Here is a 96,848-nt window from a genome sequence, read left to right as displayed (position 1 = left end):
GGCGCGCGACCGCCACCCGGTCACCGCGTGGCTCCCGGTCTCGGCCGAGCGTCGAGCGGGAAGCGGTGCAGCGCGCTGGCGATGAGTTCGGTGGCGAACTCGGTGGTGGTTTTGCCCTGCACCTCGACCTCGTCCCAGTTGTCCAGCGGGTCGAACTGGGTGCGAAGCTCAGCGACGGCCTGCCGGGCGGCATCGCAGGGTGCGCAGTCGCGTTCGTGGACAGTCACGATGTCTCCCGGGTCGCGGTTTCGATGGCGTCGGTGAGCAGGTCAAGCACGAGCCGCCAGGCGCGCCGGCGCCCGGTCCAGTGCGTGTCCACGTGGTCGCGGCAGAAGTAGCCGATGTGCCAGCCTTTGGGTTGCGGCCACAGCTCGTGCGGGCGCATGAGCTTTCGCCAGCGTGGCTCCGGAAGGGTCTCGACCCACGCGGTGATCTCGGCGCGGCGCGGGTCGTCGCCGACGAGCGCCGCGAGTTCGTCCCAGGTGATCAGGTTGGCGGGGGTGCGGCTCCAGCCCCAGGTTTCGCCGCGCTCGCGGGCACCGGCCCACCACTCGCTCGCGGCTTCGTAGCGGAGGCCGGCGTGCGACACGCAGTACGCCCAGTCGCCGTTGGCGTGCGGGGCGTGGGTGTCCTCCCGCTGCCAGCGCCGGAGCTCGACGATGATCTGCAGCGCGTCGGGCATGGCGTCCCGTAGGCAGGTGAGCACGTCGACGTGGTGCTGCCGCTCGGCCGCGAGCACGGTGCCGAAGAGGTCGAGTTGGACGGTCATGAATCCTCCCGTTCGGGTCGTTGGGGCTTGCTCGTCAGGTGCCAGCCGAAGCAGTCAGGGCAGTGGTAGGCGCGTCGTTCGAGGCGGCGGCCGGGTTTGGGGCTGGACCAGATGCGGCTCAGGACCCGTGCGGCGCGCTGGGCGCTGCGGTAGCGGGTTTTGCCGCTGGGGCAGGCGGTCACGGTGCCTCCGGGTTGACGAGCTGGATGGCGACTCCGGGGATGCCGAGTCCGAAGTCCGGATCCGACGACGCCGGGCGGAGTGGGGCGCGCAGCTCGGTTTCGTCGATGCTCACGCCAGGCCGGTCGCCGAACACGCCGGCTGGTGCGCCGATCCAGCGGAAGGGCTCGCCGCAGTCCGCGCAGTTGACCCGGATATCCGCGGCGAAGGCCTCGACCGGGCCGTCGTCGATCACAGTGAGCCGGTTGACTGCGACCACAGCGGCGAAGTTCTCGTGCTGACAGGGGCGATCCGGGTTGATCACGATGCCTCCACAATGGACTGTTTGGCTTCTCGGCGGCAGAAGGCGCAGGCGAGGGTTCCGTCTCCTCTGGCGCCGATGGGGATTCCGTGTCGGCATTTCTCGCGCGCGGTCGATGGTTGCGTTGGGAGGTGAGTAGGTGCTGGTCGGTTTGGTGGAGTGGTCACCTGGTCTGGTAGGGGGTCACTGGCGAGCCCTGATGTGGGTCTCTGGTGACCCCTAATCGCGGTTTCACTGGTCTGTGGTGAGCCCTGATCGTTGTTTTCAGGGCCGGTTTCTGGCCCCTGATCGGGGTTTTCAGGGCTCGATTCCGACCCCTGATCCGTGGTTTCAGGGCTATCGGCTGACCCCTGATGTTTCTTCGCGCGCCGCGTCTGCTCGGCCTCCGCGCGGCGGGTGGAGATCTCCGCAGCGGCGGCGTCGATCTCGCTCGGCGTCCGCCATTGCAGGCGCTCCAGCAGGTCCTCGGCGATGATCAGCCGGTACTCGTCGCCGTGGCCGCGGCGGCGGTTGCCGCGCTTGTGCAGCGCGAGCAGGCCGGCGCGGACGAGTTCCTGCCGGGCCCGCTTGACGGTCTCGTACGACAATCCCGTGAGCACGGCGAGCCGGGGCAGGCCGGGCTTGACGCGGGTGCCGTCCGGGTCGGCGTGGGTGCGCAGCACGAACGCAACCAACTTGGTCGTGGCAGGCAGCTGGGAGGCCATGACGAGGCGCTCCCAGCTGAACAGGTCGAACTCGTCGCTCATCGGGCGCCGCCGAGCGTGAGCTGCAGCGGCCGCTCACCCCCGAGACGCTTATGCAGCTCCCGCAAGCCCTTCGGAGTCACGCGGACCTGACTGCCGAGCTGCGGTTCCTTCGTGTGCGGGTGCTCGTAGGGCAGCATCCGGCACGCCAACCGTCCGGCGTCGATCTCCCGCTGGTACGGCTTGCCCTTCCGGTCGACCCATCCGAGGTCGTGCAAGGTCTTCATGAGCCGGTTCTGCCCGGTCGCGATCGCGGGGTCGCGATTGAGGATCTGCGCGGCGTCGCGCAGCGAATAGTCGCCGACCTCTTCGCCGGCCAGCGTGTCCCACGCGTGTGCCGCCGGTTCCAGCGCTTTCACTTGCTGCTCGGCGAGTGCTGCGCGGTCTTCGGCCTCGATCACCATCTGCGCCAGCTCGCGCCGGCCGAGCTGGGTCACCGAGTAGCGGCCGGTCTTTCGCAGCGCGGGCAGCACCTCGTGCGTAACCCAGCGTTTGAACGGCTTGGCTTCGGGTTTGCGGCTGCGCAGGATCAGCGAGTACAGGCCGGGCTCGGACACGATGGTCACGGCCTGCGGGCCGCCAGGGGTCCGGATAGTCTCCGTACCCTTTTCGTCGTCGTCGAGTCCGCGGGTGGCGTCGTAGGTGTCGCGGATGCCGAGCACCGCACACACGTCCGCGGCGACGAACCACGGTTCGCCGTCCCGGGTGGTGGTGCGGACCTGCCGCCCCGAGTACTCGAACGGGATCAGGTCGGTCATGCTGCGGCCTCTTTCGGTTGGTGTGGCGCGAGTCCGAGGCAGTCGCGGATCCTCGCGGCGGTGTAGGTGCTCATGCGGGTGTGTTCGGCGATCTGCACATCGGTCCAGCCGAGTTCGTGCAGGTGCCACACGAGGTCTTCGCGGTCGCGTGTGGACAGCGCTTCGGCGGGCAGTTCGCCAGCGCACGCGGCTTCCCAGCGCCATCGTGGTGAGCGCAAGCCGGACGGGGCGGGCGAGGCGGTGAGCTGGCAGCCCGTGCTCGTTGCCTCGCGTGGCAATTTGAGCTTGCGGCGCACAGCGCACCTCCTTTCGTGGTGTGGACACCGGGCCGCCCCGCGGTGGTCGGGGCATCTCGGGGCGGCCCGGCAGCGTGTGGGTTATGCGTCGTCGCGGCCGAGGAACTCGAGTTCGCGTTCGACTTCCAGCGGTAGTTCGACCTGGCCGGTGCGGCGTTCGTAGGCGCGCCGCCACAGGCGCCGGACCTCTTTGCCGTCCGCGCTGGTGCCGAGAAAGCCTTCGATGGCGCGGACGCGCAGGGTGGGGATGGCTTCGCCGGTGTCGACCTTGGTCGTGATCTTGGTGCAGTCGACCAGGGCGATGATGACGTGGCGTCCCTCTGGGTCGCCGACGAACGCGCGTGCGAGCTGGTCGAGTCCGTTGCGGTCGTCGCCGGGCAGGGTGCCGGACAGGCTGGCGCTCATGCGCGGCTCGCCTTCGGCTCGGCACCCCGGATCTCGCTGGCGAGCAGCCGGAGGTCATCGCCGTCGGGCCAGTCGGAGCCCTCCTCGTCGGCGTCGTCGATCTCCTCGGCGATGGTTTCGAGGACGCTCACGGCAACGGCCTGCGCGTAGGCGCGGCGCTCCTCGAGCGTGGTCGAGAATCCGGTCTCGTCGATGGCGCGCATCCCGCCGTCGACAAGCCGCTCGGTGATGTCCTGCTCGGGCATGTGTGTCTCCTTGGTCAGTAGTCGGATGGTGTCGGCAGGGGCAGGCCGAGCAGCGCGGCGAGCGCGATCAGGCCCGGGCCGTGGCGCTCGACCGCGGCGGTGATGGCCTGCTCGGTGATGTCCTCGGCGGTCACTGGCGCCTCCGTTCCGGTTCCCAGTCGGCCAGCTGGTCACGCAGCTGGCCGAAGATCTGCGCCCAGGCGTCGGGCACCTCGAGCGGGACGTCGCCGCTCCGGTCGCGGATGTGGGCGCGCGGGTAGGGGTGGCCGCACGCGCACGGACCGGGGACTGCGCCCGGCTGGTCGGCCGGGTAAAAGTGCTGGTGCCGTTCGCCGTCCGAAGAGGACCGTTCCTCGAGCGCTTTCTGCAGCGCGGCGATCCGGCCGTTCAGATCGGCGCGCTCCTCATCGACGGCCTTGAGGTAGCGCTCGATAAGCGCCTGCTTGCTGGCGACCTCGCCGCGTGCTGCTTCCAGCTGCTCGGCCAGTCGTCGGTTCTCGCTGGCCGCGCGCTGCTGGTCGGCCTTGAGCCGGTCGCAGCTTCGGGCGTGACCGTCAACGATTCGGCGCAGCTCCGCGATCACGCTGTCCTTGTGCTCCAGCTCGGCCGCCGCCAGGTCGCCACCTGTCGATGTGCCGAGCAGCGGCCGTACTGCGTCGGCGAACGCCGTGATCGTCTCGGCGGGTAGTGGGTCGTCCCCGGCGCGGCGCGCGAGCTTCTCGTCTACGCGCCGCAACAACAGCTCGACGTCCGGCTGATTGCTGTCGATCGCCTTTGTCATCGCTGCCTCCGGTACATGTCCGCGTCCGGGCAGGTGGCGTGATGCTCGGTGCGCAGGTCGGTACCGGCGGCGCGGGCGCCGGCCAGCTGCCGGTCGGTGAGCACCGCGGCGACGAGCTGCCCGCGGTCGAGCTGCAGCAAGACGTTGCCCTTGGCCGGGTTCGGGTTGTAGTCGACCGGCATCTGGTTGCCGGTCTTCGCCGAGACGGCCCACACAATCGACGCTCGGCAGGAGCGGCATTGGGCGTGCCGCGGTGCGAGGTTCAGCGTGGTCATGGCAGCACCGCCGGCGGGACCATCGACGACGCGTACAGCGCGGCGCCGATCGCCGCGCCGATCAGGAACAGTGCGAACCAGGCGCCGAGCAGGACGAGACCAGGGCCGGTACGGCGGGTGCGGGACTGCTGCGGGGTATCGGTGATACGGACGGCCATCACGAACTCCAGTGGATGAACGCGGCGCCGTCGCGGCGAATGAGCGAGATCGCTTCGTCGCAGAACTCTGCAGTGATCTCCGCGGACTGGACGTAGGAATCGCGCGCCTGCGACCGGTAGACCAGGATCGCCGACGGCCTGCCGAGACTGTCGCGTCCGAGCGTGACGGCCAGCACTTCAAGTCCCTCGGTGAGCCCGAAAACGAGCCCCTTCGCGGTGCTGTACGACTCGCCCCACGCGGTGTTCCGGTTGGCGTTCCGGTCCTTTTCGGACCGATACCAGTCGAGCACCTCGCTCTCGGTGGGCAGCTCCCTCCACATATGCTCAGCCGCCCCGAATAGCGGTGACTCGGACATGACGCCGAGCGGGTCACACTTGCGCAGCTCGTCGGCGATCTCCAGCGCGCGGGCCTTCGCGGTCTCCAGCGCGGGGATGCTGCCCTCGGTCAGCTCGAACTCGTACTCGTCGGAATCACCGCGGACCGGCTCGAAGATCCAGTAGAGCGATCCGCGCTGGTGCGGGTAGTCGCCGGCCCCATTCGAGCCGATCATGTCCGGAACCGCGTGGTTGAACCCGCTGCCGTTGTAGGAGGAACGCAGGTAGCGCCGGTCGAACAGGTGCTCGGGATACTTCTCCGAGGGGGCCGACGGCAGGCCGGGCGACGGCGGGAGGTTTGCCGCCTCGCGCGAGACCTTGCGCGCCTCATCGTCAAGATCCTTAGCGGTTTCCCACCAGTCTTCCCACGCCTTCTCGTGCGCGTCGCTGTAGGCCTGCTCGCCCTTGCTGTAGAGGTAAACGTCGAGTCCCATCAGGAGACTGCTCCTTCGGTGAGGTGGTCGCTGAGTTCGGGAGTGCGGAATCCGCCGTGGTCGTCAAGCAGCACCAGGCCGTGCCAGAGCACGACCGGCACGTCGGCCGGCAGGGTCTGGCCACGGCGCACCAGCCACCCGCACGTCTCGATGTAGGCGCGGGCACCGCGGGTGTTGGTGACCTCGCCGTGGCACCCGCTGCACAGGTGCAGCAAGTTGCTGGGCTGGTTGATCCACGGCTCGCGCGAACCGCCCATCTGACGGCCACACCGGTGATGGATCTCAGCCGCCGGCTGGATTCCGCATTTCTCGCACACGCCGCCGGAACGCTCGCGGACGATGTCCCGCACCTTGCGCGGGATCTGCTGCGCCTTCACCGTTTGCCGTCCTGCCGGAGGTGGTCGAGGTACTCGGCCAGCAGCGCAGTGTTCGCGCGCAACAGCTGCCGTCCCTTGGACCACTTGGTGAAGTCGGCCGCGGTCTGCGCGGCGGTGCGGCCGCGCCGTTTCGTGATGTCCCGGATGCGCTCGCGCAGCTCGGCAGGCTCGTCCGGCACATCGACCTGCGCGGGTTCGTCGCCGGGTGCGGGCTCAGGCTGCGCCTGGCCGTCCTGCCCGGGTTCCGGCTCGACCGGGTCGGCGGCTACCGGTTCGCGCTTCCACATGTCCAACGCCACGCCCATGGTCATTGCGGCGTTACGGATCGCGTCGCCGATCAGCTCTTTCCAGAACACGCCGCCGCGTTTGCCAGGCGCGTCGCCCACACCGAGCACGGTCTTGCCACCGACAGTGAGCCGGATCCACAGACATCCGTCCTGCAGCAACGGCAAGCCTTCCGGGGTGAGCGCCATCGGTTCCCACGCCCAGTCCGGGTCGACGCTGTTGAGCCGCTCGCGCACGTAGGCGTGGCCGACGTAGTCGAGGTGGACGTGCGCGGTCGTCAGCGTCCGGCCACACTCGACGCACTCGGCCCACTTGTGCGCGGTGCAGCCGCCCACCTTGCATGGCTGGCAGGTGATCTCCGGCCGGGAGCCGACCGCGTCGTCGGGGAACGGCGCGGCCAGCTTGGCCAGCAATTCCGGCGTCACGAGTCGCCGCCGGGGAGCACGTCGAACAGGTCGATCTCGCCCCTGTCGAGCATCTGTACCACCGCGGGCATCGCGTCGTCGGTGGGCAGGCACGCCACCACACCCTCGCGGGCCTGGACCTCGACACCGGGGACCTCGGCCTCGCCGCCGGGCCCGACCACGAACCCACGCTTGCTGGACTCGGTGAGGATCGCGCGGACGATGTCGGGGTCGGCCTTGCGCACCTGCCGCACCAGGTGCGGCGCGTGCACGAGCAGGACTTCCTTGATCTCCTCGTCCGCGCCTTCGACGAAGACGAGGTCTTCGATCAGGCGCTCCGGGTAGTACTCGGCGATCCACTCGCGCAGCGCGGCCGCGTCCACGACCAGCGCCAACGGCTTCGGGTCCTTTTTGGACACCGCGCCGATCTTCACACCGTCCGCGGTAACCGCCGTCAACCGATCGCCGCGCTCCATCCGGGCCGCGATCTCCGCGCGCGCCAGGTCATAAAGCCCTTTGATGTGGTCCGCGAGCAGCTTGTACGCGGCCACCTTCACGGTCAGGTTGTCACTCACACTCGTCCTCGGGGTCTTGGTTGTCCTCGCCGCCCTGGGCGGCCTTCCTGCTCTGCTGCCCGGCCGCCGCGGTCTCCGCGGCGCGCAGGTCGCACATGTCATCCGGCCAACCGGAGTCCGTACGGGTCGCCATCACGAACCGTCCACACTGGACGCCAGAAGCGGCTTGCACTGCCACTCGTAGACCGGGACCTCTTCGGTAACCTCGGTCTCGGGGATCTCGGCGAGCGCCTTCTCGACCGCTTCCGGGTCCCGCTCCTTCCGGGTTACGGTCTCGGTGCCGACCTGCACGCGTTCGCACACCTGCTCGCGGTCGGTCTGCAGGTGGATGCTCACGGCGCCGAACCGCGCCTCGACGACCGCGAACTTGTCGCTGTAGCGCTTCTCGACCGTGCCGTTGTCGGCGTATGCGGCGGCGACGCGCGCGAACAGGCCGAGCGCTTCCGCGTCCTCGCCGAAGCAGTGCTGCGAGAAGCTCAGGTACCGGAAGCGCTCGGCCAGCTCCGGGTGCTCTCGCAGCATGGCGGCCATGCGCTCAAGTCCCTCAGCCTGGCGAATGTGCAGCGGGGTCTCGGTGGTGGTCATCGCGGGGTAACTCCGATCTCGACGACGATGGGTTTTCCAGAGGTGGGTGACTGCTCGACGAGCGCCTGGCGGGCGGCGCGCGGCGCGCACACGCGGCAGGTCTCGGCCACGGTGAGCGGCTCGGTCGGGTCGGTCGGGGCCGGGTCGCCGTACACGGTCACGTCGGCCAGGCGCGCCGGGTCCACGTCGCACCAGGTGCACGGCCCCGGGGGGTTGGCTTCGACCAGACGCACGTCGGCGCCGAACTGGGTGAGCTGGTCGGCCAGGTCCAGCAGTTCGGCGGCCGACGCATGCGCGGCACGGTGCTCGTCGAGGCGATGCTTCCCGCCGCTGCCCGGCTCGACCGTGATTCCCGCATCGGCCAGCAGGCCAGCCAGGTGCTCGTCCACCGTCCGCGCGCTCACGCCGCCATCACCCCTTCCCCCTGCTCGTCGTCCCCGTCGTCGGGCTGTGCCCACTCCGGGCTGTCCTCGCGGTGCTGGCGCTCCAACACGCGCGGGTCGATCCGCTGCACCCGGCCGAAGCCGTGCGCCTGGTCGAGCCGAACCGCCGTCCGCTTCGGCTTGCTAGCCTTCTTCCTGGCCACCGGTTTCTCCTTCGTTGCTCGGTGGTCGGCCCGCTCCGTGTTCGCAGCACGGGGCGGGCGCTTTCTGTTGTGGGACCCGGCCGCCCCCGGCGGCCGGGAGATCAGGCGACGGCCTTGGCGTCGAGCACGCCGGAGGCGAGGAAGCGCTGCAGTTCCGTGTGCGGCACGACCCGGCGTTTCCCGGCCCAGACGTAGCCGAGCTTTTCGTCGCGGACGAGCTGGTCGACCGCGCGCTCGGAGATGTCGAGCAGGCCGGCCACGGTCTCGATGCGGTAGCCACGCACCTGCTCGGTGCGGAGCTGCTCGACAAGACCGGCAAGGGCCGCGGCGAGTTCGGCGTTCATGCGACGGCCTTGTCCTGCACGCGCCTCGGGCCCTTGGTGTCTTTCTCCCGCTGGGGCGGCGCGAGAGTCTCGCGCTTCGGCTGCGTGGACTGCTTGCGTGGCTCGGGGTCCTGCTCGGTCGTCGTGGCGCGGAGAGCGTTTTCGGGCAGTCCGAGGACTCGCTCGAAGCGGTGCAGCAGGCGGAGTGAGGGCTGATCGGATCCGCAGATCAGGTTGTCGAGGTAGGAGGGCTTGATCCCGGCGAGCTGGGCCAGCGCCTCGTTCGACAGGTCCTGCTTGTCCCGCTCCTGCTTGAAGAGGTCTCGGTTCATGGGGACTGACATGGCAAGGACATTGCCAGACTTAGCAAGACTTGTCAAACATCAATTCCTGGCTATTTCTGGCAAAATCCTTGCCAGATGGTTTCAGCCTCTGTACTGTCCTTGACATGGCGCAACGAGTCCTGGATCGAACCAACAAACACCCAGCTAGCCGTACGCGCTCTTGTCTTTTCCTGGCATACTCTTTGCCCATGGCGAACGCGGCTGACGAACGACGCAAGGCCCTGGGCCGGCGGATCAAGCGTGCACGCGTACGCGCCGGCTACCGGAGCCAGAAGGCGTTCGCCGACGCCATCGGGATCAGCGAGAACAGCGTGGCGAGAGCCGAGATCGGCGACGAGCGCATCGGCGACAAAGTCTTCGCCGCCATCGAAGACGGCCTGGGCTGGGGAGAATATGTCGTCGCCGAGTACCTCGAAACCGGCGACGAATCGATCTTCACAGACAGCGAACCCGCACCCGAACCCGCCGAGCCAGCACGCCCGAGCCGCGACGAGCTGCTGATGCGCTACCGGCAGTTGGAGGGCGTCATGGAGATCGTGGTGGAGGAGCAGCGCCGCTGGCGCGAGCGCGAGGAAGACGTCCGCCGACAGATCCGCGAGATCGACGCGGTGCTATCGGGGGAAATTTCCTCACCCGAAAGGCGCAACGTCGGGTAAACGATAAGTAACGATCTTGCAATCGCTGTTCACACGAGTAGGTGTAATGGGGATTACGTTAAGTGGACTATTGCCTACCCACCGCGAGAATGAATGTCCACGCCTAACGAAAACACTCACCCGAGCAGCGCTGAACGGCTACTCGCGAGCATCCGGCAACGGATCAAGGACCTCGAAGAGAAGCCGACCGACGCCGGAGGTGAACTACCACCGGGCTCGGCCCGGGCGAGGGCGATGCGACGCTGGGGACTTCTCTCCGCTGTTCCGCTCGTCGGCACGGCGGCGTGGCTGCTGCGCGATCGCCTCCGCTCGGTATCTGCTGCTGGACTGGCCGCCAGCGCGACGATCATCGTCGGGCTGCTGTTCATCCCGAGCGACAAAACGACACCGCCCGATATGGCGCTGCCGACCATCCCACCGCCAGGAATGACCGGCAGCAGCCCATCGCCCGCTATCCCCACGGTGCCCACCACGACGCCGAATCAGGAGCCAGGCATGAAGAAGATACCCACCGCCGACCGGCTGGCGCGGCAAACGCGCGGCTCGTCCAGCTGGACACCACCGGCCTCGACACCAGGCCCCTCGACATCGGGCCCCACGATGCCGGGCAGCTCGATGCCGGGCAGCCCGACGACCACACCGCCGCCGAGCTCGTCCACGCCCCCCGACCCGGCCGGCCTCGACTGCGGCATCCGAGTGGACCTGGACCCGCTGCTCGACCTGTGCCTCCTGCGGAGACCGTGATGCCCAGACCACCGACGCCCGTGGGCACCTGGGGCGAGATACACGTCAAGCAGATCTCCGAGGAACCAGCCGTGTGGGAAGCACACGCGCGGTTCAGAATGAAGAACGGCCGCTCCAAGCAGGTGCGCCGTCGCGGCGCCAGCAAGACGAAGGCAACTAACAACCTGAAGGTACGGCTAACCGAGCTGGCCAACGAGATAACCTCCGGCGAGATCACGCCGTCTACCCGGTTCGCGGTGATCTGTGAACGATGCATGGATGATCTCGCGCGCGCCTACCGGCTCGCCGGTAAGTCGCCGAGCACGCCCCGCTTGTACCGCGGCTATGTCAACAACTGGATCAAGCCAGCGCTCGGCGAGCTCCAGGCGCGCGAGGTCCGCGCGTGGGGCTGCAACGAGCTGATCCAACGCGGGCGCGACAAGTCCTACGACACGGCCAAGAGTCTGCGGGCGGCGCTCTCGCTCTGCTGCGCCTATGCGGTGCGCTACGGGGCGATGGAGGTCAATCCGGTGAAGTCCACCGAGCGCCTCGAGCGCGGCACCGCGAAGGAGATCCAGGCGCTCACGCTCGACCAGCGCATCGAGTTACGCGCCAAACTGGTCGAGCTCGGCGAGGCGAAGCAGAGCGACGCTAAGGGCCGTCGCCTCGGCCGGCGCGCACGAGTATGGCTCGACCTGCCGGACATCATGGACGCGATGCTGGCCACTGGCGTGCGGCTCGGTGAGCTGCTCGCGCTCGCCGACAGCGAGATAGACCCGAACGCGCCCACGGTGCTGATCGGCCATCACCTCGTGCGCGAGACCGGCGCCGGATTGCAGCGCTTGGCGTACCGGAAAGGCAACGGCAACGGGCTACTGCTGGCCGTACCAAATTGGTCCGTACCAATGTGGCGCCGGCGCAAGGTCGCCGCAGCACCCGGCGGTCCGATCTTCCCATCATGGAATGACCAGTGGTCGGACCCGTCGAACGTCGGCGGCCGGATGCGCGAGGCATTCGACGCGTGTGGATTCGAGTGGGTCACCAGTCACGTGTGGCGCAAGACCGTGGCCACCGTGCTCGACGAGGCCGGTCTACCGACGACTGCGATCGCAGACCAGCTCGGCAACAGTCCGCAAGTGGTCGAGCGCCACTACCGACGCAAGCGAGTGGCCAATCAGGCCACCGCAGAAGTCCTAGAAATGATCTTCGGCAACGCCGAAGGGGAAGGGTGATTAGCAAATGAAAACGTGCAGTTTCCGTGATATCGATCATCACGGGCCCGGAAATGAAAGAGCCCCAGGCATCTGGCCTGGGGTGAAGCTCCCCCGGTTGGACTCGAACCAACAACCCTTCGGTTAACAGCCGAATGCTCTGCCAATTGAGCTACAGGGGAACGCTGCGTGCCCGGATCGCTCCGGGCTGACGTAGGGCAACTTTAGCGCATGTCTGATCGTCCCCTGCAGGCACCCCCAGGCCCGGGGACAATGAGTTACCGGGGCGCGGAGGGTGAGGAGGCGTGGCGATGAAGTCCTTCCTGCTGGGCGCACTGGCCGGGTATGTGCTCGGGACGCGGGCCGGGCGGGCGCGGTACGAGCAGATCGTGCGCACCTACCACAAGGTTGTCGATCATCCCGCGGTGCAGGGCGCGGCGGGTGTGGTGCGGGCCAAGGTCAGCGAGAAGACGGGCGGGCGGAGGTCGTCCGCGCGCCGGCACCACGGGCACCGGGGCGCGGGACCTGCGTCCTGAGCTTCAGAGCACTCGCGCGACGGTGAAGACGCGACGGAAGGGGAACCAGGTGGTGCCGTCCGGACGCGGCGGGTATGCCTGGTCGAGCAGCGGTGACAGGTCCGCCCGGAACGCCTGCCAGCTCTCCTCGGACAGCGCCGCCTTGATGGGTCGCAGGGCCGTGCCGCTGATCCATTCCAGCACGGCATCCGGCCCCGTCAACCGTTGCACGTACGTCGTCTCCCAGGCGTCCACGACGCATCCGGCATCGGTGAGCAGGTCCGCGTAGCCTTGCGGGTCGTCGACGGCGTTCTCGTCGCGGATGGTGGTCCCGGCAAGCTCGGCCGCCCATTTCGGGGTCGCGGCCAGCTCTCGCACGACGGCGTGTGACGGCGCGCCCAGGTTGCCCGGCACCTGCATCGCCAGCCACGCCCCCGAAGGGAGCTGACCGGCCCAGCGCCGCAACAGGTCCCGGTGCCCGGGCACCCACTGCAACACCGCGTTGGTGACCACGACGTCCGTGTCGACCGAGGGCATCCAGTCGTGCACATCGAGCAGTTGCGCGTCGATCCCGGCCGCCCGCGCGGCTTCGACCATCTCGGGGGAGCTGTCGCCGGCTTCGAGGGTCGCCCCGGGCCAGCGTTTGGCCAGGCTCGCCGTGAGGTTCCCGGGCCCGCAACCCAGGTCGACCACGCGCCGGGGCGCGGTCGCGTCGATCCGCGTCACCAGGTCGTAGAACGGCCGGGCCCGCAGATCTGCGTAGTCGAGGTACTTGGCTGGATCCCACATCACGCCTCCAAACAGTACGATCGTACTGCTAGGGCTCGGGCTGCGCCAGCCGTTCGGCGGCCTCGCGGGCGATCGCGGCCGCCACCGCCGGGTCCACGCCCGGATCGGCCCGCGCCTGCAGCAGCACACCGTCCTGCCCAGGGACCTTGCGCTGCACGAACCACACCCCGCCCCCGGACACCTCCTGCCGGTGCCGGGCGCGGATCGAGGAGTCCACCCGCTGGTGCACCATCCACGGCACCTTCCCCGGCCGCGGCAGGTCGAACCGCATCGGCTTCCGGTCCGTCAGCAACACCGCGCTGCCGGCCGCGCCCAGTTCCTCCGACTCGATCACGGTCAGCGTGCGGTCGGCCCACGTCGCCTTGCTGATCAGATGCCACCCGACGCGCCGCCCCTCCGGCAGCCACAACCCCAGCTCCGTCACCACGAGGTGCCCCCCACCAGCCACGGCCGCCGCGGCCAGAGCGTTCTCGCCCTCATCAAAGGTCCCGGGGAAGTCGTCCGGCAGCTGGTCGCCCATCAGCCGCCGCAGCCAGCTCATCGCATCTCCTCCGCGAATTTCCGCGCGACCGCGATCGTGCCTAGTCCATCCCGCCGATCGCCTGTTCCCGTAACGCCTTCCGGTACTCCTCCAGCGCCACGAGGTCACCGAACAGCGCCTTGTAGTCGTCGGGGGCCTCCACCGGGGACAGCCGCTGCAGCTTCGACTTGATCTCCGCGATCTGCCGCCCGACGAGGTTCTCCTGCACCGCGGCGAGCATGCTTCCAATGTAGGAAACATCGACCTCTCCCTTGGCGCGCAAGGGTTCCACGGCCAGTTCCGACAGCAGCATCCGCACCGTCCCCTGCGGCGCGTGCGGGCTCGCGGCGTCGATGAGCGCCGGACCGGACAGCCCGCCGCTCGTCCCACCCGCCTTGAGGATGGCCCGGTGCACGGCGACGTAGGCCGGGTGCGTGAACGCCTCCTCGGGCAGCGCGTCGTACTCCAGCCCGGTCAGGGCCGGCTCCTGCAGCACCGCCTTGAGCACCTCGCGTTGCGCCATCAACTGCGGGTCCTTCGGCGACGGCCGCGCGATGTCCGGCCCCGCCCCGTTCGACGGCTGGGCCGGCCGGCGCACCTTCGCGGGCACCGCCGCGCCCGCGCTCTCCCGCACCCGGCGCACCACCATCGCCTCGTCCTGCCACCCGACCCACCAGGACAGCTTGGTGGCGTACCCGTCCCGCTTGGCGCGGTCCTTGATCTGCGCGACCAGCGGCACCGTGCGCTGCAACGCGGCCACCTGGCCGTCGACCGAGTCCAGGTCGTACTGCCGGAGGATGCTCCGGATCGCGAACTCGAACAGCGGGATGCGCCGGGCGACCAGATCGCGCACCGCGGCCTCGCCCTTCGCCTGCCGCAGCTCACACGGGTCCATGCCCTCCGGCGCGACCGCGATGTAGGTCTGCCCGGCGAAGGTCTGGTCACCCTCGAACGCCTTGAGCGCGGCCTTCTGCCCGGCCTCGTCCCCATCGAAGGTGAAGATCACCTCGCCGCGGAACGTGTCGTCGTCCATCAGCAGGCGGCGCAGCACCTTCATGTGCTCCTCGCCGAAGGCCGTGCCTGACGATGCGACCGCCGTGGGCACGCCGGAAGCGTGCATGGCCATGACGTCGGTGTAGCCCTCGACGACCACCACCTGATGCCGCCGGGCGATCTCCCGCTTGGCCAGGTCGAGCCCGAACAGCACCTGCGACTTCTTGTAGATCGGGCTTTCGCTCGTGTTGAGGTACTTGGCCTGGATCTGGTCGTCGTCGAACAGCCGCCGGGCCCCGAAACCGACCACGTCACCGGAGAGATCCTTGATCGGCCACACCAGCCGCCGGTGGAACCGGTCGATCGGGCCCTGCCGGCCCTCCTTGACCAGCTGTGCCTTGAGCAGCTCGGGCAGCTCGAACCCGTTGCCGAGCAGGTGCTTGGCCAGCTTGTCCCAGCCGGCCGGGGCGAAGCCGCAACCGAACGCGCGTGCCGCGGCCTCGTCGAAGCCGCGCTCGGCCAGGAATTCCCGCGCACGCTGGGCCTCCGGCGTGCCCAGTTGCCGGGCGTAGAACTCGGCGGCGGCCTTGTGCGCCTCGACCATCCGGGTGCGGGTGCCGCGGTCGCGCTGCACGCTGCCGCCGCCACCCTCGTAGGTCAGCCGGAAGCCGACCCGGTCGGCCAGCCGTTCGACGGCTTCCACGAACCCCAGGTGGTCGATCTTCATCAGGAACTTGATGACGTCGCCACCCTCACCGCAGCCGAAGCAGTGGAAAGTGCCGTGGGTCGGCCGTACGTTGAACGACGGGGTCTTCTCGTCGTGAAACGGGCACAACCCCTTGAGCGCTCCCCCGCCGGCGTTGCGCAGGGCGACGTACTCGCCCACGACCTCGTCGATCCGGTTGCGCTGGCGTACCTCCGCGATGTCACTGTCCCGGATACGACCTGCCACGCGTCTACTCTACGTCCACACCAGGTCATCTATCGTCAAGGCCATGTGCAGTGCAAACACGCTGGTCGGCGAGTTCGAGATGTTGCGCCCACGGCTGACCTCCGTGGCGTACCGGCTGACGTCGAGCGTGTCCGATGCCGAGGACGCCGTGCAGGAGTCGTGGCTGCGACTGGCCGGGCTGACCGAGGAGCAGCGCGCCGGAATCCGCGACCTCACCGGGTGGCTGACCACGGTGGTGGGACGGATCTGTCTGGACCGCCTCCAGTCCGCGGCCCTCCGTCGCGAGCGATACGTCGGCCCGTGGCTGCCGGAACCGGTCATCACGCCGGTGGGCGCACCGGGCGAGGACCCGTTGGACATCGCGGTCCGCGACGAGGGCGCGCGGATGGCCGCCCTGATCGTGCTCGACAAGCTGACGCCCGAACAGCGCGTCGCGTTCGTGCTGCACGACGCCTTCTCCGTGCCCTACAACGAAATCGCCGAGATCCTCGGCGTTTCGGTCGACGCGGCACGCCAGCATGCCTCACGGGGACGCCGCGCGCTTGGCGACGCGCAGCCCCCACCCCGCCTCAGCATGGCCGAGCAGCAGGAGGTGCTCGACCGGTTCATGTCCGCCGTCCTGGCCGGGGACGTTCGCGCGGTCGCCGAGGTCCTGCACCCGGACATGGTGTTCATCGGCGACAGCGACGGCAAGGCCAGGAACGCCCGGCGGATCATCGTCGGCGCCGAGAAGATCCTGCGGTTCTTCTCCGGGCTCGTGCGGATGTACCCGCCGGGTGCGCTGGGCACCGGACGCGCGGTGCTGGTCAACGGGGACCTCGGCTTCCACCTGCCATCGCTGCAAGTCGACGGGTACCAGAAGCTGGACGAGCACGTCGGCACGTTCGCCATCCGGGACGGCCGCATCGAGGCCATCTACGACGTGGCCAACCCGGACAAGCTCAAGCCGGCTTTTCGTGGGTTTGCGTCGTCGGCATAGGCACCCGGCACGCGTCCCCGGAGGTGAAGCCCTGGTCGACGATGCCCAGGGCGCTGTACATCCGCGAGCGGCTGTTCTCCACCGCGATCTGGTAGGTGAGTTCGACGACGCCGGCCGCGCCGAATTCGCCTTCCAGCTCCGCGACCTGCTCGTCGGTGACGGTCACCGGGGACGAGGTCATCGCATCCGCGTAGGCCAGCGCCAGGCGTTCCTGGCGGGTGAACACCGGCGAAGTGGCGTAGTCGTCGATGTGCTTGAGGCGGTCGATGTCGAGACCCTGGTGCTTCTGCAGCATCGTGCCGAAGTCCACACACCACGAGCAGCCCAGGCGCACCGCGACCCGGTACACGGCGATTTCCCGCACGTTGTGCGGCAGGACCCGGGACCCCTTCTCCACCAACAACTCGTGCACGGCGCTCGCCCGGAACACGCCCGGATGGTGGGCGGCCACGGCGAAGGGTTCCGGCACCGCGCCGTAGCGCTTGCGGGCGTAGCGGTAGGCGAACTTGCCCAGGATTCCAGCCTTCTCCAGGGGCACTTGAGGCAGACGGGGCATCGCTCCTCCTCGAGGATTCGTGGTCGGTTCACGAGGAGGACGAAGTCGCGCCCAAAGTTGTGACAGTGGCGTGGGTGACAGTCAGGACGTCAGCGCGTGCACGTCCCACAGCCAGACGCCGTCCACGTACTGCGCGGGCTTGTGCAGCAACGACTCCACGGTGGACTGCAGCGCGTCCTGGTTGTCCTGCGGCGCCAGGACGATCACGTCCGCGTGCCAGTACCGCAGGTCGTCCAGGGCTTGTTCGCGCTGCCCGTCGGAGATCTCCGGCACTTCTCCCTTTTCCCGCACCGTGTTGAGCAGATCCGCGGTCGGCCGGTTGGGTGCACCGTAACGGCCGTGCTTGTCGTTGGGACCCATGGGGCCGACGAAGTAGCCGTCGGCGATGGGAAAGCCGAGGTCCGCTTCGGACTGCCAGCGCAGGGCGCGTGCGTCCCCGCTGTTGGGCAACGGCACCGCGACCACGGAGCCCGTGGTGACGTACTGCTTCCAGGTGCCGTCGGTGAAGAACTGCGGCGTGGGCGGGCGGGAAATGGTTTCCAGCGGCGTCGGCGCGATGGGCAACAGGATCGCGACGAGCACGCCGATCCACACCCCGCGCAGCGGCAGTTCGCGCGCGTTCAACGACCCCGCGGTGCGGAAGACGTGATCGGTGGCGATCGCCAGCAGGGCACCGATCGCCGGGATGCAGCCCATTGCCAGTCGAGACTCGAGCAGGGAATCGAACAGCGGCAGGTTCGCCAGCAGCTTCCACGGGCCGGGAATGCCGGTGTCGTAATGGTCGACGACCAGGTAGACGCCGAGTGAGAGCCAGGCCATGACGAACATCGAAATGGCGATCGCGCGGGCGAACGCCATGCGCCACAGCCAGATGGTCAACGCCACCATGAGCACGATCAGCGGCCAGCCGAAGAACGCGTTCTCCTCGGTGCGGTTCAGCGAAACGTCCGCCGCGGGCTCGGCCTGGCCCGCCACGGACTCGGTGGCGAACCGGGTGAAGGCCGCGGTGTCGTTGCCGACCATGCCGTGTTCGAGCGTCTGGTAGCTCTGGTCGCCGAAGAACTGGACCCACAGCGGATAGGCGGTGATGGCCACCGCGATCACCCCGGCGATCGCCAGCCCGATGGCCATCGGGCGCACCATGGGCGGCACCTGGCGCGGTCGGGAAGCGGCGTAGGCGATCGCGAACACCGCGAACGCGAGCATCGAAATCAGGAGCGGTTCCTCGCCGAGGAACACCTGATACGCGACCAGCAGGCCGAGGATGACACCGTCTCGGACCGGCCGCTGCCCCTGGGCCAGGCGGATCAGCCGCAGCACGATGAACGGGATCACGAACAGCCCGACGAAGTTCGGGTGCGCGTTGCCGTGCGAGATCATCGGGGGCGCGAAGCCGCAGAACGCTCCGGCGATCGCGGCGGCGACCCGCGAGGTGACGAGATGGCGCGAGAACACCCAGTACCACGCGGCCGCGGTGCCGGCAAGGCCGCCGGTGAGCGTGATCGCCCAGGTCACCGTCGGTCCGAACAGCATGGTGATCGGCGACAGCGGGATCCCGAGGCCGAACATGGCGGTGTTCGCCATGAGGTTGACCCCGAGCGGGTAGTTCTGCAGGTCCGAGTTGAGCGGGTTCTCCCAGTGCCAGACCGAGTGGGCGGTGACGTCGAAGAACCACTCCCACATGTTCTGGTCCTGGGCGCTGTTGTAGAGATAGCCGTCGCCAAGGTGCAGCCACAGGCCGGCGTAGATCCCGAACGCGGCCAGTGCGTAGCACAGCATCACGACGGCGTCGGCGCGGTTCCAGCGCCGCGGCTTCAGTTCGGGCCGCAGCACCGTCTCGGGCGCCTCCAGCAACGCGGTCACTCTCGCTACCTCAAGGTTCGACAACGCGGGCGAAGAAGTAGACCACACCGGCTTCCGCGTGCCGCACGAGGAGCAGGAAAGGACGGTCCACGACGACCTCGACCGGCTCGGCCGTGATCATCGACAAGGTACGCATGGTCACCGCGGTGGCCGCCGCCCCCTCCAGTCCCTCTTCGTCGAGTCTCAGCACGGCCTGGTGCACGACGTTGTCGACCCAGACCGGCCGGACGGGAGTGAGCCGGGTGAAGTCCGCCGCGTCCCGGTCGAACATCGTGCGCACGCCCAGCGCCGGCAGCAGCTCCCCCAGCGTGGACCGGGTGTCCACCCGGAACTTCGGCATCGACAGCTGGACCTGCCGGGTCGCCTTGCGCGACAGCAGGTTCGCGAAGGCACTCTCATCCAAAGAGGACTCCTGCTCGACCAGGCTCTGATCGGGCAGCAGGATGATCGCCGACACCCGGCCGACGGCACCGAGTTCGACGAGCTGCCAGCCATTCGCCGCGGCGTAGCCGTGCAGCTCGGCCTGGCGCATCATCGGCACGCGCCGGGTTCCCGACGGGCTGTGGAAGTCCGCTTCCTCGGTTCGCCGGAAGGGATGCACCCAGCTGCTCTTGAGGTACAGGGCGTTGACCAGGCTGGCGAGCGTGTCGCGGTGCACGGCCCCGGGCGGGAGCAGCTGGGGAATCAGGTCGTGGGTGGTGCCGGCCACCTCGGCGTTGATCACGCGCCGGGCCCGTTCCGGATCGGTGGCGAACGGCGCCGGCTTCACCTCGCCGCGCGGCCAGGCGGCCAGCTCGCCCACGAAGTCCTGCTCCAGTTCCAGTTCTTCGGCGGCCCACAGCGTGTTGGCCACTTCCAGCACCGGCGCTTCCCGGCCGCTCTGCTCCGGCAGGGTCGCGGCGACGCGCAGCAACTCGGCCTGCTTGGCGATGTCCGGATCACCACCGGTCAGCAGGCGGACGAGCTCATCGGCGGTCTCGCCGCGGGCCGCCTGCGCGGTCAGGCCGAGCGCGCTGGCCACCGAGTAGGGCGAGAAGCACGAATCCCCGCCGTCCCCGGCGACGATCCGGTGCAGCGCGAAACAGAATCTCAGGTGGTCACGTTCCGGACCACGCAACTTGAGCTTGGTCACCGCCCCGACGGTACCCCAGCCGCGTCCAGTGGTGGGTGAGCTTCCCGGCTTTCGACGGGATTTCCCCTGGTCAGCTACGCGCCTACGGTCAATGGCGGCCGGTGTGCCAGGCGTGCCAGGTGACGGCCTGCGCGTCGGTGAGCGAGGCGACCTGGTCGATCACCACCCGCAGGCGCGCGGCATCGTCACCGGCCGCGTGCCAGGCGGGGTGGAAGACGGTGTCGAGCGACTCGGGGGCGCGGCGCACCAGCGCGTCGACGAGCTCGGCCAGCACCTGCCGCTGACCGTCCTGCACGGCCAGCCGGCGCCGATCGCTCATCACGTAGCGCAACGCCAGCGCCTTGAGCAGGGCCACCTCCGCGGCCACCTGAGCCGGCACCGCCAGGGTGGCCGCGTACCGGCGGAGCGGGCCGTCACCGTGGGCCTCGCGGGTCCCGGTGACGGCGGCCGCGGCGAACCTGCCGACCAGCTCGCTGGTCAGCCGCTTGAGCGCGATCTGCGCGGCGGGCGAGGCGTCGTAGCTCGTCAGCACCGCGACCACCGGCAACGCGAGCAGCTCGCAGGCGGCGCCCTCCAACACGGACACCGACTGGTTCGAGAAGTGCTTGGCCGCCAGCTCGGCGACCGCGGTGCGCTCGTCGGCGTCGGCGAGCACCGCGAGCGTGATCCGCCCGGCGAGCACGCCGTCCTCGACGTCGTGCACCGAGTAGGCCACGTCGTCGGCCCAGTCCATGATCTGAGCCTCCAGGCAGGTCCGCCCCGCCGGCGCGCCCTCGCGTAGCCACGTGAACGCCGCCAGGTCGTCGGCGTAGACGCCGAACTTCGCGAGGCCGGCCCGCCGCGGCCACGGGTACTTCGCGGCGGCGTCCAGACAGGCCCGGGTGAGGTTGAGGCCGGCGCCGTCGACCTTCGGTTCGAGCCGGGTCAGGATCCGCAGGGTCTGCGCGTTGCCCTCGAACCCACCGCAGGCCCGCCCGGCCTCGTCCAGCGCCTGCTCGCCGTTGTGCCCGAACGGCGGGTGCCCGATGTCGTGGGCAAGGCCCGCGGTGTCCACCAGATCCGGGTCCGCGCCCAGCTCCTCGGCGATCCCCCGGCCGATCTGCGCGACCTCCAGGGAATGGGTGAGCCTGGTCCGCGGCGCGCCGCTGATCTCGGTGCCCTCCCCCGGGCCGACGACCTGCGTCTTGCCGGCGAGCCGGCGCAGCGCCGCGGAATGCAGCACGCGCGCCCGGTCACGGGCGAAGGGACTCCGCCCGTCGGCTCTGGCCCCGGGCAGGGCCGCCTCCTTCGGCGGCTCGGACAGCCGCCGCTCAAGGTCGTGCTCGGTGTACACGCCCACACTCTATGGCGCGCAACCGACAATTTCCGGGTCTCTCAACGAAGGCCGGTGCCGCCGATGTCGTCCGCGGGCGTCTTGGTGAGCAGGTAGAACAGCAGCGCTCCGGTCTCCCGGTAGATGTACATGAACTGCGTCAGACGGGTCTGCACGATGGGGCCGCTGTGCGTCGGTGACGCCCAGGCGGCCATCCCCGCGTCGTCGGCCATGATCCGGGCACGCAGCGAGTGCCAGGGGTCGCTCACGAGCACCGCCGTGTGCCAGCCCCGCGCCTGCACGGCGGCCGCGACCGCACGCAGGCTGCCCAGCGTGTCGCTGCCCTCGCCGACGGCCAGCGTGCTCGACGGCGGCACCCCCTGCTCGATCAGCCACTGTGCCCCGGCCGAGGCTTCGGTGTAACGGTCGCCGGAGCGGTTACCGCCCGCGGTGACGATCACCTTCGCCACGCCCTGGTCGTAGAGCTGCTTCGCATGCCGCAACCGAGCCTGGAAGATCGGTGACGGCTTGCCGTTGTACTGCGCGGCGCCCAGCACCACGATCATGTCGGCCGTTGGCCGGTCGTCGTCACGTGCGGCCTGCCAGACCCGCACCGCCGTGCCCCCGATCAGCAGCAGTGCGACCAAGACCGTGCCGAACAGCGCCCGGCGCACCCAGCTGAACCCACGCTTCCCCACCCGGGGCATCCTCCCATCCCGCCGTCGCCACCCATCGCGCGCACCGGCAGCACGGGTGCCGTCACAGCCAGCCATTCTCCTCGGCCAGGCGGATCGCCTCGGCCCGGGTGCGGGCGCCGGTCTTGCCGATCGCCGCGGACAGGTGGTTGCGCACGGTCCCTTCGGACAGGTGCAGCCGGCGTGCGACGTCCGCGACCGTGGCGCCGTCGCTGGCCGCCCGCAGCACCTCGTGTTCCCGGGCGGTCAGCGGGCTCGCGCCGTTGGCCAGCGATTCCGCGGCGAGCGCCGGATCGACCACGCGAAGGCCACTGTGGACCCTGCGGACCGCGTCCACCAGTTGCTCCGGCGGGGAGTCCTTCACCACGAACCCCGAGGCGCCGGCCGCCATGGCGCGGGCGAGATAGCCCGGACGCCCGAAGGTCGTGCACACGATGATCCGGCACGCGGGCAGCGTTTCGTGCAACTCGGCCGCCGCGGTCAACCCGTCCTTGCCGGGCATCTGCACGTCCAGCAGCGCGACGTCCGGCGAACAAGCCTGCGCGGCGGGCACCACCTCGTCCCCGGTGCCCACCTGGCTCACCACCTCGATGTCGGCTTCGAGATCGAGCACGGTCGCCAACGCACCCCGCACCATCGCCTGGTCGTCGGCGAGCAACACCCGGATCACCCCACGGCCTCCTGCCGGTCAACATTGTGGGCACGCTCGTTTTCACCGGCCTCGGCCGTGCCCGCCACCTCCGCCCGCACCAGGAAACCCCCGCCCGGGCGCGGTTCGGCGACCAGGGTCCCACCGACCCCGGCGAGCCGCTCCCGCAGGCCCCGCAGCCCGTTGCCGGGCGCGCTGCCGGATGCTGTCCGGCCGTCGTCCTCGACCTCCAGCCAGGTCCGCCCGAACCGCACCTTCACCTGCTTCGCGTTCGAATGCCGGATCACGTTCGTGACCGCTTCCCGCAGTACGTAACCGAACGGCTGCTGCAGGTCGGTCCGCACGTTGTCCACCGCGTGCGGCAGGTCGGCGTCGATCTCGGCGGCCCGCAGCGCGGCCTTCGCCCCGACCAACTCCGCCGGCAACGAAACCTCCCGGTAGTCGGAAACCGTCGCGCGCACGTCCGAAAGCGCGCTTCTGGACAAGCCCTCCACCTCGTGGATCTCGGTGATCGCGCGGTCGATGTCCTTCGTGCTTTCCAGCACCCGGCGTGCCAAGCCCGCCTTCACGGTGATCGTGGTCAGGCTGTGGCCGAGGATGTCGTGCAGGTCCCGGGCCAGCCGCTCCCGCTCCGCGGTGACCGCCAGGGTCGCGATCTCCCGCTGCGCTGCCCGGAGGTGCCGCACGGTATGGAGCAGCCTGCCCATGAAGAAGAACCCGGTGGTGATCCCGGCCACGGCGGCGACATCACCGGCCGAACCATGGACGGGACCGCCCGCGAGCAGCAACGCGAACCCGGAGACCACCGAGGAACCGTCGAGGATCAGCGCCCACCCCGGCGGCAGCCCGAAGGCGAGGATCGCCATCGCGTAGGTCAGGATGTAGACGCTGCCGCCCTGTAGCACCAGCAGCCAGCCGGTCACCAGCGTCACGACCGCGAAGGCGAGCTGCCACTTGAACGGCCGGGCCATCAGCAGCACGCGCGGGAAGGCGATGTAGCACGCGCTGTACAGCAACACCAGCACCAACCTGGCGATCGATCCCTGCTCGCCGGCGAACACCGCCTTCAGCACGGGAACGACCAGCGGCAGCATGAACAGGCTGCCGAGCAGCGGCCACCGCTTCCCCCCGTACCGGTCCGCGTTGGCGGTTCCCCGGTACGCCGGTTCCCACCAGCTCAAGGGGTCGGACTCCCGGTAGATCATGACTCGCTCCGTCACACTCGCGCCGAATCCTTACGGTAGCGGCGGATCACCCCGATCGAGAACGCGATGGTGAACGCCGCCAGCACGAGCGCGTCCTGGCCGAGACCGGTGGACAGCTCGCTGGTCACCCCGCCCCGGCCGACCTGGGCCAGCCAGTAGCTGGGCAGCACGTGCGCGATGTTCAACAGCCAGGACGGCATCGCCTCGACCGGGATGAAGATCCCGCCGACCAGCGCCATCGGCAGCATCACCAACTGCGTGATCGGCTGGGTGGAGTCCGCGGTGCCGATCTGCCCGATCAGCAGGCCGATCAGCGCGAACGGAATCGCCGCGAGCCACACCCCGACGGTGACCCGAAGCCAGCCGGCCGGGTCCAGCGAGACCCCCTCGATCAGCTTGCCCACCAAGGGAACCAGGATCACCGGCGCGAGCGCCAGGGTCATCCCGGTGGCGAGCTTGCCGGCCAGGTAACCCGAGCCGGACAGCGGGGTGAGCCGCAGCTGACGCTGCCAGCCCGCCTGGTGTTCGACGGCGACCCGGGTGCCGGTGAACAGGGCCGAGGACATCGCGCCGAACGCCGTCATGTTGACCATCAGCGCCGCCGTGACCGTCTTGTCGCCCTTGGCGAAGATGCCGGTGTAGAGCAGGAACAGCAGGACCGGGAAGGCAATGGTGAAGATCAGGAACCGCTGCGAGCGCAGTACTCGCCGGATTTCCAGGGCCAGGTACTTGACACTCATCGCTCGGACTCCTCGTCGGCCGTGAGGGAAAGGAAGGCGCCTTCGAGACCGATCGCGGCGATCTCGATGTCGTGGGCGGTGGGGAAGGCCTCCAGCAGCGCGCGCAGCGTCTTGTCGGAATCACTGCTGGAGACCGCGATCTGCGCGCCCCGGATCTGGTACTCGGTGACGCCGGGCAGGTCCGCGACCGCGGCTTCGGTGATGCCGGGCACCACGGCCCGGAGCGTGCGTCCCCCGGCGAGCGCGCGGACCTGCGCGACCGACCCGTCGGCCACGATCCGGCCGGCGCGCATCAGCACCACGCGGTCGGCGAACTCCTCCGCCTCCTCCAGGTAGTGGGTTGCGAACAGCACGGTCCGTCCGGTGCTGGTGAACGCCTGCATCGAGTGCCAGAACTCGCGGCGGCTGCCCACGTCCATGGCCGCGGTGGGCTCATCGAGCAGCAGCAGGTCCGGGTCGCTGACCAGGGCGACCGCGAAGCGCACCCGCTGCTTCTGGCCGCCGGAGAGCTTGTTGCCGCGCCGGCCCGCCAGCTCCTCGACCCCGGCCCGGCGCAGCGCTTCGGCCACCGGCATCGGCTTGCGGTGCAACGACGCGACCATGGCGACCATCTCGCCGACGGTCGCGTCGTCGAGCAGTGCGCCGCCCTGCAACATCGCGCCGACGGTGCCGTGTGCGATGGCATCCGAAGGCGCCTTGCCGAACACGCTCACCCGGCCGGCGTCGGGCCGGGTGAGTCCCAGAATCATGTCCACCGTGGTCGACTTGCCGGCCCCGTTCGGGCCGAGCAGGGCGACCACCTCCCCAGGGGCGATGGTGAGGTCGACGCCGTCCACAGCGTGCGCGTCCCCGTAGTGCTTACGCAGGCCGGACAGGTGAACCGCCGCCCCGGCCGCCACCGCGCCGTCGCGGGGGCTGATCTCGATTGCGTTCATACCGAAATCATGTTGGCCCGCGGGCTCCGGCACGCAGAGCAACCGTCACGACCGCGCCATGACAACTGTCACGATCGATCGCATGGTCTGCCAACCAATGCAGGGACCTGGTCGACCGCGAGGCCGCCCGCCCCACCGTGGCGGAGGTTCTTGACCGCGCCGCCCGCCGCGCCGAGCGGTCCGGCATCTCCGCACTTGGCATGGTGACCGACGCTCGCGCAGAACGCGACGACCAACTGCTTGGCGGGCGTCGGCCTTGATCGTCGTGGACAGCGCCGCAGTCGTCGACGCCCTCACCGGCGTGGACAACACCGACGACCTTCGCAAAACGCTTGCGGCAGAGGAGTTGCATGCTCCTGCGCTACTCGATTTCGCGGTCGTGTCCGCCCTGCGCGGGCTCACCCTGGCTGGGCACTTGAGCCCGCCCAGAGCCCACGACCTGCTCACCGACTACGACGACCTACCACTGCGCCTCTGGCCATTCGCCAACGGCCTGCGACGTCGAGCCTTTCAGCTGCGCAACAACGTCTCCGCTTACGACGCGGCTTACGTCGCACTGGCCGAAACACTTGACTGCCCCCTGGTCACCCGCGACGCCCGACTTGCCCGATCCAGCGGACACACGGCGCAGATCATCGTTTGCTGACTGGTCGCCGTTCCTTGGCGGAACGGCGACCGCACCCCGGGTCGACAAATCCTTGACCCGGCGAATAGTAAGAGCGTCGCGCGGGGATCAGCAGCCGAGGAGACGGCCGGCGAGGTAGCTTTCGACCTTGTCGATCGCGATGCGCTCCTGGGCCATGGTGTCCCGCTCGCGGACGGTGACCGCCTGGTCTTCCAGCGAGTCGAAGTCCACGGTGACGCAGAACGGCGTGCCGATCTCTTCCTGGCGCCGGTAGCGCTTGCCGATCGAACCGGCATCGTCGAAGTCGACGCTCCAGTTCTTGCGCAGCTGCGCCGCCAGGTCCCGCGCCTTCGGGGTCAGATCCGCGTTGCGCGACAACGGAAGCACCGCGACCTTGTACGGCGCGAGCCGGTAGTCCAGCTTGAGCACGACCCGCTTGTCCACGCCGCCCTTGGCGTTGGGCACCTCGTCCTCGGTGTAGGAGTCGAGCAGGAACGCCATCATCGGCCGGCCCACGCCGGCTGCCGGCTCGATCACGAACGGCCGGTACCGCTGCCCCGTCGACTGGTCGAAGTAGGACAGGTCGACCCCGGAGTGGTTCGAGTGGGTGGTGAGGTCGAAGTCGGTGCGGTTCGCGATGCCCTCCAGCTCACCCCATTCCTGGCCGCTGGAGAAGCCGAACCGGTACTCGATGTCCACGGTGCGCTTCGCGTAGTGCGAGAGCTTTTCCTTCGGGTGCTCGTAGTGCCGCAAGTTCTCCCGCCGGATGCCGAGGTCGGTGTACCAGTCGGTGCGCAGGTCGATCCAGTACTGGTGCCACTTCTCGTCCTCGCCGGGCTCGACGAAGAACTCCATCTCCATCTGCTCGAACTCACGCGTGCGGAAGATGAAGTTACCGGGCGTGATCTCGTTCCGGAACGACTTGCCGATCTGCCCGATACCGAACGGCGGCTTCTTCCGCGACGTGGTGAGCACGTTGAGGAAGTTGACGAAGATGCCCTGCGCGGTCTCCGGGCGCAGGTAGGTGAGACCGTCTTCGCTGTCCACCGGGCCGAGGTAGGTCCGCATCATCATGTTGAACTCGCGCGGCGCGGTGTACTGGCCGCGGACGCCGCAGTTGGGGCAGGGCACGTCGGAGAGGTCGAAGTCCCCGTCCGCCGTCTCCACATCGTCCTTGCCGGTTCGTTCGGCGTACTCCTCGGCCAGCTGGTCGGCACGGAAGCGGCGATGGCAGCTGGTGCACTCGACCAGCGGGTCGTGGAAGGCACCCACGTGACCGGAGGCCACCCACACCTGCCGCGGCAGGATCACCGACGAGTCGAGGCCGACCACGTCCTCGCGGCTCTGCACCATGGTCTTCCACCACTGGCGCTTGATGTTCTCCTTGAGTTCGACCCCGAGCGGCCCGTAGTCCCACGCCGACCGGGTACCGCCGTAGATCTCCCCCGAGGGGAAGACGAAGCCACGACGTTTACAAAGGCTGACGACGGTTTCAATCTTGTTGGCGGGCACTCCACGCTCTCCATCAGATGCGGGGACGGACTTGGTTTGTCCAGCGTATCCGGCGGCCGTTCGGGGCTTGACATGTGGTCGCCCAGACGATAACGAAGTTCACTTCCAGCTACTACGATGGTGGTCAACCGACGAGAGGCTGGGAGACGACATGCCGACGGCGAGCCCGAACGCGGCCGTACCTGACGAGGTCGAGCACGAACCCGCAACGGGTGCGCCAACGCCGCGTACGCCGACACAACCGGTGTCCACGTTGTCCGAAGCCGGTGACCTGCTGCGTGCGCTCGCCGCGCCGGTCCGCATCGCTATCGTGCTGCAACTACGCGACGCGGAGCGCTGCGTGCACGAGCTGGTGGAGGCGCTGGACGTGACGCAGCCGTTGATCAGCCAGCACCTGCGGGTGCTCAAGTCCGCCGGCGTGGTGCGCGGCGAGCGACGGGGCCGCGAGGTGGTTTACCGGCTCGCGGACGAGCACCTGGCCCATATCGTGGTGGATGCCGTCGAGCACGTCAGCGAAGGTTCGTGAGGGACAATGGCCAAGCCCCGCTCGTGCGATGCGAGCGGGCGGCGGAGCATGAGGAGGTCCGGGGAACGTGAGCAGTCCGGCGCGGGACAAGGCACCGGTGCCTGGCCGCCGGTCGACGCGGCAGCGTGCGGCCGTGGTCGATCTGCTGGCCGACATCGCGGACTTCCGGTCGGCTCAGGAACTCTACGACGAGTTGCGCAAACGCGGTGACGAAATCGGCCTGACCACGGTCTACCGCACCCTGCAGTCCTTGTCGGAGGCGGGCGAGGTCGACGTGCTGCGCACCGACAGCGGCGAGGCGATCTACCGGCGATGCTCGGCGCACCACCATCACCACCTGGTGTGCCGGCACTGCGGCCGGACCGTGGAGGTGGAGGGGCTGGCCGTCGAGCGCTGGGCCGAGAAGATCGCGGCGAACAACGGGTTTTCCGACATCTCACACACCGTCGAGATCGTCGGCACCTGCGCGGACTGCGCGAAACTCCCCGAGCGCGACTAGCGATTCAAAACTCCCCCGATGACCTCGGGGGAGTTTTGCGCAGTCAGCCGAACATCAGGTGATGTCGCGCCGCTGGTTGGCCGTCCACCCGCCGACGAAGAAGATCATCGTCCAGGCCAGGAAGATCAGCGCCGAGGCCCACCACGAGAACGCTCCCGGCGCGCCCGCGAAGTACTGCAGCCCCCACGCCGCTTCCGAGTCCAGGCCCGGCACGTGCACGCCGGCCGCGCCGAAGGCCTCCGCCCCGATGGCACCGACGATCCCGTTCAAGGTGCCGTTGGGCAGCACACCGCCCAGCCAGTCGACCTGCCACAGGCCGAAGGACAGGAACACCAGCACGTTCTCCACGAGGATCAGGTAGATCGACAACGTGACGACAGCGCCGACCACGCTGTTCCACACCGCGCCGACGCCGATCCCGAACAGGGTCGCCAGAACCCCGGCCAGCACGGCCGCGCCGACCACCCCCAGCCACTGACCGGCCGTTGGCAGGCGCTCGCTGTCCTCCGTCAGCACGATGCCCAGGCTCGCCATGGCGGCCACGACGAGTCCGTAGATCGCGCCCCAGATCGAGTAGGTGATCATCTTCGCGCTGAGCACGGACACGCGGTTCTGGGCGGTCAGGAACGTCGTCGTGATCGTCTTCTTGCTGTACTCGCCGGCGAGCGCGAACACGCCGAAGATCACCGCGAAGGTCAGGCCGATGTTGATGCCGTGCCCGATCGCGAGCAGGCCCATCGGCAGTTCACCGATCGTGATGCCAAAGGCGTCGGTGATGGCCTGGACGTCAGAACTGGAGAGCGCGTCGCCGACGTCGTTGGTGAACGCCCCCCACCCCAGCGCGAACCCGAGCGCGAGGGCGGCCGCGGGGATCATCAGGGCCCACCAGCTCTTGGTGGTCAGCACCTTGCGGAACTCCGCCTTGATCAACCTGCCCATCAGCGGTGACCTCCCCAACCCTGCTGCTGCCCCGGCTGCTGATAACCCGGTGGGACCTGATACGGCTGCTGTTGCTGATACGGCTGCTGTTGCTGATACGGCGACGCCGGGCCGGCCCCGGGCGGCGGGCCCCAGCCGCCGCCTTGCTGTGGCGGCTGCGCAGGCATGGGGGCACCGGTGTACGCGCCGTTGGTGAGCTGGAAGAACAGCTTCTCCAGATCGGCGCGGTCCTCCTCCATCCCGTAGACCGCCAGACCCGACTTCGCGACCAGGTCCCCGATCTCCTGGCGGGTCACGCCGAGCACCGCGACCCGGCCGTCCTGGGTCGGCTCCACCTGCTGGTGACCAGCCTCCTGCAGGGCTTTGACCAGTGCGTTCGGGTCGGCCGCCTGCACCAGGACCCGGCTCTGCTGGCTGCCGCGCAACTGCTCGAGCGAACCGAAGTAGCGGGTCACGCCGTGGCTGATGATCACCACCTGGTCGATGGTCTGCTCCACTTCGGACAGCAGGTGGCTCGACACCAGCACCGTGCGGCCCTCCCGCGCGTAGGCACGCAGGAAGTTCCGCAGCCACAGGATGCCCTCGGGGTCCAGCCCGTTCGCGGGCTCGTCCAGCACCAGCACCTGCGGGTTACCGAGCAACGCCGTGGCGAGCGCCAGCCGCTGCCGCATGCCGAGCGAGAAATCGCCCGGCCTCCGCTGCGCCGCGGCGGACAGTCCCACCAGGCCGAGCACCTCACCGGCCCGCTGATCCGGCACCCCGATCGCGGCCGCGTACACCCGCAGGTGGTTGAGCGCCGTCCGCCTCGGATGGAAACCCTCGTTCTCCAGGACCGCGCCCACCACCCGCGCCGGACTTCCCAGCTGGTGGTAGGGACGACCGCTGATCGTCGCCACGCCGGCGGTCGGCGTGACCAGTCCGAGCAGCATGCGCAGCGTGGTCGTCTTGCCGGCACCGTTCGGTCCGAGGAACCCCGTCACCGACCCCGGCTCCACGGTGAAACTCAAGTTCTGCACGGCGGTGACAGGACCGAACGTCTTACTGAGGTTCTGCACGAGAATGCGGCCGGTGCCGTCGTTCTGCATGGTTCCCCCTGGTTCCGGCGGCGAGTGTTGATCTGAGCAGCGGACATCCTGCCGTATAGGGCCAATCGTGTGACAGGTGGGGCTGGTTTCACGGTAGGTAATCAACTGTCACCGACAGTTCGACAACTACTCCTCGTACGGGTCCTGCGGAGCCGGCACGCGCTGGAAGGCGGTGACCGTGAGATCGGGTGTGTAGCGGTTCGCCCGGGTCGCGGTGCCCGGCACGACCTGGCCGGTCACCCGCAACCAGGTGTCGTCGGGATAGCCGGCGGGTTCGGCACCGTCGAGCCGCACGGTCACCGGAAAGGCGTCGGCGGCACAGCAGGTGATCACCATTCGCGCCAGCAGCACGGAGTTCCCGTTGTGCGTGACGAACCCGGTCAGTGACACGGTCCGACCGTTGAGCGAACCGGTTCCGTCCCAGCCCGCGCGCGTCACGAACTCCGTCATGGACAGCGGTACCACGTTTCCCGGTGGCAGCGGCGGGAAGGCCGCCGACAGTTGCGGAGCCGGGGCACGGCTTTCCGTCCGCGTCACCGAGTCCGAGCCGAGCGCGGGCGGCGCGATCAGGTACACGGCGAGCACCGGCAAAACGAGCAGCCACGCCGAGCGCGCCGGATGATGGTGGTCGCCAGCAGACTCGTTGCTGGCGGAGGAGATCCGGGTGCGCGCGGTCGCCACGTCCCGGACGATCGCGATCACGCCCAGCGCGAGCATAACGGCCCCACCGGCGAGCACCCACGGCTGCTGGGCAGGCTTGACGTACCGCAGATAGTCGCCGTTGATCCCGAGCTTGAGCAGCGCGCCGCCGAGCAGCACGAGCAGAATGTTCTGGGTCTCCCGTCTCACCGTTCCTCCGCGACCTTGCGCGCGACCGCGCTACTCATCCGATCACCACCCCAGCCAGCAGCGCGCACACGAGAGCGACCACGAACGTCACCGGTGCGAACCGGATCGCGAACGACCGGCCGAAGGTGCCCGCGTGCAGCGCGAAGAGCTTCACGTCGATCGCCGGCCCGACCACCAGGAAGACCAGCTTCGGCAGTAGCGGCAGCGCGGTGAGCGACGCGGCGACGAACGCGTCCGCCTCGCTGCACAGCGCGAGCACAACCGCCAGCACGGCCATCACCAGCACCGCGAGCACCAGGTGACCGGCCAGCGCCTGGAACCACTCGCCGGGCACCAGCACGTTCAGCGCCGCCGAGATGAGCGCGCCGAGCACGAGGAATCCACCGGAGGACACCAGGTCGGTGCGTGCGGTCTCGGCGAAAACCCGCCACCGGCCTCGAAACGCATCGCCTCCGGGTTCGGGTAGCCGCGCCAACGCGCGTTCGACGATCCAGTCGAGCTTGCCCCAGCGGGCCCACAGCAGGCCCATCACCACGGCGGTGGCGAAGGAGCCAAGGAACCGCGCGAGCACCATCTCCGGGTTGCCCGGGAACGCGACCGCGGTGGCAACCAGCACGACCGGGTTCACCGCGGGCGCGGCGAGCAGGAAGGTCAGCGCCGCCGCGGGCGCGACGCCCTGCACCATCAACCGCCGGGCGACCGGCACCGACGCGCACTCGCAGCCCGGCAGCGCCACGCCCGCCAGCCCGGCGACCCCGACCGCGGCGGCCGGCCGGCGCGGCAACACGCGGGTCAGCACGCGAGCCGACACGAACGCCGCGATCGCCCCGCTGATCAGCACTCCGAGCACCAGGAACGGCAGCGCCTGCACACAGATGGCGACGAACACCGTCGCCCCGGTCCGCAACGCGGGCACGCTCAACGCGTCGCTGAGCCTCGACCGCGCGAAGATCGCGAGCACGAGCACAGCGCAGAGCACTTCGAGCGAAGTGATCCTCAGTTTCCGCTGCTTGCGGGTTCCCGTGGTGACCGACACGCGCCAGATCATCCCAGGACGCTACGACAAAAGCTTTACGGCACGACGTCGAGCAGTTCGGACCGCAACTGGGAGGCGGTCGAGACGACCAGCATCAGCAGGGTGCCGAGCGCGGTGATTTCGAGCCCCTGCGCGGGAAACGCGTATCGCAGGGTCAGGTCGAGCCCGCGGTCGGTGTGGACCACACCGAGCGTGCCGAACAGCCCCTCCCCGGCGCGCTCGGCGGCGGAAGCGGCGACGCCGGGATCATCCGGCAGGTCCCAGCCGACCACGCAGGTCAGGCTGAGCACGGTGAGCCCCTCCGCCAACTCGCTCGACTGGATCACGCACGGCACTCCGGCGTGCGAGAAGGTCAGCGCGCCGTCCGGGTCGACGTGCACCTCGAGGTAGCGCTCCAGCGCCTCGCGCGCCCGTTCCAGCAACTCCGAGGTGGTCACAGTTCCTCCGCAATTTTCCGCGCGACCTGGTCATCTTGACTGCCGCGACTCGGCACAGAACTGTTCACGAAGCACCTTTCACGGCGGCCTCGTCCACGGCGGCGCCGAATCGCCGGTCACGCTTGGCGAACTCCAGGCAGGCCGCCCACAACTGGCGGCGGTCGAAGTCGGGGAACAGCGTGTCCTGGAAGACGAACTCCGCATAGGCCGACTGCCAGAGCATGAAGTTCGACGTGCGCAGCTCGCCCGAAGGACGCAGGAACAGGTCCACGTCCGGCATTTCCGGCTGGTACAGGTACTTCGCGAGCATCCGCTCGTCCACCTTGTCCGGATTGATCTTGCCCTCGGCGGCGAGACGCGCGATCTGCCGCGTCGCGTCGATGATCTCGGCGCGCCCGCCGTAGTTCACGCACATCGTCATGTTGAGCAACGTGTTGTGCTTGGTCTTCTCCTCGGCCGCCTGGAGCTCCTTGATCACGCTGCGCCACAGGCGTGGGGTTCGTCCCGCCCAGCGGATCCGCACCCCGATCGAGCCCAGGTAGTCCACCTGGCGGCGGATGGTGTCCCGGTTGAAGCCCATCAGGAAGCGCACCTCATCGGGGCTGCGCTTCCAGTTCTCGGTGGAGAAGGCGTACACCGAAAGCCACCGAACGCCCAGTTCGACCGCGCCACTGGCGACGTCGATCATCACGGCCTCGCCGCGCTTGTGCCCCTCGATCCGGGGCAGTCCACGCTGGTTGGCCCACCGCCCGTTGCCGTCCATCACCAGTGCGACATGGTTCGGCACCAGCTCGGCCGGGATCCGCGGGGGCTTGGCGCCGGATGGATGCGGCTGCGGGGGCCGCACCGGCATCGGTGGCGTGATGACCTCTCCTGCCCTGCGCCGCACCAGGTTCCCTCCTGAAAGTTCGCTACGTCCGGCCGCTCTCCCACGTTCGCGCGCCCTGCGTCGACCCTACTGGCCGCCGTTCCACGAGCGGCAGGGACCGCAGCTGGCGTTCGAGATGCCACTGCAGATGGGCCGCCACCAGGCCGCTGGTGTCCCGCCGGGTCCCCGGCACCGATGCCTCGGCGACCTCCCAGTCGCCGTGCAGCAGGGCCGCCAGCAGCACGAGCACCTCGGGCGCGGGATGGACCGCGCCCGGCGCCCGGCAGCTCCCGCACAGTGAACCGCCGGCCTGGACGCTGAACGCGTGGTGCGGTCCCGGCAGGCCGCACCGGGCGCATTCGGTGATGGCCGGGGCCCAGCCGGCAAAGGCCATGGCCCGCAACAGAAACGCGTCGAGCACCAGCGAGGCGTCCCGCCGGCCCTCCGCGAGCGCCCGCAGCGCGCCGGTGACCAGCAGGTAGAGCCGCAACGCGGGTTCGCCCTCTTCGGCGGTCAGCCGGTCGGCGGTCTCCGCGATCGCGCTGGCCGCGGTGTAGCGCTGGTAGTCGCCCACCAGCGGGAGGGCGAAGGCGTCGACGGTCTGCACCTGGGTGATCACGTCGAGCGTGCGTCCGGTGTAGAACTGCACGTCCACGTGGCCGAAGGGCTCCAGGCGCGCGCCGAACCGCGAGGTGGTGCGGCGGACCCCCTTGGCGACCGCACGCACCTTGCCGTGGCGGCGGGTGAGCAGGGTGATGATCCGGTCGGCCTCACCGAGCTTGTGCACCCGCAACACCACGCCGGTGTCGCGATACAGGCTCACCCATCCATCTTGTCAGACGCGCCGCGCGCTGAACCCGGAACACGCGCGCCCAAACCCAGAACACACGCGCCTCAACCAGGAACTCACGCACCCGAACCCGGAACTCACGCACCTCAGCCGGGAACTCACGCACCCGAACCCGGAACTCACGCACCTCAACCAGGAACTCACGCGCCTCAACCGGGAACTCAGGCGCCTGAGCCGGGGACACACCACAATCCCGGCGTGTCCCCGGTTCAGGACGGTGAGTTCCAGGTCCAGGACGGCGTGTCCCCGGTTCAGGACGGCGTGTCCCCGGTTCAAGAAGGCGAGTTCCGGGTTCAGGAAGGCGAGTTCCGGGTTCAGGGTGTGAGGTGCTACCGCACCGGCCTCGCAGGGCACTTCGAAACGGTGCCGGTGTCTAGAAACCCAGGCGACGTAGCTGTTTGGGGTCGCGCTGCCAGTCCTTGGCCACCTTGACATGCAGATCCAGGTAGACCTTCGTGCCCAGCAGCGCCTCGATGTGCCGCCGCGCCTGCGAGCCGACCGTGCGCAGCCGCTCCCCCTTGTGACCGAGAATGATCCCCTTCTGGCTGGGACGCTCCACATAGAGCAGTGCGTGCACGTCGACGAGGTCGCGGTCCTCGCGCGGGATCATCTCCTCGACGGTGACGGCGATCGAATGCGGCAACTCGTCACGCACGCCCTCGAGCGCGGCCTCGCGGATCAGCTCGGCGACCAGGGTCTGCTCCGGCTCGTCGGTCAGCTCGCCGTCCGGGTAGAGCTGCGGCCCCTCGGGTAGCCGGGCCACCAGCAGATCGGTCAGGTCCCGCACCTGGTAACCGTCCACAGCGGACACCGGGATCAGGTCGGCGAAGTCCATGACCTGTTGCAGGGCAAGGAGTTGCTCGGCCACGACTTCCGGCTTGACCAGGTCGGTCTTGGTGACGATGCCGAGCACGGGAGTGCGCCGGGCGATCTTGGCCAGTTCGGCGGCGATGAACCGGTCACCCGGGCCGATCTTCTGGTCGGCCGGCACGCAGAACCCCACCACGTCCACTTCGGACCAGGTGGCGTGCACCAGGTCGTTGAGGCGCTGGCCGAGCAGCGTGCGCGGGCGGTGCAGCCCGGGAGTGTCCACAATGATCAGTTGGGCGTCGTCACGGTGCACGATGCCGCGGATCGCGTGCCGGGTCGTCTGCGGCTTGCTGGAGGTGATCGCGACCTTGCTGCCGACGAGCGCGTTGGTCAGGGTCGACTTGCCGGCGTTGGGGCGGCCCACGAAGCAGGCGAACCCGGAACGGTGCGTCACGGCGCCGGCCTTCTCGCCGGGGCTTGCGGGAAGGCGGTTCACCGCACCACCTCCTGCACCGCTCCGCCCGGGTCGGCGCGGAAGATCGGCGCGTCTGGCGCGAGGTCCCGCACGGCCTGCACCGACGCCCCGGCGACCAGCGGCTGCTCGGTCACCACCGCGGCCGCTTCGAGCCCGTCGGCACCGCTGGACACGGCAGCCGCGATCGCGGCCTGGAGCGCGGTGAGGTGGAACGACGGCAGCGCGACGGTGGTGGCCGCGTAGGTCCGGCCATCGGTGTCGCGCACCGCGGCGCCCTCAGCGGCCTGCGTCCGGGCCCGCGCCGACCGGGCGAGAAGCACGATCTTCTCGTCCTCTTCGGCCAGCGCCCCGCCGGTCGCCGGTTCGTCAGTCATCCTCGACACTCCGCTCGTCGTCATCGCCGTTTCCGTTACGCACCTTACGGCGGGGTACCCGGCCGTCTTCGGCGCGCACCACGACGGTGGTGATCCGCATCCGCCCGCGCCTGTCCTTGCCGCCCTCGGCGGACAGCCGCAGGCCCTCGACCTCGGCCTCCGATCCCGGCAGCGGAACCCGGCCGAGCCGCTGCGCGAGCAACCCGCCGACCGTCTCCACGTCGTGCCCGTCGAGGTCCACGCTGAACAACTCACCGAGGTCGTCCACGCCCAGCCGCGCCGACACCCGCACCGTGCCGTCGTCGAGATACTCCACCGGCGGGCGTTCCTCCAGGTCGGACTCGTCGGTGATCTCGCCGACGATCTCCTCCAGGATGTCCTCGATGGTCAGCAGCCCCGCTGTCCCGCCGTACTCGTCGACGGCGATCGCCATGTGGTTGTGCGAAACCTGCATCTCCCGGAGCAGGTCGTCGAGGCGCTTGGAGTCCGGCACGAAGATCGCCGGGTTCATCAGCTCCGCCACCCGGAGCGCCGAGCCGTCATTGATCGACGCGCGCACCAGGTCCTTGAGGTTGACCACGCCTACGATGTCGTCCACGGACTCGTCGATCACCGGGATGCGGGTGAAACCGGTGCGCAGCGACAGCGCCAGCGCCTGCCGCACGGTCTTGTCCCGTTCGATCCAGACGATCTCGGTGCGCGGCACCATGACCTCGCGGGCGACCGTGTCGCCCAGTTCGAACACGGAATGGATCATCTCGCGCTCGCCGGGCTCGACGACGCCGCGTTCCTGGGCCAGGTCCACCAGCTCGCGCAGCTCGATCTCCGAGTTGAACGGACCTTCCCGGAAGCCCCGCCCCGGGGTGATCGCGTTGCCGACGACGATGAGCAGGCGGCTCAACGGCCCGAGCACCGAGCCGAGCACCCGCACTGGTCCGGCCACCGCCGCACCCACGCGATACGGGTGCTGACGGCCGATGGTGCGCGGTCCGACGCCGATCAGCACATAGCTGACCACCACCATGACCACCGCGGTGACGGCGACCGCCAGCCCGGCCGGCCGGATCCAGCCCAGGAACGCGACGGTGACCAGCACCGTCGCGGTGAGCTCGCAGCCCAGCCGCAGCAGGAGCAGCAGGTTGATGTGCCGCCGCCGCTCCGAGACCACCGCGGCGAGCTGCCGCGCGCCCGGCCGGCCGTTGCGCACCAGGTCCTCGACGCGTGCGATTGACGCGGTGCCGATCGCCGCGTCAGCGGCGGCGAACAGGCTCGCCAGCAGCACCAACGCGATGGCGATGACCAGCAATACGACGGAATCGGCCATCAGCCACTATCCGGTCCGCCGAGATCCGGGGCCCGTCTTCGAGCACCCGAACCCGGTTCGCCCGAGGTCACCAACACCGCCGCCTAGACCTCGAACGGGTGGTCGAGCCCGGCCGCGCCGAGGAGGCGGTCGTCGTTGCTGCGCTGGGCGTCCCGGCGCCGGGCGGCTGCCGTCGCGGAGCGGAAGTCGTTCAGGATCCGCTTCTGCAGCCCGAACATCTCGCGCTCTTCCTCGGGTTCGGCATGGTCGTAGCCGAGCAGGTGCAGCACCCCGTGGACGGTCAACAGGTGCAACTCGTCCGTCAGCGAATGCCCGGCCGTGCGTGCCTGGTCCCGGGCGAACTCCGGGCACAGCACGATGTCGCCGAGCAGGGCCGGCGAGGCGTCCCCGGCGTCCGGCCGGTGGCCCGCCTCCAGTTCGTCCATCGGGAAGGCCATCACGTCGGTGGGGCCGGGCAGGTCCATCCACTGTTCGTGCAGGCCTGCCATGTCGTCCAACGTCACCAGCAGCACGGACAGCTCGGCGAGCGGGCTGACCTCCATCCGCTCGAGCGCGAACCGGGCCGCCGAAATGATGGACGTCTCGTCCACCGGGACTCCGGATTCGTTGCGGATCTCGATGCTCACCGTTTCTCCCCCGACCTGCGCGCGAACGCGAATGCGTAGACAAAACCCCGGCCGGCCTCCGCATTCGCGTAACCTCCGGCGCGCTCAGTGGTCACCCCAAGAGCCGGGATCTCAGCAGAGTCCACTGTCACTTCTCCCCCCGGCCTGCGCGCGGACATCACGACCTGCGCCATCCGTTCCCCGCGTCCTGGGTGGCCTGCCACTTCTCGTACGCGTCCACGATGTCCCCGACCAGCCGGTGCCGCACGACGTCGTGGCTGGTCAGCGTGGCGAAGTGCAGGTCGGCCACGCCCTGGAGGATCTCCCGCACCACGCGCAGGCCGCTGCGCTGCCCGCTCGGCAGGTCGACCTGGGTGATGTCCCCGGTGACCACGACCTTCGAGCCGAAGCCGAGCCGGGTGAGGAACATCTTCATCTGCTCGGGCGTGGTGTTCTGCGCCTCGTCGAGAATGATGAAGGCGTCGTTGAGGGTGCGGCCACGCATGTACGCCAGCGGCGCGATCTCGATGGTCCCGGCCTGGATCAGCCGCGGGATCGACTCCGGGTCGACCATGTCGTGCAGCGCGTCGTACAGCGGCCGCAGGTACGGGTCGATCTTCTCGTACAGGGTGCCGGGCAGGTAGCCGAGCCGCTCCCCCGCCTCGACCGCGGGACGGGTCAGGATGATCCGGGTGACCTGCTTGGCCTGCAGCGCCTGCACGGCCTTGGCCATGGCGAGGTAGGTCTTGCCGGTGCCGGCCGGGCCGATGCCGAAGACGACGGTGTGCTTGTCGATGGCGTCGACATATCGCTTCTGGTTCAGCGTCTTGGGCCGGATGGTGCGACCCCGCCGGGACAGGATGTCCATGCTGAGCACGTCGGCGGGCGATTCGGCGGCGCCGGCCGAGAGCATGGCCACCGTGCGGCGGACGATGTCCGGTTTGACCTGCTGTCCGCGTGCGGCCAGGGTGGCCAGTTCGGCGAACACGCGTTCACCGAACGCCACATCGGCCGGCTCCCCGGTGAGCGTCACCTCGTTGCCACGGACGTGCACGTCCGCGTCGAGCAACTCCTCGGCGACACGCAGGTTCTCGTCACGTGAGCCCAGTAGCGACAACACGGCCGTGTCCGGGATGGGGAATCGGGACTGTGCACTCTTCGTGCCTGTCTGGGGAACGTCCTCTCCGACGTCCGATCGGGCGGCTCCACCCTGTGCGGTACCGGCCAAGTGTCCTCGGGCCTACCTTCTGCTTCCCTCAATCGTTGGCTGACACCACGATGCTAGCCGCCCACCCCGAGAAAACGCACCCGGTTACCCGTGCCGTCCGAACAAACCCAGCTGTTCACCGCCCAGCACGTGGGCGTGGACGTGGAACACCGTCTGGCCGGCGTCGGCATCGGTGTTGAAGACGACGCGGTATCCGGATTCGGTAATCCCCTCCAGTTCAGCGACTTTCCGCGCGGTCTTGAGCACGTCGGCGAGGAGCTGCGGGTCCGCCGCGGCCAGTTCGGCCACGTTCCGGTAACGCTTCCTCGGCACCACCAGCACGTGTACCCGGGCCTGGGGCCGGATGTCCCGGAACGCGAACGTCGTGTCGTCCTCGTACACGACGTCAGACGGAATCTCGCCCGCGATGATCCGCTCAAACAACGTCTCGGCGTCACTCATGCCGCCGACCCTAACGCGCTACACCTCGTCGAGCGCGAAGGAGTCGTGAGCACCAGCTGTGGCCGCTCTCCCGCGCCGGTCGTGGCCTTCGTTCACCCCACAGGCCCCAGCCCACCCCGAAACTCACCGAGACACGCGGAGAAGGGCCGCTCCTCGCCCGCCGTGACTTGCCGCACCCACCGGCCGGGTTCGCCGGACGCACCTCGGCCGGTATCGAGCGAAGCCACGTAGTCACCCGGCGTTCCTCACCGTTGCGTGGCCGAACAGCCGCCGGAGCAAGCCGGGCCGCCGATGCCGGTACGCACGCCGACCCAGGTCCACCCGGTGCACGATCGCGGGACCGAGTACCAACGCCGAGCAGCGCGGGCACGAGGGACCAGGCGGTGAATGCGAGTCGGCCAGGCAGATGACCGCGCCGCACACCGCTTCGAATTCACCGCGTTGCCGACGGTGGCCAACGGTGAACTCTTCGTCCGTGATGGCGTGGTCGAATCCGTCGCCAATGCTGGTCTGCCAGGAAACGAACAACCGGTCCGGTTTGGCGCGCTTCTCAGCTTCCGCGGTCATCGTCCGTTCACACCCCCGGAGTGACTCCCAACGCGGTGCCGGGACGACCATCGGCCCGGTCGGCCTCCACTTTTCAGGTACACCGAGCCTGCGGGAACGGAGGTCGAGTAGCCGCTTCGCCCGCCGAACGAATCGGAGAATTGGACGGAGAGTTGACCATAAGCTCGGCTGATCGGCCTATTCGACGCTACCCTGCGAGCAGGAACGATTGCAGAGAGGTAGCCGTGTCCACTGAGCCGAACCGCCGACTCACCGCCGCACGTGCCGCCCTCGGGCTGACTCAGGAAACCCTCGCCGAATTGGCGAACGCACAGGTAGAGACCAATACCGGCAAACCGGGCGCGATGGACGCCGACTACATCAGCAAGCTGGAACGCGGGCTGCATACCTGGCCCGGTAAGCACTATCGGCGGGCACTGCGCGAGGTGACCGGCGCGCGTTCAGACATTGATCTTGGCTTCTACTCGACGCGGAGCAAGGCGGCTACCGTCGACAAAGATCCATCCGAGGTAGCCGTAGGGAGTGACGACGTGAAGCGGCAAGCGTTCCTTCATGCGCTGGCGGCCACCATGGCAGGCATGGTCGTTGGCGATCCGGTGGCCGAAGCGGTTGGTCGCGCGGCCGGTCGTGGCACGCCGTCGCGGGTGGGGGCACCCGACGTGGAACAGGTCGACCATGCGATCAGTCTTTTCAGCGAATGGCAGGACCTCTACGGCGGCGGCGTCTGCAAGGACGCGATAGCGGGCCAGGTGAAATGGGCGACCCAGTTACTCGATGCCAGCGCGACGGATCGGGTCAAAACCGATCTCTACCGCTCGGTCGGCTTCCTGGTCGACATCGCCGGCTGGGGCGCCTTCGATGCCGGTTATCACGAAACGGCGCGCAAGTACTTTCACCTCGCCCTTCACTGCGCGGAACAGGCCGACGACTGGGGCCTGCGCGCCAACATCCTGTCGGACATGGCGCGTCAGGCGATTTACGTCGGCCGCCCCGACGACGGCCTGAGCCTCATCGAGCTTGCCCAGGTGCGCCAGGACCGGCAGACCCCCACGGTCCGCGCGATGCTGTCCATGGTCCGCGCCCGGATGCTGGCGAAGGTCGGCCGGGCCGAAGACTGCTATGCCGCCGTGATGACCGCCGAGGAACACTTCAGCAACCAGAACCCCCGCGAGGATCCGCCGTGGATCACCTATTTCGACGCGGCCGACCTGGCCGGAGATGCCGGGCACGCGCTGCTCGATATCGCGCTGACGGGTAAACATATCGAAGAAACACGTAACCGCCTACGCCGGTCCATTGAATCCTACTCACCCGGCCAGGCCCGAGCGCGAGCATTCGCACTCGGCAAGCTCGCCATTCTCGAACTCAATGTCGGCGATGCAAGCGAGGGAATCTTCTATGCGGAGCAAGCCCTGGATGCCGAGGCTCCGCTGAAGTCGCGGCGCGCAAAAGACGATCTGGCCGAAATGCAAAAAGCCCTCAGCAAACAACCACACCTGTCCGGCGCCGCCGACCTCCGCCCGCGCCTGTCCCAAGCCCTGACCGTCCAGGCGTAACCCTCTCCCTCCCCACGAAACCCCACGCCTGGCCCCAAGAACTCACAATCCAGCCCCAAGAACTCACCATCCTGAACCAGGAACTCACAGCGCCGAACCCGGAACACGCGATCCTGAACCAGGAACTCACAGCCCCGAACCCGGAACATGCGGTCCTGAACCGAGAACATGCGGTCCTGAACCGGGGACACACCGAGCATCCAAACTCACACCGCCTCCGCGGCGCAGCTCGCGGCACCCCAGAGACATCATCGACAATCGCGGGGGGTCCAGGGGGCTCGCCCCCTGGCGGGGGTCTGGGGGCCCGGCCCCCAGAAAACAAGCGGAACCGCCGGATGCGAAGTGAGCGCAGCGAACGAAGAAGCCGCGGGGCGGTGGAGCCTGGGGGTCGCTCCACCGCCTCCGCGGCGCCGCCGGACCGAGGGGGAGGTGTCCGGCGGAATCTGGGTACCTGAGAGCAGCCCCAGGTTTCACCGTTCAGAGTAATGGTTCACGTACCCGTCGCGCCACAAAGTGTGGAAAGTTTTTCCACTTTCGAAGACGGACGGTACGCGAATCGAAACGTCAGCTCCACCTGCCGGTGAGCACGCCGAGGGCGCCGAGGGCGACGGCGGCCGCGGTGGAGGTCCGCAACACCGTGGGCCCGAGCCGGACCGGGATCGCTCCGGCGCCGGTCAGGGCATCGAGTTCGTCACCGGTGATGCCGCCCTCCGGACCGACGACCAGCAGCAGGTCGCCATCGTCGGGCAGCGTCAGCTCGGCGAGGCCACGGGCCGCGGCCGCGTCCAGGACCAGCGCCAGCGCGGATTCCTCCGCCACGGCGGCCAATCCCGCCGTGCCGACCGGTTCCAAGACGGCTGGCACCCAGGCGCGGCGGGCCTGCTTCGCGGCGGCGCGCGCGGTGCTCCGCCAGCGGGCCAGCGCCTTGGCGCCGCGCGGGCCGTCGTCCCAGCGGGCGACGCTGCGGGCGGCGCGCCACGGCAGCACGGCATCGGCGCCGGCCTCGGTGGCCAGTTCCACCGCCAGTTCGCCGCGGTCGCCCTTGGCCAGGGCCTGCGCCACCACGACCCGTGGCCGTGGCGGCGGCTCGTGCCGGCGCTGTTCGACGAGGAGGTCGACCGCCGCGTCCCGGCCGGGCCGGACCGCCTCGATGACGCATTCGGCCGCCGAGCCCGCACCGTCGGTGAGGGTGAGCCGCTCCCCCGCGCGCATCCGGCGGACGGTGGCGGCGTGCCGGCCCTCCTCGCCGTCCAGCACCGCCCGTGGACCGGCCGGGAGCTCGTCCACCAGGAAGACCGGCGGTGTGCTCTCGGTGTTCATCCGCGGGCTACTTGTGGCTCTTGGCGCGCAGTTTCGAGAACAGCCCGCCCTGGTGGCGGCCGTTGCTGGACAGCGTGGACACGTCCTCGCCGCGTTGCGCGGCCAGTTCGGCGAGCAGCGCGCGCTGGGCGTCGTCGAGTTTGGTCGGCACCGTGACGTCGACGTGCACGTGGAGGTCACCGCGGCCGTCCACGCGGCCGGAGGAGCGCAGCCGCGGCATGCCCTTTCCGGTGAGCACGAGCTCGGTCGTGGGCTGAGTGCCGGGTTCGACGTCCAGCTCGTACTCGCCGTCGATCAGGGTCTGCAGCGGCACGGTCGCGCCGAGCGCGGCCGTGGTCATCGGGATGCGCAGGTTGCAGTGCAGGTCGTGGCCCTGGCGGACGAACACCTCGTGCGGCTCCTCGTCCACCTCGACGTACAGGTCCCCGGCCGGGCCACCGCCCGGGCCGACCTCGCCCTGCCCCGAGAGCCGGATCCGCATGCCGTCGCCGACGCCGGCCGGGATCTTCGCGGTCACGTTGCGACGCGATCGCACCCGGCCGTCGCCACCGCACTGGCGACACGGGTCGGTGATGACCTCGCCGAACCCGCGGCACACCGGGCACGGCCGGGCGGTGACCACCTGGCCGAGGAAGGAGCGCTGCACCGACTGGATCTCTCCCTGCCCGCCGCAGGTGTCACAGGTCTGCACGGTGCCGCCGGGCGCGGTGCCGCCGCCCCGGCACTGGTCGCACAGGATGGCCGTGTCGACGGCGATGTCCTTGTGCACGCCGGTGGCGCATTCCTCCAGGGTCAGCGAGATCCGGATCAGCGCGTCCGAACCGGGCTGCACCCGGCTGCGCGGACCCCGGCCCCGGCCACCGCCCGTGGCCGCACCGAAGAAGGCGTCCATGATGTCGCCGAGCCCGCCGAAGCCGGCGAACGGGTCCCCGCCGCGGGCGCCGCCGGCGCCGTTGTCCATCGGGTCGCCGCCGAGATCGACGATCTTGCGCTTCTGCGGGTCGGAGAGAACCTCGTAGGCGGTGGTGACCTCGCTGAACCGGTGCTGCGCGTCCTCGGACGGGTTGACGTCCGGGTGCAGTTCCCTGGCCATCTTCCGGTAGGCGCGCTTGATGTCCTGATCAGACGCGTTCTTGGGCACCCCGAGAATGCCGTAGTAGTCCCTCGCCACCGTGCTCATTTCCTCCAAAGGTCTTTCCGCATGCGCTCATCCACGCGGCGGCCTAGCCGCCGGAGACGATCTGCCCGACGTAGTTGGCCACCGCGCGCACCGCGGCGATCGTGCCCGGGTAGTCCATCCGGGTCGGCCCGACCACGCCCATGCCACCCAGCAGCATGTCGTCCCGCCCGTACCCGATCGACACCACCGAGGTGCTGCGCATCTGCTCGTCCTCATTTTCCTCACCGATGCGGACGGTGATGGCACCGGGGTTACGTGCCGCGGCGATGAGTTTCAGCACGACCACCTGTTCCTCCAGCGCCTCCAGCACCTGACGCAGGGAGCCCGGGAAGTCGGCGACGTTGCGGGTGAGGTTCGCCGTGCCGCCGAGCACCAGCCGTTCCTCGGGATGGTCGACCAGGTGCTCGACCAGCACCGTGCACACTCGGGTGAACGCGTCACGCAGGTCGCTCGGCGCCTGGTCGGGCAGTTCGGCCACGCGCGAGGCGGCGTCGGTCATCCGCCGCCCGGCCAGCGCCGAGTTGAGCGAGTCGCGGATCCGCGCCGCGTTGTCCTCGGTGATCACGTCGCCCAGGTCGATGGCGCGCTGGTCGACGCGGCCCGCGTTGGTGATCACCACCAGCATCAGCCGGGCCGGGGTGATCGGCACCAGTTCGAGGTGGCGCACGGTCGCGCTGGACATGGTCGGGTACTGCACGATCGCGACCTGGCGGGTCAGCTGCGCGAGCAGCCGCACCGACCGGCGCAGCACGTCGTCGAGGTCGATCGCGCCGTCGAGGAAGTTCGTGATGGCCCGGCGTTCCGCGGCGGACAGCGGCTTGATGTCGGCCAGCCGGTCCACGAACAGGCGATAGCCCTTGTCGGTCGGGATCCGGCCGGCGCTGGTGTGCGGCTGGGTGATGTAACCGTCTTCTTCGAGCACCGCCATGTCATTGCGTACCGTCGCGCTCGAGACACCCAGGTTGTGCCGGTCGACGATCGCCTTCGAACCGACCGGTTCCTGGTTGGCCACGTAATCGGCGACGATGGCTCGCAGCACCTGGATCCGGCGCTCCTCGGAGCTCGCCACGCCTCACCTCCGCTTGTCCGGCTGACGTCAAGTTTACGGAAGCCGGAGGTGTGGGAGTCCAGGTCGGCAGGGCAACGGTTTGATCGCTCGCCCGCTGGGGCCCTTCAGCGTGCGTGCCGGGAGTTCACCGCGTCGAGTGACGCGGCCAGGATGTCCAGCGCCTCGCTCGCTTCGGCGTCGGTCAAGGTCATCGGCGGGGCCAGGCGGAGCACGTTGTTGTGCAGTCCGCCCTTGCCCACCAGCAACCCGCGCTCGCGAGTCTCCTCCAGCGCCGCCGTCGCGGCCGCCGGGTTCGGCGCGCCGCCCGGCCCGACCAGCTCGACACCGATCATCAAGCCCTTTCCGCGCACGTCACCGATGACGTCCAAGCGCTCGCCCAACTGGCGCAACCCGGTCAGCAGCCGGTCGCCGAGCTTGGCGGCGTTGCCCTGCAGATCGTGGTCGAGCAGGTAGTCCAGGGTGGCCTTGGCGCCCGCGGTGGCCACCGGGTTACCGCCGAAAGTGGAGATCGAGTTCGCGGTGATCGAGTCCATCAGCTCGGCGCGCGCGACCACGCCACCGATGGCCAGCCCGTTGCCGAGGCCCTTGGCGAAGGTCATCGCGTCCGGGGTGACGCCGTGCGCGCCAATACCCCAGAAGTGCTCGCCGGTGCGGCCCCACCCGGTCTGCACCTCGTCGGAGATCAAGAGAATGCCGTACTCGTCGAGGACTTCCTTGAACGCGGCGAACAGCCCGTCCGGCGGCACGTTGAACCCGCCGACGCCCTGGATCGGCTCGGCGACGAGCGCGGCGACGTCGCCGGAGGTGGTCGTCAGCAGCACTTCGCGGAGGTCGTCGGCGCAGGCCCTGATGTAGTCCGGATCGGACAATCCGCGGAACGCGTCGCGGTAGCGGTAGCCACCGTGGACGTAGCTGACCTTCACCGGGGACAGCGAGCTGGCCGACCAACCGCGGTTGCCGGTGATGCCGATCGTGGCGAAGGCGCGGCCGTGGTAGGAGTTGCGCAGCGCCAGGATCTGGTTGCTGCGACGGTACTGGGTGGCCAGCATGATCGCGGTCTCGTTGGCCTCGGTGCCGGAGTTGGTGAAGAACACCTTCGCACCGGCGATCCCGGACAGCTGTCCGATCCGCTCGGCCAGCTCGACCTGCTTGCGGATCAGGTACAGCGTCGAGGTGTGCAGCACCCCGGTGTCCACCTGGGCACGGACCGCGTCGGAGATTTCGGCGATGTCGTAGCCGATGGCGTTGGTCAGGATCCCGGCGAAGAAGTCGAGGTAGGTCCGCCCCGCCGAGTCGGTGACCCGCCGGCCCCGCCCGCTTACGATCTCGATCGGTTCGTCGTAGTACAGCGCCAGCCAGCTCGGCAGCACTGCCCGGTGCCTGCGCAGCAGATCCTCGCCCATGCCTGCTCCTCCGCGAGTCGGGCCAGTCACCTTGATCGCCGCGGCTTGCCACGGCGCCGCTCCTGCTAGCCAGTCTTGGCAGGCCGGGTGTGCGGGCACCACGAGCAATGTGTACGGACTCGGGCCTGCGGCCGTACAGTCTGGCCATGTATCCGACGGTCGCGGATGTGCTCGCGCTGCCGGTCCTCCGCCAGGGCCGCCCGCGCGTGGTGGGTGGCGCCGCGGGGCTGGCCGCGCGGGTCCGCTGGGTGCACGTCGCCGAGGTCGCCGACATCGGGCATCTGCTCAAGGGCGGGGAGTTGGTGCTGACCACGGGCGTCGCGCTGCCCGACGACCCGGCGGCCCTCGGCTCCTACTTCGACGGGCTGGCCGCGGCCGGGGTGGCCGGGCTGGTCGTGGAGCTGGTCCGCCACTGGAACGACGCGCTGCCGCGCGCGCTGGTCGAGGCCGCCGACCGCAACTCGGTCCCGCTGGTGACGCTGTCCCGCGAGACTCGCTACGTGGCCGTGACCGAGACGGTGAACGGGCTGATCGTGGACGCGCAGGTGGCGGAGTTGCGGGCCGCCGAACAGGTCCACCAGACGTTCACGGAGCTGACCGTTTCGGGCGCGGAACCCGCCACGGTGCTGCGCGAGGTCGTCCGGATGACCGAGCACCCGGCGGTGCTGGAGACGCTTTCCCACGAAGTGCTCGCCTATGACGCGGCGGGTGGCGATCCGGCGGAGTTGCTGGACGGGTGGCTGGCACGCTCGCGCGGCGTGCAGATCGGCGAGCGGACCGGGTACCACGCCGAATCCGGCTGGCTGGTGACGATCGTGGGCGCGCGCGGGCACGACTGGGGCCGGCTGGTGGTGGTGTTCGAGGAGGCGCCGCCGTACCGGCACATCGTGGTGGCCGAACGGGCCGCGTCCGCGCTGGCCGTGCACCGGCTCGTGGCGCGGGATTCCGACAGCCTGGAGCGGCAGGCGCACCGGGCGGTGCTGACGGGATTGCTGGCTTCGCCGGTCCCGTCGGCGGAACTGCTCTCGCGCGCCTCGGCCCTGGGCGTGCCGCTGACCGGGCGACGGCTCGTCGGCGTCGCGATCGTGCCGAAGCTCGCCGCCGCGCGGGAACCCGCGGCCTCGGCGCGGCCGGTGCTGCGTGTGCTGGCCGATGCCGCATCGCTGGCGACCCGGCGCGCGCGGGTGTCCGCGCTCGTCGCATTCGTCGACGAGCTGTGCGTGCAGGCGCTGCTTTCCCTTTCCCCGCAAGCGAATGTGGACGCGGTGCTGCATCGCCTCGCCGCCGGCGTCCGGTCGTCGCGGACGCCATGCGTGCTGGGCGCCGGCACGACCGTGGACACCCCGGCGGACGCGCAGCGCACCCTGACCGAGGCGGCACAGGTCGCGGCGGCGGCCTTGCACACGACCAACGGGCGGGCGGTGCACCGGTTGCGGGACGTACGGCTGCGCGGGTTGCTGCAACTCTTCGCCGACGACGAGCGCCTCCACGCCTTCGCCGCCCGCGAACTCGGCCCGTTGCTGTCCCGGGACGCGGCCTCGGGAACCCGGTTGATGCAAGCGTTGCGGCACTATTGCGAGCACGGCGGCAACAAGTCAGCCGCCGCGGCCGCCGCGCACACCTCCCGCACGGCGTTCTACCAGCAACTCGCCCGGATCGAGCAGATCCTCGGCGTACCACTGGAAGACCCGGAGTCGATGCTGTCCCTCTACGTCGCCCTGCTCGCCCACGATCTCGGCGGATCGCGCGCAGAGCCGGAAGAGGCGCGGCAATGGTGACCGTCGACGCCGCAGCCCGGATGGCGTTGCGGCTCCCCGAAGTCAGCGAAGCCCTGCGGTGGGGCAACCGGGCCTGGTTGGTCGCCGGCAAGGCGTTCGCGTGGGAACGGCCGTTCCGCAAGGCGGATCTCAAGCGGTTCGGCGACGAAACCCCGCCGGACGGGCCGATTCTCGCCATCCGCGTGGCCGATCTCGGCGAGAAGGAGGCGGTGCTGGCCGCCAACCCCGGCGCGTTCTTCACGATCCCGCACTTCGACGGCTACTCCGCGTTTCTGGTCCAGCTGAGGAAGGTCACCACGAAGGCGTTGCGGGAAGCCATCCTCGACGGCTGGCTGGCCTGCGCCCCGCCGAAGCCGGCAGGCGAATATCTCACGCATCACAGGTCCACTTGGTGAGAATTCCTACTCTGGTAGGGGTAAAACCCCGCCAACGTCGCTTAAGGTCACGCCGGTAAGGAAACCGCCGGAGGATCAGTGACCGACACCCCGCTGCCGACGGGCGCGCCCACGCCGCCGGCGACCGGAAGCGCCGTGCGCGATTTGTGGCGCTCGCTTCGCCGTGATTCCTGGGCCGTGGCCGGCGCGATCGTGATCGTGGTGCTGGCGGTGACCGCCATCGCCGCCCCGCTGCTCGCCGCGATAGAAGGCCAGGACCCGTACACCTACCACACCGAGTTGCTCGACCCGGCGAACGGCCGCGGTGCCGGAGTGCTCGGCGGGATCAGCGGATCGCACTGGTTCGGCGTCGAACCGCTCACCGGCCGCGACCTGTTCGCCATCGTGGTCTACGGCGCACGCACCTCGTTCCTGATCGGTGTGCTGGCCACCGCGGCGTCCGTCCTGCTCGGGGTGCTGCTCGGCGCGAGCGCCGGCTACCTCGGCGGCTGGTGGGACGCGGCGGTCAGCCGGGTGACCGACGTGCTGCTCGGCTTCCCGTCGCTGATCTTCATGATCGCGCTGGGCGTGATCGCGCCGGCCGCCATCCCACGGCCGGTGCTGCTGGTCTCGGTGATCGCGCTGTTCGGCTGGCCGCGCGTCGCCCGGGTCGTCCGCGCGCAGACGTTGAGCCTGCGCGACCGAGACTTCGTCCGGGCGGCGAAAGTGTTCGGTGCCGGGCCGTGGCAGGTGTTCCGGCGGGAACTGCTGCCCAACCTCTGGGCGCCGATCATCGTGATCTCCACCGTGACCATCCCGGAGAAGATCGGGGTGGAGGCAGCGCTTTCCTTCCTCGGCGTCGGAATTCCGCCACCCACGCCGAGCTGGGGACGGTCGATCAGCGACGCGATCAACTGGGTCCGGCCCGACCCGATGTTCCTGATCTTCCCCGGCGCGGCGCTGTTCCTCGCGACGCTGGCCTTCAACGTGCTGGGCGACGGCCTGCGCGACGCGCTCGACCCCCGCACGAGCAAGGCGGGCAGGGCCGAATGAAAAGGCTGGCGTTCTACGCTTACCGATTCGCCGGAATGCTCGTGGTGCTGCTGGTCATCAGCTTCTGCACCTTCGCCGCGTTCTACCTGCTGCCCACCGACCCGGCGCAGATGTCCTGTGGCCGGCCGTGTACGCCACAGAACCTGGCCACCGCACGTGCGTTCATGGGCTTCGACAAGCCGTGGATCGTGCAGTACTTCGACTTTCTCGGCGGGATCTTCGCCGGGCGGACCTTCGGCACCGGCGTCACCACCATCACCTGCGCGGCACCGTGCTTCGGCTATTCCTTCCAGCAGAACGAATCCGTGCTGTCGCTGATCGGCGACCGGCTCCCGGTCACCCTGTCCCTCGCGCTCGGCGCGTCGGCGATCTGGCTGCTGGCCGGGGTCGGCACGGGGGTGGCCTCGGCGCTGAAGCGCGGCCGGTTCGTCGACCGGTTCACCATGACCGTAACGCTGGCCGGTGTGTCCGCGCCGTCCTATTTGGTCGGGCTGCTCGGCATCCTCGTGTTCGGGTTCACTTTGGACGTTGTTCCCGTCGGCGGATACGTTTCGTTCGCCGACAGTCCGGTGGACTGGGCATGGCATCTGGTGTTGCCGTGGCTGGTGCTGGCGTTCATCAACGCGGCGATCTACGCGCGGCTCACGCGCGGGCAGATGCTGGAAACCCTCGGCGAGGACTTCGTCCGCACCGCGCGCTCCGCCGGCCTGCCGGAGCGCACCGTGATCGGCAAGTACGCGCTGCGCAACGTGCTGCTGCCGGTGGCCACGGTGTTCGCGGTCGACCTCGGCCAGTTGCTCGGCGGCGCCGTGATCACCGAACGGGTCTTCGCGTTGCCCGGCCTCGGCGGGCTGATGATCGACGCGGTGCACCAGGTGGACCTGCCGCTGTTGCTCGGCCTGTCGGTGTTCGCCGCGTTTTTCGTGGTTGTCGCAAACTTCCTCGTCGATCTCATCGGCGGGGTGCTCGATCCGCGCGCCAGGGTCATGAACTGAGTGCGGCGGCTGGAATACAAGGAGAGAGTATGGATCGCAGAGCGTTCTTCAAGGTGGTCGGAGCGGCCGGAGCCGGAACCTTCCTTGTCGCTTGCAACGCCAACGAGCGCGGCGGCGGCACGGCGGCCGCGGTGGCCTCGGGCGGGACGCTGTATGTCCTCGCGGACACTTCCTCGATCCACCTCGACCCGGCCAAAAGCCAGAACCTGGCGATCACCACGGTCGGCTTCATCCACCGCCGGCTGACCGCGTGGAAGACCTCCCCCGACCAGCCCGCGACCGTGGTGCCGGACCTGGCCACGGACACCGGCCGTCCCAGCGCGGATGGCCGGACCTGGACCTACACGCTCAAGGACGGCCTGAAGCTCTCGGACGGGACGCCGATCACCGCCGACACCATCAAATACGGGGTCGAGCGGTCGTTCGCGGCGGCGTTCTCGGGCGGGCTGGGCTACCACAAGACGCTCCTCGACGGCGGGCCGGACTACCGTGGCCCGTTCGAAGGCGGCGAGCTCGCGTCCATCGAAGTCCCGGACGACAAGACGATCGTGTTCCACCTCAACCGGCCCTATGGCGACTGGCCGTGGATCGTGAGCATGCCGGCGTTCTCGCCGGTGCCGCGCGGCAAGGGCACCGACGCCAACTACGACACCCAGCCGATCGCGTCCGGTCCGTACCAGGTCTCCGCCTACGACAAGGGCGTCGCGGTCCACTTCACCCGCAACCCGAACTGGGTCGCCGCCACCGACGTCGCTCGCACGGGTCTCCCCGACGAGGTCGTCTATCAGCTCGGGCTGGACGACGACGTCATCTCACAGCGGCTGATCGCGGACTCCGGCAACGACCGGAACGCCTTCGCGAACCCCTTCGTCGCACCGGCCCAGCTCGCACAGATCCAGGGCAACCCGGCGGTCAGCAACCGTCTCGTCACGTCGAAGTCGGGTGCGCTGGCGTACGTGTCGCTGAACGTCCGGCGTGGCCCGCTGGCGAATCCCCAGGTGCGCCAGGCCTTCCAGTACGCGGTGGACAAGGTCGCCTACCAGGTGGCCACGGCCGGCAACGCCGATCTCGCCGGCCCGATCGCCACGACGCTGATCACCGAAGGCATCGTCGGTCGCGAGGTGTACGACCTGTACCCCGCACCGCCGACCGGTGACGTGGACAAGGCCAAGCAGATGCTCGCCGCCGCCGGCTACCCGAACGGTCTGGACCTGGACTTCCCGGTGTCCACCTCGAACAGCCTCTCGGACAAGGCGCAGGCGATCCAGGCCGCGTTGCAGCGCGCGGGGATCCGCACCAACCTGCGCCCCCTCGACGACGACACCTGGACCTCCGTGGTCACCGGGAACGACGGCGACTACGACCTGACCCTGAGCTCGTGGCAACCCGACTTCCCCAGCGCCAACGCCAACATCCAGCCGCTGTTCGGCACCTCGGAGATCGGTAACGGCGGCTACAACCTGTCCCGCTACTCGGTGCCCGAAGTGGACGACCTGATCGCGCGGGCACAGGGCATCGTGGACCCGGTCGAGGCCGGGAAACTGTGGGCCCAGGCCGATCGGCGGATCATGCAGGACTCGCCGATCGTGCCGCTGATCTACACCCGCAACTCGTTCCTGCACGGTTCGAAGGTCGGAAACTTCGAGGTGGGCGCCTTCCCGGCCTACCCGAACTACCTCCAGGTCGGGCTGGCCAAGTAGCGGTGGACAGCGAAAACCCCGCCGAGCCGCTGCTGTCCCTGCGCGACGTCTCGGTCTCCTTCGGCGGCGTCGAGGCTGTCCATGGTGTCAGCTTCGACGTCTATCCCGGCGAGGTCCTCGCGGTGGTCGGCGAATCCGGCTCGGGCAAGACGGTCACCGCGATGTCGTTGCTCGGCCTGCTCCCGGGTTCGGCCACCGTGTCGGGCTCGGCCACGCTGTCCGGCCGCGACCTGTACGGCCTGTCGCGTGCGGAACTGCGCGCGGTGCGCGGCGCCGAGATCGGCATGGTCTTCCAGGAGCCGATGAGCGCGCTCAATCCGGTGTTCCGGATCGGCACCCAGCTCGTCGACGCCATCCGCGCACACTCGCCGGTCTCCCGGGGGCAGGCGCGGGACAAGGCGCTCGAACTGCTGGCGACCGTGGAACTACCCGACCCGCGCCGGGTGTTCCGCGCCTTCCCGCACCAGCTCTCCGGCGGGCAGGTGCAACGCGCGGTGATCGCCATGGCGCTGGCCAACGAGCCGGCGTTGCTGATCGCCGACGAGCCGACCACCGCGCTGGACGTGACCGTGCAGGCGGGCATCCTGGACCTGCTGCGCACCCTCGGGCAGCGGCTGGGCACGACGATCCTGCTGGTCACGCACGACATGGGAGTGGTCGCCGACCTCGCCGACCGGGTCGTGGTGCTGCGCGAGGGCCGGATCGTCGAGCAGAACACGGTGGGCGAACTGTTCCGGAAGCCGAGCGCCGCCTACACCCGCGAGCTGCTGGATTCGGTGCCGTCCCTGGGTGCCGGGGCCACGGAGAAGAGTTCGCGCGCCGGGGAACCGCTGGTTTCGGTGGAAGACCTGACGGTCCGCTACCGCGGTGGCGTCCGCGCGGTCGACGGGGTGAGCCTGCGGATCGCGCCGGGCGAGGTGCTCGGGCTGGTCGGTGAGTCCGGCTCGGGCAAGTCCACCATCGCCGGCGCGCTCACCGGACTGGTACCGGTCTCGAGCGGCTCGGTGGTCGTCGGCGGGGTCGACGTGGCGTCCGGGCGGGGCCTGCGCGCGGCCCGCCGGCAGCTCGGCATGGTGTTCCAGAACCCGGCGTCCTCGCTGAACCCGCGAGCCACGGTCGGGGCGAGCGTCGCCGAACCGCTGGTCCTGCACCGCGTCGCCGGCGATCACCGGGAGCGGGTGGCGGAGCTGCTCAAAGCGGTCCGCCTCGATCCCACGCTGGCCGGCCGCTACCCGCACGAGCTGTCCGGCGGGCAGCGGCAGCGGGTCGGCATCGCGCGGGCCCTGGCGCTGCGGCCCCGGCTGTTGATCGCGGACGAGCCGACCAGCGCGCTGGATGTGTCGGTGCAGGCCGCGGTGCTCGAGGAGTTCGCGCGGTTGCAGGAGGAGTTCGGGTTCGCGTGCCTGTTCATCAGCCATGACCTCGCCGTGGTCGAGCGGGTCGCCGACCGCGTCGCGGTGCTGCACGAGGGCCGGATCGTGGAGGAAGGCCCGGTCGGTGACGTCCTCGGCTCGCCGGCGCAGCCCTACACCCAGCGCCTGATCGCCGCCGCCCCGGTCGCCGACCCGGACCGGCAGCGCACCCGGCGCGAGACCTGGCGTTCACTCACCCGGTCCTGATTCGGCGACGACTGGGCGAAATCACCTGGTTGCGCGGGCTTGCATACGGTGACGAGATGTCACTATCCGCATATGACTTTTTCGATCTTCGCTCCGGTCGCCGCCGCCATGCTCGCCCTGCCGGCGACCCCCGTCCAGCCGTGCACCGACCTCACCCTGACCGTCGACCACGGCTCGGGGCCGGCGGTCCGGGTGGACCTGCGCTGCGACCCGCCCGAGGGCAGCCACCCCGACCCGTACCGCGCCTGCCGGACGCTGTCCAGTGTGGACGGAGACTTCACCCGCCTGCCGCACGAGAGCGTGATGTGCACCGAAATCTGGCAACCGGTGTTCGCGACGGCCACCGGCCGATGGCTTGGGGAGCCGGTGCGGTTCACCCACACCTACCCCAACCCCTGTCAGGCCGCCGCGCAGTCCTCGGGTATTTTCGGCTTCTGATCTTTCCGGCGTTTTCCGGCGGCATTTCCACCTGGCTCGATCCACAGATTGTGCGCGAACCCGCGCAACGATGAACACTCTGTCCATTTCCGGAACCGGGACCGGGCGCGCACGATTCGCCAATGACCCAGATCTCGCAGCCGGACGGCCGGGTGGATCTGCCGGACATCACGCCGATCAGCGGCAGCCGGTTCTTCAACGACGAACTCGCCCCGGTGCCCGTGGCGAAACGCACCTGGACCACGTACAACTATTTCGCCCTCTGGATGGGCATGGCCCACAACATCCCGTCGTATGCGCTGGCCTCCTCGCTCATCGCGCTGGGCATGGACTGGGCGCAGGCCCTGATCACGGTCACCCTGGGCAACCTGATCGTGCTCATCCCGATGCTGTTGAACAGCCACGCCGGCACCAAGTACGGCATCCCGTTCCCGGTGTTCGCCCGCGCCTTCTACGGCGTCCGCGGCGCGAACGTCGCCGCGTTGCTGCGCGCCTTCATCGCATGCGGCTGGTTCGGGATCCAGACCTGGGTCGGCGGTGAGGCGATCTACATCCTGCTCGGCAGGCTGCTCGGCCCCGTCTGGCGCGACGCCGCCGCGATCGGCGGCCAACCGTGGACGCTGTGGCTGTCGTTCGCGGTGTTCTGGGTCGTGCAGATGCTGATCATCTGGCGCGGTATGGAGGCCGTCCGCCGCTTCGAGAACTGGACCGCGCCGCTGGTCTCGGTGGGCTTTCTGATCCTGCTCGGCTACGTGCTGTTCAAGGCGGGCGGCATCGGGCCGATCCTGTCCGAGCCGTCGAAGCTGGGCTGGGGCCCGTCGTTCTGGAAGGTCTTCGCGCCCGCGCTGATGGCCATGATCGCGTTCTGGTCCACGCTTTCGCTGAACATGCCGGACTTCACGCGGTTCGGCGGCAGCCAGGCCAAGCAGATCCGCGGCCAGATCCTCGGCCTGCCGACCACCATGACGTTCATCTCGATCGTGGCGATCCTGACCACCTCGGACGGCGCCCTGCTCTACGGGCAGGCGATCTGGGATCCGGCGCAGCTGGCCGACCGGTTCTCCAGCCCAGCACTGGTGATGATCGCGCTCGTCGCGCTCGTGCTGGCCACCATCTCGGCCAATCTGGCCGCGAACGTGGTCAGCCCGTCCTACGACTTCTCCAACGCCTTCCCGAAACGCATCACGTTCGCGGTGGGCGGCCTGATCACCGGCGTGATCGGCATCCTGATCCAGCCGTGGCGGCTGTACTCGGACCCGAACATCTACATCTTCGCCTGGCTCGGCTTCTACGGCGGCGTGCTCGGCGCGGTCGCGGGCGTACTGATCGCCGGCTACTGGGTGGTGCGGCGGACGAAGCTGAACCTCGCCGGGCTCTACCTCGAACGCGGCGTCTACTGGTTCCGCGCGGGGTGGAGCTGGCAAGCGCTGGTCGCTACCGTCGTCGGCGCGGTGCTCGCCGTCGGCGGCGCCTACACCGCGCCGGGTACCGATGGGCCGTTCCCCGCCGACGGCTTGATTCCGTTCCTCAAGCCCCTCTACGACTACAGCTGGGTCGCCGGGCTGGTCGGCGGCTTCGTCGTCTATCTCGCGTTTTCCCTGGCCGGATCACCCAAACCGAAGGAGGAGACCCATGAGCAACCTGGTCAAGGCCGCCTTGGCACAACAACGCTGGACGGGTGACAAGGACTCGATGATCGCCGGCGCGGTGGAGATGATCGGCAAGGCCGCGTCGCAGGGCGCACAGGTGATCTGCCTGCAGGAGCTGTTCTACGGGCCCTACTTCTGTCAGGTGCAGGACGCCGACTACTACTCCTACACCGAGGCCATCCCGGACGGGCCGACCACCCGGTTGCTGCAGGAGGTCGCCCAGCGCCACGGCATCGTGATCATCGCGCCGATGTACGAGCAGGAACAGCCCGGCGTCTACTACAACACGGCCGCGGTCATCGACGCGGACGGAAAGTACCTCGGCAAGTACCGCAAGAACCACCTGCCGCAGGTGAAGGGCTTCTGGGAGAAGTTCTACTTCCGGCCCGGCAACCTCGGTTACCCGGTGTTCGACACGGCGGTGGGCCGGATCGGCGTCTACATCTGCTACGACCGGCATTTCCCGGAGGGCTGGCGCGCGCTCGGCCTGGCCGGAGCGAAGATCGTGTTCAACCCGTCGGCGACCAGCCGCGGGCTCTCCCACTACCTGTGGCAGCTGGAGCAGCCCGCGGCCGCGGTGGCCAACGAGTACTTCGTGGGCGCGATCAACCGGGTCGGGGTGGAACCGTTGGGGGACAACGATTTCTACGGCCAGACCTATTTCGTGGACCCGCGCGGGCAGCTGGTCGGCGACGCGGCCTCGGACACCGACGAGGAACTCGTCGTGCGCGACCTCGACCTCGATCTCCTCGCCGAGGTCCGTGACCTCTGGGCCTTCTACCGCGACCGGCGTCCCGACTCCTACGACTCGATCACGGCTCCCTAGGGAGGTAACTGATGCGAACCCTGATCAAGGGCGGGACCGTACTGAGCGCCACCGGCGCGAGTGCCGCCGATGTGTTGGTGGAGGACGAAAAGGTCGCTGCCGTCGCCGCGCCGGGTCTCTTCGAAACCGCCGACGAAGTACTGGACGCGAGCGGGAAATATGTGCTGCCGGGTGGGATCGACGCGCACACCCACATGGAGATGCCGTTCGGCGGAACCCACTCGGTGGACACCTTCGCTACCGGCACCGAGGCCGCCGCGTGGGGCGGCACGACGACGATCATCGACTTCGCCGTGCAGAGCAAGGGAACCACCCTGACCGCGACGCTGGACAAGTGGCACGAGAAGGCCGACGGCAACTGCGCGATCGACTACGGGTTCCACATGATCGTGTCGGACGTCAACGACACCACCTTGAAGGACATGGAAACCTGCGTCGACGCCGGTGTCTCCAGCTTCAAGATGTTCATGGCCTATCCGGGCGTGTTCTACTCGACGGACGGCGAAATCCTGCGCGCCATGCAGAAGGCGACCGAGACCGGCTCGACGATCATGATGCACGCGGAGAACGGCATCGCGATCGACGAACTCGTCGCGCAGGCGCTGGCCTCCGGCCGGACCGGCCCGGTGGAGCACGGGCTGACCCGTCCTTCCATTTTGGAGGGTGAGGCGACCGCACGAGCGATCGCACTGGCGAAGGTGACCGGCGCCCCGCTCTACATCGTGCACCTGTCCGCAGCGGAGGCGCTGTCGGCGGTCGCCGCGGCGCGAACCGAGGGACAGAACGTGTTCGCCGAGACCTGTCCGCAGTACCTGTACCTGTCCATAGAGGACTTGGCGCGACCGGACTTCGAAGGCGCCAAGTACGTGGCTTCGCCGCCGTTGCGGGAAAAGCGGCACCAGGCCGACCTGTGGCGCGGGCTGCGCACGAACAACCTGTCCGTGGTGTCCACCGATCACTGCCCGTTCTGCTTCAAGGACCAGAAGGAGCTCGGCCGAGGCGACTTCTCCCGGATTCCCAACGGAATGCCGGGCGTGGAGCACCGCATGGACCTGCTGCACCAGGGCGTCGTCGCCGGGGAGATCTCGCTGGCCCGGTGGGTGGAGGCGTGCTCGACCACACCGGCGCGGATGTTCGGCCTGTACCCGCGCAAGGGCGTGATCGCGCCGGGTTCCGACGCCGACATCGTGATCTACGACCCGGCGGCGCGACAGACCCTCTCCGCCGAGACGCATCACATGAACGTCGACTACTCGGCGTACGAGGGCTTCGAAATCACCGGGAAGGTGGAAACGGTGCTCTCGCGGGGCAAAGTCGTCGTGTCCCCGTCCGGATTCGGCGGCGGCCGCGGCCACGGCAAGTTCCTGGCGCGGGATCTCTGCCAGTACCTGAGTTAGGGGGGACTGTGGATTTCGGTGTGGTACTGCAGACCGACCCGCCCGCGCGGGAAGTGGTGCGGCTGATGCGGCAGGCCGAGGACTGCGGCTTCTCCTACGGCTGGACGTTCGACTCGTGCGTGCTCTGGCAGGAACCTTTCGTGATCTACTCGCAGATCCTCGCGAGCACCACCGCGATGACCGTGGGCCCGATGGTGACCAGTCCCGGTACCCGGGACCCCTCGGTGCTGGCCTCGCTGTTCGCGACCCTCAACGAGATGTTCGGCAACCGGACGGTGTGCGGGATCGGCCGCGGCGACTCGGCGCATCGGGTGGTCGGCAGGCCGCCGTCGAGCCTGGCCACGTTGCGCGAATCCATGCACGTCATCAAGGAACTGGCCGAGGGACGCCGGGTCTTCTTCGGCGACACGGCGGTGCGCATCCCGTGGGTCCGCGACGGGCGGCTGGAGATCTGGATGGCGGGCTACGGGCCGAAGGCGCTGAAACTGGCCGGCGAGCAGGCCGACGGGTTCATCCTCCAGTGCGGCGATCCGGCGATCGCGGCGTGGACCATCGGCTCGGTGCGCGAGGCCGCGCGGGAGGCGGGCCGCGACCCGGCCGGGATCACCATGTGCGTGGCCGCGCCCGCCTACGTCGGTGACAACCTGGCGCACCAGCGGGAACAGCTACGTTGGTTCGGCGGGATGGTCGGCAACCATGTCGCCGAACTCGTCGCCCGGTACGGCGATTCCAGCCCGGTGCCGCGCGAGTTCACCGACTACATCGCCGGGCGGCAGGGTTACGACTACGCCCACCACGGCCGGGCCGGCAACCCGACGACCGACTTCGTGCCGGACGAGATCGTGGACCGGTTCTGCCTGCTCGGGCCCGCCCGCGCGCACCTCGAGCGCCTGCGGGAATTCGCCGCGCTGGGCGTGGACCAGTTCGCCGTCTACCTCATGCACGACCAGCGCGAACAGACCCTCGCCGCCTACGGCGAGGGGATCATCGGCGAACTGGACGGTGCTTCCTAGCAACCGGGAACTCGCCCGCCGGAACCGGGGACACAGCGCCCGGAGCCCGGAACACAGCGACCGCAACCGGGGACACGCCCGGGCTTTGGCGTGTCCCCGACTCGGGCGGGCGAGTTCCGGGCTCAGACGGGCGAGTTCTGGGCTCGGGCGGGCGAGTTCCGGGCTCGGGCGGCGGCGGCTTGGTCGGGCCGCCGCTTCTGTTCAGGGAGAGTGCAGGGCCTGGATCTGGTCGATGAGCCGACCGCGGTGGTGCTGCAACCGGGCCAGCCGGTCGTCGAGGACCGCGAGTCGATCCTGGTAGGTCTGCAGGGGTAGCCCGGGGTCGTCGCAGTTGGACGAATGGTGCATGTCCAGGCAGGGTGCGAGCTGCTTCACACCGTCGAGGGTCAACCCGTTGCCGATCATCTCGGCGATTCGGAGCACCCGGTCGACGGCTGCTTCGTCGTAGTCGCGCCAGCCATTGGGGCCACGGCGGGAATGCAGCAGGTCGTGCTGCTCGTAGTAGCGCAACGCGCGCCGGCTCACTCCGGTTCGCCGCGCGAGCTCCCCGATCTGCATCGTCCTGTCCTCCTGCACTTGACCCTGACGCTGGTGTCAGTACTTAACGTGGCCGCCATGAGCGAAGATTCCACAACGGATGCCGCGAACGTCACGCGAACCGCGCTGGTCACCGGCGGCGGTTCCGGGATTGGCCGGGCGGTGGCAGTGACACTGGCCCAGCGGGGCCTGGATGTGCTGATCGTCGGCAGGCGCCCACAAGCCCTCGCTGCCACTGCGGAATTGCATGCAGGGATCCGCTACCACGTAGGCGACGTGTCCGAGCCGGCCGACATCGTCGAGATGGTGGCGGCCGCCACGGAGCCCGGCCGACTCGATGTGCTGGTCAACAACGCGGGTGTGGGTACACCGGGGCTGCTGGGGAAGATCGAGCCGGCCGCGGCGAAGCGGACTTGGGCGATCAATGTGCTCGGGCCGACTCTGCTCGCGCAGCAGGCACTGCCGTTTCTGCTCGAGAGTCGGGGCGCGATCGTCAACATCTCCAGCACGTTCGGTGCCAAACCCGCGCCCGGGCTCAGCTGGTACGGCGCCACCAAGGCCGCGCTGGAGCAGTTGACCCGCAGCTGGGCGCTCGAGCTCGCCCCACACGGGGTGCGGGTCAACGCGGTGGCTCCCGGGCCGGTCGAGAGCGAGGCGCTCGACCGGATGGGCCTGTCCCGAGCCGAGATCGAGCACATCAAGGCCGACGAGCGTGACCGGATCCCTCTCGGTCGCCGCGGCCGGCCCGAGGACGTGGCGAGCTGGGTCGCCGACCTGGCCGAGCCGGCCAGCTGGGTGACCGGGCAGGTGATCGGCATCGACGGCGGCTACCTCCTGGCCTGACCGCACGCGTGTCCGAACCCGGATTTCAGGCGCCGCAACCCGGAACACAGGCGCCGGAACCGGGAACACAGGCGCCGGAACCGGGGACACGCGTAGCGCCGGCGTGTCCCCGGCCCAGGCACGCGAGTTCCGGCTCCAGGCACGCGAATTCCGGCTCCAGGCACGCGAATTCCGGCTCCAGGCACGCGAATTCCGGCTCCGGGCACGCGAGTTCCGGGTCCAGGCACGCGAATTCTGGGTCCGGGCACGCGAGTTCCGGGGCGGCGGTTCGGTCAGGCGCCGGCGGCCCGCTCCGCGGCCTTCTCGGCCCGCCACTGCTCGTCCGTCGCGCCGCGCCGCCAGTAGCCGGAGATCGACAGCAGGTCGCGGCGCACGCCGCGTTCGTCGAGGAGGTACCGCCGCAACTGCCGCACGAACCCGGCCTCGCCGTGCACGAACGCCTGCACCGTGCCGGCCGGGAAGTCCAGCTCCCGCACGGCTCGTGCCAGGTCCGCATCGCCCGTGGCAGTGTCTTGTGGGGGCTCCGCCCCCATACCCCCGACTGGGGGCAAGCCCCCAGACCCCCTGTGCAGCCAGGTGATCCGGGCGTCCGCCTTGGTGACCAGCACCTGCTCCTCGGCCGCGTCGGCGACCTCGACGAACACATGCGCCGGCACGCCCGCCGGCATCGCCTCCAGCGACGCCGCGATGGCGGGCAGCGCGCTCTCGTCGCCGGCGAGCAGGTGCCAGTCGGCCTCGTCACCGGGCGCGTACGCGCCGCCCGGACCGGAGACCAGCAGTTCGTCGCCCGGCTTCGCGGCCGCCGCCCATGGCCCGGCCAGACCCTCGTCACCGTGATGGACGAAGTCGAGGGTGAGCTCGCCGGTAGGCGGGTCGTAGTTGCGCACGGTGTAGCTGCGCATCCTCGGCCACTGCTCGCGGGGCAGCTCCGCGCGGATCACCGCGAGGTCGAACGGTTCGGGATAGGTCACGCCGGGGACCGGGAACAGCACCTTGACATAGGCGTCGGTGAACTCGTTGGGCCGGAACCCATCGCCGGCGGACACGATCCTGATCAGGTGCGGCGTGAGCCGCTCGGTGCGCAGTACCCGCAAGCGGGTCACCGGCCGGGGGTTTCCCGCCATGCGTCACTCCTCGAGTCCCAGGGGTCGATCTCAGATAAGGCTACCCTAAGAACAATCTGAGGTCAGAAGCGTGAACGCTTCGTCACAGGTCATTGCCCACGGTGACCGAGAAGCAGAACGAGGCGGCTCATCGAGCAGCGATGAATCTTTCAGGTCGGGCCAGAGCTGCGCCCAGATGCCGTGCGACTGTTGGCACAGGTAGATGGCCGCGACTTGCCGGGTCTCCTCGTTCGACAGGCCATCAAGCATGGCCAGCGGACGGCCGGGGCCGCGGTCGAGACCGCGTTCTGGGTAGCGCTCGCACTGCTGGCCGCGGCCGCGGTGACCACCTTCGCCATGAAAACCGGACGCAAGGCGACCTGATTCACTGTCCCGCCTGGAGCACATGCCGAATCTGCCGCAGGGGTGAGTTCGGCCGGCCTCGCTTCGCCGTCGGCGACCTACTCGAGTTCGCCGGCCTCGTGCAGGTGGTCGAAGATGAGCTGCGCCATCAGCGAAACCCGTGGCCGGTCCGCGTAGGCGAGCCAGGCGATCTCCTCGATCTCGCTGCCGGCCCGCAGCGTACCCCGGTAGTCCGCCGAGTAGGCCGTCGTGCGGACCAGGGTGCCCGCCGGCTTGCCGTGCGCCTGGGCTTCGAATGTTCCCGCCGGGGCGATCGACTCCGGCATGATCTCGACCGCCAGCTCCTCGCGGACCTCGCGGATCAGTGTCTCGGCGTCCGTCTCGCCCGGCTCGCGCTTGCCGCCCGGCAGGTAGAACTTGTCCTTGCCGGCCGAGCGCGCCGCCAGGACGCGGCCGTCCACGACGTGGATCCAGGCCGTCTTGTCGATCACGTCAGGGCCGCCAGCGCCTCGTCCGTCGTCACGACCGTGCCGAGCCGCGGGAAGATCTTCGTGATCGCGTTCTCGTGCGAGATGTCGGAGAGCGCCGTCATCGCGTCCGACACCGCCACGGTGTCGTAGCCGTGGTCCGCGGCGGCTCGCAGGGTCGACTCGACGCCGAACTCCGTCGCGATGCCGCCGAACACCACCGTGCGAACGCCCTTGCCGCGCAGGTACTCGTCCAGGTCGGTGCCGGCGAAGCCGCCGATCGTGTACTTCGTGACGACCTTGTCATCCTGCGGGTCGAAGGACAGCTCGCTGCCCGGCGGGTTGTCGGGCCGGGACACCTTCACGACGACGACGGGCGCGCCCGCCGCCCGGAACGCGTCCCGCAGCCGCAGCGAGTTCGCCAGGACCGCTTCGCCGGAGTGCGGCGTGGTCGGCAGCGTCACGATCCGCTCCTGCAGGTCGACGAGCACGAGCGCGGCGGTGGCCGGGTCGATCTTGGTCATGTCCCCGATCCTAGGCACCAGGATCGGGGCCTGATTCACTCGCGGGCGCCGAGGAGGTGGACCGGGGCGGTACGGGTGGCCGAGAGCGTGGTGAGCACGCTGGTGACGCCGACCGTGACGAACGCCCCGGCGGCCACGAGCGCGAGCGGCAACCACGGGACGGTGAAGACCGTGGTTCCGGCCAGCCGGCTCATCGCCGAGCCGATTCCGGTGAGCGTGCCGACGGCGGCGAGACAGCCGAACAGCAGCCCGATCGCCGCGACCGCGCACGACTCCAGCAAGACCATCAGCACGACCTGGCGGCGGCGCAGCCCGGTCGCGCGCGCCGCGGCGAACTCCGCCTTGCGCTCTGCGCCCGCGATCACCACCGCATTGATCACGGCGATCACCGTGTAGAGCCCGGCGAGTCCCATCAGCACGGCCATGATGCCCGCGCTCGTCTCCTCCTGTTTGGACGATGCCGCGGCGATCCACTCGGCGGCGGTCATCACTTGCGATGCTCCGGCGGCCCGGTAAGCGCTGGCGACCGTGTCGGCGTCCGCGCCGGGCGCCAGCCGGACGAAGGTCCGCGCCGGTCCCGGTGGCGCCAGTTCTCGGGGAAGCAGCACGGTCGACTTGCCGGATGCGCTTTCGGGCAGTGTCGCCACGACCCGCAGGGCCAGTTCCCGGCCCCCGATGCGCGCTGTGACCGTCGCCCCGGCCGGAATGCCCTTGCCGGACGACGCGGCCATGGTCATGCCGTGCAGGTCGGCTATCGAATCCGGCGCCAGGCGGTGAAGCTGCCGATAATCCGCCGGATCCACCGCGAGCGCTTGGACGTCCTTGGTCTTCTGTTTGGCCTTGGTGTCGCTGCTCTTGTCGAAGGTGACCGTTATCGGCACGGGCGTCTCGGTCGACACCACCGCGACGCCCGACACGTGTTCCGGTAACGGGGAGCCGGACTGGACCACCAGGTCAGCAGCCAGGTCTCGGGCCATTTCCCCGTTCGCGGCGCCGGAAATCGTCGACATGGTCCCGGAAATACCGAGCACGAGTGCGACGAGAACGAGTAGCGGCGCCGCAGTGGAAGCGCTGCGCCGGACACCGTCGGTCAGGTTGGCCTGCGCGAGCCCGCCCAGCGTGCTGGGACGCAGCAACATTCCGAACACGCGGCCCACCAGCGGGACGATCAGCGGGCTGAGCGCGCTCAGCCCGACCGCGGCGGCGAGCGACACGCCGAGCGAGATCGGGACGGCGCCGCTCGGCGGGACGAACCGCGACACGATCACCAGCGCGATCGACCCGGCCAGGAACAGCAGCCCGGCCAACCACCGGGGCAAGGTCATCACCCGGGCCGCCTGACCCAGGTCACGCAGCCCCTCCAGGGGCCGCACCTTCGCCGCGCGACGGGACGCGGCGAGGACTCCGAGCACGGCGACGCCAATCCCGATCCCGAACGAGACCGCGGGAATCCAGCCCTGCCAGCGCGGGGCGAAACTGTCCGGCAGGAACCCGAGGCTGGTCAGCAGTGCGGACTGGACACGCTGGACCATGAGCCCGAGCGGCACGCCCAGCGCCGTCCCGGCCAGGCCGAGCAGGAGCGCCTCGGACAGCAGCAGGCGGCGGAGCTGGCCCCGGCTCCCGCCGACAAGGCGCAACAACGCGAGGTCGCGGCGGCGCTGGGCGACAGTGAAGGCGAAGGTCGAGCTGACGATGAACACCGCCAGAAACGCCGCGATCGCCAGGACCATCGCCAGCAGTGTGATCGCCGCGATGTAGCCGGTCCGCAGTTGGGCGGCCTGACCTTCGGACAACCCCGGCGGCAATACGGGTGACGCGGCGGAAATCAGGATCAGCAGCGAGGACTGGACCAAGGCCACGCCCAGGGTGACGGTGACCATCGCGCCGACGAACAGGGTCCATCGTTCACGGAAGGTCCTCAGCGACAACTCGAACACGGCTTCAGGACTCCAGCGCCGCGAGCCGGTCGGCGACCTCGCGCGCCGTTGGGTTCACAACCTGGTCGACCACCCGGCCGTCGGAGAGGAAGACCACGGAATCCGCGCTCGCCGCGGCACCCGGGTCGTGCGTGACCATCACGATGGTCTGCCCGGCCGAGTCGACCAGCTGCCGGAGCAGCGCGAGCACGGTCCGCGCCGACTTCGAGTCGAGCGCGCCGGTCGGCTCATCGGCGAACAGCACGGCGGGGCGGGTCACCATGGCCCGCGCGATCGCCACCCGCTGCTGCTGGCCGCCGGAGAGCTCCCGTGGCCGGTGCCGCATCCGGTCGGCGAGGCCGACCGAGGCCAGCACCCGATGAACCTCCTTTTTGGATACTCGCTGTCCGGCGAGCTTGAGCGGCAGGGCCACGTTCTGCTCGGCGCTGAGCGAGCCGATGAGGTTGAAGCTCTGGAACACGAAGCCGACGTGCTGCCGTCGCAACGTCGTGAGTTCGTCGTCCGAAGCGGTGGTGATGTCACGCCCGCCGATGACGACCCGGCCGCTGGTGCAGCGTTCCAGGCCGGCGGCGCAGTGCAGCAAAGTGGATTTGCCGGAACCGCTCGGGCCCATCACGGCGGTCCACGAACCGGCTGTAAAGCCGAGGCTGACTCCGTCGAGCGCGCGGACCCGCGCCTGTTTCATGCCGTACTCCCTGGTCACGCCGCTCAGTTCGACCGCGGTCGCGTGCGCGGTCGAAAGTGCCCTCGTCATGGTCAAAGCTCACCATCGGCACCACCGCGCGGTCACCCGTGCGCTCCCCCGAATGCCAGGTGGGGTTGTCCCTACCCGGCGAGCGCGGCCAGGAACTCGTCGAGCGCGTCGAGGCGATGAGCGCTGACCACCGCATCGCAGTACGGCCAGGCCGCCGCCATCCCGCCGGCCAGCGGCCGGTAGCCGGGCTTGGCCGTACGGGGGTTCACCCAGACGATCCGGTACGCCAGCCGCGCAAGCCGGGCCAGCTGGGCCGCGAGCTCCTCGGCGCCACCGGTCTCCCAGCCGTCCGAGATGATCACCACGACCGCGCCGCGCGCCATGCCGCGAGCGCCGTAGTCGTCGATGAACCCGCGCAGCGACTCGCCGATGCGGGTGCCTCCGGACCAGTCGGGCGCCTCCTCCCCCGCCCGGCGCAGCGCTGCCGCCGGGTCCGTGGCCAGAGCGCGGGTGAGCCGGGTCAGGCGGGTGGCGAAGGTGAAAACCTCGGCGCGCGCCCCGCCCGTCGCGCACACCAGCAGTTGCAGCATGGCGCGTGCGTGTGGCTGCATGGAGCCCGAAATGTCGCACAGCACAACGAGTTTCCGCGGTTTCTCGCGCGGGGTCCACCGGTGCAGCACGGCCGGTTCGCCGCCGGAACGCCGGGCCCGCCGCAGCGTCTCGCGCAGGTCAACGCGCCGGCCCGACGCGGCCGCCCGCTTCCGACGAGAGCGTCGCAACGGTGTGGCCAGGCGAAACCGCCGCATCAACGTGGCCAGCAGGCTGAGCTCGTCCGACTCCAGATCGGCGAAGTCGCGCGACGCGAGCCTTTCCAGCACACTCGCCAGCTCGCCGACCTCCTGGCGCGAACTTCCCGACGGGTCGGTGCCCGCGCCGGGCCCGCCGGCCGCGACCTTGGGCGCGCCCGCCGCGGCGACCGCCAGTTGCGGGGTTTCGCCGAAGACGACGGTGAAAACCCGGGTCAATACGGAAACCTGCTCGGGCGAGGACACCAGGGTGGCCAGCGCGCACCAGTAAAGCTGCTCGGGACGGGTGGGTTCGAGGACGGTGATCGCCTGCGCGAACCGGGCGGCACGGTCCGCGCCGACGGACAGGCCGTCGGCCCGGAGCACCTCGGCGAACCGGGCCGCGACCAGCGCCAGATCACTCACCCGCCACCTCGGCCAGCGAATCCTCCGCGATCACACGGTCTTCGGAGTATTTGAGCACGGCGCTCATGGTCTGCCGCACCGCCGAGGAGTCCATTGTGGAAATTCCCAGTACGTGCAGCGCGTTCGCCCAGTTGATCGCCTCCGCGACCCCGGGCGGCTTGTAGAGTTCGAGCCCGCGCAACACCTGCACCGACCGCGCGACCCGGCTCGCCAGCCACCCGGCCACCCCGGGCACGCGCAGCCGGATGATCGCGGCCACCCGGTCGACGTCCGGATGCGCGATCCAGTGGTAGAGGCAGCGCCGCTTCAACGCGTCGTGCAGTTCCCGGGTGCGGTTGGAGGTGAGCACGGTCAGCGGGCGGAACCGCGCCCGCCGCGTGCCCAGCTCCGGGATCGTCACCGTAGCCTCGGCCAGCAGTTCCAGCAGGAACGCCTCGAACTCGTCGTCGGCGCGGTCGACCTCGTCGATGAGCAGCACCGCCGGTCGCGGGCCTGGGTGCTCGATCGCCGCCAGCAGCGGCCTGGCCAGCAGGTACTCCTCACGGAACAGATCCGCCTCGGACAGCTTCTCACCGCGCGCCTCGGCCAGCCGGATGCCCAGCAGCTGCCGAGGATAGTTCCACTCGTACAGCGCGTCCGCCGAAGACAGGCCCTCATAGCACTGCAACCGGATCAACTCGGTGTCCAGCGCCCTGGCCAGCGACTTGGCGGCCTCGGTCTTGCCGACGCCCGGCTCGCCTTCCAGCAGGATCGGCTGAGCCATGGCCACGGCCAGGAACAGCGCCGTGGCCAGGGCCTCGTCGGTCAGGTACCCGACCTCCGCCAGGCGCGCGGCCAGCTCGCCGGCGGAGGCCGGCTCACCCGTGGTGGCAGGCATGATGCTCGTGCCCGGCGGGTGCGAGGGGTTCCGGTTCGGCCCGCTCGGCCTGCTCGGCCGCCGCCCGGCACGCGATCAGCTCGGCGAACACCGAGACCGCGATCTCCGGCGGGGTGCGCGCGCCGATGTCCAGCCCGGCCGGCGTGTGCACGCGCGCGGATTCCTCTTCGGACAGTCCCAATGCGGCCAGCAGCTTGCCACCGCGCCGCCGACTGGCGATCAGCCCGACGTAGCCGATCCCGGCGGAAAGCGCGGCCCGCAGCGGGGATTCCTCGTCCTGGCCGTGCGTGGCGACCACGACCGCCGCGGTGTCCTCCGGCAGCGCGGACGAGTAGTCCCCGATCCGCACGTCGTACCCGATGGCCGTGCCAAGGGAGACCAGCGCTCGTGCCACCGGTGCGTCACCGAACACGATGACCAGCGCGGGTGGCAGTTGCGCTTCGAGGAAGATGTCCAGCGTGCCGCCCGACAGACAGGGGTTCTCCACGACGACCACCCCCTCCTCCCGCTCATCCGGCTTCGCCTCCGGCGTGATCCGCAGCAGCGTGGAGCGCCCGGTGCCGAGCAGCCGGCTGCCCTGCTCGCGCACGGTGGCCCCGGCGCAGTCGCCGCCGACGAACCCCTCCATCGTGCCGTCGGGCAGCAGCAGCGCGGAGTCACCCGGCTTCGCACTGGTGGGACGCTGCGCACGCACGACGGTGGCGAGCACGAACGGGTGCCGCTCGGCCCGGAGCGAGTCGGCGTGCGCGAGCAACTCCGCGTTGACCATCACGAGATCGCCAAATCTGTCCGAAGTGGACGACCGTGCGCGGCGCACCACACCGCGGCCGGGGTCAGGGGCATGTCCGCGTGCCGCACACCGTACGGCTTGAGCGCGTCGATCACCGCGTTGACCACCGCCGCGGGCGAACCCACCGTGGCCGATTCGCCGATCCCCTTGGCGCCGATCGGATGGTGCGGCGATGGTGTGCAGGTCTCGCCGAGCTCCCAGGACGGGCATTCCATCGAGGTCGGCAGCAGGTAGTCCATAAAGGACCCGCCGAGGTGGTTGCCGTCCTCGTCGAACGCCATCACCTGCATCAGCGCCATGCCGACCCCGTCGGCGAGCCCGCCGTGCACCTGGCCCTCGACGATCATCGGGTTGATCCGCACCCCGCAGTCGTCCACGGCGACGAACTTGCGCACCTTGACCTGCCCGGTGTCCGCGTCGACATCCACCACGCAGATGTAGGCACCGAACGGGTAGGTCAGGTTGGGCGGGTTGTACACGCAGGTCGCGTCGAGGTGGCCCTCCACTCCCTCGGGCAGTTCGAGGCTGGAGTGCGCGGCCATCGCGATGTCCTGAATGGACTTCCCGGCCTCCGGGTCACCCTTGACGAACCAGCGGCCCTTCTCCCATTCCAGGTCGTCCGGGCTCACCTCCAGCATCGCCGAGGCCACGATCTTGGCACGTTCGCGCACCCGGCGAGCCACCACCGCGGTCGCCGCGCCGGACACCGGCGTCGAGCGGGAACCGTAGGTGCCCAGCCCGAACGGCGTCTGGTCGGTATCACCGTGTACGACCTCGATGTCGTCCGGCGGGATTCCGAGTTCCTCCGCCACGATCTGCGCGAAGGTGGTCTCGTGCCCCTGCCCCTGGCTCTGGCAGGACAGCCGGAGCACGGCCTTGCCGGTGGGATGCACCCGCAGTTCCGCACCGTCGGCCATGCCGAGCCCGAGGATGTCCATGTGCTTGCGCGGCCCCGCGCCGACGGCCTCGGTGAAGAACGCGACGCCGATCCCCATCAGGTCCTTGCTCTGCCCGGAGGCGGTGAGCTCGCGCCGCTCCGCCTGCTCGGCCCGCAACCGGTCGTAGCCGGCCATTTCCAGCGCCAACTGCAGCGTGCGTGGATAGTCGCCGGAGTCGTACTCCCAGCCCGTCTTGCTCTGGTACGGGAACTGCTCCGGTCGTAACAGGTTACGCATCCGCAACTGGCCGGGATCCACCTTGAGTTCGAAGGCGAGCACGTCGACCAGCCGCTCGATCAGGTACACCGCCTCCGTGATGCGGAACGAGCACGCGTAGGCCACCCCGCCGGGCGCCTTGTTGGTGTAGACCCCGGTGACCGAGCAGTGCGCGGCTTCGATGTCGTAGGACCCGGTGAACACGCTGAAGAAGCCGGCGGGGAACTTCGTCGGCTGCGCGGTCCCGTTGAACGCGCCGTGGTCGGCGAGCACCCGCACCCGGATGCCCAGGATCTTACCGTCCTTTGTGGACGCTATCTCGCCGTGCATGTGGTAGTCGCGGGCGAACGAGGTGCTCATCAGGTTCTCCGAGCGGTCCTCCACCCACTTCACCGGCTTTCCGGTGACGATGGAACCGACCACCGCGCACACGTAACCCGGGTAGATGCCCACCTTGTTGCCGAAACCGCCACCGATGTCCGGCGAGACGACCCGGATCTTGTGCTCGGGCAGGCCGGCCACGAGCGCGTAGACGGTGCGGTGCGCGTGGGGCGCCTGGGTGGTCGTCCACACGGTGAGCTTGCCGGTGATCTTGTCCATTTCGGCGACCGCTCCGCAGGTCTCCAGCGGCGCCGGATGCACCCGTGGATACAGCATGTCCTGCTCGGCGACCACGTCCGCGGCGGCGAACACCGCGTCGGTGCGGTCGGAGTCACCGGCTTCCCAGTCGAAGATGTGGTTGTCGGTGCGACCTTCCAGGTCGTCACGGATCACCGGGGCGTCCTCGTCGAGCGCCTTGCGGGCGTCCACGACCGGTGGCAGCGGTTCGTATTCCACTTCGATCAGTTCCAGCGCGTCGCGTGCGGAATAGCGGTCCTCGGCGACGACGAACGCGACCTCTTGGCCCTGGAATCGGACCTTGTCGGTGGCCAGCACGGCCTGCACGTCGTTCGACAACGTCGGCATCCAGGCCAGGTTGAGCCCGGCGAGGGTCTCGCCGGTGATCACGGCCCTGACCTTCGGATGCGCCTCGGCCGCCGTCGTGTCCACCGAGACGATCCGAGCGTGTGCATATGGACTGCGCAGCACGGCGCCGTGCAGCATTCCGGGCAAGGTGATGTCGTCGACGTAGTTGCCGTGACCGCGGATGAACCGAGCGTCCTCCTTGCGGTGCATCCGGCCATAACCCACCGGCGTTTCCATGGCAGTCACGCTGTTTCCTCCGCGAGTTTGCGCGCCACTGTGTCCTGTGGGGGCTCGGCCCCCACACCCCGGCTGGGGGCAAGCCCCCAGACCCCCTTGATCGTGTCGACAGGGCGCTCCTTACGAATCCGGGTAACGGAATTCAGATGGGCGCCCTGCCGCCCCGATAGCGGACAGAGAAGGCGCGCTCTGTGGTCACCTCGATTGCCGCGACTCGACTCAAGGAGTTTCATGCGGGCACCCCCTTCCCAGTGTCCACACCGGACTCCACGGCGGTGGCCTCATGCTCGGCGGCCCAACGGATCGAACGCACGATGTTCTCGTAACCGGTGCACCGGCAGATCTGGCCGGAGATCGCCTCGCGGATCTCGTCTTCCGAGGGATCGGGATTGTGGTCGAGCAGCCACCGCGCCGTCATCATCATGCCCGGCGTGCAGAATCCACATTGGAGCCCGTGGCACTCGGTGAAACCGCGCTGGACGGTGTCGAGGCCGTCGGCGGTCTCCAGCCCCTCGACGGTGCGGACCCGGTGCCCATCGGCCATCACCGCGAGCACCGTGCACGACTTGACCGGCACGTCGTCCAGCCACGCCACGCAGGCCCCGCAGTTTGAGGTGTCGCAGCCCCAGTGCGTGCCGGTCAACCCCAGCGTGTCCCGCAGGAAGTGCACCAGCAGCAAACGCGGCTCGACCTCGGCCCGGTAGTTCTGGCCGTTGACGTCGACGCTGATCTCCATGGTCAGGACTCCTTCTCCGCGCCGTTGTGCTGCCCGTGCCAGCGTGTCCTCGCTCGGCGCAACGCGCGCGTGGTGAGCGTTGCGGCCAGGTGCCGCTTGTAGTCGACCGGGCCGCGCTGGTCGGGCACTGGTTCGCAGTGCTGGGCGGCGATCGCACCGGCTTCGTCGAACCGCTCGTCCGTGGCCGGGCCGCCGACGAGGAACTCCTCGGCCTCCGGCGCGTGGAAACTCGAAGCGCCCACCGCCGTCAAACCGATGCCGACCTCCGCCAGCGTGTCGCCCTCCAGGCGCAGCTCGGCACCCGCGGCGGCGACCGCCCAGTCGCCGGCCCGCCGTTCGACCTTCTCGTAGGCCGAGGCCGACGAGCGGATCGGCACCCGCAGATGGGTCAGGATCTCGCCGTCGCCGACCACGGTCTGGTAGGGGCCGGTGAAGAACTCGCGGACCGGCACCACCCGCCGGCCGTCCGGCCCCTGGATCACCGCCTCGCCGCGAACCGCGGTGAAGGCCGCGGACAGGTCCTCGGACGGGTCCGCCTGGCACAGCGAACCACCGACCGTGCCGCGGTTGCGCACGATGGGATCGGCGATCATGCGTTCGGCGTCGTGGAAGATCGGGAAATGCTCACCGGCCACCGCCGAGGCCAGCAGGTCGGCGTGCCGGACCAGCGCGCCGATCCACAGCATGTGCTCCTCGACGCTGATCCTGGACAGCTCCTCGAGGTCGTTGATGTCGATCAGCGCCTCCGGTTGGGCCAGCCGGAGCTTCATCATCGGCAGGAGGCTGTGACCGCCGGCCACGATCCGGCTCTCCGGCCCGTACTGCGCGAGTAGGCTCAGCGCGTGCTCGACGCTTGTCGCTTTCTCGTACTGGAACTGGGCGGGCACCTGCATGAGAGCACAGTGCGGCCAAGGAAAGAAAACGACAACGGCTGGTTAATCGAACACTTATAGCTAGACTAGAAGGCTGTGACCCTCGCGCAGCTGAGCGCGTTCGTGCTGGTCGCCCGCCTCGGTTCGGTGTCAGGCGCGGCGCGGGCGCTGGGTGTGAGCGAGCCCGCGGTCTCCCAGGCGCTCGCCGCGCTGCGCCAGCATCACGGCGACAAGCTCCTTGTGCGAAGCCCGAACGGCATGACCCTCACCCCAGGCGGCAGCCGGCTCCTGCCGATCGCGTCGCAAATGGTCGCGCTGGGCGCGGACGCCGACGCCGCGGTGCGCGAAGCCAACGGCGTGGCCGAGCGACTCCAGGTCGCGGTCACCAACACGATCGCCGAATTCGTGGCGAACCCGCTGCTGGCGGCCTTCTCCGCGCGGCCGGGCCAGGCCGTGGACGCTTCCGCCGGGGTGGCCCGCGTCTCGGAGATGCCAGTGCTGGTGAGCAACCGGCTCGCCGACGCCGCACTCGGCCCGTCCTTGGAGGGCGGGCTGGACAGCACGCCGATCTTCCGGTGCACCCTCGTCGCGGTGGGCTCGCCGCACACCCGGTACACCGGCAGCCCGGCGAAGTGGCCCTGGCTGGTGGACCCGGCGGCGGCCGACCCCGGCAGCGACACGGCCCGCCTGCTGGGTCGGCTGGGCGTGCCGGAGTCGGTGATCAGCGTCTTCCCCAACCAGACGGCGGCCTGGTCGGCGGCGGCGAGCGGCAACGGGGTGTCGATCGCGGCGGAGCACCTCGCCGCGCCGCAACTGCGCCGGCACGAGTTGAAGATCGTGCCGACCCCGGCCACCCCCGCGACCGTGTGCTGGCACCTGACCACCCTGCCGCGTGATCGTGGATCAGTCGCGGCCGCGGCCCTGCGGCACTTTCTCGGGACCCCGGCCGCGATGCAGCTGATGCGCTCACCGGGCAGCGGTGTGCCGCCCTCCCGGTTCCGGCCGCCGGTCTACGTCACGATCTGGAGCTGATCCACCAGCGTGTGTACGAGCGTCTCGCGCTCCGTGGATGTCGGGACGACTAGGGCCTGTGTCGAAGTCGGCTGGGGTGGGTTTGGGCTGATCTTGGCGTTCTTGCCCTCCCCGAACCCCGGAACCCGCCCCAAACCCAGAACTCACCCCACCCCAACCCAGAACTCGCCCTCCCGAACCCAGAACTCACCCTCCCGAACCCAGAACTCACCCTCGCCAGTCGGGGACACGCCAACACCTGGCGTGTCCCCGGCTCAGGCACGCGAATTCCCGCCTCAGGCACCCGAGTTCTCGCCTCAGGCACCCGAGTTCTCGCCTCAGGCACCCGAGTTCTCGCCTCAGGCACCTGAGTTCCCGGGTAGGGCACGCGAGTTCCCGGGTAGGGCACGCGAGTTCCAGGTCCAGGCACCTGAGTTCCCGGTTCAGTCGGGCGTGTCCCCGGTCCAGGCGCTTGAGTTCTGGCTTGCGAACACAGGAATCTGGAACAGGAACAGAGCACCGTCAGCACCCGTTACGACAAACTCGCCACCCGCTACGAAGCCACCGTCCACCCCGCCGCACTCAACCAATGGCTCTGATCGACATCGATACGGACCCTAGCGGCGACAGGCGGCGAGCGCGGTGAGAATGACATCGACCAGCCGTTGTTGGGAATAGGCGTCGGCCGGCTCACCGGAGGCGGTGAACGCCTGCGGGCGGGCGTAGGTGAGGCCGACGAGGCAGTCCAGAGCGAGGTCGATGTCGAGGTCCGTGGGGAGTTCTCCTCGTTCGATCGCCTTGTGCAGCATGGTGGAGCCGGCCGTGCGGCGGGGTTCACGCAGGGCCGAGTAGAAGGCTTGGGCGAGCTGTGGATTACGGCTGGCCTCGGCACTGAGGTCGGCGATGATGCGGTTCGCCCGTAAATCCTGTCTGAACGCAGTGGCGTGTGCGACGAAGCTGCTGACGTCGTCTCGGAGGCTTCCGGTGTCGGGAACCGGGACGACATTCCAGGCGAGGTCGCCCACGATCTGTTCCACCATGGCCTGTTTGGACGCCCAGCGGCGGTAGATGGCGGCTTTGCCGACGCCGGCGCGCCGGGCTACCGCCTCCATGGACATGCGCGCATAGCCGGACTGGACCAGTTCATCCAGGGCCGCGGCTGTGATCGCGTTGGTGACATGTCCTCGCAGCAGCGCCCCTCCGGCCGCCGGCCGCGTTCGGGTTGGTTCGGTCATCGCGATGATTGTAGTACGGAACGGACCGGTTGCGTTCCGAATCCTCGACCCGCTAACCTCCAGTCCGGAACGGAACCGTTCCGAGTCGTTGAGCGTAAGGACCGTTGGGGGCCGTGATGGACGTGGTGGACACCGAGGTGCTGATCGTCGGTGCCGGGCCTTCCGGGCTGGCGCTGGGCTGCGCGCTGCGCCTGCACGGGGTCTCCGTTCGAGTCGTGGACAGCGCATCGGGACCGGCGTCGACGTCGCGGGCGAACATCCTGCACGCCCGGGGCGTTGAAGTGCTTGATCGACTCGGCGGTCTCGGCGATCTGCCGGATCGTTCGCTCACCGCGCTCACCCTGACCCAATACCTCGACGGGCGGCCGGCGATCACGATCCGGTTCGGCGACCTCGGCCTGGACACCGCCCGCACGACGATGTATGTCTCACAGGCCGACATCGAGGCAGCACTGCGGCGTCGACTGAGCGAACTGGGTGTCGACATCGGTTGGGGCACAACGCTGGTCGATGTCAGCCAGAACGGGCACGAGGTCACCGGGGTGCTCAGCACGGGGAGCACCGTGAGCTGCCGGTGGCTGGCCGGTTGCGACGGGGCGCACAGCACGGTGCGCAAGCTGACCGGCATCGGGTTTCCCGGTGTCCGCCTCACCGAACAGTTCCTGCTCGCGGACGTGCACGCCGACTGGCCTGTCGACCGTGCCGGTGGGCATGGCTGGCCACACCCGGACGGACCGTTCTTCGCCGTGCCGATGCGCGAAGTCGGGCGGGCGGACGACCTGTGGCGGCTGATGGCCTACGACCCGGCCGGCGACAGCAGCGCGGAGGGCGAACCGGCTCAGGTCCTGGAACGGTTTCGCCGGTTGGTGCCCGAGCGCACCGGACGCACCGACATCCAGATCAAGGACGCCGTCTGGACCTCGGTCTTCCGCGTGCACCGCCGGCTCGCCGACACCTACCGAAAGGGCCGGGTCTTCCTCGTCGGCGACGCGGCTCACATCCACAGCCCGTTCGGCGGGCAGGGCATGGTTACCGGCTTGGGTGACGCGGAGAACCTCGCCTGGAAGCTGGCACTGGTCATGCGCGGGCGGGCCGCGGAGGCACTGCTGGACACCTATGAGGCAGAACGCCGGCCACTGGCGACCGAAGTGCTTCGGCGAACCACGACCGCAACCCGGCTGCAGGTCGGTGAAAGCCCGCTGATGCGGTTCCTGCGCAGGCGGGTGCTGATTCCGGTCGCCACCATGCGTTCCGTGCAACGACGAGTCACTCAACTGGCGTCCCAGTTGTGGGTGACCTACCGACGCGGGCCCCTGGCCAAGGGCACCAGGCAGCGGTTGGGTCGAGGGCCACGGCCCGGCGATCGCGTCCCGGACCTGACCTGCACACGCGCCGACGGCAGCCACACCCGCCTGCACGCCGAACTCGGGCAGCGATGGGCACTGCTGATGCCCGGCGGAGGCCACGACGACCTCCTCGCGGAAGCACAGAAACACCTCGGCGACATCGTCGTGACGCTCACCCCCGACCGCCCCCGTCAACAGCGGAACGTATGGCTGGTGCGGCCAGACGCGCACCTGGCCTGGCGCGGCAGCCATACCGAAGCGCCACGCCTCGGCCAATGGCTCCACGACGCGCTACAGCGCGGCACGGCCAGACCATGACGGTCTGTGTCAGCGGTGCTCCCTCGCTCGGTCGAGAAAACGATGCCTCGGATATCGGTCCAGTCCAGCCGTTTCCGGGTGACCCAAGCGAGGTTGACGCAGGTCCGTCTACAGGTGCCGCACCGCCAGAACAGCGATCGAGAAAGTGTGCGAATCGTGCGCAGTGCGATCTCGCCAAGACCGGCTGCCCGACACCCGGCGCGTGTTGACCAGTACGCCAAACCCTTCCGTCAACGGAATATCGACGAGCAGGCCGGCTGGAAAGGCAATCACGGTGCCGAAGAGGTACGCGAACGCTACCCCAAGAAACATGCCACCGAACACCGCCAGGAAACCGCCGGCAGCGTCGCCCAACCACGAACCCACATGCCACCGAGTGTCCAGGACGCCACTTACAACCGGATTACATGAAACGGTAGGTCAAAGCGCCGCAGTAACGGTCAGGCTAAACATTCCGCGAGACGCAGAAAATACACAGCGAAGACGACCAGTGCGATGGGGAAGACGGCCGAAAGGATGAGGCCGTCGGCAAGCCCCTCGCCAGGTCTCCTGCCACGGCGGGATGATAACGAGTTGGCGCTGCTATGAGCGGTCAAGCGGCGAGACGGCGGACAACGGCATCGGCGAGGAGGCGGCCCCGGGGAGTCAGCACGGCGCGGTCACCGGCGAGGGTGAGCAGCCCGTCGTCGGCCGCGACGCGGGCCTGCTGTTCGCCCTCGGCGTCGAGCGCGTCGAGTGGGAGACCTTCGGCGAGGCGGAGCTCCAGCATGATCCGCTCCAGGTGCCGGTCGTCGTCGGTGAGCACCTCGCGCCCGGCCTCGGGCAAGACGCCCTCGGCCAGCAGGGACGCGTAACGGGCCGGGTGCTTGACGTTCCACCACCGGACACCCGCGACGTGACTGTGCGCGCCGGGACCGGCGCCCCACCAGTCGCCACCGCGCCAGTACCCGAGGTTGTGCCGGCACCGGGCATCCGGGGAAGCGGCCCAGTTCGACACCTCGTACCAGGCGAGACCGGCGGCATTCAGTGTCTGGTCGATCACCTCGTAGTAACCGGCGAGCACGTCGTCGTCGGGCGCGGGCAACTCACCGCGGCGCACCCGGCGCGCGAGGGCCGTACCGTCCTCCACGATCAGCGAGTACGCCGAAACGTGGTCGACCCCGGCATCGAGCACGGCATCCAGCGATGCGCGAAGGTCGGACACACGCTCTCCGGGCGTGCCGTAGATGATGTCGAGGTTGACGTGCTCGAACCCGGCCGCGCGGGCTTCCCGCGCGGCAACGCCCGGGCGCCCAGGCGTGTGGACCCGGTCGAGCACCTTCAACACATGTTGCGCGGCCGATTGCATGCCCAGGGAAACCCGGGTGTAACCGGCCCGCCGGATGCCGTCGAAGAACTCCGGTGACGTCGACTCCGGGTTGGCCTCGGTGGTCACCTCCGCGCCGGGTGCCAGGCCGAACGAGTCACGCACCGCATCCAGCACGGACGCGAGCCCGTCGGCGCCGAGCAACGACGGGGTGCCGCCGCCGACGAACACCGTCTCGGCCGGGCGGGCACCCACCGCCTTGACCCCCAGCGCCAGTTCCCGTTTCAGGGCCTGGAGCCACGACTCCGGCGACGCGGCCGAACCGAGCTCTCCCGCCGTGTAGGTGTTGAAGTCGCAATACCCACATCGTGTGGCACAGAACGGCACATGTACATAAACCCCGAACACGCCTCCAGTGTCCCCTACCCCCGCTGACCTGCGAAGGTGAGCCCCTTCCCAGGATGCGGGCAGCCTGGACCGCGCGGTGAACGGCTGGCACGCTGACGTGCATGACTTACGCCGGTGTCCTGCTCGTCGTGCGTCGGCACGTCGACTACCGGCGTGTCTCCAGCGCACTGTGCCACGCGGCCAGCTGACTCCGCCGCCACCCGATCCCGAGCAAGGACCAGCGAGCGCCGGACGCCGGGAGCCACCCCCTCACCACGGCTGGGGCGCTCGCGTGCGCGGCGCCCCGAAGACGGGAGGACACCCATGGCCTCGGCTCCAGGCGAAACCTCGACCACACGCCCGGCCCGCCCCAAGCAACGTCGCGGTGAAGGCCAGTGGGCGCTGGGCTATCGCGAACCGCTCAACGCGAACGAACAATCCAAAAAGGACGACCACCCGCTCAACGTGCGCGCCCGCATCGAAAACGTCTACGCCCAGCGGGGTTTCGACTCGATCGACCCGGGCGACCTGCGCGGCCGGTTCCGCTGGTACGGCCTCTACACCCAGCGCAAGCCCGGGATCGACGGCGGCCGAACCGCGACGCTTGCCCCGGAGGAACTCGACGACGAGTTCTTCATGATGCGGGTGCGCATCGACGGTGGCGCGCTGACCACCGAACAGCTCGCCGTGATCGGCGAGGTCTCGCAGACCTACGCCCGTGACACCGCGGACATCACCGACCGCCAGAACGTCCAGTACCACTGGGTGCGCATCGAGGACGTGCCGGCGATGTGGCAGAAGCTGGAGTCCGCCGGGCTGACCACCATGACCGCCTGCGGCGACAGCCCGCGCGTGATCCTCGGCTCGCCGGTGGCCGGCATCGCCGAGGACGAGATCATCGACGGCGCCCCGGCGATCGACGAGATCAAGCGCCGTTACCTCGGCAAACCCGAGTATGCGAACCTGCCGCGCAAGTTCAAGACCGCGGTCTCCGGGCTGCAGGACGTCGCGCACGAGATCCACGACGTGGCCTTCATCGGGGTGCGCCACCCCGAGCACGGACCCGGTTTCGACGTGTGGGTCGGCGGCGGCCTGTCCACCAACCCGATGATCGGCCAGCGCCTTGGCGCGTGGGTGCCGCGGGACGAGGTGCCGGAAGTCTGGGAGGGCGTGGTCAGCGTCTTCCGTGACTACGGCTACCGCCGTCTCCGGTCCCGGGCACGGATGAAGTTCCTGGTCAAGGACTGGGGCGCGGCGAAGTTCCGCGAGGTGCTCGAAACCGAGTACCTGGGCCGCAGACTGGTCGATGGCCCCGCGCCCGAGGTGCCCGAACAGCGGCGCGACCACATCGGGGTGCACCGGCAGAAGGACGGCCTGTGTTACGTCGGTGCGGCGCCGACCGCCGGCCGGGTCTCCGGGTCCACGCTCATCGCGGTGGCCAAGGCCGCCGAGCGCGCCGGGTCCTCGCGGGTGCGGCTCACCCCGCAGCAGAAGATCCTCGTCCTCGACGTGCCGGAGTCCGAGCTGGCCGGACTGCGCGCGGAGCTGGCCGAGATCGGCCTGCCCACCGAGCCGAGCCCGTGGCGGCGCGGCATCATGGCCTGCACCGGAATCGAGTTCTGCAAGCTGGCGATCGTGGAGACCAAGGCGCGGGCCCGCGACCTGGTGGCCGAGCTGGAGCGGCGGCTCGCCGACCTCCAGTCCGAAGTGGACAACCCGGTGTCCGTGCACCTGAACGGCTGCCCCAACTCCTGCGCCCGCATCCAGACCGCGGACATCGGCTTCAAGGGTCAGATCGTCACCGACGCGGACGGCAACCAGGTCGAGGGCTTCCAGGTGCACCTGGGCGGCGGGCTGGGTCTGGATGCCGGTTTCGGCCGGAAGGTGCGCGGCCACAAGGTGACCGCCGACGAACTGGCCGGCTACGTCGAGCGCGTGGTGCGCAACTACCTGACCCAGCGCGAGCCGGGCGAACGCTTCCCGCAGTGGGTGGCGCGGGCCGCGGAGGCCGATCTGCGATGAACGGGACTGTATCAGGTCGCGGCAGTCAAGGTGACCAGCACGCGCGCGCTTCCGTCCCGCTATCGGGGCGGCGGGGCGCCCTTGTCGGGGACGTGACTCGGCCTCAAATGGAGCGCCCCGTCGACGCGATCGCGGTCGCGCGCAAACCCGCGAAGGAACGAGTGAACAGACACGGGCTGAAGGAGTTGGCGGAGAGGGCGTCTGGGGAACTCGCCGGCGCGAGCGCACTGGATGCCCTGCGCTGGACGGTGGAGACCTTCGGCGATGACTTCATCGTCGCCTCGAACATGCAGGACGCGGTGCTCGTCGACCTGGCGACCCAGGTGAAGTCCGATGTGGACGTGCTGTTTCTGGACACCGGATACCACTTCGCGGAGACCATCGGCACCCGCGACGCGGTCGCCACGGTCTACCCGGACATCCGCGTCGTCAACGCGACGCCGGAACACACCGTCGCCGAGCAGGACGCCGAGCATGGGCCGAGACTGCACGGCCGGGACCCGAACCTGTGCTGCCAACTGCGCAAGGTCGTGCCGCTGCGAAAGACGCTGGCCGGCTACTCCGCCTGGGTCACCGGGGTACGCCGGGTTGACGCGCCAACGCGGGCGAATACCCCAGTCGTCGGCTGGGACGAGCGCAACGGGCTGGTCAAGGTCAACCCGATCGCGCACTGGACCGACGAGGAGTTCCGCGGCTACCTCGCCGAACACGGGATCCTCGAGAACCCGCTGGTGTCCGAGGGTTACCTGTCGATCGGCTGCGCACCGTGCACCGCGAAGGTCGCTCCGGGGGCGGACCCGCGCAGCGGCCGCTGGGCCGGCACGGCCAAGACCGAATGCGGCCTGCACGGCTGAGGGGGAAACATGCTCGATGTAGTCACGACCGACAACCTGACGGCCCTGGAGTCGGAGGCGATCCACATCTTCCGGGAGGTCGCCGGCGAGTTCGACCGCCCGGTGATCCTGTTCTCCGGCGGCAAGGATTCGACCCTGCTGCTGCACCTGGCGATCAAGGCGTTCTGGCCCGCGCCGGTCCCGTTCCCGCTGCTGCACGTGGACACCGGGCACAACTTCGATGAAGTCATCGCGTTTCGGGACAAGGTGGTGGCCGAGCACAACCTCCGGCTGATCGTGGCGGAGGTGCAGGACTGGATCGACGACGGCCGGCTGGCCGAACGGCCGGATGGCACGCGCAACCCGTTGCAGACCCAGCCGCTGCTGGACACCATCGCCGAGCACCGGTTCGACGCGGTCTTCGGCGGCGGGCGCCGCGACGAGGAGCGGGCACGGGCGAAGGAGCGGATCTTCAGCCTGCGCAACGCGTTCGGGCAATGGGATCCGCGCCGCCAGCGTCCCGAGCTGTGGAACCTGTACAACGGGCGGCACCGCCCGGGAGAGCATGTGCGCGTGTTCCCCCTCTCCAACTGGACCGAGGCCGACGTGTGGCACTACATCGCGCGGGAAGGGGTGGAGCTGCCGTCGATCTACTACGCGCACCCGCGCCAGGTCTATCGCCGGGACGGCATGTGGCTCACCGAGGGGCCGTGGGGTGGCCCACGAAGCGGTGAGGAGGTCAGGGAACTGACCGTCCGCTACCGCACGGTCGGTGATGGCTCCTGCACCGGCGCTGTGGAGTCCACCGCGTCCACTGTGGACGAGGTGATCGCCGAAGTGCTGGCGAGCCGGCTCACCGAACGAGGCGCCACCCGCGCCGACGACCGGCTTTCCGAGGCGGCGATGGAGGACCGGAAGCGGGAGGGGTACTTCTGATGCCGATCCAGTCTCCGCCGAGTTCGTTGCTGCGCCTGGCCACCGCCGGCAGCGTGGACGACGGAAAGTCCACTCTGGTCGGCCGGCTGCTCTATGACACCAAGTCCGTGCTCGCGGACCAGCTCGACGCGGTCACCAGAGCGAGCGTCGACCGCGGTCTGTCCACTCCGGATCTTTCACTGTTGGTGGACGGACTGCGTTCGGAGCGGGAACAGGGCATCACGATCGATGTGGCGTACCGGTACTTCGCCACGCCAAGGCGTTCGTTCGTGCTGGCCGACACTCCCGGTCACGTGCAGTACACCCGCAACACCGTCACCGGCGCATCCACCGCGCAGCTGGCGATCCTGCTCGTGGACGCACGCAAGGGCGTCGTCGAGCAGACCCGCCGGCACGCCGCCGTCCTCGCGCTGCTCGGGGTGCCTCGCCTGGTGCTCGCGGTGAACAAGATCGACCTCGTCGACTACGACGAGGAGACTTTTCGCGTCATCGCCAAGGAGTTCGTCGCACACGCCACGTCGCTGGGTTACCCCGACGGCTCCGTGCTTGCCCTCCCGGTCTCCGCGCTCGTCGGTGACAACGTGGTCGACCGCTCGGACCGGACGGCCTGGTACCGCGGCCCGACGCTGCTGGAGCACCTGGAATCGGTGCCCGCGGCGCCGGACCCGCACGACGCGCCCTTCCGTTTCCCCGTGCAATACGTGATCCGCCCGCGTACGCCGGAACATCCCGACTATCGCGGTTACGCCGGCCAGGTCGCGGCCGGGACGATCCGCCGTGGCGACGAGGTGGTGCTGCTGCCGACAGGCCGGCGCAGCACGGTGGCGCGGATCGACACTCCCGACGGTGAGCTGGCGGAGGCCGTCGCCGGGCGGTCGGTGACCCTGCTGCTGACCGACGAACTCGACATCGGGCGCGGGGACGTGATCGCCTCCCCCGGCGAGTCCCCGATGCTCACCGACGAGTTGGACGCCACCCTGGCCTGGCTGTCGGAGAAGCCGCTGCGGCCGGGCGCGCGGGTGCTGGTCAAGCACGGCGCCCGCACGGTGCCGGCCTTCGTCGAAGAGCTGACCGCCCGGTTCGACGAGCAGAAGCTGTCCAGTGTGGACGCGCCGGATACCTTGCTGCTCAACGAGCTCGGGCGGGTTCGCCTCCGCACCGCCGAGCCACTGCCGGTGGACGACTACGCGGTCAGCCGCCGCACGGGGGCATTCCTGGTGATCGACGCCACCGACGGTGACACGCTGGCCGCCGGGCTGGTCGGCGCGCCGCTACCCAACCCGTGACCGTGACCAGAGAGGCGGGCGCGATGGCCGCGACGCTGGAAAGTTCCGCGGTGGGGCCACTCACCGCACACGCCGCGCGGCTGAGCGGCGTGCACAAGACATTCGGTCAGGGCGACCGTGCGGTGGTCGCGCTCGGCGGCGTCGATCTCCAGGTGGCGCCCGGAGAGTTCGTCTGCCTGCTCGGCGCGTCGGGCTGCGGCAAGACCACCCTGTTGAACCTCATCGCCGGCCTGGACCGGCCGACCGCCGGCGACGTGGAGGTCAACAGCGGGCGTCCCGCGGTGATGTTCCAAGAGGCCGCGCTGATGCCGTGGCTGACCGCGGCCGCCAACGTCGAGCTGCCGTTGAAACTGGGCGGCATCGGGCGGGCGGAGCGCAAGGCCCGTACCCGCGAACTGCTCGACCTGGTGCGGCTGGGCGGCGCGGACAAGAAACGGCCGCACGAGCTTTCCGGCGGGATGCGCCAGCGGGTGGCCCTCGCGCGGGCACTTGCCTCGGCGCTGCACACCTCGGACGATTCGCGGCCGTCGCTGCTGCTGATGGACGAACCGTTCTCGGCGCTGGACGCGATCACCCGGGACGTCCTGCAGGGCGAGTTGGTCCGCCTGTGGCGTGCGACCGGGGCCGCGGTGGTGTTCGTGACCCACGACGTGCGTGAAGCCGTGCGGCTCGGCGAGCGGGTGGTGCTGCTGTCCTCGCGCCCGGGCCGGGTCGTGCAGGAGTGGCGGGTCGACGGGCTCTCCGGCGCCGAGGAAAGCCAAACCGTGGACGTGATCAACCGGCGCTTGCGTGAGGTGATTTCCAACCATGCGGCATGACGACACAGCGGCGGTCGAAGCGGGCACGAGCGGGGCGGACTGACCGTGCGCCCGATCCCGCGGTACCGCCAGGAACCCGTTCTCGTCACAGTGGCGCACGGCAGCCGGGACGGCCGGTCCGCCGCGACGATCCGCGCGTTGGTGGGCGAGATCCCCGGCGCCCGCGTGTCGTTTCTCGACCTTTCTCACCCGCTGCTGGCCGACGTGCTGCGGTCGCTTCCCGCCGAGGGACATCGCGAAGCCGTAGTGGTCCCGCTGCTGCTCGGAAGCGCCTACCACGCCCGCATCGACCTGCCCGCGCTGCTGACGCGTGCGCCGGCCGGGCTTCGAGTGTCTGTTTCGGACGTTCTCGGGACTACGACGACGCTGGCGAACGTGGCGTTGGACCGGCTCGCCGCGACCGGCGCGGATCTGGCCGATCCGCGCCTCGGCGTGGTGGTGGCCGCGGTGGGCTCCTCGCACGCCCCGGCCAACGCCGCCGTCGCCCGCCTGGCGCGCCGGTGGCAGGCGCGTCACGGTTTCCTCGCCGCTCCTGCCTTCGTCGGCGGCACGCCGGCCGCCGGGCGGCCCGACATTCCGGCGGCCATCGCGCGGCTGCGTGCCCGTGGCGCCCGTGAAATCGCGGTCGCTTCCTGGTTTCTGGCCCCCGGCTTCCTCCTCGACCGGGTCGCCGCGCAAGCGCCGGACGCGCGGATCGCCGCGCCGCTGGCCCCGGATCCCCGGATCACGGCTCTCGTCCTGCGCCGCTACACGGAAACCGCGTACCAGCGAGCCGAATCCGCTTAGGGCCTGTATCAATGTCGATCAGACCTGTTCGTTGATCGCAGCAAGGTGGATGGTGGCTTCGTAGCGTATGGCGAGTGTGTCGCAGCGGGTGACGACCGCGCCGTGTCCCCTCTCCAGACCGCTGAGTCCCCGCTCCAGGCGGCTGTGTCCCCGCTTCAGGCGGCTGTGTCCCCGCTTCGGGCCGCTGTGTCCCTGCTTCAGGCCGCTGTGTCCCCGCTTCAGGCCGCTGTGTTCCCGGTTCAGGACAGGAGTTCGTCGCGTCGTCGGGGGTGGTACGGTCCTGGCGGCGTGCCTCGCAACGTTGCCCGGGGTAATCCGGCCTTCGGTACCTGTTGTTCCCAAACCGGAACTCGAGTGCCCGGACCGGGGACACGCCCGACTGAACCGAGAACTCAGGTGCCTGAACCGGGAACTTGCGTGCCTGAACCGGGGACACGCCCGGCTGCACCGGGAACTCGCGTGCCTGAAGCAGGAACTCAATCGCCTGAGCTGGGGACACGCCAGGTGCTGGCGTGTCCCCGGCTGGGGAGGGCGAGTTCTGGGTTCAGGTGGGCGAGTTCTGGGTTCGGGAGGGCGAGTTCTGGGGCGGGGGAGGTGAGTTCCGGGTTTGTGGCGAGTCCGGGGTTCCGGCGAGAACGCCGAGATCAGCCCAGCTCACCCGACCGGCTTCGATACAGGTCCTGGTCCGCCGGAACCGACCACGCGCCTCGCCCGCGAAAAGATCGCGAGCCATGGCAGGGTGGTGTCCATGAGCGACGAACTTGTGCACTACTCGGTGGCGCGTGGTACCGCGACCATCACGCTGGACTCACCGCACAACCGCAACGCGTTGTCGGCCCAGTTGAGGCGCGAGCTGCGCGCTTCGCTGGTCAAGGCCCATGACGACGCAGCGGTCCGGGTGATCGTGCTGACGCACACCGGCAAGGTGTTCTGCTCGGGCATGGATCTCAAGGAGGCACGCGGGGCCGACGCCTCCGCCCAGGGCGTCAACGAATTTCCCGAAATCCTGCACCAGCTCTGGTCCAGCCCGAAGCCCGTGGTCGCCCGGCTCACCGGACCGGCACGAGCCGGCGGGGTCGGGATGGTGGCGGCGGCGGACATCGTGGTGGCCGCCCGCGAAGCCACGTTCGCCTTCTCGGAGGTGCGGGTCGGCGTGGTCCCGGCGATCATCTCGCTGACCGTGCTGCCCCGCATCGCGCCCCGCGCCGCCCAGGAGCTGTTCCTCACCGGCGAGGTCTTCGACGCCGAACGCGCGGCCCAGATCGGCCTGATCACCGCGGCCGTAGACGCGGAACGGCTCGACGCCGAGGTCGACCGCTACGTCAACGCGCTCGCACTCGGCGGACCGCAGGCCCTCGCCGCCACGAAGGAGCTGCTCGTCAGCCCGAAACCACCCACGCCGTCCGCCGGTTTCGAGGCGATGAATGCGCTTTCCGCCCGGTTCTTCGCCTCCGCGGAGGGGCAGGAAGGCATCACCGCGTTCGCCCAGAAACGCCGGCCGAACTGGGTGCCCAGCGAGTAATCCGGGTCAGATGGTGTTCGAAGCGGCGGAGCCGCTTGCGGTGGGCGACAGCTTGCACCGCCGCGGCAGGCCGCTCGAAACAGTCTCTAGTCGTCGCAGAACGCGACCGTGAGGTGGCGGCTGTCCACGCGATCGCCACCGGGGGTCATCGCGCGCTCCGCGTCCGAGAGCACACTGCGAATCGCCAGGTACGCCCTCGGATCGGCCGCCTTGAGCAGCTCCGCACCGCCCCAGATCAGCACATGCTCGCCGGCAGGCAGCCAGGACAGGTCGGTCAGGCAGTCGTACAGCGCGTCGAGGTTCCGGCCGAAATAGTCGGGAAAGGACAGTGCCGCGGCGATGGCCTCCATTGTGGACATCTTGTCCGTGGGGTGACCGTGCACGAGATGAACGTGAGCGCCGCGGGCACGTGCGCCTTCCGCGAGGGCTTTCGAATCGGTGTGCTCCATGGGCCTTCTACTTCGTGGGGTCGACCGCGACAAATGTCTGGTAGTGATCGCCGGTGTAGTACAGCTCCCGCCCGTCACCGGCGATCAGCCGTCTCGGTCCCCGGTCGGCACTGCCCGGTGTTGGCACGGTGTATTCATGGTAATAACCGGAGGGCTGCCGTGGCAGCAGTTTCTCCCGGTTCTCGAAGACGGTTCCGTCCTGCGGATACCGGAACGGGCCGCCGGCCTCGATCAGCCGGTAGGTCTGCCCGGCTTCGGGCGGCAGCGTGGACAGCGCCACGGTATGCAGGCCGGGTTCGGTGACCCCACCGAGGTCCTTGATCAGCCAACCGCCGAGGACGAGCACGATGAGCCCGGCCAGGGCGACGCTGATGCGCCTCCTGCTCGTCGATTGCTTCACTGGCTCGAACAGTCCCCATCCCGGCCAGGGCGGAACAACGCCGCCACCCGGTCGACGATCCGGTCGATCAGCCACGCCGCCCCCAGGCACAGCGGCCCGAGCACGGCGATGACCAGCACGAACTGCGCCGGGAACCACAACTGCGCGAGCCACAGCTCCGCGTTGTCCCACCAGTTGGCCAGCCCGTTGAACACGCTCACAGCCTACGCGCGGTGTCATCTGGGGGTGCGACCCCCGGACCCCGTCTGGAGGGCCAGACCCCAGACCCCTGTGAATCGGGGTAGTTTGCAGCCATGTTCGCCGTCTACGCACAGGAACCGAACCAGGACAAGCCACTCGATTCGCTCGTCGTCGGCGAGCGAGAAGAGCCGGACGTGCCGGACGGCTGGGTCCGGGTCGCCGTCCGGGCCGCGAGCCTCAACATGCACGACATCTGGACGCTGCGGGGCGTCGGCATCAAGCCCGAGCAGTTCCCGATGATCCTCGGCTGCGACGGGGCCGGTGTGCTGGACGACGGCACCGAGGTCGTGCTGCACTCGGTGATCAACGCGCCCGGCTGGGTGGGCGACGACACCCTCGACCCGAAGCGCACGCTGCTGACGGAGAAACATCAGGGCACCTTCGCCGACTACGTCGTCGTCCCGGCACGCAACGTGCTGCCCAAACCCGCCGGCATGTCGTTCGCCGAGGCCGCGACCATGGGCACAGCGTGGCTGACCGCCTACCGAATGCTGTTCGTCAAGTCCGGGCTGCGCCCCGGTCAGACGATGCTGGTGCAGGGCGCGTCGGGCGGGGTGTCCACGGCGCTGGTCCAGCTCGGCCGGGCCGCCGGCTTCCGGGTGTGGGTGACCGGCCGGAGCGAGCCGAAGCGGGCGCTCGCGGAGCGGCTGGGCGCGCATCAGACGTTCGAGACGGGCGCGCGGCTGCCCGAGCGGGTCGACGCCGTCTTCGAGACCGTCGGCAAGGCGACCTGGTCCCACTCGCTCAAGTCGCTCAAACCGGGTGGCATCGTCGTGACTTCCGGCGCGACGAGCGGGCAGGACGCGAGCGCGGAGTTGCAGCGCGTGTTCTTCCTGCAACTGCGCGTCGCCGGATCGACCATGGGCACGCGGGACGAGCTGGCAGACCTGCTGTCCTACGTCGAACTGACCGGGATAAGGCCGCAGATCGGTGACGAACTGCCGATGACCGAGGCGGCCCAGGGGTTCGCGAATATGCTCAGCGGAGCAACCGCCGGAAAGATTGTCTTTACCCGCTGACTAACCTACACTCCCCTGCGACCTGCACAGACACCGTGTCGAGATCAACGCGACACCGGTTTGTGATCACGCACGGAAGGACGGAAGGCGAGATTTTCTCGCTAATCTGGGTATATGACCGCAATGGAGCGGGAGACGACGGCAAGGCCGGCCTCTCCAAACACCGATCCGGCAGCACTGCGGGTCGGTTACCGGAGTTTTGCCGGTAGCCGGACCAGGGTGCTCGAGGCAGGGCCACGCGACCGGCAGGCGACCAGGCTCGTCCTGTTGCATGGCTATTGCGACAGCGCCGACACGTGGCGCCCGGCGCTGGCCGAGCTGGCCGCGACGGGCACCTCGGTCCTCGCCGTGGACCTGCCCGGGTTCGGCGAGGCGGACCCGCTGCGCCCGGGCGCGATGTTGCCGCAGCTGGACGCCTTCGTCGATGCAGTCCTCAAGGAACAGCGCCAGTACCGAAAGATCATCGTCGCGGGGAACTCACTCGGCGGCACGATGAGCCTGCGGGTGGCGCAGTCGTCCCGGCTGCCGATCGCCGGCGTGGTGTCCATCGCCGCGCCCGGGTTCGTCGACTCCTGGCTGGTCCGCACCGTCGGCCGGTACCCGCTGCCACTGCGGCTGGCCGCCTCGCTCCCGTTGCCGATCCCCGGCTTCCTGGTCCGTTCGATCGCCGAGTACGTCGTGCCGCGGCTGCTCTACGCCGACCACGGGGGCGCCGCGGCCGAGCAGGTGCGGCGGTTCACCAGCCTCTTCCCGGACTACCGCTCGGCGACCACCCGGCTGGAGCAGGCGCGCCAACTGGTCGAGGAGCTGGCCGAGGCATACCAGGGCCTGGACCAGATCCGCGCGCCATTGCTGGTGGTCGCGTGCGGTAAGGACCGCCTGGTCACACCGGCCTCCGGCGAGCGTTTGCACGCGCTGGTGCCGCACAGCCGGCTGCTGGTCCGCTCCGAGTGGGGACACTGCCCCCAGCTCGACGACCCGGCCGGTGTCGCCGAGATGCTCACCTACTTCGCGGCCGGTGTGACCCGCCAGTCGAAGCAGGATGGCGCCGAGCCGGTGCCGATCCCGAACGCGGCCGCAGGGTAACGCATCTTCAGGCGAAACGCCGGGCAACCTGGTCGAAGGCGGCCCTGGCCTCGCCGTGCAGCTTCGCGAAGATCTCCGCGGCCGGCCCGTGCGGCGCGACCCGATACGTCTGGCCCGCCCACAGGTTCAGTCCCTCCGGGTCACCGGCCCTCGCCGCCGCCGCGCGGATCGGGCTGGTGAGGTGATGCACCTGCGGGTAGGCGGCGGGCGCCGCGGCGGAATGGTCGGTGAGGAACCGGTTGACCAGGCCCCGGGCCGGGCGGCCGCTGAACGCGCGGGTGAACTCCGTGGACCGCCCCGCCTCGGCGAGCGCACGCCGGTGCACGGGCCGCGTACCGGCCTCGTCCGCGCGTAGAAAGGCGGTACCCAGTTGCGCTGCCTCGGCCCCGGCGACCAGCGTCGCCGCGATGTCGGCGCCGTGCACCAAACCACCGGTCGCGATCAGCGGAAGGTCTACTTCGGACGAGACCAGCCGGAGCAGGGCCAGCAGCCCGTAGGTGTCTCCCCCGGCGGGATCGGCCGGGTCCTCAACCCACAGGCCGCGGTGCGCGCCCGCCTCGAAACCCTGTACGCACAAGGCATCCGCGCCCGCGCGGGCCGCCCGCACGGCCTCTCCGGGAGTCGTGACGGTCACCACCACACTGCTTCCGGCCTCATGCAGGCGCGCCACGTCCTCGGGGGCGGGCAGGCCGAAGGTGAAGGACACCAGGGGAATCCGCTCTGTCACCACGAGATCCAGCTTCGCCGGGTAATCGTCGTCGTCCCAGCGCGGCTCGCCCGGCTCGGCCCCGTACCGGCGAGCTTCGTCTTCGAGACGCCGGGCATAACCGGTGATGTCCACGGTGGACCGGTCGCCGGGGACGAACAGGTTAACGCCAAAGGATCCCGCCGTGAGCTGCCGCGTCCTGGAGATCTGCTCGGCCAGCGCACCGGCCTTGAGGTAACCGGCGGCGAGAAAGCCCGATCCGCCCGCCTCCACCACCGCGGCGACGAGTTCCGGAGTCGAGGGACCACCCGCCATCGGCGCGACCAGCAGCGGAAAGCGCAAGCTCTCGAACATGACGCCCACCCTAGGTTGTATTCCTAAGCGGCGTCAGCCGCTTGCGGTGAGGCTCGCAGCTTGCGCCGCCGCGGGTTCTCAGGCGTCTTCTCGCGAGGACAGCGCCGACGTGGTGAATTGGACATTCATGAGGAGGCGATCCCGGAGCGAGAAGACGTCTGAGGTTCCGCCACCCGCACCGCCACGCAAACCACTTAGCAACAACCTCTAGGTTAGAGTCCCGGCATGGCTGATCTGGCTCTGGTGCACAAGCTCGCCCCGGCCGAGCACGGCCTGGCCACCGTCGCGGTCGCGCGCCCGGACGGCACCGTGCATACCTCGGTCGTCAACGCCGGGCCGATCGACGATCCGGTGAGCGGCCGCGCTTCGGTCGGCTTCGTGGCGGTGGGCGGAAGCCGCAAGCTCGAACTGCTTCGGCTGCATCACAACGCAACGATCACCTTTCGTCGCGGGTGGGAATGGGTTTCCGTGCAAGGCCCGGTCCGGCTGATCGGCCCCGACGACCCGGACCCCGGCTTCGACGCCGGAGGACTGCCGCAACTCCTGCGCGAGGTGTTCATCGCCGCCACTGGTACACACGACGACTGGGACGAATACGACCGGGTGATGGCCGCGGAACGCCGGTGCGCCGTCTTCGTCGAGGCCACCCGTATCGCCGGGCGCGGCTGAGCCCGCGGCTCAGCGGGCGAGCCTGCCCAGCAGGTCCGTCAGCACGATCCGCACGGGAAACGGCTTGATCGCGTCGAACGGCTCGTCGTCCGCGATCTTCGCGATCACCTGGTAACGGCCGTCGTCGTCGAGTTCGAACACGCGCATCGACGGCTTCTCCGGATCGATCACCCAGTAGCTGGGCACCCCCATGCGCTCGTAGACCGCCCTCTTGGTGTTCACGTCGTGAATGGCCGTGCTCGGCGACAGCACCTCTACCGCGAGCACGGGCGCGGCAGGCAGATCCCTTTCGGTGAAGTCGTCGAAGCGGCCGACCAGCACATCCGGCTGCAACTCGTTCTTCTCGTCATCCGGGAAGTGCACCCCGAACGGCGCCCCGACGACGAAAAGGTCATCTGGACACGCTTCATAAAGCACATGGTGAAGCTGATAGCCCACCGCTTGGTGCCGTAGTCCTGGTGCGGGGCTCACGACGAGCATCCCATCAATGAGCTCGTACCGGCGGCCGTCATCGGGCATCCCCTCCAGGTCCCGCACCGTGAACGGCTGCTCTGGGTCTCCTGCAAACGGGGTCGCCCTTACTGCCATAGCGGTCATGGTGCACTCCATTCAGTGGTTACGCCACAGCTAAGCAGCACCGTCCGACAGAACCGGTCGCGGAACGCGGTTTGACGGAGTACAGCGCGTCACCGACCGCTCAACAGGCACCTCCGACCAGGGCCGCGATCCTGTCGACCATCTACCAGCCGGGGCCGAACTCGTCCACCAGGTCCGTCAGCACGATCCGCACGTCGAACGGCCGCTCGGCATAGAACGGCTTCTCCTCCGCCACCCTCGCGACCTCGGCATACCGACCCTCCCCATCGAGTTCGTAAACCAGCATCGAGGGATGCGCCGGGTCGATCACCCAGTAGCACTCCGTCCCCAGCCGCTCGTACGCCCGCTTCTTCACCTCGAGGTCGACCTTCGCGGTGCTCCGCGAAAGCACCTCCACCGCCAGTAACGGAGCCACCGGCAACAGCTTGTCGGTGAAATCAGCGCGCCGCCCGACGAGCAGATCCGGCTGCAACTCCGTCCGCCCATGCGGCTTCACCGCGAACGGCGCACCCAGGACCTTGAGATGCGCGGGACAGGCGGCATGCAGGACGCCGAAAAGCAGGTACGCGACACTTTGGTGCCGGGTACCTGATGCAGGGCTCACGAAGAGCTCTCCGTCGATGAGCTCGTACCGCCGGCCGTCATCGGGCATCCCCTCCAGATCACGCACCGTGAAGGAACCCGACCGGGCCGACCCTGCCGTCGCCGTCATAAGAGTCACGCTGCCCTCCCGATGTTCCTGACGCCAGCAGTGAACCACCACCCACCGACAGAAACGATCGCGGAACGCGGTTCGACGGGGTACAGCGCGTAACGGCCCGCCGAACCGCGGCTACTTGCCCTTGCCCTTCGGCTCCGCGGTGGACAGCGCCGCGACGAACGCCTCCTGCGGAACTTCGACCCGGCCGACGGTCTTCATCCGCTTCTTGCCTTCCTTCTGCTTCTCCAGCAGCTTCCGCTTCCGCGAGATGTCACCGCCGTAGCACTTGGCGAGCACGTCCTTGCGGATCGCCCGGATGGTCTCCCGGGCGATGATGCGGGAGCCGACGGCGGCCTGGATGGGCACCTCGAACTGCTGTCGCGGAATGAGCTCACGCAAGCGGGAGGCCATCTTGTTGCCGTAGCCATAGGCGGCGTCCTTGTGCACGATCGCGGAAAACGCGTCCACCGGCTCGCCCTGCAGCAGAATGTCGACCTTGACCAGGTCGGCGACCTGGGTGCCGGCCTCCTCGTAGTCCAGCGACGCGTAGCCACGGGTACGGGACTTCAACGAGTCGAAGAAGTCGAAGATGATCTCCGCAAGCGGCAGGTGATAGCGCAGTTCGACGCGGTCCTCCGACAGGTAGTCCATGCCCAGCAGCTGACCGCGCTTGCTCTGGCAGAGTTCCATGATCGCGCCGATGAACTCCGCGGGCGCGATGACCGTCACCTTCGACAGCGGCTCGTGCACCTCGGCGATCTTGAAGCCGGTCGGCCAGTCCGACGGGTTGGTGACGATGTGTTCGCTGCCGTCCTCCAGCACCACCCGGTACACCACGTTCGGCGCGGTCGAGATCAGGTCGAGGCCGAATTCGCGCTCCAGCCGGTCCCGGGTGATCTCCAGGTGGAGCAGGCCGAGGAAGCCGCACCGGAAGCCGAAGCCCAGCGCCACCGACGTCTCCGGCTCGAAGGTCAGCGCGGCGTCGTTGAGCTGGAGCTTCTCCAGCGCCTCCCGCAGCTCGGGGTAGTCCGACCCATCCACCGGGTACAAGCCGGAGTAGACCATCGGCTTCGGGTCGCGGTAGCCCGCCAGCGGGTCCGTCGCGCCGCGCTTCTCGCTGGTCACGGTGTCGCCGACCCGGGACTGCCGCACGTCCTTCACACCCGTGATCAGGTACCCGACCTCGCCGACCCCGAGGCCGGCGCTGGGCTTGGGCTCGGGCGAGATGATGCCGACCTCGAGCAGCTCGTGCGTCGCGCCGGTGGACATCATGCGGATCCGTTCGCGCGGGGTGATCCGGCCGTCCACCACCCGGATATAGGTGACCACGCCGCGATAGGTGTCGTACACCGAGTCGAAGATCATCGCGCGGGCAGGGGCGTCGGGGTCACCCTGCGGCGCCGGTACCTGGCGGACCGTCGCGTCGAGCAGTTCCCTGACACCCTGTCCGGTCTTCGCCGAAACCCGCAGCACCTCGTCCGGATCGCAGCCAAGGATGTGCGCGAGTTCGGCGGCGTACTTGTCGGGGTCCGCGGCCGGCAGGTCGATCTTGTTCAGGACCGGGATGATGTGCAGGTCCTTCTCCAGCGCGAGATAGAGGTTCGCCAGGGTCTGCGCCTCGATCCCCTGTGCCGCGTCGACCAGCAGGATGGCACCCTCACAGGCTTCGAGCGCCCGGGAGACCTCGTAGGTGAAGTCCACGTGTCCGGGCGTGTCGATCAGGTGCAGCACGTGGTCCTGGCCGTCCACCTGCCAGGGCAGTCGCACGTTCTGCGCCTTGATCGTGATCCCACGCTCACGCTCGATGTCCATCCGGTCGAGGTACTGGGCGCGCATGGCCCGTTCCTCGACCACGCCGGTGAGCTGCAGCATCCGGTCGGCCAGGGTGGACTTGCCGTGGTCGATGTGGGCGATGATGCAGAAGTTCCGGATCAGTTCCGGGGGCGTGAAAGTCTGGTCGGCGAAGGTCACTCGGGTCCTCGGCTCGTCGTAGGGGGCAGTGTCCATGTTCCCATGAGCCGGAAGCGGGATTTCCGGGTCATCCCCGATGCCGTCCCATCGCCCGCGTGCTGACCTGTAGTTATGACTACTCCGTTTGACCGCCTGCTGGAGCGGATCACCGCGTTCGTGCGGGCGCCCACGAACGCGGCGATCGATCGGCACGTCCTGGCCGCGGCCGGGATCCGCCCGGGCGAGGCCGTCCTGGTCATCGGCGACCGGCCAGAGCTCGGGCAGCACACCGCATCCGCCGAGCACACCGGGCAGGACGATGAGTCGGTCGACGTCGTGCTCAGCGTCAATGACGTGCAGTCCTGGACCGACCGCGCGGCCGGGTTCGCCGAGCTGCGCCGGGTGCTGAAACCGGGCGGGCGCCTCGTGCTGTCCGCGCCGGAAGACCGGCTCCCGGTGCCGCGTCACGAGTTGGCCGCCGAGGCGGCCGCGGCCGGGTTCACCGATCTGCAGACCTGGGTGTGGGCGCCCCCGGGACCGGCGGCTCCCCTGGCCGCGCAGCTACGCGCGCTACGCCCCTGACGGCGGCCGCACGTCCGTCCGAAGTGGATGATCCGCGGGGATCTCGACGAGCACGATCCGGGTGCCGTCCGGGTCGGAGATCCAGGCCTCGTCCAGGCCCCACGGTTCGCGCCGGGCCGGCCGGTCAGGGGTGAGCCCGCGGGCGGCCAGTTCCGCCAGCGTGGCCGCCAGGTTCCGCACCTGCAGCCAGATTCCGGCGTTGCCGCCCGCGTCCGGCTCACCCTGGCCGGAGACCTCGAGAAACCCCTGACCGAGAAAGAACACCGTGCCGCCCGGGAAGGTCCGGTAGATCGCCAGGCCGAGGACGTCGGCGTAGAACGCGGTGGTTTTCGCCAGGTCATGGGACCGGAGGAGCACCCGGCTGCTCAGGACCTCCACGGCACCTTCCTCCCTTCGATCAGGCGACCGCGATCAGGCCGATTCCGGTCAGCACGATAACGGAGCCCGTCAACCGGCGCAGCGGATCGGCCTCGCCGAGGACAAGCCACGCGGCGATGCCACCGAGCACGATGCTGACCTCGCGCGCGGGCGCGACCAGGCTCACCGGCGCCAGTCGCATCGCGTAGAGCACCATCAGATAGGCCACCGGCGAAAGGACGCCGACAACCAGCACTTCGCGCCGGTATGTCCGCCACCGCCGGCCGACGTCGCCCCGGCGAAGCGCGGACGGCGTGAGGATCAGGCTCTGCAGCAGCGCCCCGGTGCTGAAATAGACCAGCGGGGGCACGGCGAGGGCGGTGACCGAGTAGTCGTCCCAGATCGTGTACGCGGCGATGGTGACGCCGGTGAGCAGACCGTAGGCGAACCCCGCCCGGCGGGCGCGGGGGTCGGTGCGGCCATCGCGAGAACCGGTGCCGATGAGCAGCACGCCCGCCACGACCAGGAGCGCACCGGCCAGGCCCGGCACCCCCGGCCGCTCGCCCAGCACGACCACC

Annotated in this window: 111 protein-coding genes and 1 tRNA gene (1 of these 112 cut by a window edge); 35 read left to right on the top strand and 77 right to left on the bottom strand. The window is 69.3% G+C overall.

What is annotated here, in order from left to right; translation table 11 throughout:
* Positions 1–20 precede the first annotated feature (20 nt).
* The 21 genes from A3CU_RS0137545 to A3CU_RS0137450 form a co-directional block, all read right to left on the bottom strand.
* Positions 21–227: a hypothetical protein gene (locus A3CU_RS0137545; protein WP_027944249.1), complete on the bottom strand. Its 207-nt coding sequence runs from the start codon at positions 225–227 to the stop codon at positions 21–23.
* Positions 224–769 carry a hypothetical protein gene (locus tag A3CU_RS0137540; RefSeq protein ID WP_027946575.1) on the bottom strand — a complete coding sequence of 182 codons (546 nt, stop codon included), beginning with the start codon at positions 767–769 and terminating at the stop codon, positions 224–226. Before A3CU_RS0137540 ends, A3CU_RS0137545 begins: the two co-directional genes overlap by 4 nt.
* Before the next feature lie 178 nt (positions 770–947).
* Positions 948–1,253 carry a hypothetical protein gene (locus A3CU_RS50330; RefSeq protein WP_052372820.1) on the bottom strand — a complete coding sequence of 102 codons (306 nt, stop codon included), beginning with the start codon at positions 1,251–1,253 and terminating at the stop codon, positions 948–950.
* Positions 1,250–1,996 carry a helix-turn-helix domain-containing protein gene (locus A3CU_RS48580; RefSeq protein ID WP_043843768.1) on the bottom strand — a complete coding sequence of 249 codons (747 nt, stop codon included), beginning with the start codon at positions 1,994–1,996 and terminating at the stop codon, positions 1,250–1,252. The genes A3CU_RS50330 and A3CU_RS48580 overlap by 4 nt, the downstream gene beginning before the upstream one ends.
* Positions 1,993–2,751 (bottom strand): BRO family protein, encoded by a 759-nt coding sequence (locus A3CU_RS0137530; RefSeq protein WP_043843766.1) that lies wholly within the window; start codon positions 2,749–2,751, stop codon positions 1,993–1,995. The genes A3CU_RS48580 and A3CU_RS0137530 overlap by 4 nt, the downstream gene beginning before the upstream one ends.
* A complete protein-coding gene (locus A3CU_RS48575; protein WP_027944245.1) occupies positions 2,748–3,047 on the bottom strand; it encodes a hypothetical protein in 300 nt (99 codons plus the stop codon). Before A3CU_RS48575 ends, A3CU_RS0137530 begins: the two co-directional genes overlap by 4 nt.
* Before the next feature lie 81 nt (positions 3,048–3,128).
* Positions 3,129–3,452 carry a hypothetical protein gene (locus A3CU_RS0137525; RefSeq protein WP_027946573.1) on the bottom strand — a complete coding sequence of 108 codons (324 nt, stop codon included), beginning with the start codon at positions 3,450–3,452 and terminating at the stop codon, positions 3,129–3,131.
* On the bottom strand, positions 3,449–3,697 hold the full coding sequence (locus A3CU_RS0137520; RefSeq protein WP_027946572.1) for a hypothetical protein: 249 nt from the start codon (positions 3,695–3,697) through the stop codon (positions 3,449–3,451). The genes A3CU_RS0137525 and A3CU_RS0137520 overlap by 4 nt, the downstream gene beginning before the upstream one ends.
* A gap of 130 nt (positions 3,698–3,827) precedes the next feature.
* Complete coding sequence (locus A3CU_RS0137510; protein WP_027946571.1) at positions 3,828–4,478, bottom strand: coiled-coil domain-containing protein; 651 nt, start codon at positions 4,476–4,478, stop codon at positions 3,828–3,830.
* Complete coding sequence (locus tag A3CU_RS48570) at positions 4,475–4,753, bottom strand: hypothetical protein (protein ID WP_052372818.1); 279 nt, start codon at positions 4,751–4,753, stop codon at positions 4,475–4,477. Before A3CU_RS48570 ends, A3CU_RS0137510 begins: the two co-directional genes overlap by 4 nt.
* Positions 4,750–4,911, bottom strand: a complete 162-nt coding sequence (locus tag A3CU_RS53145; protein ID WP_156960746.1) for a hypothetical protein — start codon at positions 4,909–4,911, stop codon at positions 4,750–4,752. Before A3CU_RS53145 ends, A3CU_RS48570 begins: the two co-directional genes overlap by 4 nt.
* Entirely contained in the window at positions 4,911–5,720 is an 810-nt protein-coding gene (locus A3CU_RS0137495) for a hypothetical protein (protein ID WP_027946570.1), read from the bottom strand. The genes A3CU_RS53145 and A3CU_RS0137495 overlap by 1 nt, the downstream gene beginning before the upstream one ends.
* Entirely contained in the window at positions 5,720–6,097 is a 378-nt protein-coding gene (locus A3CU_RS48565; RefSeq protein WP_052372816.1) for an HNH endonuclease, read from the bottom strand. Before A3CU_RS48565 ends, A3CU_RS0137495 begins: the two co-directional genes overlap by 1 nt.
* Positions 6,094–6,807, bottom strand: a complete 714-nt coding sequence (locus A3CU_RS50325; protein WP_052372814.1) for a hypothetical protein — start codon at positions 6,805–6,807, stop codon at positions 6,094–6,096. The genes A3CU_RS48565 and A3CU_RS50325 overlap by 4 nt, the downstream gene beginning before the upstream one ends.
* Positions 6,804–7,361, bottom strand: coding sequence for a hypothetical protein (locus A3CU_RS0137480; protein WP_027946569.1), 558 nt, complete (start codon positions 7,359–7,361; stop codon positions 6,804–6,806). The genes A3CU_RS50325 and A3CU_RS0137480 overlap by 4 nt, the downstream gene beginning before the upstream one ends.
* A complete protein-coding gene (locus tag A3CU_RS53140; RefSeq protein ID WP_156960745.1) occupies positions 7,354–7,494 on the bottom strand; it encodes a hypothetical protein in 141 nt (46 codons plus the stop codon). Before A3CU_RS53140 ends, A3CU_RS0137480 begins: the two co-directional genes overlap by 8 nt.
* Positions 7,494–7,946 (bottom strand): hypothetical protein, encoded by a 453-nt coding sequence (locus tag A3CU_RS0137470; protein WP_027946568.1) that lies wholly within the window; start codon positions 7,944–7,946, stop codon positions 7,494–7,496. Before A3CU_RS0137470 ends, A3CU_RS53140 begins: the two co-directional genes overlap by 1 nt.
* Positions 7,943–8,350, bottom strand: a complete 408-nt coding sequence (locus tag A3CU_RS0137465) for a hypothetical protein (RefSeq protein WP_027946567.1) — start codon at positions 8,348–8,350, stop codon at positions 7,943–7,945. The genes A3CU_RS0137470 and A3CU_RS0137465 overlap by 4 nt, the downstream gene beginning before the upstream one ends.
* Positions 8,347–8,532, bottom strand: coding sequence for a hypothetical protein (locus A3CU_RS0137460; RefSeq protein ID WP_027946566.1), 186 nt, complete (start codon positions 8,530–8,532; stop codon positions 8,347–8,349). Before A3CU_RS0137460 ends, A3CU_RS0137465 begins: the two co-directional genes overlap by 4 nt.
* 101 nt (positions 8,533–8,633) lie before the next feature.
* A complete protein-coding gene (locus tag A3CU_RS0137455; protein WP_027946565.1) occupies positions 8,634–8,876 on the bottom strand; it encodes a MerR family transcriptional regulator in 243 nt (80 codons plus the stop codon).
* Positions 8,873–9,199 (bottom strand): helix-turn-helix domain-containing protein, encoded by a 327-nt coding sequence (locus A3CU_RS0137450; RefSeq protein ID WP_084144144.1) that lies wholly within the window; start codon positions 9,197–9,199, stop codon positions 8,873–8,875. Before A3CU_RS0137450 ends, A3CU_RS0137455 begins: the two co-directional genes overlap by 4 nt.
* A gap of 188 nt (positions 9,200–9,387) precedes the next feature.
* Here A3CU_RS0137450 and A3CU_RS0137445 point away from each other — a divergent pair, with 188 nt between their 5' ends.
* From A3CU_RS0137445 to A3CU_RS0137435, 3 genes are all read left to right on the top strand, one after another.
* On the top strand, positions 9,388–9,855 hold the full coding sequence (locus A3CU_RS0137445) for a helix-turn-helix domain-containing protein (RefSeq protein ID WP_027946563.1): 468 nt from the start codon (positions 9,388–9,390) through the stop codon (positions 9,853–9,855).
* Between the two features lie 93 nt (positions 9,856–9,948).
* A complete protein-coding gene (locus A3CU_RS53135; protein WP_156960743.1) occupies positions 9,949–10,599 on the top strand; it encodes a hypothetical protein in 651 nt (216 codons plus the stop codon).
* A gap of 20 nt (positions 10,600–10,619) precedes the next feature.
* Complete coding sequence (locus A3CU_RS0137435) at positions 10,620–11,810, top strand: site-specific integrase (RefSeq protein WP_027946561.1); 1,191 nt, start codon at positions 10,620–10,622, stop codon at positions 11,808–11,810.
* A gap of 88 nt (positions 11,811–11,898) precedes the next feature.
* On the opposite strand, the gene A3CU_RS0137430 is transcribed toward A3CU_RS0137435, so the two are convergent.
* Positions 11,899–11,971, bottom strand: a tRNA-Asn gene (locus A3CU_RS0137430).
* 129 nt (positions 11,972–12,100) lie between these two features.
* Here A3CU_RS0137430 and A3CU_RS0137425 point away from each other — a divergent pair.
* Positions 12,101–12,325 carry a hypothetical protein gene (locus tag A3CU_RS0137425; protein ID WP_027946560.1) on the top strand — a complete coding sequence of 75 codons (225 nt, stop codon included), beginning with the start codon at positions 12,101–12,103 and terminating at the stop codon, positions 12,323–12,325.
* Between the two features lie 3 nt (positions 12,326–12,328).
* On the opposite strand, the gene A3CU_RS0137420 is transcribed toward A3CU_RS0137425, so the two are convergent.
* The 3 genes from A3CU_RS0137420 to dnaG are packed head-to-tail and all read right to left on the bottom strand — an operon-like array spanning position 12,329 to position 15,558.
* Complete coding sequence (locus A3CU_RS0137420) at positions 12,329–13,093, bottom strand: trans-aconitate 2-methyltransferase (RefSeq protein WP_027946559.1); 765 nt, start codon at positions 13,091–13,093, stop codon at positions 12,329–12,331.
* 28 nt (positions 13,094–13,121) lie between these two features.
* Complete coding sequence (locus A3CU_RS0137415) at positions 13,122–13,634, bottom strand: hypothetical protein (RefSeq protein ID WP_027946558.1); 513 nt, start codon at positions 13,632–13,634, stop codon at positions 13,122–13,124.
* Between the two features lie 40 nt (positions 13,635–13,674).
* Complete coding sequence (dnaG, locus tag A3CU_RS0137410) at positions 13,675–15,558, bottom strand: DNA primase (protein WP_027946557.1); 1,884 nt, start codon at positions 15,556–15,558, stop codon at positions 13,675–13,677.
* Positions 15,559–15,601: 43 nt separating this feature from the next.
* On the opposite strand from dnaG, the gene A3CU_RS0137405 reads away from it, so the two are divergent.
* Positions 15,602–16,537: a sigma-70 family RNA polymerase sigma factor gene (locus tag A3CU_RS0137405; RefSeq protein ID WP_027946556.1), complete on the top strand. Its 936-nt coding sequence runs from the start codon at positions 15,602–15,604 to the stop codon at positions 16,535–16,537.
* Here the strand turns inward: A3CU_RS0137405 and A3CU_RS0137400 are convergent.
* The 9 genes from A3CU_RS0137400 to A3CU_RS0137360 form a co-directional block, all read right to left on the bottom strand.
* Positions 16,500–17,093 (bottom strand): carboxymuconolactone decarboxylase family protein, encoded by a 594-nt coding sequence (locus A3CU_RS0137400; RefSeq protein WP_027946555.1) that lies wholly within the window; start codon positions 17,091–17,093, stop codon positions 16,500–16,502. The two genes, A3CU_RS0137405 and A3CU_RS0137400, sit on opposite strands and share 38 nt — an antisense overlap.
* An 81-nt stretch (positions 17,094–17,174) precedes the next feature.
* Entirely contained in the window at positions 17,175–18,956 is a 1,782-nt protein-coding gene (locus A3CU_RS0137395) for a DUF6541 family protein (protein ID WP_027946554.1), read from the bottom strand.
* Positions 18,957–18,966: 10 nt separating this feature from the next.
* Positions 18,967–20,088, bottom strand: a complete 1,122-nt coding sequence (locus A3CU_RS0137390; protein ID WP_245617498.1) for a serpin family protein — start codon at positions 20,086–20,088, stop codon at positions 18,967–18,969.
* Positions 20,089–20,176: 88 nt separating this feature from the next.
* Positions 20,177–21,421 carry a deoxyguanosinetriphosphate triphosphohydrolase gene (locus tag A3CU_RS0137385; protein ID WP_156960742.1) on the bottom strand — a complete coding sequence of 415 codons (1,245 nt, stop codon included), beginning with the start codon at positions 21,419–21,421 and terminating at the stop codon, positions 20,177–20,179.
* Between the two features lie 41 nt (positions 21,422–21,462).
* On the bottom strand, positions 21,463–22,107 hold the full coding sequence (locus A3CU_RS0137380) for a YdcF family protein (RefSeq protein ID WP_043843763.1): 645 nt from the start codon (positions 22,105–22,107) through the stop codon (positions 21,463–21,465).
* A gap of 52 nt (positions 22,108–22,159) precedes the next feature.
* Complete coding sequence (locus A3CU_RS0137375) at positions 22,160–22,765, bottom strand: response regulator transcription factor (protein ID WP_027946550.1); 606 nt, start codon at positions 22,763–22,765, stop codon at positions 22,160–22,162.
* Positions 22,762–23,949 (bottom strand): sensor histidine kinase, encoded by a 1,188-nt coding sequence (locus A3CU_RS48555; protein ID WP_063628961.1) that lies wholly within the window; start codon positions 23,947–23,949, stop codon positions 22,762–22,764. Before A3CU_RS48555 ends, A3CU_RS0137375 begins: the two co-directional genes overlap by 4 nt.
* 11 nt (positions 23,950–23,960) lie before the next feature.
* Positions 23,961–24,689: an ABC transporter permease gene (locus tag A3CU_RS0137365; RefSeq protein ID WP_027946549.1), complete on the bottom strand. Its 729-nt coding sequence runs from the start codon at positions 24,687–24,689 to the stop codon at positions 23,961–23,963.
* A complete protein-coding gene (locus A3CU_RS0137360; RefSeq protein WP_052372812.1) occupies positions 24,686–25,624 on the bottom strand; it encodes an ABC transporter ATP-binding protein in 939 nt (312 codons plus the stop codon). Before A3CU_RS0137360 ends, A3CU_RS0137365 begins: the two co-directional genes overlap by 4 nt.
* Before the next feature lie 265 nt (positions 25,625–25,889).
* On the opposite strand from A3CU_RS0137360, the gene A3CU_RS0137355 reads away from it, so the two are divergent.
* Positions 25,890–26,270 (top strand): type II toxin-antitoxin system VapC family toxin, encoded by a 381-nt coding sequence (locus A3CU_RS0137355; protein WP_245617496.1) that lies wholly within the window; start codon positions 25,890–25,892, stop codon positions 26,268–26,270.
* An 87-nt stretch (positions 26,271–26,357) separates the two neighbouring features.
* Here the strand turns inward: A3CU_RS0137355 and A3CU_RS0137350 are convergent, their stop codons facing one another.
* Positions 26,358–27,761 (bottom strand): glycine--tRNA ligase, encoded by a 1,404-nt coding sequence (locus A3CU_RS0137350; RefSeq protein ID WP_027946546.1) that lies wholly within the window; start codon positions 27,759–27,761, stop codon positions 26,358–26,360.
* Positions 27,762–27,912: 151 nt separating this feature from the next.
* On the opposite strand from A3CU_RS0137350, the gene A3CU_RS0137345 reads away from it, so the two are divergent.
* The gene (locus A3CU_RS0137345) at positions 27,913–28,287 is read left to right on the top strand and encodes an ArsR/SmtB family transcription factor (protein WP_027946545.1); all 375 of its coding nucleotides are present in this window, start codon (positions 27,913–27,915) and stop codon (positions 28,285–28,287) included.
* 67 nt (positions 28,288–28,354) lie between these two features.
* Complete coding sequence (locus A3CU_RS0137340) at positions 28,355–28,786, top strand: Fur family transcriptional regulator (protein ID WP_027946544.1); 432 nt, start codon at positions 28,355–28,357, stop codon at positions 28,784–28,786.
* A 54-nt stretch (positions 28,787–28,840) separates the two neighbouring features.
* Here A3CU_RS0137340 and A3CU_RS0137335 read toward each other — a convergent pair whose 3' ends face one another.
* From A3CU_RS0137335 to A3CU_RS0137265, 14 genes are all read right to left on the bottom strand, one after another.
* Positions 28,841–29,725, bottom strand: coding sequence for an ABC-2 transporter permease (locus A3CU_RS0137335; RefSeq protein WP_027946543.1), 885 nt, complete (start codon positions 29,723–29,725; stop codon positions 28,841–28,843).
* Positions 29,725–30,810, bottom strand: coding sequence for an ABC transporter ATP-binding protein (locus tag A3CU_RS0137330; protein ID WP_027946542.1), 1,086 nt, complete (start codon positions 30,808–30,810; stop codon positions 29,725–29,727). Before A3CU_RS0137330 ends, A3CU_RS0137335 begins: the two co-directional genes overlap by 1 nt.
* A gap of 126 nt (positions 30,811–30,936) precedes the next feature.
* A complete protein-coding gene (locus tag A3CU_RS0137325) occupies positions 30,937–31,659 on the bottom strand; it encodes a TIGR03943 family putative permease subunit (protein ID WP_027946541.1) in 723 nt (240 codons plus the stop codon).
* 34 nt (positions 31,660–31,693) lie between these two features.
* Positions 31,694–32,707 (bottom strand): permease, encoded by a 1,014-nt coding sequence (locus A3CU_RS0137320; RefSeq protein WP_043843760.1) that lies wholly within the window; start codon positions 32,705–32,707, stop codon positions 31,694–31,696.
* A gap of 23 nt (positions 32,708–32,730) precedes the next feature.
* Positions 32,731–33,132 (bottom strand): hypothetical protein, encoded by a 402-nt coding sequence (locus tag A3CU_RS0137315; protein ID WP_043843758.1) that lies wholly within the window; start codon positions 33,130–33,132, stop codon positions 32,731–32,733.
* A 64-nt stretch (positions 33,133–33,196) separates the two neighbouring features.
* Positions 33,197–33,985: an isoprenyl transferase gene (locus A3CU_RS0137310; protein WP_156960755.1), complete on the bottom strand. Its 789-nt coding sequence runs from the start codon at positions 33,983–33,985 to the stop codon at positions 33,197–33,199.
* Between the two features lie 58 nt (positions 33,986–34,043).
* Positions 34,044–34,823: a DNA repair protein RecO gene (recO, locus tag A3CU_RS0137305; protein WP_027946537.1), complete on the bottom strand. Its 780-nt coding sequence runs from the start codon at positions 34,821–34,823 to the stop codon at positions 34,044–34,046.
* A gap of 400 nt (positions 34,824–35,223) precedes the next feature.
* Positions 35,224–36,114, bottom strand: a complete 891-nt coding sequence (gene era, locus A3CU_RS0137300) for a GTPase Era (RefSeq protein WP_027946536.1) — start codon at positions 36,112–36,114, stop codon at positions 35,224–35,226.
* Positions 36,115–36,152: 38 nt separating this feature from the next.
* The gene (locus A3CU_RS0137295; RefSeq protein ID WP_052372810.1) at positions 36,153–36,509 is read right to left on the bottom strand and encodes a hypothetical protein; all 357 of its coding nucleotides are present in this window, start codon (positions 36,507–36,509) and stop codon (positions 36,153–36,155) included.
* Positions 36,502–37,833: a hemolysin family protein gene (locus A3CU_RS0137290; protein WP_027946534.1), complete on the bottom strand. Its 1,332-nt coding sequence runs from the start codon at positions 37,831–37,833 to the stop codon at positions 36,502–36,504. Before A3CU_RS0137290 ends, A3CU_RS0137295 begins: the two co-directional genes overlap by 8 nt.
* Before the next feature lie 83 nt (positions 37,834–37,916).
* Positions 37,917–38,459 carry an rRNA maturation RNase YbeY gene (ybeY, locus tag A3CU_RS0137285; protein WP_027946533.1) on the bottom strand — a complete coding sequence of 181 codons (543 nt, stop codon included), beginning with the start codon at positions 38,457–38,459 and terminating at the stop codon, positions 37,917–37,919.
* A gap of 157 nt (positions 38,460–38,616) precedes the next feature.
* On the bottom strand, positions 38,617–39,666 hold the full coding sequence (locus A3CU_RS0137275; protein ID WP_084144142.1) for a PhoH family protein: 1,050 nt from the start codon (positions 39,664–39,666) through the stop codon (positions 38,617–38,619).
* An 84-nt stretch (positions 39,667–39,750) separates the two neighbouring features.
* The gene (locus A3CU_RS0137270) at positions 39,751–40,107 is read right to left on the bottom strand and encodes a histidine triad nucleotide-binding protein (protein ID WP_027946531.1); all 357 of its coding nucleotides are present in this window, start codon (positions 40,105–40,107) and stop codon (positions 39,751–39,753) included.
* Positions 40,108–40,338: 231 nt separating this feature from the next.
* On the bottom strand, positions 40,339–40,674 hold the full coding sequence (locus A3CU_RS0137265) for a hypothetical protein (RefSeq protein WP_027946530.1): 336 nt from the start codon (positions 40,672–40,674) through the stop codon (positions 40,339–40,341).
* Between the two features lie 224 nt (positions 40,675–40,898).
* On the opposite strand from A3CU_RS0137265, the gene A3CU_RS0137260 reads away from it, so the two are divergent.
* Positions 40,899–42,230 (top strand): helix-turn-helix domain-containing protein, encoded by a 1,332-nt coding sequence (locus A3CU_RS0137260; RefSeq protein ID WP_052372809.1) that lies wholly within the window; start codon positions 40,899–40,901, stop codon positions 42,228–42,230.
* A gap of 564 nt (positions 42,231–42,794) precedes the next feature.
* Here the strand turns inward: A3CU_RS0137260 and A3CU_RS0137255 are convergent.
* From A3CU_RS0137255 to A3CU_RS0137240, 4 genes are all read right to left on the bottom strand, one after another.
* Positions 42,795–43,550, bottom strand: a complete 756-nt coding sequence (locus A3CU_RS0137255) for a 16S rRNA (uracil(1498)-N(3))-methyltransferase (RefSeq protein WP_027946528.1) — start codon at positions 43,548–43,550, stop codon at positions 42,795–42,797.
* Between the two features lie 7 nt (positions 43,551–43,557).
* Positions 43,558–44,721 (bottom strand): molecular chaperone DnaJ, encoded by a 1,164-nt coding sequence (gene dnaJ, locus A3CU_RS0137250; RefSeq protein WP_027946527.1) that lies wholly within the window; start codon positions 44,719–44,721, stop codon positions 43,558–43,560.
* A 52-nt stretch (positions 44,722–44,773) separates the two neighbouring features.
* Positions 44,774–45,799 carry a heat-inducible transcriptional repressor HrcA gene (gene hrcA / locus A3CU_RS0137245; RefSeq protein WP_027946526.1) on the bottom strand — a complete coding sequence of 342 codons (1,026 nt, stop codon included), beginning with the start codon at positions 45,797–45,799 and terminating at the stop codon, positions 44,774–44,776.
* 104 nt (positions 45,800–45,903) lie between these two features.
* On the bottom strand, positions 45,904–47,202 hold the full coding sequence (locus tag A3CU_RS0137240) for an aspartate aminotransferase family protein (protein ID WP_027946525.1): 1,299 nt from the start codon (positions 47,200–47,202) through the stop codon (positions 45,904–45,906).
* Between the two features lie 146 nt (positions 47,203–47,348).
* Here A3CU_RS0137240 and A3CU_RS0137235 point away from each other — a divergent pair, with 146 nt between their 5' ends.
* The 11 genes from A3CU_RS0137235 (at position 47,349) to A3CU_RS0137185 (ending at position 60,044) form a co-directional block, all read left to right on the top strand.
* Complete coding sequence (locus A3CU_RS0137235) at positions 47,349–48,980, top strand: PucR family transcriptional regulator (protein WP_027946524.1); 1,632 nt, start codon at positions 47,349–47,351, stop codon at positions 48,978–48,980.
* Positions 48,974–49,375 (top strand): MmcQ/YjbR family DNA-binding protein, encoded by a 402-nt coding sequence (locus A3CU_RS0137230; RefSeq protein WP_027946523.1) that lies wholly within the window; start codon positions 48,974–48,976, stop codon positions 49,373–49,375. The genes A3CU_RS0137235 and A3CU_RS0137230 overlap by 7 nt, the downstream gene beginning before the upstream one ends.
* Positions 49,376–49,453: 78 nt before the next feature.
* Positions 49,454–50,407, top strand: a complete 954-nt coding sequence (locus A3CU_RS0137225) for an ABC transporter permease (protein WP_027946522.1) — start codon at positions 49,454–49,456, stop codon at positions 50,405–50,407.
* Positions 50,404–51,402, top strand: coding sequence for an ABC transporter permease (locus tag A3CU_RS0137220; RefSeq protein ID WP_027946521.1), 999 nt, complete (start codon positions 50,404–50,406; stop codon positions 51,400–51,402). The genes A3CU_RS0137225 and A3CU_RS0137220 overlap by 4 nt, the downstream gene beginning before the upstream one ends.
* 29 nt (positions 51,403–51,431) lie before the next feature.
* Positions 51,432–53,102 carry an ABC transporter substrate-binding protein gene (locus A3CU_RS0137215; RefSeq protein WP_027946520.1) on the top strand — a complete coding sequence of 557 codons (1,671 nt, stop codon included), beginning with the start codon at positions 51,432–51,434 and terminating at the stop codon, positions 53,100–53,102.
* 2 nt (positions 53,103–53,104) lie between these two features.
* Positions 53,105–54,721 (top strand): dipeptide ABC transporter ATP-binding protein, encoded by a 1,617-nt coding sequence (locus tag A3CU_RS0137210; protein WP_027946519.1) that lies wholly within the window; start codon positions 53,105–53,107, stop codon positions 54,719–54,721.
* A gap of 72 nt (positions 54,722–54,793) precedes the next feature.
* On the top strand, positions 54,794–55,159 hold the full coding sequence (locus tag A3CU_RS0137205) for an SSI family serine proteinase inhibitor (protein ID WP_027946518.1): 366 nt from the start codon (positions 54,794–54,796) through the stop codon (positions 55,157–55,159).
* A 122-nt stretch (positions 55,160–55,281) separates the two neighbouring features.
* Complete coding sequence (locus A3CU_RS0137200; protein WP_027946517.1) at positions 55,282–56,841, top strand: NCS1 family nucleobase:cation symporter-1; 1,560 nt, start codon at positions 55,282–55,284, stop codon at positions 56,839–56,841.
* Positions 56,792–57,634: a nitrilase-related carbon-nitrogen hydrolase gene (locus A3CU_RS0137195; RefSeq protein WP_027946516.1), complete on the top strand. Its 843-nt coding sequence runs from the start codon at positions 56,792–56,794 to the stop codon at positions 57,632–57,634. Before A3CU_RS0137200 ends, A3CU_RS0137195 begins: the two co-directional genes overlap by 50 nt.
* A gap of 11 nt (positions 57,635–57,645) precedes the next feature.
* Positions 57,646–59,031, top strand: a complete 1,386-nt coding sequence (gene hydA, locus A3CU_RS0137190; protein ID WP_027946515.1) for a dihydropyrimidinase — start codon at positions 57,646–57,648, stop codon at positions 59,029–59,031.
* Positions 59,032–59,039: 8 nt separating this feature from the next.
* A complete protein-coding gene (locus tag A3CU_RS0137185) occupies positions 59,040–60,044 on the top strand; it encodes a TIGR03842 family LLM class F420-dependent oxidoreductase (protein WP_027946514.1) in 1,005 nt (334 codons plus the stop codon).
* 201 nt (positions 60,045–60,245) lie between these two features.
* On the opposite strand, the gene A3CU_RS48550 is transcribed toward A3CU_RS0137185, so the two are convergent.
* Positions 60,246–60,602, bottom strand: a complete 357-nt coding sequence (locus tag A3CU_RS48550; protein WP_043843755.1) for a MerR family transcriptional regulator — start codon at positions 60,600–60,602, stop codon at positions 60,246–60,248.
* A 57-nt stretch (positions 60,603–60,659) separates the two neighbouring features.
* Here A3CU_RS48550 and A3CU_RS0137175 point away from each other — a divergent pair, with 57 nt between their 5' ends.
* On the top strand, positions 60,660–61,424 hold the full coding sequence (locus A3CU_RS0137175; protein WP_027946513.1) for an SDR family NAD(P)-dependent oxidoreductase: 765 nt from the start codon (positions 60,660–60,662) through the stop codon (positions 61,422–61,424).
* Between the two features lie 272 nt (positions 61,425–61,696).
* On the opposite strand, the gene A3CU_RS0137170 is transcribed toward A3CU_RS0137175, so the two are convergent.
* On the bottom strand, positions 61,697–62,548 hold the full coding sequence (locus tag A3CU_RS0137170) for a siderophore-interacting protein (RefSeq protein WP_027946512.1): 852 nt from the start codon (positions 62,546–62,548) through the stop codon (positions 61,697–61,699).
* Between the two features lie 189 nt (positions 62,549–62,737).
* Between A3CU_RS0137170 and A3CU_RS53130 the strand changes: the two genes are divergently transcribed.
* Entirely contained in the window at positions 62,738–62,911 is a 174-nt protein-coding gene (locus A3CU_RS53130) for a hypothetical protein (protein WP_156960741.1), read from the top strand.
* 77 nt (positions 62,912–62,988) lie between these two features.
* Here the strand turns inward: A3CU_RS53130 and A3CU_RS0137160 are convergent, their stop codons facing one another.
* The 10 genes from A3CU_RS0137160 to A3CU_RS0137115 form a co-directional block, all read right to left on the bottom strand.
* Entirely contained in the window at positions 62,989–63,381 is a 393-nt protein-coding gene (locus A3CU_RS0137160; protein WP_027946510.1) for an NUDIX hydrolase, read from the bottom strand.
* Positions 63,378–63,881 carry an isochorismatase family protein gene (locus A3CU_RS0137155; RefSeq protein ID WP_027946509.1) on the bottom strand — a complete coding sequence of 168 codons (504 nt, stop codon included), beginning with the start codon at positions 63,879–63,881 and terminating at the stop codon, positions 63,378–63,380. Before A3CU_RS0137155 ends, A3CU_RS0137160 begins: the two co-directional genes overlap by 4 nt.
* A 35-nt stretch (positions 63,882–63,916) precedes the next feature.
* Positions 63,917–65,818, bottom strand: a complete 1,902-nt coding sequence (locus tag A3CU_RS0137150) for an FtsX-like permease family protein (RefSeq protein WP_156960740.1) — start codon at positions 65,816–65,818, stop codon at positions 63,917–63,919.
* Positions 65,819–65,822: 4 nt separating this feature from the next.
* Complete coding sequence (locus A3CU_RS0137145) at positions 65,823–66,572, bottom strand: ABC transporter ATP-binding protein (protein ID WP_027946507.1); 750 nt, start codon at positions 66,570–66,572, stop codon at positions 65,823–65,825.
* Between the two features lie 71 nt (positions 66,573–66,643).
* Positions 66,644–67,723, bottom strand: a complete 1,080-nt coding sequence (locus A3CU_RS0137140) for a vWA domain-containing protein (RefSeq protein ID WP_027946506.1) — start codon at positions 67,721–67,723, stop codon at positions 66,644–66,646.
* Positions 67,716–68,600 carry an AAA family ATPase gene (locus A3CU_RS0137135; RefSeq protein ID WP_027946505.1) on the bottom strand — a complete coding sequence of 295 codons (885 nt, stop codon included), beginning with the start codon at positions 68,598–68,600 and terminating at the stop codon, positions 67,716–67,718. The genes A3CU_RS0137140 and A3CU_RS0137135 overlap by 8 nt, the downstream gene beginning before the upstream one ends.
* On the bottom strand, positions 68,581–69,369 hold the full coding sequence (locus A3CU_RS48545; protein WP_063628960.1) for an XdhC family protein: 789 nt from the start codon (positions 69,367–69,369) through the stop codon (positions 68,581–68,583). The genes A3CU_RS0137135 and A3CU_RS48545 overlap by 20 nt, the downstream gene beginning before the upstream one ends.
* Positions 69,369–71,747, bottom strand: a complete 2,379-nt coding sequence (locus tag A3CU_RS0137125) for an aerobic carbon-monoxide dehydrogenase large subunit (RefSeq protein ID WP_043843753.1) — start codon at positions 71,745–71,747, stop codon at positions 69,369–69,371. The genes A3CU_RS48545 and A3CU_RS0137125 overlap by 1 nt, the downstream gene beginning before the upstream one ends.
* 229 nt (positions 71,748–71,976) lie before the next feature.
* Positions 71,977–72,483 (bottom strand): (2Fe-2S)-binding protein, encoded by a 507-nt coding sequence (locus A3CU_RS0137120; RefSeq protein WP_027946503.1) that lies wholly within the window; start codon positions 72,481–72,483, stop codon positions 71,977–71,979.
* Positions 72,484–72,485: 2 nt separating this feature from the next.
* Positions 72,486–73,376, bottom strand: coding sequence for an FAD binding domain-containing protein (locus A3CU_RS0137115; protein ID WP_027946502.1), 891 nt, complete (start codon positions 73,374–73,376; stop codon positions 72,486–72,488).
* A gap of 75 nt (positions 73,377–73,451) precedes the next feature.
* Between A3CU_RS0137115 and A3CU_RS0137110 the strand changes: the two genes are divergently transcribed.
* Positions 73,452–74,387, top strand: coding sequence for a LysR family transcriptional regulator (locus A3CU_RS0137110; RefSeq protein WP_027946501.1), 936 nt, complete (start codon positions 73,452–73,454; stop codon positions 74,385–74,387).
* Positions 74,388–74,983: 596 nt separating this feature from the next.
* On the opposite strand, the gene A3CU_RS0137105 is transcribed toward A3CU_RS0137110, so the two are convergent.
* Positions 74,984–75,601, bottom strand: coding sequence for a TetR/AcrR family transcriptional regulator (locus A3CU_RS0137105; protein WP_027946500.1), 618 nt, complete (start codon positions 75,599–75,601; stop codon positions 74,984–74,986).
* Between the two features lie 116 nt (positions 75,602–75,717).
* On the opposite strand from A3CU_RS0137105, the gene A3CU_RS0137100 reads away from it, so the two are divergent.
* The gene (locus A3CU_RS0137100; RefSeq protein ID WP_027946499.1) at positions 75,718–77,265 is read left to right on the top strand and encodes an FAD-dependent monooxygenase; all 1,548 of its coding nucleotides are present in this window, start codon (positions 75,718–75,720) and stop codon (positions 77,263–77,265) included.
* 108 nt (positions 77,266–77,373) lie between these two features.
* Here A3CU_RS0137100 and A3CU_RS0137095 read toward each other — a convergent pair whose 3' ends face one another.
* Positions 77,374–77,619: a hypothetical protein gene (locus A3CU_RS0137095; RefSeq protein WP_156960739.1), complete on the bottom strand. Its 246-nt coding sequence runs from the start codon at positions 77,617–77,619 to the stop codon at positions 77,374–77,376.
* A gap of 238 nt (positions 77,620–77,857) precedes the next feature.
* Positions 77,858–78,979, bottom strand: coding sequence for a radical SAM family heme chaperone HemW (gene hemW / locus A3CU_RS48540; RefSeq protein WP_052372807.1), 1,122 nt, complete (start codon positions 78,977–78,979; stop codon positions 77,858–77,860).
* A 303-nt stretch (positions 78,980–79,282) separates the two neighbouring features.
* Between hemW and A3CU_RS0137085 the strand changes: the two genes are divergently transcribed.
* From A3CU_RS0137085 to A3CU_RS0137055, 7 genes are all read left to right on the top strand, one after another.
* Positions 79,283–80,980, top strand: a complete 1,698-nt coding sequence (locus A3CU_RS0137085) for a nitrite/sulfite reductase (RefSeq protein WP_027946497.1) — start codon at positions 79,283–79,285, stop codon at positions 80,978–80,980.
* Between the two features lie 107 nt (positions 80,981–81,087).
* On the top strand, positions 81,088–81,834 hold the full coding sequence (locus A3CU_RS0137080) for a phosphoadenylyl-sulfate reductase (RefSeq protein ID WP_084144140.1): 747 nt from the start codon (positions 81,088–81,090) through the stop codon (positions 81,832–81,834).
* Between the two features lie 9 nt (positions 81,835–81,843).
* Positions 81,844–82,749, top strand: a complete 906-nt coding sequence (gene cysD, locus A3CU_RS0137075; protein ID WP_027946495.1) for a sulfate adenylyltransferase subunit CysD — start codon at positions 81,844–81,846, stop codon at positions 82,747–82,749.
* Positions 82,749–84,035 carry a sulfate adenylyltransferase subunit 1 gene (locus A3CU_RS0137070; protein WP_043843751.1) on the top strand — a complete coding sequence of 429 codons (1,287 nt, stop codon included), beginning with the start codon at positions 82,749–82,751 and terminating at the stop codon, positions 84,033–84,035. The genes cysD and A3CU_RS0137070 overlap by 1 nt, the downstream gene beginning before the upstream one ends.
* Before the next feature lie 23 nt (positions 84,036–84,058).
* Positions 84,059–84,853 carry an ABC transporter ATP-binding protein gene (locus A3CU_RS0137065; protein ID WP_027946493.1) on the top strand — a complete coding sequence of 265 codons (795 nt, stop codon included), beginning with the start codon at positions 84,059–84,061 and terminating at the stop codon, positions 84,851–84,853.
* Positions 84,854–84,892: 39 nt separating this feature from the next.
* Positions 84,893–85,639 carry a sirohydrochlorin chelatase gene (locus tag A3CU_RS0137060; RefSeq protein WP_052372805.1) on the top strand — a complete coding sequence of 249 codons (747 nt, stop codon included), beginning with the start codon at positions 84,893–84,895 and terminating at the stop codon, positions 85,637–85,639.
* Between the two features lie 748 nt (positions 85,640–86,387).
* Positions 86,388–87,161: an enoyl-CoA hydratase family protein gene (locus tag A3CU_RS0137055; RefSeq protein WP_027946491.1), complete on the top strand. Its 774-nt coding sequence runs from the start codon at positions 86,388–86,390 to the stop codon at positions 87,159–87,161.
* A gap of 86 nt (positions 87,162–87,247) precedes the next feature.
* Here the strand turns inward: A3CU_RS0137055 and A3CU_RS0137050 are convergent, their stop codons facing one another.
* The 3 genes from A3CU_RS0137050 to A3CU_RS0137040 are packed head-to-tail and all read right to left on the bottom strand — an operon-like array spanning position 87,248 to position 88,204.
* Positions 87,248–87,610, bottom strand: a complete 363-nt coding sequence (locus tag A3CU_RS0137050; protein ID WP_027946490.1) for a barstar family protein — start codon at positions 87,608–87,610, stop codon at positions 87,248–87,250.
* A 7-nt stretch (positions 87,611–87,617) separates the two neighbouring features.
* Positions 87,618–88,010 (bottom strand): guanyl-specific ribonuclease, encoded by a 393-nt coding sequence (locus A3CU_RS0137045; protein WP_043843749.1) that lies wholly within the window; start codon positions 88,008–88,010, stop codon positions 87,618–87,620.
* A complete protein-coding gene (locus A3CU_RS0137040) occupies positions 88,007–88,204 on the bottom strand; it encodes a hypothetical protein (RefSeq protein ID WP_027946488.1) in 198 nt (65 codons plus the stop codon). Before A3CU_RS0137040 ends, A3CU_RS0137045 begins: the two co-directional genes overlap by 4 nt.
* Before the next feature lie 99 nt (positions 88,205–88,303).
* Here A3CU_RS0137040 and A3CU_RS0137035 point away from each other — a divergent pair, with 99 nt between their 5' ends.
* Both A3CU_RS0137035 and A3CU_RS0137030 read left to right on the top strand, forming a co-directional pair.
* A complete protein-coding gene (locus A3CU_RS0137035; protein ID WP_027946487.1) occupies positions 88,304–89,269 on the top strand; it encodes a quinone oxidoreductase family protein in 966 nt (321 codons plus the stop codon).
* Positions 89,270–89,383: 114 nt separating this feature from the next.
* Positions 89,384–90,355: an alpha/beta hydrolase gene (locus tag A3CU_RS0137030; protein WP_027946486.1), complete on the top strand. Its 972-nt coding sequence runs from the start codon at positions 89,384–89,386 to the stop codon at positions 90,353–90,355.
* A 7-nt stretch (positions 90,356–90,362) separates the two neighbouring features.
* Here A3CU_RS0137030 and A3CU_RS0137025 read toward each other — a convergent pair whose 3' ends face one another.
* Entirely contained in the window at positions 90,363–91,415 is a 1,053-nt protein-coding gene (locus tag A3CU_RS0137025) for an NAD(P)H-dependent flavin oxidoreductase (RefSeq protein ID WP_027946485.1), read from the bottom strand.
* Positions 91,416–91,640: 225 nt separating this feature from the next.
* Here A3CU_RS0137025 and A3CU_RS0137020 point away from each other — a divergent pair, with 225 nt between their 5' ends.
* Positions 91,641–92,084, top strand: coding sequence for a pyridoxamine 5'-phosphate oxidase family protein (locus A3CU_RS0137020; protein ID WP_027946484.1), 444 nt, complete (start codon positions 91,641–91,643; stop codon positions 92,082–92,084).
* Positions 92,085–92,093: 9 nt separating this feature from the next.
* On the opposite strand, the gene A3CU_RS0137015 is transcribed toward A3CU_RS0137020, so the two are convergent.
* From A3CU_RS0137015 to lepA, 3 genes are all read right to left on the bottom strand, one after another.
* Complete coding sequence (locus A3CU_RS0137015) at positions 92,094–92,681, bottom strand: Uma2 family endonuclease (RefSeq protein ID WP_027946483.1); 588 nt, start codon at positions 92,679–92,681, stop codon at positions 92,094–92,096.
* Between the two features lie 142 nt (positions 92,682–92,823).
* The gene (locus A3CU_RS0137010; RefSeq protein ID WP_156960738.1) at positions 92,824–93,393 is read right to left on the bottom strand and encodes a Uma2 family endonuclease; all 570 of its coding nucleotides are present in this window, start codon (positions 93,391–93,393) and stop codon (positions 92,824–92,826) included.
* 120 nt (positions 93,394–93,513) lie between these two features.
* On the bottom strand, positions 93,514–95,388 hold the full coding sequence (gene lepA / locus A3CU_RS0137005) for a translation elongation factor 4 (protein WP_052372804.1): 1,875 nt from the start codon (positions 95,386–95,388) through the stop codon (positions 93,514–93,516).
* 75 nt (positions 95,389–95,463) lie between these two features.
* Between lepA and A3CU_RS0137000 the strand changes: the two genes are divergently transcribed.
* A complete protein-coding gene (locus A3CU_RS0137000) occupies positions 95,464–95,913 on the top strand; it encodes a class I SAM-dependent methyltransferase (protein WP_027946480.1) in 450 nt (149 codons plus the stop codon).
* Here the strand turns inward: A3CU_RS0137000 and A3CU_RS0136995 are convergent.
* Together A3CU_RS0136995 and A3CU_RS0136990 are read right to left on the bottom strand one after the other, a co-directional pair.
* Entirely contained in the window at positions 95,902–96,291 is a 390-nt protein-coding gene (locus A3CU_RS0136995; RefSeq protein WP_027946479.1) for a VOC family protein, read from the bottom strand. The genes A3CU_RS0137000 and A3CU_RS0136995 overlap by 12 nt on opposite strands.
* A gap of 19 nt (positions 96,292–96,310) precedes the next feature.
* Positions 96,311–96,848, bottom strand: partial view of a DMT family transporter gene (locus A3CU_RS0136990; RefSeq protein WP_027946478.1) — the 3' portion only. It continues 329 nt past the right edge of the window; 538 of the gene's 867 nt are visible here — the last part of the coding sequence; its start codon lies beyond the right edge, outside the window; the stop codon is at positions 96,311–96,313.

Source organism: Amycolatopsis taiwanensis DSM 45107 (assembly GCF_000519205.1).
Lineage (GTDB): Bacteria > Actinomycetota > Actinomycetes > Mycobacteriales > Pseudonocardiaceae > Amycolatopsis_E > Amycolatopsis_E taiwanensis.
Note: the sequence above shows the minus strand (reverse complement) of the source record. Positions and strands in the feature narration are given on the sequence as shown.

Excerpts from the sequence above, each read along its gene's own strand:
- A3CU_RS0137540 (WP_027946575.1), bottom strand. The coding sequence starts at position 769 with ATGACCGTCCAACTCGACCTCTTCGGCACCGTGCTCGCGGCCGAGCGG.
- A3CU_RS48580 (WP_043843768.1), bottom strand. The coding sequence starts at position 1,996 with ATGAGCGACGAGTTCGACCTGTTCAGCTGGGAGCGCCTCGTCATGGCC.
- A3CU_RS0137530 (WP_043843766.1), bottom strand. The coding sequence starts at position 2,751 with ATGACCGACCTGATCCCGTTCGAGTACTCGGGGCGGCAGGTCCGCACC.
- A3CU_RS0137525 (WP_027946573.1), bottom strand. The coding sequence starts at position 3,452 with ATGAGCGCCAGCCTGTCCGGCACCCTGCCCGGCGACGACCGCAACGGA.
- A3CU_RS0137520 (WP_027946572.1), bottom strand. The coding sequence starts at position 3,697 with ATGCCCGAGCAGGACATCACCGAGCGGCTTGTCGACGGCGGGATGCGC.
- A3CU_RS0137510 (WP_027946571.1), bottom strand. The coding sequence starts at position 4,478 with ATGACAAAGGCGATCGACAGCAATCAGCCGGACGTCGAGCTGTTGTTG.
- A3CU_RS48570 (WP_052372818.1), bottom strand. The coding sequence starts at position 4,753 with ATGACCACGCTGAACCTCGCACCGCGGCACGCCCAATGCCGCTCCTGC.
- A3CU_RS53145 (WP_156960746.1), bottom strand. The coding sequence starts at position 4,911 with ATGGCCGTCCGTATCACCGATACCCCGCAGCAGTCCCGCACCCGCCGT.
- A3CU_RS0137495 (WP_027946570.1), bottom strand. The coding sequence starts at position 5,720 with ATGGGACTCGACGTTTACCTCTACAGCAAGGGCGAGCAGGCCTACAGC.
- A3CU_RS53140 (WP_156960745.1), bottom strand. The coding sequence starts at position 7,494 with ATGGCGACCCGTACGGACTCCGGTTGGCCGGATGACATGTGCGACCTG.
- A3CU_RS0137470 (WP_027946568.1), bottom strand. The coding sequence starts at position 7,946 with ATGACCACCACCGAGACCCCGCTGCACATTCGCCAGGCTGAGGGACTT.
- A3CU_RS0137455 (WP_027946565.1), bottom strand. The coding sequence starts at position 8,876 with ATGAACGCCGAACTCGCCGCGGCCCTTGCCGGTCTTGTCGAGCAGCTC.
- A3CU_RS0137450 (WP_084144144.1), bottom strand. The coding sequence starts at position 9,199 with ATGTCAGTCCCCATGAACCGAGACCTCTTCAAGCAGGAGCGGGACAAG.
- A3CU_RS0137445 (WP_027946563.1), top strand. The coding sequence starts at position 9,388 with ATGGCGAACGCGGCTGACGAACGACGCAAGGCCCTGGGCCGGCGGATC.
- A3CU_RS53135 (WP_156960743.1), top strand. The coding sequence starts at position 9,949 with ATGTCCACGCCTAACGAAAACACTCACCCGAGCAGCGCTGAACGGCTA.
- A3CU_RS0137425 (WP_027946560.1), top strand. The coding sequence starts at position 12,101 with ATGAAGTCCTTCCTGCTGGGCGCACTGGCCGGGTATGTGCTCGGGACG.
- A3CU_RS0137420 (WP_027946559.1), bottom strand. The coding sequence starts at position 13,093 with ATGTGGGATCCAGCCAAGTACCTCGACTACGCAGATCTGCGGGCCCGG.
- A3CU_RS0137415 (WP_027946558.1), bottom strand. The coding sequence starts at position 13,634 with ATGAGCTGGCTGCGGCGGCTGATGGGCGACCAGCTGCCGGACGACTTC.
- A3CU_RS0137405 (WP_027946556.1), top strand. The coding sequence starts at position 15,602 with ATGTGCAGTGCAAACACGCTGGTCGGCGAGTTCGAGATGTTGCGCCCA.
- A3CU_RS0137400 (WP_027946555.1), bottom strand. The coding sequence starts at position 17,093 with ATGCCCCGTCTGCCTCAAGTGCCCCTGGAGAAGGCTGGAATCCTGGGC.
- A3CU_RS0137380 (WP_043843763.1), bottom strand. The coding sequence starts at position 22,107 with ATGCCCCGGGTGGGGAAGCGTGGGTTCAGCTGGGTGCGCCGGGCGCTG.
- A3CU_RS48555 (WP_063628961.1), bottom strand. The coding sequence starts at position 23,949 with ATGATCTACCGGGAGTCCGACCCCTTGAGCTGGTGGGAACCGGCGTAC.
- A3CU_RS0137365 (WP_027946549.1), bottom strand. The coding sequence starts at position 24,689 with ATGAGTGTCAAGTACCTGGCCCTGGAAATCCGGCGAGTACTGCGCTCG.
- A3CU_RS0137360 (WP_052372812.1), bottom strand. The coding sequence starts at position 25,624 with ATGAACGCAATCGAGATCAGCCCCCGCGACGGCGCGGTGGCGGCCGGG.
- A3CU_RS0137345 (WP_027946545.1), top strand. The coding sequence starts at position 27,913 with ATGCCGACGGCGAGCCCGAACGCGGCCGTACCTGACGAGGTCGAGCAC.
- A3CU_RS0137335 (WP_027946543.1), bottom strand. The coding sequence starts at position 29,725 with ATGGGCAGGTTGATCAAGGCGGAGTTCCGCAAGGTGCTGACCACCAAG.
- A3CU_RS0137330 (WP_027946542.1), bottom strand. The coding sequence starts at position 30,810 with ATGCAGAACGACGGCACCGGCCGCATTCTCGTGCAGAACCTCAGTAAG.
- A3CU_RS0137320 (WP_043843760.1), bottom strand. The coding sequence starts at position 32,707 with ATGATCTGGCGCGTGTCGGTCACCACGGGAACCCGCAAGCAGCGGAAA.
- A3CU_RS0137310 (WP_156960755.1), bottom strand. The coding sequence starts at position 33,985 with ATGCCGGTGCGGCCCCCGCAGCCGCATCCATCCGGCGCCAAGCCCCCG.
- A3CU_RS0137295 (WP_052372810.1), bottom strand. The coding sequence starts at position 36,509 with ATGACTGACGAACCGGCGACCGGCGGGGCGCTGGCCGAAGAGGACGAG.
- A3CU_RS0137290 (WP_027946534.1), bottom strand. The coding sequence starts at position 37,833 with ATGGCCGATTCCGTCGTATTGCTGGTCATCGCCATCGCGTTGGTGCTG.
- A3CU_RS0137270 (WP_027946531.1), bottom strand. The coding sequence starts at position 40,107 with ATGAGTGACGCCGAGACGTTGTTTGAGCGGATCATCGCGGGCGAGATT.
- A3CU_RS0137265 (WP_027946530.1), bottom strand. The coding sequence starts at position 40,674 with ATGACCGCGGAAGCTGAGAAGCGCGCCAAACCGGACCGGTTGTTCGTT.
- A3CU_RS0137255 (WP_027946528.1), bottom strand. The coding sequence starts at position 43,550 with ATGAACACCGAGAGCACACCGCCGGTCTTCCTGGTGGACGAGCTCCCG.
- A3CU_RS0137240 (WP_027946525.1), bottom strand. The coding sequence starts at position 47,202 with ATGGGCGAGGATCTGCTGCGCAGGCACCGGGCAGTGCTGCCGAGCTGG.
- A3CU_RS0137235 (WP_027946524.1), top strand. The coding sequence starts at position 47,349 with ATGTATCCGACGGTCGCGGATGTGCTCGCGCTGCCGGTCCTCCGCCAG.
- A3CU_RS0137230 (WP_027946523.1), top strand. The coding sequence starts at position 48,974 with ATGGTGACCGTCGACGCCGCAGCCCGGATGGCGTTGCGGCTCCCCGAA.
- A3CU_RS0137220 (WP_027946521.1), top strand. The coding sequence starts at position 50,404 with ATGAAAAGGCTGGCGTTCTACGCTTACCGATTCGCCGGAATGCTCGTG.
- A3CU_RS0137215 (WP_027946520.1), top strand. The coding sequence starts at position 51,432 with ATGGATCGCAGAGCGTTCTTCAAGGTGGTCGGAGCGGCCGGAGCCGGA.
- A3CU_RS0137205 (WP_027946518.1), top strand. The coding sequence starts at position 54,794 with ATGACTTTTTCGATCTTCGCTCCGGTCGCCGCCGCCATGCTCGCCCTG.
- A3CU_RS0137200 (WP_027946517.1), top strand. The coding sequence starts at position 55,282 with ATGACCCAGATCTCGCAGCCGGACGGCCGGGTGGATCTGCCGGACATC.
- A3CU_RS0137195 (WP_027946516.1), top strand. The coding sequence starts at position 56,792 with ATGAGCAACCTGGTCAAGGCCGCCTTGGCACAACAACGCTGGACGGGT.
- hydA (WP_027946515.1), top strand. The coding sequence starts at position 57,646 with ATGCGAACCCTGATCAAGGGCGGGACCGTACTGAGCGCCACCGGCGCG.
- A3CU_RS48550 (WP_043843755.1), bottom strand. The coding sequence starts at position 60,602 with ATGCAGATCGGGGAGCTCGCGCGGCGAACCGGAGTGAGCCGGCGCGCG.
- A3CU_RS0137175 (WP_027946513.1), top strand. The coding sequence starts at position 60,660 with ATGAGCGAAGATTCCACAACGGATGCCGCGAACGTCACGCGAACCGCG.
- A3CU_RS0137170 (WP_027946512.1), bottom strand. The coding sequence starts at position 62,548 with ATGGCGGGAAACCCCCGGCCGGTGACCCGCTTGCGGGTACTGCGCACC.
- A3CU_RS0137155 (WP_027946509.1), bottom strand. The coding sequence starts at position 63,881 with ATGACCAAGATCGACCCGGCCACCGCCGCGCTCGTGCTCGTCGACCTG.
- A3CU_RS0137145 (WP_027946507.1), bottom strand. The coding sequence starts at position 66,572 with ATGACGAGGGCACTTTCGACCGCGCACGCGACCGCGGTCGAACTGAGC.
- A3CU_RS0137135 (WP_027946505.1), bottom strand. The coding sequence starts at position 68,600 with ATGCCTGCCACCACGGGTGAGCCGGCCTCCGCCGGCGAGCTGGCCGCG.
- A3CU_RS48545 (WP_063628960.1), bottom strand. The coding sequence starts at position 69,369 with ATGGTCAACGCGGAGTTGCTCGCGCACGCCGACTCGCTCCGGGCCGAG.
- A3CU_RS0137125 (WP_043843753.1), bottom strand. The coding sequence starts at position 71,747 with ATGGAAACGCCGGTGGGTTATGGCCGGATGCACCGCAAGGAGGACGCT.
- A3CU_RS0137120 (WP_027946503.1), bottom strand. The coding sequence starts at position 72,483 with ATGGAGATCAGCGTCGACGTCAACGGCCAGAACTACCGGGCCGAGGTC.
- A3CU_RS0137115 (WP_027946502.1), bottom strand. The coding sequence starts at position 73,376 with ATGCAGGTGCCCGCCCAGTTCCAGTACGAGAAAGCGACAAGCGTCGAG.
- A3CU_RS0137105 (WP_027946500.1), bottom strand. The coding sequence starts at position 75,601 with ATGACCGAACCAACCCGAACGCGGCCGGCGGCCGGAGGGGCGCTGCTG.
- A3CU_RS0137100 (WP_027946499.1), top strand. The coding sequence starts at position 75,718 with ATGGACGTGGTGGACACCGAGGTGCTGATCGTCGGTGCCGGGCCTTCC.
- A3CU_RS0137085 (WP_027946497.1), top strand. The coding sequence starts at position 79,283 with ATGGCCTCGGCTCCAGGCGAAACCTCGACCACACGCCCGGCCCGCCCC.
- A3CU_RS0137080 (WP_084144140.1), top strand. The coding sequence starts at position 81,088 with ATGGAGCGCCCCGTCGACGCGATCGCGGTCGCGCGCAAACCCGCGAAG.
- cysD (WP_027946495.1), top strand. The coding sequence starts at position 81,844 with ATGCTCGATGTAGTCACGACCGACAACCTGACGGCCCTGGAGTCGGAG.
- A3CU_RS0137070 (WP_043843751.1), top strand. The coding sequence starts at position 82,749 with ATGCCGATCCAGTCTCCGCCGAGTTCGTTGCTGCGCCTGGCCACCGCC.
- A3CU_RS0137065 (WP_027946493.1), top strand. The coding sequence starts at position 84,059 with ATGGCCGCGACGCTGGAAAGTTCCGCGGTGGGGCCACTCACCGCACAC.
- A3CU_RS0137055 (WP_027946491.1), top strand. The coding sequence starts at position 86,388 with ATGAGCGACGAACTTGTGCACTACTCGGTGGCGCGTGGTACCGCGACC.
- A3CU_RS0137050 (WP_027946490.1), bottom strand. The coding sequence starts at position 87,610 with ATGGAGCACACCGATTCGAAAGCCCTCGCGGAAGGCGCACGTGCCCGC.
- A3CU_RS0137035 (WP_027946487.1), top strand. The coding sequence starts at position 88,304 with ATGTTCGCCGTCTACGCACAGGAACCGAACCAGGACAAGCCACTCGAT.
- A3CU_RS0137030 (WP_027946486.1), top strand. The coding sequence starts at position 89,384 with ATGACCGCAATGGAGCGGGAGACGACGGCAAGGCCGGCCTCTCCAAAC.
- A3CU_RS0137025 (WP_027946485.1), bottom strand. The coding sequence starts at position 91,415 with ATGTTCGAGAGCTTGCGCTTTCCGCTGCTGGTCGCGCCGATGGCGGGT.
- A3CU_RS0137020 (WP_027946484.1), top strand. The coding sequence starts at position 91,641 with ATGGCTGATCTGGCTCTGGTGCACAAGCTCGCCCCGGCCGAGCACGGC.
- A3CU_RS0137015 (WP_027946483.1), bottom strand. The coding sequence starts at position 92,681 with ATGACCGCTATGGCAGTAAGGGCGACCCCGTTTGCAGGAGACCCAGAG.
- A3CU_RS0137010 (WP_156960738.1), bottom strand. The coding sequence starts at position 93,393 with ATGACGGCGACGGCAGGGTCGGCCCGGTCGGGTTCCTTCACGGTGCGT.
- lepA (WP_052372804.1), bottom strand. The coding sequence starts at position 95,388 with ATGGACACTGCCCCCTACGACGAGCCGAGGACCCGAGTGACCTTCGCC.
- A3CU_RS0137000 (WP_027946480.1), top strand. The coding sequence starts at position 95,464 with ATGACTACTCCGTTTGACCGCCTGCTGGAGCGGATCACCGCGTTCGTG.